The sequence below is a fragment of the Pseudoxanthomonas japonensis genome, from assembly GCF_043632995.1.
In the GTDB taxonomy this organism is placed as follows: domain Bacteria; phylum Pseudomonadota; class Gammaproteobacteria; order Xanthomonadales; family Xanthomonadaceae; genus Pseudoxanthomonas_A; species Pseudoxanthomonas_A japonensis.
Genome location: NZ_CP171632.1, coordinates 2,020,193 through 2,134,507, shown reverse-complemented (window position 1 = coordinate 2,134,507; position 114,315 = coordinate 2,020,193). Strand labels below are relative to the sequence as shown.

100 protein-coding genes and 1 pseudogene (2 of these 101 only partly in view) are annotated in these 114,315 nt (G+C 63.3%); 42 read left to right on the top strand and 59 right to left on the bottom strand.

What is annotated here, in order from left to right:
- Together ACGHX3_RS09705 and ACGHX3_RS09700 are read left to right on the top strand one after the other, a co-directional pair.
- A protein-coding gene (locus ACGHX3_RS09705; protein WP_299347435.1) for a hypothetical protein crosses the window boundary here: on the top strand, window positions 1-294 show its 3' portion. 114 nt of this gene lie to the left of the window's left edge; only the last 294 of its 408 coding nucleotides appear in the window; the start codon falls outside the window, past its left edge; it ends in the stop codon at window positions 292-294.
- Between the two features lies 1 nt (window position 295).
- The gene (locus tag ACGHX3_RS09700) at window positions 296-1,558 is read left to right on the top strand and encodes a Y-family DNA polymerase (RefSeq protein ID WP_299347433.1); all 1,263 of its coding nucleotides are present in this window, start codon (window positions 296-298) and stop codon (window positions 1,556-1,558) included.
- Between the two features lie 6 nt (window positions 1,559-1,564).
- On the opposite strand, the gene ACGHX3_RS09695 is transcribed toward ACGHX3_RS09700, so the two are convergent.
- The gene (locus tag ACGHX3_RS09695) at window positions 1,565-3,100 is read right to left on the bottom strand and encodes a GGDEF domain-containing protein (protein ID WP_312767334.1); all 1,536 of its coding nucleotides are present in this window, start codon (window positions 3,098-3,100) and stop codon (window positions 1,565-1,567) included.
- A gap of 146 nt (window positions 3,101-3,246) precedes the next feature.
- On the opposite strand from ACGHX3_RS09695, the gene ACGHX3_RS09690 reads away from it, so the two are divergent.
- Genes ACGHX3_RS09690 through ACGHX3_RS09680 form a run of 3 tightly spaced genes read left to right on the top strand, consistent with a single transcriptional unit; the run spans window position 3,247 to window position 4,594 of the window.
- Window positions 3,247-3,537, top strand: a complete 291-nt coding sequence (locus ACGHX3_RS09690) for a hypothetical protein (protein WP_299347429.1) — start codon at window positions 3,247-3,249, stop codon at window positions 3,535-3,537.
- 9 nt (window positions 3,538-3,546) lie between these two features.
- On the top strand, window positions 3,547-4,146 hold the full coding sequence (locus ACGHX3_RS09685) for a DNA-3-methyladenine glycosylase (RefSeq protein WP_299347428.1): 600 nt from the start codon (window positions 3,547-3,549) through the stop codon (window positions 4,144-4,146).
- A 28-nt stretch (window positions 4,147-4,174) separates the two neighbouring features.
- On the top strand, window positions 4,175-4,594 hold the full coding sequence (locus tag ACGHX3_RS09680; protein WP_394694831.1) for a hypothetical protein: 420 nt from the start codon (window positions 4,175-4,177) through the stop codon (window positions 4,592-4,594).
- Between the two features lie 15 nt (window positions 4,595-4,609).
- Here ACGHX3_RS09680 and ACGHX3_RS09675 read toward each other — a convergent pair whose 3' ends face one another.
- Complete coding sequence (locus ACGHX3_RS09675; protein WP_299347426.1) at window positions 4,610-5,536, bottom strand: SDR family oxidoreductase; 927 nt, start codon at window positions 5,534-5,536, stop codon at window positions 4,610-4,612.
- Window positions 5,537-5,651: 115 nt separating this feature from the next.
- Between ACGHX3_RS09675 and ACGHX3_RS09670 the strand changes: the two genes are divergently transcribed.
- A complete protein-coding gene (locus ACGHX3_RS09670) occupies window positions 5,652-6,371 on the top strand; it encodes an SOS response-associated peptidase (protein WP_299347425.1) in 720 nt (239 codons plus the stop codon).
- Window positions 6,372-6,444: 73 nt separating this feature from the next.
- Window positions 6,445-6,960, top strand: a complete 516-nt coding sequence (locus ACGHX3_RS09665) for a lipocalin family protein (RefSeq protein WP_299347424.1) — start codon at window positions 6,445-6,447, stop codon at window positions 6,958-6,960.
- Window positions 6,961-6,990: 30 nt separating this feature from the next.
- Here the strand turns inward: ACGHX3_RS09665 and ACGHX3_RS09660 are convergent, their stop codons facing one another.
- The 5 genes from ACGHX3_RS09660 to ACGHX3_RS09640 all read right to left on the bottom strand — a co-directional run bounded on the left by ACGHX3_RS09660 (window position 6,991) and on the right by ACGHX3_RS09640 (window position 13,024).
- Window positions 6,991-7,356 (bottom strand): hypothetical protein, encoded by a 366-nt coding sequence (locus tag ACGHX3_RS09660; protein ID WP_299347423.1) that lies wholly within the window; start codon window positions 7,354-7,356, stop codon window positions 6,991-6,993.
- 967 nt (window positions 7,357-8,323) lie between these two features.
- Window positions 8,324-9,244, bottom strand: a complete 921-nt coding sequence (locus ACGHX3_RS09655) for an ATP-binding protein (protein ID WP_312767345.1) — start codon at window positions 9,242-9,244, stop codon at window positions 8,324-8,326.
- The gene (locus tag ACGHX3_RS09650; protein WP_299347421.1) at window positions 9,234-11,219 is read right to left on the bottom strand and encodes a hypothetical protein; all 1,986 of its coding nucleotides are present in this window, start codon (window positions 11,217-11,219) and stop codon (window positions 9,234-9,236) included. The genes ACGHX3_RS09655 and ACGHX3_RS09650 overlap by 11 nt, the downstream gene beginning before the upstream one ends.
- Window positions 11,212-11,847 carry a hypothetical protein gene (locus tag ACGHX3_RS09645; protein WP_299347420.1) on the bottom strand — a complete coding sequence of 212 codons (636 nt, stop codon included), beginning with the start codon at window positions 11,845-11,847 and terminating at the stop codon, window positions 11,212-11,214. Before ACGHX3_RS09645 ends, ACGHX3_RS09650 begins: the two co-directional genes overlap by 8 nt.
- Window positions 11,848-11,924: 77 nt before the next feature.
- A protein-coding gene (locus tag ACGHX3_RS09640) for an IS3 family transposase (RefSeq protein WP_394694830.1) occupies window positions 11,925-13,024 on the bottom strand; the annotation gives its coding sequence in 2 pieces (ribosomal slippage) (window positions 11,925-12,766 and window positions 12,766-13,024; 1,101 coding nt in all).
- 288 nt (window positions 13,025-13,312) lie between these two features.
- Between ACGHX3_RS09640 and ACGHX3_RS09635 the strand changes: the two genes are divergently transcribed.
- A complete protein-coding gene (locus ACGHX3_RS09635) occupies window positions 13,313-14,416 on the top strand; it encodes a hypothetical protein (protein WP_312767349.1) in 1,104 nt (367 codons plus the stop codon).
- Between the two features lie 499 nt (window positions 14,417-14,915).
- Here ACGHX3_RS09635 and ACGHX3_RS09630 read toward each other — a convergent pair whose 3' ends face one another.
- The 4 genes and pseudogenes from ACGHX3_RS09630 to ACGHX3_RS09615 form a co-directional block, all read right to left on the bottom strand.
- Window positions 14,916-15,755 (bottom strand): SseB family protein, encoded by an 840-nt coding sequence (locus ACGHX3_RS09630; protein ID WP_394694829.1) that lies wholly within the window; start codon window positions 15,753-15,755, stop codon window positions 14,916-14,918.
- A 2-nt stretch (window positions 15,756-15,757) separates the two neighbouring features.
- Window positions 15,758-16,030, bottom strand: coding sequence for a BPSL0761 family protein (locus ACGHX3_RS09625; RefSeq protein WP_394694828.1), 273 nt, complete (start codon window positions 16,028-16,030; stop codon window positions 15,758-15,760).
- A gap of 243 nt (window positions 16,031-16,273) precedes the next feature.
- Window positions 16,274-16,843 (bottom strand): annotated as a pseudogene (locus ACGHX3_RS09620) (IS3 family transposase); the annotation flags it as partial.
- A 235-nt stretch (window positions 16,844-17,078) separates the two neighbouring features.
- Window positions 17,079-17,516 (bottom strand): EamA family transporter, encoded by a 438-nt coding sequence (locus tag ACGHX3_RS09615; protein ID WP_394694827.1) that lies wholly within the window; start codon window positions 17,514-17,516, stop codon window positions 17,079-17,081.
- Between the two features lie 60 nt (window positions 17,517-17,576).
- On the opposite strand from ACGHX3_RS09615, the gene ACGHX3_RS09610 reads away from it, so the two are divergent.
- The gene (locus ACGHX3_RS09610) at window positions 17,577-17,843 is read left to right on the top strand and encodes a hypothetical protein (RefSeq protein WP_394694826.1); all 267 of its coding nucleotides are present in this window, start codon (window positions 17,577-17,579) and stop codon (window positions 17,841-17,843) included.
- Here ACGHX3_RS09610 and ACGHX3_RS09605 read toward each other — a convergent pair.
- Both ACGHX3_RS09605 and ACGHX3_RS09600 read right to left on the bottom strand, forming a co-directional pair.
- The gene (locus ACGHX3_RS09605; protein ID WP_394694825.1) at window positions 17,840-19,135 is read right to left on the bottom strand and encodes a sensor histidine kinase; all 1,296 of its coding nucleotides are present in this window, start codon (window positions 19,133-19,135) and stop codon (window positions 17,840-17,842) included. The genes ACGHX3_RS09610 and ACGHX3_RS09605 overlap by 4 nt on opposite strands.
- On the bottom strand, window positions 19,132-19,809 hold the full coding sequence (locus ACGHX3_RS09600; protein ID WP_394697268.1) for a response regulator transcription factor: 678 nt from the start codon (window positions 19,807-19,809) through the stop codon (window positions 19,132-19,134). Before ACGHX3_RS09600 ends, ACGHX3_RS09605 begins: the two co-directional genes overlap by 4 nt.
- A gap of 177 nt (window positions 19,810-19,986) precedes the next feature.
- On the opposite strand from ACGHX3_RS09600, the gene ACGHX3_RS09595 reads away from it, so the two are divergent.
- The 3 genes from ACGHX3_RS09595 to ACGHX3_RS09585 all read left to right on the top strand — a co-directional run bounded on the left by ACGHX3_RS09595 (window position 19,987) and on the right by ACGHX3_RS09585 (window position 22,644).
- The gene (locus ACGHX3_RS09595) at window positions 19,987-20,184 is read left to right on the top strand and encodes a hypothetical protein (protein ID WP_394694824.1); all 198 of its coding nucleotides are present in this window, start codon (window positions 19,987-19,989) and stop codon (window positions 20,182-20,184) included.
- Window positions 20,185-20,272: 88 nt separating this feature from the next.
- Window positions 20,273-20,989: a phosphatase PAP2 family protein gene (locus ACGHX3_RS09590; protein ID WP_394694823.1), complete on the top strand. Its 717-nt coding sequence runs from the start codon at window positions 20,273-20,275 to the stop codon at window positions 20,987-20,989.
- Window positions 20,986-22,644 (top strand): phosphoethanolamine transferase, encoded by a 1,659-nt coding sequence (locus ACGHX3_RS09585; protein ID WP_394694822.1) that lies wholly within the window; start codon window positions 20,986-20,988, stop codon window positions 22,642-22,644. The genes ACGHX3_RS09590 and ACGHX3_RS09585 overlap by 4 nt, the downstream gene beginning before the upstream one ends.
- Before the next feature lie 237 nt (window positions 22,645-22,881).
- On the opposite strand, the gene ACGHX3_RS09580 is transcribed toward ACGHX3_RS09585, so the two are convergent.
- A complete protein-coding gene (locus tag ACGHX3_RS09580) occupies window positions 22,882-23,817 on the bottom strand; it encodes a DNA-binding protein (RefSeq protein WP_394694821.1) in 936 nt (311 codons plus the stop codon).
- 104 nt (window positions 23,818-23,921) lie between these two features.
- Here ACGHX3_RS09580 and ACGHX3_RS09575 point away from each other — a divergent pair, with 104 nt between their 5' ends.
- Window positions 23,922-25,001 carry a site-specific integrase gene (locus ACGHX3_RS09575; protein ID WP_185896208.1) on the top strand — a complete coding sequence of 360 codons (1,080 nt, stop codon included), beginning with the start codon at window positions 23,922-23,924 and terminating at the stop codon, window positions 24,999-25,001.
- Between the two features lie 385 nt (window positions 25,002-25,386).
- Here ACGHX3_RS09575 and merR read toward each other — a convergent pair whose 3' ends face one another.
- Window positions 25,387-25,794, bottom strand: a complete 408-nt coding sequence (gene merR, locus ACGHX3_RS09570) for an Hg(II)-responsive transcriptional regulator (RefSeq protein ID WP_012480188.1) — start codon at window positions 25,792-25,794, stop codon at window positions 25,387-25,389.
- A 74-nt stretch (window positions 25,795-25,868) separates the two neighbouring features.
- On the opposite strand from merR, the gene merT reads away from it, so the two are divergent.
- Genes merT through merA form a run of 3 tightly spaced genes read left to right on the top strand, consistent with a single transcriptional unit; the run spans window position 25,869 to window position 28,215 of the window.
- The gene (gene merT / locus ACGHX3_RS09565) at window positions 25,869-26,219 is read left to right on the top strand and encodes a mercuric ion transporter MerT (RefSeq protein ID WP_019183730.1); all 351 of its coding nucleotides are present in this window, start codon (window positions 25,869-25,871) and stop codon (window positions 26,217-26,219) included.
- 12 nt (window positions 26,220-26,231) lie between these two features.
- Complete coding sequence (gene merP, locus ACGHX3_RS09560) at window positions 26,232-26,510, top strand: mercury resistance system periplasmic binding protein MerP (RefSeq protein ID WP_012480190.1); 279 nt, start codon at window positions 26,232-26,234, stop codon at window positions 26,508-26,510.
- A gap of 10 nt (window positions 26,511-26,520) precedes the next feature.
- Window positions 26,521-28,215, top strand: coding sequence for a mercury(II) reductase (gene merA / locus ACGHX3_RS09555; protein ID WP_394694820.1), 1,695 nt, complete (start codon window positions 26,521-26,523; stop codon window positions 28,213-28,215).
- Window positions 28,216-28,297: 82 nt separating this feature from the next.
- Here the strand turns inward: merA and ACGHX3_RS09550 are convergent, their stop codons facing one another.
- Entirely contained in the window at window positions 28,298-29,638 is a 1,341-nt protein-coding gene (locus tag ACGHX3_RS09550; protein WP_054665575.1) for an ISL3-like element ISStma11 family transposase, read from the bottom strand.
- A gap of 172 nt (window positions 29,639-29,810) precedes the next feature.
- Between ACGHX3_RS09550 and ACGHX3_RS09545 the strand changes: the two genes are divergently transcribed.
- Complete coding sequence (locus ACGHX3_RS09545; RefSeq protein WP_082393984.1) at window positions 29,811-30,305, top strand: YkgJ family cysteine cluster protein; 495 nt, start codon at window positions 29,811-29,813, stop codon at window positions 30,303-30,305.
- Between the two features lie 255 nt (window positions 30,306-30,560).
- Here ACGHX3_RS09545 and ACGHX3_RS09540 read toward each other — a convergent pair whose 3' ends face one another.
- The 4 genes from ACGHX3_RS09540 to ACGHX3_RS09525 all read right to left on the bottom strand — a co-directional run bounded on the left by ACGHX3_RS09540 (window position 30,561) and on the right by ACGHX3_RS09525 (window position 33,613).
- Window positions 30,561-30,761, bottom strand: a complete 201-nt coding sequence (locus ACGHX3_RS09540) for a hypothetical protein (protein WP_155944466.1) — start codon at window positions 30,759-30,761, stop codon at window positions 30,561-30,563.
- Window positions 30,762-30,907: 146 nt separating this feature from the next.
- Window positions 30,908-32,320 (bottom strand): Cu(+)/Ag(+) sensor histidine kinase, encoded by a 1,413-nt coding sequence (locus tag ACGHX3_RS09535; protein ID WP_056878761.1) that lies wholly within the window; start codon window positions 32,318-32,320, stop codon window positions 30,908-30,910.
- Complete coding sequence (locus tag ACGHX3_RS09530) at window positions 32,313-32,993, bottom strand: heavy metal response regulator transcription factor (protein ID WP_054665569.1); 681 nt, start codon at window positions 32,991-32,993, stop codon at window positions 32,313-32,315. Before ACGHX3_RS09530 ends, ACGHX3_RS09535 begins: the two co-directional genes overlap by 8 nt.
- Before the next feature lie 185 nt (window positions 32,994-33,178).
- Window positions 33,179-33,613: a hypothetical protein gene (locus ACGHX3_RS09525; RefSeq protein ID WP_054665567.1), complete on the bottom strand. Its 435-nt coding sequence runs from the start codon at window positions 33,611-33,613 to the stop codon at window positions 33,179-33,181.
- A gap of 219 nt (window positions 33,614-33,832) precedes the next feature.
- Between ACGHX3_RS09525 and ACGHX3_RS09520 the strand changes: the two genes are divergently transcribed.
- The 7 genes from ACGHX3_RS09520 (at window position 33,833) to ACGHX3_RS09490 (ending at window position 42,553) form a co-directional block, all read left to right on the top strand.
- On the top strand, window positions 33,833-34,078 hold the full coding sequence (locus ACGHX3_RS09520) for a DUF2933 domain-containing protein (protein WP_054665565.1): 246 nt from the start codon (window positions 33,833-33,835) through the stop codon (window positions 34,076-34,078).
- The gene (locus ACGHX3_RS09515; protein WP_054665562.1) at window positions 34,068-34,733 is read left to right on the top strand and encodes an isoprenylcysteine carboxylmethyltransferase family protein; all 666 of its coding nucleotides are present in this window, start codon (window positions 34,068-34,070) and stop codon (window positions 34,731-34,733) included. The genes ACGHX3_RS09520 and ACGHX3_RS09515 overlap by 11 nt, the downstream gene beginning before the upstream one ends.
- Window positions 34,734-34,867: 134 nt before the next feature.
- Window positions 34,868-36,820, top strand: a complete 1,953-nt coding sequence (locus ACGHX3_RS09510; RefSeq protein WP_164490769.1) for a heavy metal translocating P-type ATPase — start codon at window positions 34,868-34,870, stop codon at window positions 36,818-36,820.
- A complete protein-coding gene (locus ACGHX3_RS09505) occupies window positions 36,817-37,818 on the top strand; it encodes a ribose-phosphate pyrophosphokinase (RefSeq protein WP_054665556.1) in 1,002 nt (333 codons plus the stop codon). Before ACGHX3_RS09510 ends, ACGHX3_RS09505 begins: the two co-directional genes overlap by 4 nt.
- Before the next feature lie 11 nt (window positions 37,819-37,829).
- Window positions 37,830-39,185 (top strand): MBL fold metallo-hydrolase RNA specificity domain-containing protein, encoded by a 1,356-nt coding sequence (locus ACGHX3_RS09500; RefSeq protein ID WP_081420139.1) that lies wholly within the window; start codon window positions 37,830-37,832, stop codon window positions 39,183-39,185.
- On the top strand, window positions 39,182-40,708 hold the full coding sequence (locus tag ACGHX3_RS09495) for a thymidine phosphorylase family protein (protein WP_054665550.1): 1,527 nt from the start codon (window positions 39,182-39,184) through the stop codon (window positions 40,706-40,708). The genes ACGHX3_RS09500 and ACGHX3_RS09495 overlap by 4 nt, the downstream gene beginning before the upstream one ends.
- Before the next feature lie 117 nt (window positions 40,709-40,825).
- The gene (locus ACGHX3_RS09490; protein WP_081420138.1) at window positions 40,826-42,553 is read left to right on the top strand and encodes a DUF3141 domain-containing protein; all 1,728 of its coding nucleotides are present in this window, start codon (window positions 40,826-40,828) and stop codon (window positions 42,551-42,553) included.
- A gap of 62 nt (window positions 42,554-42,615) precedes the next feature.
- Here ACGHX3_RS09490 and ACGHX3_RS09485 read toward each other — a convergent pair whose 3' ends face one another.
- The 5 genes from ACGHX3_RS09485 to ACGHX3_RS09465 all read right to left on the bottom strand — a co-directional run bounded on the left by ACGHX3_RS09485 (window position 42,616) and on the right by ACGHX3_RS09465 (window position 50,417).
- Window positions 42,616-44,196: an ABC1 kinase family protein gene (locus ACGHX3_RS09485; protein WP_394694819.1), complete on the bottom strand. Its 1,581-nt coding sequence runs from the start codon at window positions 44,194-44,196 to the stop codon at window positions 42,616-42,618.
- Window positions 44,197-44,322: 126 nt separating this feature from the next.
- Window positions 44,323-45,333, bottom strand: a complete 1,011-nt coding sequence (locus ACGHX3_RS09480; RefSeq protein ID WP_155944465.1) for a copper resistance protein B — start codon at window positions 45,331-45,333, stop codon at window positions 44,323-44,325.
- A gap of 17 nt (window positions 45,334-45,350) precedes the next feature.
- Window positions 45,351-47,231 (bottom strand): copper resistance system multicopper oxidase, encoded by a 1,881-nt coding sequence (locus ACGHX3_RS09475; protein ID WP_394697267.1) that lies wholly within the window; start codon window positions 47,229-47,231, stop codon window positions 45,351-45,353.
- A 338-nt stretch (window positions 47,232-47,569) separates the two neighbouring features.
- Window positions 47,570-48,043, bottom strand: coding sequence for a Cu(I)-responsive transcriptional regulator (gene cueR, locus ACGHX3_RS09470; RefSeq protein ID WP_054665540.1), 474 nt, complete (start codon window positions 48,041-48,043; stop codon window positions 47,570-47,572).
- 1 nt (window position 48,044) lies between these two features.
- The gene (locus ACGHX3_RS09465; protein ID WP_287998941.1) at window positions 48,045-50,417 is read right to left on the bottom strand and encodes a heavy metal translocating P-type ATPase; all 2,373 of its coding nucleotides are present in this window, start codon (window positions 50,415-50,417) and stop codon (window positions 48,045-48,047) included.
- A gap of 151 nt (window positions 50,418-50,568) precedes the next feature.
- Between ACGHX3_RS09465 and ACGHX3_RS09460 the strand changes: the two genes are divergently transcribed.
- Window positions 50,569-50,772 (top strand): heavy-metal-associated domain-containing protein, encoded by a 204-nt coding sequence (locus ACGHX3_RS09460; protein WP_162407209.1) that lies wholly within the window; start codon window positions 50,569-50,571, stop codon window positions 50,770-50,772.
- Window positions 50,773-50,885: 113 nt separating this feature from the next.
- Here ACGHX3_RS09460 and ACGHX3_RS09455 read toward each other — a convergent pair whose 3' ends face one another.
- The 5 genes from ACGHX3_RS09455 to ACGHX3_RS09435 are packed head-to-tail and all read right to left on the bottom strand — an operon-like array spanning window position 50,886 to window position 55,549.
- Window positions 50,886-51,269 carry a DUF1622 domain-containing protein gene (locus ACGHX3_RS09455; RefSeq protein ID WP_054665533.1) on the bottom strand — a complete coding sequence of 128 codons (384 nt, stop codon included), beginning with the start codon at window positions 51,267-51,269 and terminating at the stop codon, window positions 50,886-50,888.
- A gap of 12 nt (window positions 51,270-51,281) precedes the next feature.
- Entirely contained in the window at window positions 51,282-52,085 is an 804-nt protein-coding gene (locus tag ACGHX3_RS09450) for a cytochrome c3 family protein (protein ID WP_054665529.1), read from the bottom strand.
- Window positions 52,082-52,768 (bottom strand): hypothetical protein, encoded by a 687-nt coding sequence (locus tag ACGHX3_RS09445; protein ID WP_394697205.1) that lies wholly within the window; start codon window positions 52,766-52,768, stop codon window positions 52,082-52,084. The genes ACGHX3_RS09450 and ACGHX3_RS09445 overlap by 4 nt, the downstream gene beginning before the upstream one ends.
- Entirely contained in the window at window positions 52,769-54,904 is a 2,136-nt protein-coding gene (locus ACGHX3_RS09440; RefSeq protein WP_394697204.1) for a 2Fe-2S iron-sulfur cluster-binding protein, read from the bottom strand.
- A 12-nt stretch (window positions 54,905-54,916) separates the two neighbouring features.
- Complete coding sequence (locus ACGHX3_RS09435) at window positions 54,917-55,549, bottom strand: hypothetical protein (RefSeq protein ID WP_170298374.1); 633 nt, start codon at window positions 55,547-55,549, stop codon at window positions 54,917-54,919.
- A 244-nt stretch (window positions 55,550-55,793) separates the two neighbouring features.
- Between ACGHX3_RS09435 and ACGHX3_RS09430 the strand changes: the two genes are divergently transcribed.
- The 5 genes from ACGHX3_RS09430 (at window position 55,794) to ACGHX3_RS09410 (ending at window position 62,892) form a co-directional block, all read left to right on the top strand.
- Window positions 55,794-56,165 (top strand): hypothetical protein, encoded by a 372-nt coding sequence (locus ACGHX3_RS09430; protein WP_056878756.1) that lies wholly within the window; start codon window positions 55,794-55,796, stop codon window positions 56,163-56,165.
- Between the two features lie 304 nt (window positions 56,166-56,469).
- Window positions 56,470-56,865: a hypothetical protein gene (locus ACGHX3_RS09425; RefSeq protein WP_056878755.1), complete on the top strand. Its 396-nt coding sequence runs from the start codon at window positions 56,470-56,472 to the stop codon at window positions 56,863-56,865.
- A 74-nt stretch (window positions 56,866-56,939) separates the two neighbouring features.
- Window positions 56,940-58,244, top strand: a complete 1,305-nt coding sequence (locus ACGHX3_RS09420) for a TolC family protein (protein WP_394697203.1) — start codon at window positions 56,940-56,942, stop codon at window positions 58,242-58,244.
- The gene (locus ACGHX3_RS09415) at window positions 58,241-59,755 is read left to right on the top strand and encodes an efflux RND transporter periplasmic adaptor subunit (protein ID WP_394697202.1); all 1,515 of its coding nucleotides are present in this window, start codon (window positions 58,241-58,243) and stop codon (window positions 59,753-59,755) included. The genes ACGHX3_RS09420 and ACGHX3_RS09415 overlap by 4 nt, the downstream gene beginning before the upstream one ends.
- Window positions 59,752-62,892: an efflux RND transporter permease subunit gene (locus ACGHX3_RS09410; protein WP_394697201.1), complete on the top strand. Its 3,141-nt coding sequence runs from the start codon at window positions 59,752-59,754 to the stop codon at window positions 62,890-62,892. Before ACGHX3_RS09415 ends, ACGHX3_RS09410 begins: the two co-directional genes overlap by 4 nt.
- Before the next feature lie 104 nt (window positions 62,893-62,996).
- Here the strand turns inward: ACGHX3_RS09410 and ACGHX3_RS09405 are convergent, their stop codons facing one another.
- The 8 genes from ACGHX3_RS09405 to ACGHX3_RS09370 form a co-directional block, all read right to left on the bottom strand.
- A complete protein-coding gene (locus ACGHX3_RS09405; protein ID WP_394697200.1) occupies window positions 62,997-63,827 on the bottom strand; it encodes a DUF4198 domain-containing protein in 831 nt (276 codons plus the stop codon).
- A 26-nt stretch (window positions 63,828-63,853) separates the two neighbouring features.
- Window positions 63,854-66,892 (bottom strand): TonB-dependent receptor, encoded by a 3,039-nt coding sequence (locus tag ACGHX3_RS09400; protein WP_394697199.1) that lies wholly within the window; start codon window positions 66,890-66,892, stop codon window positions 63,854-63,856.
- A gap of 98 nt (window positions 66,893-66,990) precedes the next feature.
- Window positions 66,991-67,932, bottom strand: a complete 942-nt coding sequence (locus ACGHX3_RS09395) for a FecR domain-containing protein (protein WP_102256730.1) — start codon at window positions 67,930-67,932, stop codon at window positions 66,991-66,993.
- A complete protein-coding gene (locus ACGHX3_RS09390) occupies window positions 67,929-68,492 on the bottom strand; it encodes an RNA polymerase sigma factor (protein WP_234932305.1) in 564 nt (187 codons plus the stop codon). The genes ACGHX3_RS09395 and ACGHX3_RS09390 overlap by 4 nt, the downstream gene beginning before the upstream one ends.
- Window positions 68,493-68,611: 119 nt before the next feature.
- On the bottom strand, window positions 68,612-70,438 hold the full coding sequence (locus ACGHX3_RS09385) for a PepSY domain-containing protein (protein WP_394697198.1): 1,827 nt from the start codon (window positions 70,436-70,438) through the stop codon (window positions 68,612-68,614).
- The gene (locus tag ACGHX3_RS09380; RefSeq protein WP_334180374.1) at window positions 70,435-71,124 is read right to left on the bottom strand and encodes a PepSY domain-containing protein; all 690 of its coding nucleotides are present in this window, start codon (window positions 71,122-71,124) and stop codon (window positions 70,435-70,437) included. The genes ACGHX3_RS09385 and ACGHX3_RS09380 overlap by 4 nt, the downstream gene beginning before the upstream one ends.
- Before the next feature lie 68 nt (window positions 71,125-71,192).
- The gene (locus ACGHX3_RS09375) at window positions 71,193-73,913 is read right to left on the bottom strand and encodes a TonB-dependent receptor (RefSeq protein WP_126945635.1); all 2,721 of its coding nucleotides are present in this window, start codon (window positions 73,911-73,913) and stop codon (window positions 71,193-71,195) included.
- Window positions 73,914-74,030: 117 nt separating this feature from the next.
- The gene (locus ACGHX3_RS09370) at window positions 74,031-74,423 is read right to left on the bottom strand and encodes a CopL family metal-binding regulatory protein (protein WP_074053011.1); all 393 of its coding nucleotides are present in this window, start codon (window positions 74,421-74,423) and stop codon (window positions 74,031-74,033) included.
- A gap of 157 nt (window positions 74,424-74,580) precedes the next feature.
- On the opposite strand from ACGHX3_RS09370, the gene hutC reads away from it, so the two are divergent.
- The 4 genes from hutC to hutG are packed head-to-tail and all read left to right on the top strand — an operon-like array spanning window position 74,581 to window position 79,499.
- Window positions 74,581-75,306 (top strand): histidine utilization repressor, encoded by a 726-nt coding sequence (gene hutC / locus ACGHX3_RS09365; RefSeq protein ID WP_046932594.1) that lies wholly within the window; start codon window positions 74,581-74,583, stop codon window positions 75,304-75,306.
- Window positions 75,307-75,313: 7 nt separating this feature from the next.
- Window positions 75,314-77,005 (top strand): urocanate hydratase, encoded by a 1,692-nt coding sequence (gene hutU / locus ACGHX3_RS09360; RefSeq protein WP_126945638.1) that lies wholly within the window; start codon window positions 75,314-75,316, stop codon window positions 77,003-77,005.
- The gene (gene hutH / locus ACGHX3_RS09355; RefSeq protein ID WP_196768843.1) at window positions 77,002-78,540 is read left to right on the top strand and encodes a histidine ammonia-lyase; all 1,539 of its coding nucleotides are present in this window, start codon (window positions 77,002-77,004) and stop codon (window positions 78,538-78,540) included. Before hutU ends, hutH begins: the two co-directional genes overlap by 4 nt.
- The gene (gene hutG / locus ACGHX3_RS09350; protein WP_394697197.1) at window positions 78,537-79,499 is read left to right on the top strand and encodes a formimidoylglutamase; all 963 of its coding nucleotides are present in this window, start codon (window positions 78,537-78,539) and stop codon (window positions 79,497-79,499) included. The genes hutH and hutG overlap by 4 nt, the downstream gene beginning before the upstream one ends.
- On the opposite strand, the gene ACGHX3_RS09345 is transcribed toward hutG, so the two are convergent.
- The 9 genes from ACGHX3_RS09345 to ACGHX3_RS09305 all read right to left on the bottom strand — a co-directional run bounded on the left by ACGHX3_RS09345 (window position 79,496) and on the right by ACGHX3_RS09305 (window position 88,729).
- Complete coding sequence (locus tag ACGHX3_RS09345; protein ID WP_065031431.1) at window positions 79,496-80,029, bottom strand: DUF305 domain-containing protein; 534 nt, start codon at window positions 80,027-80,029, stop codon at window positions 79,496-79,498. The two genes, hutG and ACGHX3_RS09345, sit on opposite strands and share 4 nt — an antisense overlap.
- A 74-nt stretch (window positions 80,030-80,103) precedes the next feature.
- Window positions 80,104-80,418 carry a hypothetical protein gene (locus ACGHX3_RS09340; RefSeq protein ID WP_049395166.1) on the bottom strand — a complete coding sequence of 105 codons (315 nt, stop codon included), beginning with the start codon at window positions 80,416-80,418 and terminating at the stop codon, window positions 80,104-80,106.
- Between the two features lie 28 nt (window positions 80,419-80,446).
- A complete protein-coding gene (locus ACGHX3_RS09335) occupies window positions 80,447-82,837 on the bottom strand; it encodes a heavy metal translocating P-type ATPase (RefSeq protein WP_394697266.1) in 2,391 nt (796 codons plus the stop codon).
- A gap of 76 nt (window positions 82,838-82,913) precedes the next feature.
- Window positions 82,914-83,456: a DUF411 domain-containing protein gene (locus ACGHX3_RS09330; protein ID WP_102254474.1), complete on the bottom strand. Its 543-nt coding sequence runs from the start codon at window positions 83,454-83,456 to the stop codon at window positions 82,914-82,916.
- Between the two features lie 70 nt (window positions 83,457-83,526).
- Window positions 83,527-84,369, bottom strand: a complete 843-nt coding sequence (locus ACGHX3_RS09325) for a cytochrome c (protein ID WP_238408530.1) — start codon at window positions 84,367-84,369, stop codon at window positions 83,527-83,529.
- A 12-nt stretch (window positions 84,370-84,381) separates the two neighbouring features.
- Window positions 84,382-85,806 carry a copper resistance protein B gene (locus ACGHX3_RS09320; RefSeq protein ID WP_394697196.1) on the bottom strand — a complete coding sequence of 475 codons (1,425 nt, stop codon included), beginning with the start codon at window positions 85,804-85,806 and terminating at the stop codon, window positions 84,382-84,384.
- A complete protein-coding gene (locus ACGHX3_RS09315; protein WP_394697195.1) occupies window positions 85,803-87,671 on the bottom strand; it encodes a copper resistance system multicopper oxidase in 1,869 nt (622 codons plus the stop codon). The genes ACGHX3_RS09320 and ACGHX3_RS09315 overlap by 4 nt, the downstream gene beginning before the upstream one ends.
- A gap of 113 nt (window positions 87,672-87,784) precedes the next feature.
- The gene (gene copL, locus ACGHX3_RS09310; protein ID WP_102254396.1) at window positions 87,785-88,204 is read right to left on the bottom strand and encodes a transcriptional regulator CopL; all 420 of its coding nucleotides are present in this window, start codon (window positions 88,202-88,204) and stop codon (window positions 87,785-87,787) included.
- A gap of 174 nt (window positions 88,205-88,378) precedes the next feature.
- Window positions 88,379-88,729 carry a helix-turn-helix domain-containing protein gene (locus tag ACGHX3_RS09305; protein ID WP_005996633.1) on the bottom strand — a complete coding sequence of 117 codons (351 nt, stop codon included), beginning with the start codon at window positions 88,727-88,729 and terminating at the stop codon, window positions 88,379-88,381.
- Window positions 88,730-88,849: 120 nt separating this feature from the next.
- Between ACGHX3_RS09305 and ACGHX3_RS09300 the strand changes: the two genes are divergently transcribed.
- Window positions 88,850-89,608 carry a hypothetical protein gene (locus ACGHX3_RS09300; RefSeq protein WP_234932295.1) on the top strand — a complete coding sequence of 253 codons (759 nt, stop codon included), beginning with the start codon at window positions 88,850-88,852 and terminating at the stop codon, window positions 89,606-89,608.
- Between the two features lie 20 nt (window positions 89,609-89,628).
- Here the strand turns inward: ACGHX3_RS09300 and ACGHX3_RS09295 are convergent, their stop codons facing one another.
- A complete protein-coding gene (locus ACGHX3_RS09295; protein WP_394697194.1) occupies window positions 89,629-90,681 on the bottom strand; it encodes a DNA-binding protein in 1,053 nt (350 codons plus the stop codon).
- A gap of 261 nt (window positions 90,682-90,942) precedes the next feature.
- Here ACGHX3_RS09295 and ACGHX3_RS09290 point away from each other — a divergent pair, with 261 nt between their 5' ends.
- Together ACGHX3_RS09290 and ACGHX3_RS09285 are read left to right on the top strand one after the other, a co-directional pair.
- A complete protein-coding gene (locus ACGHX3_RS09290; RefSeq protein ID WP_046932181.1) occupies window positions 90,943-92,520 on the top strand; it encodes an ATP-dependent endonuclease in 1,578 nt (525 codons plus the stop codon).
- Window positions 92,498-93,586: a UvrD-helicase domain-containing protein gene (locus ACGHX3_RS09285; RefSeq protein ID WP_046933399.1), complete on the top strand. Its 1,089-nt coding sequence runs from the start codon at window positions 92,498-92,500 to the stop codon at window positions 93,584-93,586. The genes ACGHX3_RS09290 and ACGHX3_RS09285 overlap by 23 nt, the downstream gene beginning before the upstream one ends.
- 281 nt (window positions 93,587-93,867) lie before the next feature.
- Here ACGHX3_RS09285 and ACGHX3_RS09280 read toward each other — a convergent pair whose 3' ends face one another.
- The 6 genes from ACGHX3_RS09280 to ACGHX3_RS09255 all read right to left on the bottom strand — a co-directional run bounded on the left by ACGHX3_RS09280 (window position 93,868) and on the right by ACGHX3_RS09255 (window position 101,785).
- On the bottom strand, window positions 93,868-94,143 hold the full coding sequence (locus ACGHX3_RS09280) for a hypothetical protein (protein WP_046935218.1): 276 nt from the start codon (window positions 94,141-94,143) through the stop codon (window positions 93,868-93,870).
- A gap of 9 nt (window positions 94,144-94,152) precedes the next feature.
- Complete coding sequence (locus ACGHX3_RS09275) at window positions 94,153-97,341, bottom strand: efflux RND transporter permease subunit (RefSeq protein WP_046935219.1); 3,189 nt, start codon at window positions 97,339-97,341, stop codon at window positions 94,153-94,155.
- 8 nt (window positions 97,342-97,349) lie between these two features.
- Window positions 97,350-98,300 (bottom strand): efflux RND transporter periplasmic adaptor subunit, encoded by a 951-nt coding sequence (locus ACGHX3_RS09270; protein ID WP_080948168.1) that lies wholly within the window; start codon window positions 98,298-98,300, stop codon window positions 97,350-97,352.
- Window positions 98,297-99,574 carry a TolC family protein gene (locus ACGHX3_RS09265; RefSeq protein WP_056878741.1) on the bottom strand — a complete coding sequence of 426 codons (1,278 nt, stop codon included), beginning with the start codon at window positions 99,572-99,574 and terminating at the stop codon, window positions 98,297-98,299. Before ACGHX3_RS09265 ends, ACGHX3_RS09270 begins: the two co-directional genes overlap by 4 nt.
- A gap of 412 nt (window positions 99,575-99,986) precedes the next feature.
- Window positions 99,987-100,604, bottom strand: a complete 618-nt coding sequence (locus ACGHX3_RS09260) for a cation diffusion facilitator family transporter (protein WP_046932167.1) — start codon at window positions 100,602-100,604, stop codon at window positions 99,987-99,989.
- Entirely contained in the window at window positions 100,601-101,785 is a 1,185-nt protein-coding gene (locus ACGHX3_RS09255) for a DUF3703 domain-containing protein (RefSeq protein WP_127170488.1), read from the bottom strand. The genes ACGHX3_RS09260 and ACGHX3_RS09255 overlap by 4 nt, the downstream gene beginning before the upstream one ends.
- 99 nt (window positions 101,786-101,884) lie before the next feature.
- On the opposite strand from ACGHX3_RS09255, the gene ACGHX3_RS09250 reads away from it, so the two are divergent.
- From ACGHX3_RS09250 to ACGHX3_RS09235, 4 genes are all read left to right on the top strand, one after another.
- Complete coding sequence (locus ACGHX3_RS09250) at window positions 101,885-102,307, top strand: helix-turn-helix domain-containing protein (RefSeq protein ID WP_046932166.1); 423 nt, start codon at window positions 101,885-101,887, stop codon at window positions 102,305-102,307.
- Window positions 102,304-103,572, top strand: a complete 1,269-nt coding sequence (locus ACGHX3_RS09245; protein WP_046932193.1) for a site-specific integrase — start codon at window positions 102,304-102,306, stop codon at window positions 103,570-103,572. Before ACGHX3_RS09250 ends, ACGHX3_RS09245 begins: the two co-directional genes overlap by 4 nt.
- Window positions 103,573-103,596: 24 nt before the next feature.
- Window positions 103,597-106,614, top strand: a complete 3,018-nt coding sequence (locus tag ACGHX3_RS09240) for a Tn3 family transposase (protein ID WP_046933271.1) — start codon at window positions 103,597-103,599, stop codon at window positions 106,612-106,614.
- 159 nt (window positions 106,615-106,773) lie between these two features.
- Window positions 106,774-107,049 carry a DUF3653 domain-containing protein gene (locus tag ACGHX3_RS09235; protein ID WP_394697193.1) on the top strand — a complete coding sequence of 92 codons (276 nt, stop codon included), beginning with the start codon at window positions 106,774-106,776 and terminating at the stop codon, window positions 107,047-107,049.
- 72 nt (window positions 107,050-107,121) lie between these two features.
- Here the strand turns inward: ACGHX3_RS09235 and ACGHX3_RS09230 are convergent, their stop codons facing one another.
- The 5 genes from ACGHX3_RS09230 to ACGHX3_RS09210 all read right to left on the bottom strand — a co-directional run bounded on the left by ACGHX3_RS09230 (window position 107,122) and on the right by ACGHX3_RS09210 (window position 113,341).
- Window positions 107,122-107,418 (bottom strand): hypothetical protein, encoded by a 297-nt coding sequence (locus ACGHX3_RS09230; protein ID WP_394697192.1) that lies wholly within the window; start codon window positions 107,416-107,418, stop codon window positions 107,122-107,124.
- Window positions 107,419-107,982: 564 nt separating this feature from the next.
- Window positions 107,983-108,438 (bottom strand): hypothetical protein, encoded by a 456-nt coding sequence (locus tag ACGHX3_RS09225; RefSeq protein ID WP_394697191.1) that lies wholly within the window; start codon window positions 108,436-108,438, stop codon window positions 107,983-107,985.
- Window positions 108,410-110,125, bottom strand: a complete 1,716-nt coding sequence (locus tag ACGHX3_RS09220; protein WP_394697190.1) for a diguanylate cyclase — start codon at window positions 110,123-110,125, stop codon at window positions 108,410-108,412. The genes ACGHX3_RS09225 and ACGHX3_RS09220 overlap by 29 nt, the downstream gene beginning before the upstream one ends.
- A 116-nt stretch (window positions 110,126-110,241) precedes the next feature.
- On the bottom strand, window positions 110,242-111,042 hold the full coding sequence (gene fdhD / locus ACGHX3_RS09215; protein ID WP_394697189.1) for a formate dehydrogenase accessory sulfurtransferase FdhD: 801 nt from the start codon (window positions 111,040-111,042) through the stop codon (window positions 110,242-110,244).
- Window positions 111,032-113,341 carry an FdhF/YdeP family oxidoreductase gene (locus ACGHX3_RS09210; RefSeq protein WP_394697188.1) on the bottom strand — a complete coding sequence of 770 codons (2,310 nt, stop codon included), beginning with the start codon at window positions 113,339-113,341 and terminating at the stop codon, window positions 111,032-111,034. The genes fdhD and ACGHX3_RS09210 overlap by 11 nt, the downstream gene beginning before the upstream one ends.
- 623 nt (window positions 113,342-113,964) lie before the next feature.
- Here ACGHX3_RS09210 and ACGHX3_RS09205 point away from each other — a divergent pair.
- Window positions 113,965-114,315, top strand: partial view of an MFS transporter gene (locus ACGHX3_RS09205; RefSeq protein WP_394697265.1) — the start only. 885 nt of this gene lie beyond the right edge of the window; only the first 351 of its 1,236 coding nucleotides appear in the window; the start codon lies at window positions 113,965-113,967; its stop codon lies beyond the right edge, outside the window.

The window sequence follows — 114,315 nt, the reverse complement described above, 5'->3', positions numbered from 1 at the left end:
GGTGTCTTTCCCCGCGAGGAGCAGGATCGCTGGGCGCTGGGGCTGGAAGCTGACGTGCTGCGCTGCTGGCGCATCGATTCAAATGTCTGCATCTATGAAACGCGCCTGATCTCGGGTGAGGACGGCGGCGCCCTCGCCAGCGTGGTCGATGTACTGGACGATGAGGCTCTCTATCAGCGCGCCAGTACCGATGAGGGTGAGCTGGAACGCTTTGAGGGCGTGCTCTCATTCCTTCGCCGTCGAGAGGTGGAGACCACGTCGGCTGGGCCGGTGAGCCTGTCGAACGAGGCGTGAGATGTTTGGCTTGGTGGATGGCAACAATTTTTATGCCAGCTGCGAGCGGGTGTTCAACCCTGCCCTGCGCGAGCAGCCGGTGTGCATCTTGTCCAACAACGATGGCTGCGCCATCGCACGAAGCCAGGAATGCAAGGACCTGGGTGTGCGGATGGGCCAACCCATCCACGAGGTAGCGCCGCACATTCGACGCCAGCTGAAGATTTTTTCGGCCAACTTCGCCCTCTACGGCGATCTGTCGGGCCGAGTGGTGTCGGTCCTTCGGCACTGGTTCCCGCGGGTGGAGGTCTATTCGATCGATGAGTCCTTCATCACCTTCGACGGTGTGCCGGATGAGCAGCGGGAGCTCCTCGCCCAACAAGCCCGTGCGCAAATCCTGCAATGGGTGGGTATTCCATGCTGCGTGGGCATCGGCCCGACCAAGACCCTGGCCAAGCTGGCCAACAAACTGGCCAAAAAGACGGCCCATGGCGTGGTGACGGTACTGCCAGGTGCGGCGTTGCTCGATGCGTATCCGGTTGAGGACGTGTGGGGTGTGGGGCGCAAGCTTACGGCCAAGTTGGGCGCCAATGGCATCCTGACGGCCGGCGACCTGGCGCGTGCGGATGTTGATACGTTGCGAGCCCGCTATGGGGTGACACTGGCGCGCACGCAGCGGGAGCTGCAGGGCGTGGTGTGCAGCGAGCTGGAGGAGCTTGAGCTGGATCGCCAGCAGATTGTGGTCTCCCGCTCGTTTGGTCGTGAGGTCAACGCAGTGGAAGACCTGAAACAGGCGGTCTCAACCTTTACCCAGCGCGCCTGCGAAAAGTTGCGCGCCCGCTCGCTGAAGGCCGGTGGGGTGTGGGTGTGGGTCAACACCAACCCCTTCAAAGCCGGTGCCGACCAGTACCACCCCTCCAAAGCCTTCACCTTCATCGGACCGACGTGCGATACGCGGGAGGTTCTGCTGATCGCCCAGGGGCTGACCAAGGCGATGTATCGACCCGGGTATCGCTACAAGAAAGCCGGCGTGGGGTTGCTGGATCTGACGGCCGGCGATGTGCATCAGGCGGATCTGTTTGCCGGCATCGACCCGCGCTCCCACGCGCTGATGCAGGTGATGGACCAAGCCAATGCCAAATTCGGGCGCGGTGCGGTATCGATGGCCTCCTCGGCCTGGCGGCAGGCCAAGACGGGGGCCGCCAAACCGCAGTGGGCGATGAACCAGAAAAGCCTGTCGCCGTCCTACACCACCCGCTGGGATCAGTTGGTCAAAGCCCGCTAGGCTGGCTTAGACGGATTGGTCCGCCGGGAGCAGATGGCCGTCCAAGCCCTGGCTATTGACCTGATCCCGCCCCCGCTTCTTGGCCGCATAGAGCGCCGCGTCCGCGTTCTCCAGCAACCCGGCCGGATAGGGATCTTCGCTGGCCGGAAAGGCCGAGGCGATACCGATGCTGATGCTCAACCTGCCACTGGCCGTGGCCATGTGGGCGATACCGGCGTGCCTGACCACCTCGCGCACGTGTTCTGCGTGACGGTGGGCCAAGGCCAGCGAGGTGTGCGGCAGCACGATCACGAACTCTTCCCCACCGTAGCGCGCCACCAAGGCATTGGGCATCGTGCCCACGGCCTGTTGAAGCAGCGCTGCCACTCGGGACAGGCACTCATCACCGGCCGCGTGCCCAAAGGTATCGTTGTAGAGCTTGAAGTGATCGATGTCGATGAACATGACGCTCACCGGGGCTTCGGCTTTTACGTGCTCATCCCACTGCGTATTCAAGGCCTGGGTCAGCTGGCGACGGTTCGGCAGGCCGGTCAACGGATCATGCCCGGCCAACCAACGCATGTGCGCGTGGGCCGCTTCCAGTTCCCGCTTGGCGCGTTGAAAGGCGTGCTGGGTCAGGACGGAGCGGGCCACATACAGACCCAGCGCCGCGCAGGCAATCGAGCCGGCCAGCACCGCATGGTAGTCCGCCAAGGCAATGCTGATCAGGATGATGGCCAGGGGAGATACGGCGGGCACCAGCAGCACCACGATGCTTCGAAACCCATTGACCGGCAGCGTGTCCGAGGCGGGTGTGCCTTGCGCCAACACCATCTGGTGCACCATGAAGACCGCGGCGGCCACATCGATCAGCAGGAACCACGGCGAACCTGGCGGCGGCGCGATCCCGCCGATGATCAGGTGATTGACCACCAAGGCCGATACGGCGTAGCTGACCAGCATGGCCGCCAGCCCGATCGCAAAATGCCGCTCGCTCATCGTCGGCTGCACCGGCACGAAGGCCACCGCCACTGCGGCGATGATCACGTTCACCAGCTCGTGGTAGGTGTACGCGTGCGCGCCGGTTAGCGGGATCGTGAAGGTGGCGCCGCCGGCAATTTGCGGAAAGTAGAGCAGGCACACCGCAAGAGTCAGCAGGGCGGACTGGGCGATATCGAACCGGCGCGTGTGGGCCAGGATCTTGCGATTGCTCGTCAACACGATGGCCAGCAACCAGGGGATCGCGCGCAGCGCGAACACCATCAGGTAGGGCAGCACCACGGAGGTGTCGGCCCCGGTCAGCTGGCTGTAGGCGCTCATGCCCCACCCCAGCATCCACAACCCGGTGCCCACCGCCAGCAGCCCCCAGCGCACCCGGAGCACGCCGCTCGCGCGTCTGGCCTGTCCCAGGCAGTACGACAGCACCACCCCCAACGGCAGGCAAGCCCCTAACGGAGTCACCCACACCTGCTGTGGATAGCTCACAGCCAATAGCGCATGTGCCAGCAGGGCGATCCCCAGCAACACCAGCCAGCCAGCAGTGGAAGGGATCTGAGAACGCACGGGGGCGAGATTAAGAGAGATAGAAGGAGCCAATGCAAGGCCTGTACCGGTCTGCCGATCCGCCCTCCCGGCCCCATGCGAAAGGTGATTGACGTGGATTTGACGCCCCTGCACCTAGCGTCGGCCCCAGCGTCGCAGGAGTTTCCATGGCCAGCCAGACACCGCTCTCACCCGAGTTCTCCTGGCATGAGGAGGCCAACCGGCTGGTCTTGCGCCTGCAGGAGATTCCGCTGGCGCAGGTTGAGGCCACCGGCAATGCGTGGGTCGTGCGAACGCTGATGCACGATGGGGAACCGCCCTCTCGCATCGCCGTGCCCTCGGCCGAGGATGGCAAGGCGTGGGTCATGCGATGGGCGCACTGTCGTCAAGGCGCGCTGGTGCGCGCTATCGCCCAGCGGCTGACGGCGCACAGGCCTGCCAACCTGCAGACGGGCTGAGCGCGGTCCGTGAAAGCCCTGCCTCGCTCGTTTTACCGGCGCGATCCGCGCGTGGTGGCCCCCGAACTGCTCAACAAAATCATCGTCGCCCCGGACGGGCGCGCCGGCAGGATCGTGGAAGTGGAGGCCTATTGCGGCGCTGAAGATCCCGCGGCCCACACCTACCACGGCAAGACCGTGCGCAACGCCACCATGTTCGGCCCGGCCGGCCACCTCTATGTGTACCTGAGCTATGGCATCCACCTGTGCGCCAATACCGTGTGCGGTGAGGTGGGCGAAGGGTATGGCGTGTTGTTGCGGGCTATCGAGCCCGTGCAGCGCGTGGAGGCCATCCGGGATGCCCGCGGGCACCCCCGGCAAGATCGAGAACTTGGAAGTGGGCCCGGTCGCTTGGCGCAGGGACTTGGCATCACCTTGGAGCTCAACGGCGCCGATCTGGTGACCCGTGATAGGGGCGTCTGGGTGGGCGATGACGGCACGCCGCCCCCAAGGCACCCCGCCAGTACGCCGCGCATCGGGATATCCAAGGCCACCACGCATCTGTGGCGGTGGCACGTCCCGGACCACCGCCACGTCTCCCGACCGCCCAAGCGCTTCATGCCCGATTGAGCACACTCACCCTACTCCGAGCGCTGCCATGTTGAGCCACGATCAGATCACCGCCAGCCTGTCCGAGGCCGAACACGCCATTCGCACGGGCTCACTCACCGAAGACCCGCACCATTTTCTGGAGCGGTTGTGGGCGCAGGTGTATGAAGAATCGCCCACGGCTCTGCAGCCGGAGGTCTACGAACGGCTTCAGGCCTTGGCACAGTTGCTAGGGATTGATCGTGGTACCGCCGCCCAGCAGCGACTGGGCGGGCCGGCGTGGGATACCTTCCTGGCCGCGCTGGAGGAGCTGCCCTATGCCACCGAGGATGCGTTGGTGTTCTGGCGGGCGATCGACCATGCCAGCAAGCCGCTGCTGCGTGGCATGCAAGGCGATGATCGCACCACGATGGAGCAGGCCATTGCGCGGGAGCTCAGCGTGCGCGGCATCGCCGAGCGCACCGGCTGAGGCCTGCGTGATGACTTAGCCCTGTGAGCGCGGATCGGCCGTGGTATCCAGGATCTCGCCATCCTTGGATACACCATAAACCCGGCCGCTGTGGCCGGCCTTGAACAGGGTGCCATCCGGATCGCGTGGGGCCTGATCGTGTTGCTGGCGCTTGGCCTGCAAGGCCGACATCCGATCGGCCAAGGCCGGCAGCACGTTGCTGGTGGCCGTATTGAGGTGGGCCATGGCGCCTACCTTGATGTTGCGCCCGCCCTCCACCGCCGCCTCCAGAATGGCCTCGGCCACGCGGTGTGGATCGATCAACGGACTGGGCAGCTTGGGCTCGCTGGGCAGGTAATTGCGGGCGTGTTGCGGATACGGGGTGTTCACCGCGGTGGGTTGGATGAGCACGATGGACACCGGCGCCTCATCGACGTGCTCGTACTCCACGCGCAGCGCATCGGTGAAACCTTTTACCGCATGCTTGGAGGCCGAATACATCCCCTGCAGCGGCACCACCGCTTCGGATACCTCGCTTCCAACATTGATCAGCGTGCCTTGGGCGGACTGCAGAGCCGGCAACGCCAACAGCGAGCCGTTCACCACGCCCCAGAAATTGATCTCGAACAGTCGCTTGCTGTCAGCCTCGGTGACCTGGTCCAGCTTGCCGTAGATCGCCACACCTGCATTGTTGACCCACGTGTCGATGCGGCCATGCAAGGTGAGAATCTCGATCAGGGTGCGCTGCAATGCTTCCCGGTCGGACACATCGACCGTCATCGCATGCGCCCTGCCCCCTTCCACTGCAATGGCCTGGACGATTTCATCCAGTGTCTGGCCGCTTCGGGCAAGCAGGACAACCTGCGCCCCGCGCTCGGCGGCGAGCAAGGCCGTGCACAAGCCTATGCCGCTGGAGGCGCCGGTGATGACGATGACCTGCTCGTTAAGCGGCTTGTGCTTCATGGCGGCGATCTCGCAGTCGGAAAGCCTGACCGTAAGTGCCTAGGCATGCGCATAAGGTGAACGCAGATGCCCCGCCTAGACCCCAAGCTCACCAAGCCAGCGCTAGCCTGCGGGCATGCGACGATTCGCCCAGGCCATTGCCCAGCCGGACCAGCTTGACGGAGACCTTCCGCAGGCCATCGAGCATGCGCTGGTGGCTGGACCTGATCGCTACAACGTGGGCAAAGGCAAACCGGCGCAGGTGGTGGCCATGGCCGAGGGCCGGATGATCGTGGTGGCTGACATGGTCTGGGGCCTGGTCCCACGCTGGTCCAAGACACCTTTCACCCGCTACACCACCGTGACCGCACGGCTGGAGCGCGCCCCGCGCAGTCGCATCTTTGCCGATGCATGGAAGCAGCGACATTGCCTGGTGCCCCTGAGTGGCTACTACAAATGGGATCGGCAGCGAAAACCGCCGTGGCCTCACTTCATCCAGCGCGCTGACGGCAATGCCTTGCTGGCCGCTGGGCTCTGGGAGCGCTGGGAGGGTGAGGAAGGCGTGCTGCATTCATTCGCGATACTGACCGCGCCCAATGCGAGCATTCCTGCTCCCCTGACGCCGGACGGACCGATCTTCCTGGAAGGCAAAGCGGCGATGCGCTGGCTCAGCGGCTCTATCTCTACGCCGCAATCGCTGCTGCGACATGGGCTGGTCCCGACGCTGGAGAGCTATACCGTCAGCCGCGCGATAGCCAAACCCGAGGCAGACGATTACACGCTGCTCGAGCCTGTCATGCCCGATGACACGCCGCTCGCCGACCAGGACGAGGATGAGGCGTGGGAGGACGACTAGCCGGGCTGAAACGGCGCCTTCACGGCCCGCCCTCTAGCCTCGCGGACATCTTCCCTAGCCCGGTGAGTCCGCCATGACGCATTCCAATGAGCCCTCTACCGTGACCCTGGTGGATCTGAATCGCTATATCGGCACCTGGTATGAAATCGCCCGCTTGCCGATGCGTCATGAGCCAGAGGATTACACGGACATCACCGCGACCTACTCCTTGAACGAAGACGGCAACGTCAGGGTGGACAACCGTGCGCGGGATGGGGATGGCAAGGCGCATCAGTCGATCGGTGAGGCGACCGTGGTCGACGGTTCGCACGGGGCCAAACTGGAAGTGTCCTTCATGCCCGATGGGCTGAAGTGGATACCGTTCACCAAGGGTGATTACTGGATCTTGCGTCTGGATGAGGAGTATCGCTATGCCTTGGTGGGCTCGCCCGACCACAAGTATCTGTGGCTGCTGGCCCGTGAAGCGGTGGTCTCGGCCTCAGTCAGGGACGAGTATCTGGGTACGGCCCGCGAGAAGGGGTTCGACCTGAGCTCGCTCATCACCACGCCGCACCGCGGCATGCCCGTCAGCAATACGGAGCTGGGCTGACGCGGTAGGAGTACGGTGAGCATTCAAGGGCTATCGGCGTGCCGATGCCCCGAGTTGATCCATGATCCAGCGGGCATCGGCCAGCACATCGTCCTGTGCGTGGGGAAGTGATCGCCCTCCCAACGCAGCCAAGCGCTCGCCCATGCGGGTCACCTGCCCGCTTACGTGGCGGCACCGAATGGCCATCCACTGAAAGGTATGGGACACAAAGGCGCGTGTGTTGGGAATCTTTTCGTCGGCCGGACTAGGTAAGCCCGCCTCGTCTGGCACATCCCAGAAAGCCTCCACCATCTGGGCGGCGCAGTCTTGATCCATAAGCTGCGCCTGGACATGGGCCAGCCAGCAGACCGATAAGCACACGCCAAGATGCGACCCTTCATAGGTCATGAGATTCACGTGCTTCGACCAAGGGGCGTGTTGCAGTCTGCGGCTCCTGCTCCGCTGGAGCCAAAGAGAGAAACCGGCATGACAGGGGCACAGATACGTACGCTCCAATGAGGGGCCTGCCAACTCGCCGATGCACGCGTGTCCCGACAGCATCGCCACGGTACGCACGTGGGCGGCAATGCGAGAAATCGCCTCATCGTGCGTGCAGTTCGAGCGCCGGGGGATTTCCGAAGGCCTTAGGAATCGGAAGTATCGCCCCAATACTCGGCTTTGGAGCGAGCGAGTGGCGCTTCGCATTGATTCGGCAAAATAGATGCGAACATCGTTTGGCGATATGCCCAACGGACGAGGCGGACTGGCATTCCAAGGCAGGCCTGCGACCCAAACCTGCTCAGCCACCCTGCAGGTCAGCCGAGTATCCAGCGAAGGTGCTTCGCGAAGCGCCCGAGGCCAAGGTGTTTGCTCGGGCGCACCATCTATGCGACTGCCGCAGCGGCAGATAAAGGGCTCACAATCCCAGAGCACGCGATAGCCGTTGTGCTGGCCACACGCGCGACAGAACTGCTCGAGCCTTACATGGTGCACAGGACAGAACCAAAGTGCGCGATGTTGATGGATGGCTTTGTGATGGTCTAGCTTCATGCAGGCCGGGCACCAGACGATGTGATGTCGCCACCAATCTAGAGGCACTTCAGCAAGGTCCTGTCTTGCTTTGGCGATGACGCGCCGAAGCAGTGGATGCAAAACCTCCTCGGTCGCAACCTCCAGTTTTGCTACCCAACTCATGAATTCGAGCAGGTGGGTGGTCGAGGGCGGCCGACGCGGTTGCATAGCCTGCAATGGCTGCTCAATATGCTTTGCAACGTCGTACGCACGGCACAGGTTGAATCGGCCGATCGCCGCGTATGAACCTAAAAGGGAGTTATTCTCCCAGTGCTCTGGAAGGTAGGGGAAAAACCCCATCACCTCCGCGCCATCAGACGACATGAATTTGCCGAAGCAGCTCCGGCGTATTCTTCAAGTCTGCGCTGTCTAGGTTACGCAAGTGGATGACGAGTGAGGCCAAAAAACTGGCGACGCTGGACATGTCCACCACGGTTCCAATACCTGGCAAACGCCGCTGTTGGAGTTCGTGCCAAAACAGGTTACCGCAACCGGCGAGCCGCCCACCGCCTTCGTAGAATCTGGGCAGCAGCAGATGCAGGTAGCTAAGGCCAGAACCTGTGGGAAACTCAGACCTAGTGTCAATCGCCGCGAGCAGCGGCTCCAGCTCAGCCGCATTCTGGATCCCTTTGAACTCAAGCAACTCGGCCATAAAACGCTTCTCGAGGTCCGATCTGGCGGCTTTCAATTGTTTCTTTTTCTCTTTCAGCTCAACCTGCCCGAACAGAACAACCGTGACCTTTACCAGCTCTCTCACCAGACGGTTGATGACAGATTTAAGCGCTGCAAACTCGCGACAGCTCAAATCTTGGGCCTCATCGAAGATCAAGAAAAGGTGTCTGGACTCCCCTGACATGGCTAGAAGGGCGCGATGCAACTGCGTACGTTTGCCAGCCAAGTCTGAGGCAATCTTCGGCGCATAATTCATCTTGTTAAGAATGTCCGAGATTAATCGTCCTTCCGCCGGACGGTCGTCCTCAGCTGCCTCATAGACCATCACGCCGCAACCCGGTTTTTTCCTCTTCATTTCCGCCGCAATAAGCCTGGTACATGTACTCTTACCCGATAGCGGTTGGGCGAAGAAGGCAATGGATGCTCGACCCTTGCGGGCCACCTCCCATACACGAGCAACAACGTCCTTGCCCGCGAAGGTGGGGAGAATTGCGGTTTCAGTAATCAGCGGATGCTCATCCCATACCTGAGCACGTAAGTTCATAATTTCGTCAATAGTCATTGCGATCCCCATTGAGAGCGCCGATGTCATCCCACGGAAGGTAGTTGGAACTGCTTGATTCACTTGCCCGATCCAGCAGCTCATTCACTGCAGCCTCGGCCTCCCGCTCCTGGGTCGTCGTTGTGGCTACGTCATTGGGAATGTCGCGGCGGGCGTTGTGGTCGCCCATTTGTCGCACGTCAGCCTTGGACGGCTTGGACTTGCCCTTTTCTTTGACCTTGGCATTGTCAGCTGCGACTTTTTGCAAGAACGCAGCTACGACATCGTCATTCCTGTCGTTATCGATATAGCCCTCGCGAAGCAGCTGATTGATATGGCGCCGCAGGTCAATCGAATGATCGCTCCAGCGCCAGCGACCGCCGGCCTGGCATGTCCCTACAGGTCGCCCTTGGTGAAAGGCGTCCACATAGCGAACATTGGTGCGTACTACATGCAGGTCTGCCGTCTGACCCAACAGCGCCCAGTCTTTTGACATCCCTGGGTTGGTGTAGTCGACATCCAGGAAGGTGAAGTAAGGGCGACGACCTGTGCTTTTGTTGCCACGGATTTTCGCCTGTGCGATCGACTTGGATAAATCCGCCTCTCCCTCCCGCAAAGGCGGTAGAAAGGGGAACAGGTATTGATCTCGTTCGGGCCCACAGATGAGGGCATGCATGCGCTGGGCGGGGCTGGCTGCCAAGTTGGCTTTTCCCGCCTTCTCGTTGAACTTGCGCACCAGATTGACTACAAGGCCCACGATCTCGCGCTCGGACACCACGCATGCTCGCGCCGCAGCTTCAGCGTTTTGGCGCTTCGGATCCAACGGACCCGCACCGGTGGTCTGCGGGAGCCGTTTGAAGCCTGCCCGCTCTAGTTCATTGAAGATGCGCTCCACGAGCTGACGTCTGGCGGGGGTCTTCACCGGTCCAAAATTCATCGCGCATCCGCTCAGCGCCATCACGCGAGAAACCAGTTCCTCTGCCAGATGGATGAGCGCATTGTCCAGCAGCAGGCAATTGAACCCACACCACCCGAAACGGTCATCTAGATCTGCCAGCGGACGTGTCGGGCGCTGATCTTCCGCACGATGCGCCCAGTCGGGTTCACCGACCATGCCGGCATGCAGGACGTCCATCGCATCGCCAGCGTTGGCCTCCTCGCGGAAGATCACCTTGAACGCCATGATCCAGCCCTTGTGGCGATCGGCCAGCAACAGGAGCTTCATCCGTCCTGCATCCAGGAAGCGTGAGCCCTCGGGTGTCTGGATTCTGACCGTGCCGATGCAGCCCATGGCATGCTCGTCAATCTCGACGATGTCCATCGGCATGCAGGCCGTCAGGCGGGAGACGTGGCCATTCCCGGCTTTTGACTTGGTCGCAGCTTTGTCGCCGTACTGGGTCGCCACGATCGCGTCGTAGTGACTGATCAGAAAAGTATTGGTGAACTTACGAACAGCCCCTGCCCCACGCCGACGGGATTTAAACGGCCAGGACTGCTCGTCTGGATCCTTGGCCTTGCATAGACGAAGGAACTCCATGTGCACCGATTTGTGCCTGATCCCCGCTTCACCGCCGGGTTTTCGTTTGGCATTGAGCAGTAGGTAGTTATTCAATGCCTCGGCGATCTCGCCGTTCTGGCTCAGGAAAAGCCCAAGGGCTCCTGCGAGTCCTTTGCATTGATGCTGCGGCAATGGCTTTCGTCGCTGCCGCGGCTGCATCTCAAGGTTTGGAAGGAGCCCCACCCAGCCGATCGGTCTGCCCCGCTCGTCGAGCGCGACACACTTATCGTAGGCGCGATAGAAGACCTCTTTCCAGATCGACAACTGCTGCAGCAGAGGCGTGATCCGCTCACCACCCACATAGGAGGTGATGGCGTCCTTGAGCGAATAAAACCGTTTCTGCTGGGCCGAATCCAGCCCTTCCAGCGACGGCATGACCCAGCTAGCCAGATCCAAACGCTCCGGAGGCGTCGTCTTCAGGGTCAGGCGCTTACCCATCGTGCTGTGCCCGCAACACCGTGTTCGGACCCCACAGGTGAATATCCACGTCGCTTTGGATCTCGCGAGCACGCAACAGCGTGGCCACTGCGCCCGTGACTAGCGCAGTGGGCTCAGTGGCCAGCTGTTGGCACAGATCACGAACCTCGAGTTGGCCTCGTTCTTCCAGCAGTTGCCGGCACCGGATGATCACCGGGGCCAAACTGTGGGATCGGCACCGGTTTAGCGTGGGGACAATGGCGCGCCAGCTTTGGATGCGTACCTTCGCCCTATTCAGCGTGGCAAGGTTGATCAATCGCCGGCCCGCCACCGATGCCTTATCGGCCTCAGGGTCTAGGTCGACGTCGAACTCGGCCCCCTCGAGCGTGCTGACGGTGGCAAAGTGACGCCGCCTCTCTTGAGCGGGTGCCAGACCGTGGCGAAGGGGCGAATAGTCGACGGATACCAGCTCCGGTGAACCTTCCAGGTAGAAGAAGGCCTCTAGCTCGATGTCTGAGGCCAGTGTCAACGGCAGTGCCTGCCCGTCCTGCGGAGGCCTGACAAACCAGAGGTTGTAGCCGCTGGCTCCTCTGGCACGCACGGCTGCCAGGTATTGGTTGCGCTTCTTCTGCGCCGGCGTCTTACCCATCGACGTGACCGCGCAGACATACGGCGGCAGAAAAGCGGGTACGACCGACGTCCCCCCGCTTTCAGTAGCGGGGCGATTTAGAGTCCGGGGTTGATGGTAGCGGATGCCAGTTGCTTCGCGTAGGCGCTCGGTGTTAGGCCGCCGAGTGCCTTCTTCGGCCGCTCCTCGTTGTACTCCCGGCGCCAGGTCTCGATGACCGTCCGGACGTGCAGCAGGTGGGTGAACCAGTGTTCGTTGAGACACTCGTCCCGCAGCCGCCCGTTGAAGGACTCGACATAGGCGTTCTGGTTGGGCTTCCCGGGCTGGATCAGTCGTAGCTGCACACCGCGCTGGTGCGCCCAGACGACCATGGCCTTGCCGCAGAACTCCTTGCCGTTGTCGGTGCGGATCACCTGCGGCAAGCCACGGGCGAGCGCCAGGCGATCCAGCACGCGTGTTACGCCCAAGCCGGAGATCGCCCGCTCGACTTCGATCGCCACCGCCTCGTGGGTGGCGTCGTCGACGATCGTCAGGCATTTGATGACCCGGCCTTCGGCAGTGCGGTCGAACACGAAGTCCATCGACCACACCTGGTTGGCGGCCAGCGGCCGGATAAGTGGCTGACGCTCGCCCGGCAACACCTTCTTGCGCTTGCGGCGCCGCACCTGCAGCTTCGCCTCCTGGTACAGCCGTTCGACGCGCTTGTAGTTCACGAGCAGTCCCGCTTGCCTAAGCTTGAGGTGGATCATCCCGACGCCGTAGCGCCTGTGCCGCTGCGCCAGCGCCAGGATCCGCGCCCGCAGCTCGACGTTGCGGTCCGGACGCGGCGCATAGCGGTACGCGCTGGCGCTCATGCGCACCACCGCCAGCGACCGCCGCTCACTCAGGCCCTTGGCCACCAGATGCCGCACCAGCTCCCGTCGAGCCGGTGCAGTCACCACTTTTTTCGCAGGGCGTCCTTGATCACGTCGTTCTCGAACACCTGCTCGGCCAGCAGCTTCTTCAGCCGGGTGTTCTCCGCCTCCAGCTCCTTCAGCCGCTTGGCGTCGGGCACGCTCATGCCGCCGAACTTGCTGCGCCACAGGTAGTACGAGGCTTCGCTGAAGCCGTGCCGGCGGCACAGGTCCTTGACCGGCAGGCCGGCTTCGGCCTCACGCAGGAAGCCGATGATCTGTTCTTCGGAAAAGCGCTTCTTCACGTCCAATCTCCTTGTGGTTGGGGATTGGACTCCAGATCGCGGTGCTACTCAAAATTGGGGGGACGTCGCGACCTTGACCCGCTTGGCGGGAAGGGGTGTATATTGACGATGGCATCAACAGGTCCTCCACGACCTGGCCCAAAGAGTCCGACCATTGCAGTGGCGGGCTCTTTTTTGTTAGGGAATCGTTAAATTCTCTTGAGGCTTCACTCGGAGAAGCCTAACCGCTTAAGCCATCTGGAAACTGATCCGAGGCTTGTGGTTTAAATTTCAATCCAGGCCTAGCGCATGAACGTCGATTCTGCTAGCGCAATTTTAACCGGGGGATCCATCCTGTGGACTCGCTTTCTGCAGAAATCGCAGGGCGGAAATGTCCGTTGGTTGGATAGAACCCTTCTCCTCCCCACGACAGATCGTTCGGGGACCTTGACCGCACGCATGGCGCCGCGGGTTTTTGAAGAGGTCGCGAAAGGAAAGAATCCCGACGGCAAATACTGGATGGAATTTGACGATAGTGGGCAGAAGTTCAATCTCGTTGAACGCGTCGAGGAGCGAGTTCCAAACTCACGTCAATGGCTTCTTAAAAAATTTGTCGGCTATACAGAGCCTGAGCTACCTCCCCTCCTGCACTCACGAGAGACACTACTGGCCTACCTGAATGAGCGCGATCTTATTTTCGTGCCGGGTCAGGTCATTGAAGCGGCAAGACTGCGCGATCCTGCCTTTTATACGGATATGAAAGATAGGAACATGGCAGCGCTTGTCAAAGCCGCTACGCCGTCGACGTTACTCTTCCTCATCGCCTTCCACCGGGAAATAACCTGGAGGCGATATCCCGACCACCACCTGGCTCACATCTTGGCTGATAGAGCAGTCAATGAGTTCATCGACTCATTTTTCAGCAGGGAATTTGAAGACGCGAGAAATCTTTCTATAAAACTTCGCGGCGGACTCCAGTGGCTGGTTGTTAGAGTCGCTCGACTTGGGGATCGATGTGCGCCATGCGTGCTTCCGGATAGCTTTGAGCATCTTTATCCTCTTCCTTTCCTGATGGAAAAAAGTGAGGAAGCGTCGGATGCCTGCGCATGTCTCTACGCCGCGGGCGAGCGTTGGTATGAGCGGATCGGACACCCCTTGCCGGATCGGTACTCCGAAGGAGCTACGAAGATCTCATGGGAGGATTTAACCGCCATGTCTCCTTCAGCAACTTGCATTCGCGCGGCGCTTCGAGTTCTGGATGAAAGCATTTCACGAGCACATGAACACATTGCCGGCGAGTATGAGAAATCACTTCTATTTAAGGCCACAGGCAAGACCAATATTGCTATAAACAAGCCAAGATCGACTTGCCGGGCAGTCATGCATCACCGATCCAAAGGCGGTGCCGCATAGTTCCTGAACTCACAAAGACTTCTGCGGACTGTTGGATGCAGCATTTTCTCCAATATTTCGATGAATTCCCGGCGCCTAAGAAAAGTCACAACCTGTCCGCTCGTCCGCCAAAAGTCACAACTTTGCTGACCGCGTGTTACCGAGCAAAAGAGTTATATGAGCAAGATTCGCTGAGTGTAAGTTGCTGATACTAATAACGTTACTCCCTTATATATCCGTCACAACTTTGCTGAGCCCGGTTGCAGTTCCTGAAACGCTGATTGCCGACACTGAATCGCCCCACTGGCAGCCAGCAGATGCCCCGACTGGCTCCAACAAATGCCCCAGCGTCGATAAGCCTCCAACAATCCGCCCCGTTCTCAGAGCGCTACCAGCAAGCTGCCCCAAATTCGACGACAGAACTCTTTGCGGCTAGTGGTACCTAGCGCGATCGGCGTAGTTGGCCAGGCCTGATCAGCCAACAAATGCCCCGCATTCAAACTTCCTCCCAACAGACGCCTCAAATCTGATCGGCGGCTCGGGCACCAGCAGTACGCTCGAACAGCTGCCTGACCCATCGCAGCAGATCCTCGTGCGGGATCGTCCGTCCAGCGTCGACGTCGGCCAAGCCCTCGCGGGTCCGGTCCAAGCCCGCCGGCAAAGGCTGCGATACGTCGTGGACTGCCAGGTCGATGATGACATCTAAGTCGGCGCATAAGGGCTGTATGGCAGTGGCCACCAGACGAGCTGCCCGCTCGGCGAACGCCAGGTCAACCACCAGCCAGACCAACAGCCCGGGTGGCTGCTCAGCGCCCGCTGACGAGTGCGTTTCCAGGAGGTACGCCGACGAGACGAAGTTGGCGTGCTCGAGGCTGCGGCTGATGGCCGGAGCGAGCCAAGCCGGTGCGCCCTGGGCAGGTCTCACGGCGAACTCCACCGGCGCCAGTCGCTCCACACGGGCGAGAAATCCCCTATCCAGCCATGTCGCAATTTCCTCTGGATAAAAAACAACCCCACCATCGTTGGGATTGAGCATCAAGGTCGCGCCGCGCGTACCGGTTAGCAACTCACGGCCTGACACTCCCAGAATTTTGACGGCAGCCGAGCTGGCCACCTGCGCCTTGCCTAGCGAGGTAAAGAAAGGGATCGCATCGAATCCGTCGGGGTGGCGGAACTGGACCAGCCGCAATGTCCGAGCGTCGTCCGAAACGGGTGCATGCACGTATACGATCGCATCCATCAGCCGCTTGAAGAATGCGAGCTCCTCAGTCGCGCTGTCACGGGCCCGTTCAAACGAAGCCTCCAGGGCCGCTTCCGCAGCCGTGGTCCCTCTTCCGCGCGGCCTGCTCGGTCGCTTCATGGTCAGATGCGATGTGGACCGAGCGGGCAGCCGCGGAACCAGTCCGGCTCGATCTGGCTGGTCAGATATGGGCGTACGAAAGCCGACTGGGTCAGCTCCCGCAGCCGTTCTTCATGCTGGGCAATGGCTTCGATGTCGCTGACCGTCGGATAGTGCCGAAGCAGTCGGTACGCCTCTTCCCGAATCGATTTGGGCACGGCCTTGCTGGCGGCGAGTTCTCTCAGGAACGCGCCGGCCTGCAGCATGTTGCGTGTGCGTTCGGCGGGCATGGTCATGCGGATGTCTGAGCTTGCACTAAGGAATACTTAGCTTACAGATTTCCGCTGCCGCTGGGGATGCAGGGCTTAGGTCAGTTGCTTTCGGTAACAATTGATAGTAAAATCAACTACTTACTTCGCATAACATTCCTTATGTAAGGACTGGTACTAATGAGGCGTAGCTTTCGCCTCCACTAGCGGCGTGGCAGCGACGGCCGCGAACCTGGTGCTCCCCGAGCAACTGGCGACGTTCCCCCGCTTTCAGTAGCGGGGCTCTTTAGAGTCCGGGCTCATCGTAGCGGCTTTGGCCGCCAGTTGTTCGGCGTAAGCGGCCGGGGTCAGGCCACCCAGGGTCTTCTTTGGTCGCTCCTCGTTGTATTCCCTGCGCCAGGTCTCGATCTCGGTGCGGGCGTGCAGCAGCGTCGGGAACCAGTGCTCGTTGAGGCATTCGTCGTGCAGGCGGCCGTTGAAACTTTCGATGTAGGCGTTCTGGTTCGGCTTGCCTGGCTGGATCAAACGTAGCTGCACACCGCGTTCGTGGGCCCACGTCACCATCGTCTTGCCGCAGAACTCCTTGCCGTTGTCGGTCCGGATCACCTGCGGCAGGCCACGGATCAACGCCAGCCGGTCCAGCACCCGTGCCACGCCGTGGCCCGAGATGGCCCGCTCCACTTCGATCGCCACCGCCTCGTGCGTGGCATCGTCCACGATGGTCAGCGCCTTGAGCACACGACCCTCGGCGGTGCGATCGAACGCAAAGTCCATCGACCAGACTTGGTTGGCTGCTTCCGGCCGAAGCAAGGGTTGGCGCTCGCCCAGCAGCACCTTCTTCACGATGCCACGAATCTAGTACTACGTAAGAGAGCGCGAGGGGCGCTGGTGGGTCAGCCGTGGTCTGAGGGATGATCTGGCGAGCCTGCCTACCTTCGATGCCGCATGTACATACGCGACAGCGCTTGCCCGCCTGCTCCAGGGAACGTATCAGCAGAACAGCGGCGTGCGGGTGCCGACAGGAACTGGTCAATGGCGTAACCACGCCATCTTTGGGGGCGAGCCGCGTGGCCCCTCACCCCTTCCTGATCACCAATAACAGTAAACCCGCGACCATCAGGCCAATGCCCAGCCAGTCTTTCGGCGAGGGGCGCTCGCCCAAGAGGAAGAAGGCGAACACAGCGACAAGCACCACGCTGAGTTTGTCGACCGGGGCCACACGAAAGGCCTCCCCCACCTGCAGGGCGCGGAAATAGCACAACCATGACGCGCCGGTGGCCAAGGCAGAAAGCACCAGATAGCCGAGTGTGCGGGCGGGTAGCTGCAGCGGATTGGTCCATTTCCCGGTGATCCAGACCAACGGCACGACCAAGGCTGTCACCACCAGGGTGCGCAACGCCATGGCCAGATCGGCATCGACATCTTTGACTCCGAGCTTGGCCAACACGGCCGTCAGCGCGGCAAACACCGCCGATAGCAGTGCCCAGAGCAACCAGTGGTCAGGCGTTGGCATTCACGTTCTCCTGGTAGCGAAGCGCTAGCGATCCTGTGTAGGCGTGGACATGACAGGTGGATGCCGGACCTCGAATATCACCCTGCCCTGGTACGGCTCTCCCAGAGGATGGGACACCAGACCATGCCCACGCACCACCCGATCTACTGCCGGCCAGAGGTCTTGTTGGGTGACATAGACCAAGCCCTCTTCCAATCCGGTTTCCTTCAGCTGTCCATTGCCCGCGACATCATCGAGGCTACGCAAGGCCAACTCGCGCTGGGTACTTCGGCCCTGGGCGGGCTGCAGGTGCGGCTGCAATGGGCGGCGCTGGCGCCAACCGCCTAGTGCTCTGGGGAACGTCCCTGTGCGATCGGGACGAAGGTGACGCTGGCCACCGTGCCGCCCTGTACTTGCGAATCCAGTTGCAGTATCCAACCGAAGTGCTGGCAGATGCGCGCGATCAAGCCCAGTCCAATCCCTCCCGAGCGCACGATGCCGCCCCGTGTCAGGCGGGTGTAGAGCGCGCTCATCTCCTCCCCGGACATCCCATGCCCGGGGTCCTGGATCGATAGCGTAGCCAATCCGGTGTTCCGGATCAGGATTGTCCCACGATCGCTGTTCTCGATCGCATTACGCAGCAGATTGCTGATCACGGCTCGTACCACTTGCGGCGGTGCCTCGACGCGAAACGGTGCCTGCAACTGCGACACGATGGTCAGTTCCTTGTTGTCGGCCACGAGGGTGTGGTCCTCGATAATGCTGGACAGTTCTTCAGCCAGATCCACTTCCCGGGCTTCTTTCTGGATACGGGCCGGGTCACGGGCCAGGGCCAACAGCATGTTCGACAGTTCGGCCATTTCTACCGAGGTGCGGTGGGCGCGCTCGAGGTAAGGCCGCACCGTATCGGTAGTGTCCTCATGATCTAGGGCGACCTGCATGGCGTTGGTGATCACCGCAACGGGTGTACGCAACTCGTGACTGGCCAGATTGATGAATTCCGTCTCGCGCTCGATGTGATCGCGAATTCGTTGGCTGTAGCCATTGAGCGCCTCGGTCATCAGGGCAATTTCGCTCGGCGCTGAGTGCGCCACATCCAACGGCGGATCGCGACCATCAGGTTTGAGCGTGGGTATCGTCTTGACCAGCTGTGTGAGCGGTTTGATCAAGCGATCCACGCCCCAGAAGATCAACCCCGATAAGAGCAACGCAACCAACGCAACCGACACCCCGAGGCGCGTGCCCAGCACGAACTCGTCCTGCTCCTGATCGGTGATGTCCAGCGCCAGCACCCGTTTGCCCGGGTGATTGGGCACCTGTTCCACCAGCACCACAAACTGGCGATCGCCGATCACCAACTCGTCGTGCAGCCCGGGAGCGAGCCGTTCGAACGCTATTGGTGCCGGGGTATTCCCATCGAAGAACTTCAGCAGATCCGTATTAGGCGCAAAGTGGGCTGGGTCCTGCGCCCGGCGTGTGGTGAAGAACTCCATCTCACTGCGCAACAGCGACTCCCACACCGCCTGCTCTGTGCGTTCGTTGACCCAGTAGCCGTGCGTGGCAAACACCGCCGAAAGGATGGCGATGTAGGCCAACAGGCCCACGATCAAGCGGCGACGAAGGCTCGGACGACGCTTCACGGCGTGTCGTCCGCGCGGTACAGGCGGTAGCCGACCCGACTGATGGTATGCAGCAGCGGCGTCTCGCCGGGCAGGTCCAGGCGGCGGCGCAGCTCGTACACATGAGTACGCAGCATATCGCTGTCAGGTCGTTCCTCGCCCCAGATTGCCGCTTCCAGCCGCCCCTTGGGTACGACGTTGGGGCTTTCGCGCATGAGGATCTCCAGGATCGCGCGACTACCGCTGTAGAGCTGCAGCGTGCGTGCGCCCCGGCTGATCTCGTGGGTAGACAGGTTGTAGGTCAGGTCGGCCACTTTGAGCACCCGCTGGCGACCGGAGCGACGGGCTGAGAGTGCCTGCAGGCGCGCTTGCAGTTCGGTGATGTCAAACGGTTTGGCCAGATAGTCGTCCGCGCCTGACTCAAAACCGGCCAGTTTGCTCTCGATCTGATCGCGTGCGGTCAGCATCAATACCGGGACATCCGAACCCGCATTGCGCAATCGACGCAGGACTTCGATGCCATCCATGCGCGGCAGCATCCAGTCCAGCACCACCACGTCGTACTGACCCTCCAACGCCAGTTGAAGTCCCGAGGGCCCATCGGGAGCGGCGTCGAGTACGAAGCCGCGCTTCTCCAAGAAGTCGAACACGTTGGCCAACAAGCCCTGGTTGTCCTCCACGAACAGCACCCGGATGGCGGGCCCGTTCTGGCGCTGCGCGGCTGCAGCCCGACGTGCGGCCACAGTCTGACAAGGATCTGACATATCTAAACCTACTCTAATGCGAATCGTTCGCGTTGCTGTTTGCAACAACCCTTTCCCACCTGGAGTCCCTCCCCGATGTCCGGTTCCCGAACCACCCGCAAGACCCCCGTGAACCTGCTGTCCCAGCTGATTGGCCGTGCTTTGTATGGTGCGCCGCTGGCCCTGGCACTCGGTGGCAACGCCCTGGCTCAACAAGCCACGCAAGACGCCACTACTTTAGACGGCATTGAAGTCGTCGGTGACAAGGATGCCTATCAGATGAATGCTGGCGCAATGCGGAGAGCCCCAAGCTGGCTCCAACGGTGAATTAACACGATGGCGACAGCATTCCGACCACAATCGGACACAGTGTGCCTGAGCATGCGCACCATCGTTTCCCTCCCCCTGTGTGCTCATGTTGGTTGTATCCAGCTCGCGCGCGATGGCTTTGCCCGCACGTCGCCCCCTGCTGGCCTTGCTGGCCGGTTCTTCCTTCTTCCTAGTCGCGCTGTACCTGCTAGCCCAACGGGCCGATTTCCCGTTCGCGCATGCGTTGTTGGAGTTGCAGGGTGGCCACTGGGCGCTCAAACAGCATTGGCTGCTGGAATCGCTTCTGCATCGCGGCGGCCGCATGCTCAGCCTGCTGGCGTGGCTGACCGCCGTGGCGTTGCTGCTGGCGCGCTGGCCACAACGGGCGCGCTTGCGTTGGCATGCGCCGCTGGCCCGCCTGCTGCTGACCACGCTGCTGTGCACGATCGTGGTCGGAGTACTGAAGGCCACGACCCATATGGACTGCCCGTGGGATTTGAGTGCGTTTGATGGCACCCGGCCGTTTATTTCCCTGCTTACACCACGTCCAGAGATACTCGGCTCGCCCAAGTGCTTTCCTGCCGCGCATGCCGCCACGGGCTTTGCATGGATCGGCTTGTACTTCTTCTTTGCCGCGGTACGGCCGTCATGGCGCTGGGCCGGTCTGGCCATGGGGCTGCTGCTGGGACTGAGCTTTGGCCTGGCCCAGCAAGTGCGCGGGGCGCATTTCCTGTCCCATGACATCGCCAGCTTGACGCTGTGTTGGTGGGTGGCGTGCGCGGTCGAGCTTTTCGCGCGCTCCTCTGAGAGGAGCGTGGCATGAATACGATTCTCAGGACGTTGGCCCCGGCTGCTTGGGGCGATCATCTGCGGGCGGCGTGGGCCTGGCGCCTGCGCCTGAGCAGCGAAGCAATGATCCTGTGGGCCAGTGTGTACTTCACCTTGGCCAGCAACGCGATGTTCTGGAAAGCGGCGGTGCCCTCGCCGATCCAGATTCGCTGGGCCTTCTCCTTGGCAGTCCTGATCACGGCCGTCAATGGCTTCTTGTTGGCCTTGTTGCTATGGCCTCGTCTGTGGCGGGCCACGTTGATAGCGCTGATCCTGCTGGCCGCCATGGCCGGTCACTACATGAGCGCGTACGGGATCTATATCGATGCCGATATGGTCCGCAACGTGGTCAAGACGGATTGGCGCGAGGCTCACGACCTACTTGGCTGGGATCTGCTGATCCCCTTGGTAACGGCGGTGCCTGCCGTACTGCTGGTCACTCGCATCGAGTTGACCCGGCGGCCGTGGACGCGCGCCCTTCTCGCCCGCGTGGCGCTACTGGTCGCCATGGCCCTGCTGGGAGCGCTAGGCGCGGCTACCTCACTGCAGGCCTTGAGTTCGTTCCTGCGCAACCAACGTGAAGTGCGCTACCTGGTGACTCCCGCCAATGTAGTGGTGTCCCTGGCCAAGGTCATCAGCGAGGAGCCCCCGGGCAAGGCACGGGTGCAACTGCCAATCGGCGAGGACGCGGTCCAGAGTCCGGCGGCCGGCGAGCGCAAGCCGCGTCTGCTGGTGCTGGTGGTCGGCGAGACTGCGCGGGCCGCCAATTGGGGGCTCAGTGGCTACACCCGACAGACCACGCCTGCCCTGGCCAAGCGCAATGTCGTGAACTATCCCCAGGTGAGCGCCTGCGGCAGTAGCACCGAAGTCTCCCTGCCCTGCATGTTCTCCCCATATGGCCGCAAGGACTACGACGAGAAAGCGATCCGCGGCCACCAGTCCGTTCTGCATATCCTGCAGCGGGCGGGGGTGCGGGTGCTCTGGCGCGACAACCAGTCCGGCTGCAAAGGTGTATGCAGTGGTCTGGAAATCCAGGACCTGCATGCCCGCACCGATGCCGACGTCTGCGAAGGCAATCGGTGCTATGACCAGATCCTGGTCAAGGATCTGGCCCAGCAGGCGCGTACGCACCGCGGCGATCAGGTGATCGTGCTGCATATGTTGGGCAACCACGGTCCCACATACGCCGAGCGCTACCCACGCCAGTTCGCACGATTCACTCCCGAGTGCACGACCTCGGACCTAGGACGGTGCGAGCGCGAGCAGATCGTCAACGCATATGACAATGCCCTGCTCTACACCGACCACGTACTGGGCAATACGATTGATGCCTTGGCCCAGATGTCCGACTACGACACGGCGATGATTTATGTATCCGATCACGGCGAGTCCCTTGGCGAGAATGGGCTTTTCCTGCATGGCATGCCGTACGCCATCGCGCCCAAGGAGCAACTCCAGGTGCCGATGGTGGCTTGGTTCTCGCATGGTTGGCAGCAACACACGCGCCTGGACATCCATTGCGTGCGCCAGAATGCAACGGTGCCCTACAGCCATGACAACCTGTTCCACACGTTGCTGGGCCTGACCGATGTGCGCACGGCGCTCTACCAACCCGCGCAGGACCTCTACCGTTCCTGTCGGACCCCTTGAGCGAGCGTTCAACGTGGGTTCGGCAGCTGAGCTCGTACGGGTCTGTTGTAGATGTCGTGATGGAAGCGAGGTTTCACGAGGATGCACGAAGCTATCCGCGACCGAGACTTCTCCGCAGTGATCGGGTCGATGTCAGCGGTGAGATCCTGCACCCTTATGCTGCCGAGTCTACACCTGAGGGATGGTGCATTCTTCTCTACGCGCCGTATGAGGGCACTCGTCGCGCGATTCTCCTGACTATGGTTGCTTTTCCGCCCCACGGTTGGCCCGCTTGCTAACGGACTTGCGTGGCTTGAGTGGGAGCTGACGTCGGCGCATTGCCGCTTCCAATGCCGCGGGCAGATCCTGCAGCTTGCTCAGTTGCTTCTCCAATGCGTCGGCGCGCGCCCGCTCGCTGCTGGCGCTCCGGCTCGCCTCGGCGGTGGCGGTCCTGGCCTCATCGAGCGCTTGGCGCAGCGACGCCTCGCTGGCCGCCTGGTTCTTGGTAACCGCCGTGAGGCGACCCTGCAGCTCTTTGACCTCCTGGCGCGCCCGATCGACTTCGGCATGGGCGCGATTCTCCAGCGCCTGCACGTGCGCGGCCAGACTGGCGCGTTCGGATTGGGCGGTGTCCTGCAGGGCCTGTAGGCGGGCTTCGAGCGCCCGCTTGGCGCCTCGGGCCTCGACCTCGCGCGCCGTCGCGGCGTCGCGTTGCTGGGTGAGTTCTTCGAGTTGCCCCTCGAGCCGGCGGACCAGTCGCTGCAGTTCGGTCAGCTGCGTGGTCGCTATGAGCTCCGCTTGGCCTGCGGCCTCCGTCTGGGCCCGCAGGGCGCTGGCTTCGGCCTCCAGCCTCTCGCGCTCCCGGTGCAGGGCTGCGCGTTCCTCCTCGAGGACTCGCTGATCCGCGGCCAAGGACGCCTGCAGACTAGTCTTGGCGCTGTCCAGCGCCAGCGCCCACCACTGCCCTGCCAGGGTGGCGACGGCGTCTGGCGCGTCGGGGACCGCCAGGCGAACCTGCTGCGTGTGTAGACGGCGGCCGAGTCCCTGCCACCACGTGTCCAAGTGCCGCGTCACCGTGTTGGGCGAGCCGGTGCCCAAGTGCGCGCGAATGCGGTCGACGGTCGGGCGCTCCCCGGCCGCGACCAATTCGTCGGCGGCAGTATGGACGTCGGTTTCGGTGATGCCTCGTGCCACGGGAATGCCTCCTCTGTCGCCGCCCTGCCCCGTTGAATACGTACTCGCGATAAGTGATGATTATCGCTAGTAGACGCCCTATTTCATAACGTACATTACATAGTATGAAGCGAAATAGCGCATTGCTCGTCACCCTAGCGACAGCCGCAAATCTGGTCCTGCCGGAACAGCTTGCCCAGCAGGCCGCCGATGCGGTGCGCGAACTGCTCGCCGAAGCGGCCGCGGCCAATACGACCCGCAGCTACGCCACTGCCCTGCGCTACTGGGCCGGCTGGCACCAGGCCCGCTATGGCATTGAGCTGGCCTTGCCGGCGAGCGAGGCTGTGGTGATCCAGTTCTTAGTCGACCACATCCAGCGCAAGAACAAGACTGGCCTGGTCAGCGAGCTGCCGCCGGCGGTCGATAAGGCACTGGTCGCCGCCGGCCTCAAGGCTAGGGTCGGGCCGCTGAAGCTGTCGACCGTGGTCCAGCGCGTGGCTGTGCTGTCCACGGCGCACAAGCTCAAGCGCCTGACCAATCCGTGCGACCTGCCCAGCGTCCGCACCCTGCTCAGTCGGGCGCGGCGTGCGGCGGTCAAGCGTGGCGAGCGGCCGACCAAGAAGACCGCGATTACCCGTGCCGAGCTCGAGGCCATGCTGGCCACCTGCGATGACAGCCTGGAAGGCCGGCGTGACCGTGCCCTGCTCTGCTTCGGCTTCGCCAGCGGCGGGCGCCGGCGCAGCGAGATCGCCGCCGCCGATATGCGCGACCTGCGCAAGGTCGGCGAGGACGGCTACATCTATCGGTTGGAGTATTCAAAGACGCAGCAGGCCGGAGTGAAGGCGGATTCGACGCCGGACAAGCCAATCTTGGGACGCAGTGCTGAAGCGCTGTCAGCGTGGCTTGAGGCCGCTGGGATTAGTGAGGGAGCGATCTTTCGGCGAATCTGGAGGGAGAGGGTCGGCCCTGCCCTGCTCCCGGGTTCGGTGGCCGCGATCGTAAAGCGCCGCGCCCGGTTGGCTGGGCTGGAGGGGGATTTTGGGGCGCACAGTCTCAGGTCCGGATTTGTCACTGAGGCTGGCAAACAAGGCGTACCACTGCCGGCGGTGATGGCTATGACCGAGCACCGATCGGTGGCGAGCGTGATTGGGTATTTCCAGGCTGGAGCTGCTGAAGACAATCCCGCCGCCCGTCTGCTGAAATAATATGATTTCGGTTAGAAGCATTCGCAATGCCTGACATACCCGCTCACCATGAATGTTCGTGCAGACAGAAAAGCGGCCCGATCTTCCGTCTCCGCTGCAGATGTGGTGTTCGCCCTCCCTCCGCCGCGAGCAGTTCGGGGCAGCGGACGCAAAAATTTTGGGTATCCGGATTTTAGTGTGGGAAGACCGCACTAGCCCTTCTTGTCTGACAGCTCTCGTTCGGTAGGTTTCTGGTATCGCAAGGCTTACGCGCTTTTAGCCTTCAGTGTGGGCTTTGTCTGGCGCATGTCGGTGCAAGGAAACAATCAGTGGCAGGTCACCTTGCCCCCGGCTCGAACTGGGGTTTGAGGCGCAGTGGAACGGAAAACCGGGTTAAGCCACGCGCCTAGCTCCCGTGCAGAGAATCGATCAGCGGGCACGACACAGTGCCTCGCTGCGCATGGCACTCGTTGACCAACCGTGACAGCACCGCTTCGATTCGCGTCAGGTCCGCCATCTTGGTGCGCACGTCGGTGAGCTGGAGCGCAGCCAGCTCGGCGGCTTCGCTGCAGTGAGTGCCGTCCTCAAGCTGTAGGAGTTGGCCGACTTCGTCCAGGTTGAACCCCAGCCGCTGGGCGGATTTCACGAAACGCACCCGCGCCACGTCCGCCGATCCGTAGCGGCGAATACTGCCGACGGGCCGACCTGGTTCTGGCAATAACCCCTTGCGCTGATAGAACCGGATGGTCTCCACGTTGACCCCAGCGGCCTTGGCGAAAGCCCCGATGGTCAGTGTTTGCGGATCGTTCACCATCGCGCTTGACTCCGTACTTGACTACGGAAGTAACCTTAGCGCATCACGCAACGTCTCGGAAGGAGATCCCTCACATGGCAGACCCCAGCAACGGCCGCGGTGCACTGGCCGCCGGTGGCCTCGCCGCCATCCTCGCCTCGACCTGCTGCCTCGGTCCGCTGGTGCTGATCACGCTGGGTTTCTCCGGCGCCTGGATCGGCAACTTGACCGCGCTGGAACCGTACCGGCCGATCTTCATTGGCGTGGCGCTCGTGGCGCTGTTCTTCGCGTGGCGTCGCATCTTCCGGCCGGCTCGCGCCTGCGCGCCGGACGACGCATGCGCCGTGCCCCAGGTGCGGACGGCCTACAAGGTGATCTTCTGGATCGTCACCGCCCTGGTGCTGATCGCACTCGTGTTCCCCTACCTCATGCCCCTGTTCTACTGAAAGGAGATTGCCATGAAGAAACTCGTCGCATTGCTCGCTCTGACCGTTGCCCTCAGCGCTCCCGCCTGGGCCGCCACCAAAACCGTCACGCTGTCGGTGCCGAGCATGACCTGCGCCACCTGTCCGATCACGGTCAAGAAGGCGCTGACCAAGGTCGAAGGCGTCATCGAGGCCAAGGTGACCTGGGAGCCCAAGGAGGCGGTGGTAACCTACGACGATGCCAAGACCACTCCGGCCGCGTTGACCAAAGCCACCGAGAACGCCGGCTACCCGTCTACCGTCAAGAAGTGAGCACACGCTCATGACCGAGGCGATCACGCTGCACATCGATGGCATGACCTGCGGGTCGTGCGCCGAGCACGTCAAGCAGACCTTGGAAAAGGTGCCCGGCGTGCGTTCGGCCTCAGTGTCCTACCCACAGCGCCGGGCCGAGATTGAGGCCAGCGTAGGTACCGCCGCGGACGTGACCTCGCTGGTCGCGGCGGTATCCGCACTCGGTTACCGAGCGCAGCTTGCCGATGCGCCGGGGCAACCCAGCGACCTGCTGAACAATGCACAAGAGCGGCTGGGCGGCGAACCAAAGCGCGAGGACGATGAGGCTGCACTGCACGTGGCCGTGATCGGCAGCGGCGGCGCGGCGATGGCGGCGGCGTTGAAGGCCGTCGAGCAAGGGGCGCGTGTGACGCTGATCGAGCGCAGCACTCTCGGCGGCACCTGCGTCAACGTCGGATGTGTGCCGTCCAAGATCATGATCCGCGCTGCCCACATTGCGCATCTGCGTCGCGAGAGTCCGTTCGATGACGGCATTGCCGCCGCCTCGCCGAAGATTCTGCGTAAGCGCTTGCTGGCTCAGCAGCAGGGGCGCGTCGATGAACTGCGCCACGCCAAGTACGAAGGCATCCTGACGAGCACCCCGACCATCACCGTGCTGCGCGGCGATGCCCGATTCAAGGATGCGCACACGCTGACCGTGGCAACCGCTGACGACGGGATGCGCGAGGTGAGTTTCGACCGCTGCCTCATCGCCACCGGGGCCAGTCCGGCGATTCCACCGATCCCGGGCTTGAAAGACACGCCCTTCTGGACGTCGACCGAAGCGCTGGCCAGCGACACGATCCCCGATCGGCTGGCCGTGATCGGCTCGTCGGTGGTGGCCGTCGAACTCGCGCAGGCCTTTGCCCGGCTGGGCAGCAAGGTGACCATGCTGGCGCGCAGCACACTGTTCTTTCGCGAAGACCCCGCCATTGGCGAGGCCATCACGGCCGTGTTCCGCGCCGAAGGCATCGAAGTGCTGGACCACACCCAGGCCAGCCAGGTCGCCTATGAGGATGGGGAATTCGTGCTCACCACCGAACGCGGCGAACTGCATGCCGACCGGCTGTTGTTCGCCACCGGCCGCACCCCAAACACCCGCACGCTCAACCTCGACGCGGCCGGTGTGGTGGTCAATGCGCAAGGCGCCATCACCATCGACCACGCGATGCGCACTACCGTGCCGCACATCTATGCCGCCGGCGACTGCACTGACCAGCCGCAGTTCGTCTACGTCGCGGCGGCGGCCGGCACCCGCGCTGCAATCAACATGACGGGTGGCAACGCGACGCTGGATCTGACGGCGATGCCGGCGGTGGTGTTCACCGACCCGCAGGTCGCCACCGTGGGCTACAGCGAAGCCGAAGCGCACCACGACGGTATCGAGACCGACAGCCGCACGCTGACGCTCGACAACGTGCCCCGGGCGCTGCTCAACTTCGACACGCGCGGTTTCATCAAGCTGGTTTCGGAGGCCGGTTCGGGACGACTGATCGGCGTGCAAGCGGTAGCCCCGGAAGCAGGCGAGCTGATCCAAACCGCAGTACTGGCGATTCGCAACCGCATGACGGTGCGAGAGTTGGCCGACCAGTTATTCCCCTACCTGACGATGGTCGAGGGGCTGAAACTCGCGGCACAAACCTTCACCAAGGACGTAAAGCAACTGTCCTGTTGCGCGGGGTAGTGGCTGGGCCTCTTACCTATGCTTCATCGGCTGAATCACAAATTCAGGCTGAAGCGCCGCCTCTTGCACAATGGGCTGAGGACTATTCGAAATACCCCTCTTCGAGTAGCCGCGCCAGCGTCGGGAGATAGGGGCCGTACTCGACCACGCGCGTGATCTTCTTCTTGCGCGTTGCCGCCGTGGTCATCCGCTGGAACACGAAGTCCGTGGTCATTGGGTCGTCGTCATCGACCAACACGGTTTCGATAACCGAGCCATCCTTGCGCGCCTTCTTGTCGTAGAGTATGCGCGCCCGAAGCACCTCGAAGCTGTAACCCCTGCCCATGCGGTTCATGTCTTTGGCCACTCGGTTGACTGACTCAGTATAGGCATTGGTAATCGGCTGCTCGAAGTAGGCGAAGATTTCGTCGTGCCAGTTGTGCACGGCGGTGGTCAGGTCCTTGAACGTGGCCGCCAATTCGGTCGGAATATTGGCCTGCCACTTCGCGCAGGCGGCTTCTGCTGCTGGGCGGGTCTTCTGATCCCAGATCGACAGAAATCCTTCCTTGAGCGCGTGGGCTTCGCTTAGGAGCGGGAACTGTTGGAACCATTCCCGCATCCGGTCCATATCTCTCCCTGTCAGGTCGTGCTGCCGCTTGAGCAGCAGGAACCGCTCGTCCTTGAGTTTGAGGCGCTGCCGGGTGGACAAATCCTTGCGAATGCGCTTGCGCAGCTTCTCCAGCGCGTCGTTCGCCATGCGCTGGATATGGAATCGATCGACCACGATCCGGGCCTGTGGCAGCGTGGCGCGCACCACCTGCCGATAAACGTGGTACATGTCCATCGCCACCCACTCGACCGAGTCCTTGTCCCGCAGGTCGCGGAAATAGGGCATCAACTCGGCTTTGGCCCGGCTGGGGCGGATATCGAACACGGTCTTGCGCTCGACGTTGGTGATCATGGCCCGGTACTGGCCGATGATCTTGAGCTCGTCGATACCCAGCACCCGCGGCGTCCGGAACTGGGTCTTGGCCTCGACCTCCTCGATGAAATCGTCGAAGACGTGGCGGACCGTCTTTTCGTCCACGGCTACTTCCCGGGCAAGGGCCGCAAAGGTCTTGGAGAAGGACTGGTCGCGGATATAACGCACCAGACGCGCCGTGGCTTGGCGTTTTCCATCAAGGTCCGCCACAGGCTCAAACAAGGTCTTGGTGCAGCTTGTACAGCGATAGCGACGGCGCTGGATGAAGATCACGACGGGTTTGCCGTGCGTCGGTGTGTCCTGAAACGACTGTTCCTGTGAGCCGTGACCATGCAGGCGTCCGGTCTTGCACAGCGGGCAGGTCACCCACTGATTGACGCCTTCGGCCTTGACGACGTAACTGTCCTCGCTGGTCAGGATTTCAAGCGTCTTCAGGCTTCGCAGCTGGAGAAAGTCCGTCACTCAGCACCTTGGGCGAACCCACACTGAAATCCGACTTTTACTCTAGCACATCCGCTCAGCCGTCCAACACCAAAATCCATTCTTTGAAAGTGATAGCTACAAAGACCCAAGGAGCCAGAACCCACACCAGATTCCGGATACCCTAAAAAAGCTGCGCGCCTTGCACAGGGAAATGGAGATCCTGTCCGCTGCGATGGCTCCGTATGTCGCATGCAGTGCGGGGTGCTCGGCATGTTGCCACTACCCGGTGCACCTTTATCCCGTTGAGGCCGAGCTTATTGAGAAGCGATCCTCGCATTCTCGATTGCCGAAGTCGCTTCCTAGTGCCGACTTCCATGGTTCGCCCTGCCCCTTCCTCATCCAGGAACAATGCTCGATCTACGAGGACCGTCCAATGGTTTGCCGCCAGCATGTTGCGTTGACCAACACGGCGTACTGGTGCGATCCGGTCAGATCGGGCGAAATCACTTTGCCGATGGCCCAACTCTCCAAAGTTCAAGAAGCTTTTCATGAGCTCGTAGCAAAAGATGGCCGCACGACCCCCATGGACATCAGACAGATCTTTGCGGTACCCGGCGAAAGCTCCTGGGTATGTAAGTCCCTTAAAACTTGTCCGGACAGCGCACCTTCGCGCGAGATCTGCGCGCAACGGGAGCGTCAGGACTGATGGAGCCGCGCTTCCTGTTTGCGCTTATGTTAGCAATCCCATATCAAGGAAATTGTTCAGAACCCACTGACGGCGCCACGATGCGTGGAGAGATACGTAGATTCACCCTCGCCCTGTGCGGCTTTGCGATGCTCGCCGCTCAGCTCTTCCACATCTATCTTCCCTGGCTGATTGCGCGACCGGCGATGCTCGCCTTCCTGATGCTGATGCTGTTCGGCACGCCTATGCTCCTGTTTCCGCTGGCAAGGAGCCCGATCACTCTGGCGGTTCTCGTTGCGATGGCAGGCTGGTCGCCAGCCTGTGGATCGGCGGTGAAGGCACGCCTTCTGCATCGAGGCTCGGTCCGCAGCAATCGGCGACCAGCATCGGGCCGATTCTGGCGCCGATCGCCGTCGCCGCCATCAGCACGGATGGGCAGTTTGTCGTTGCCTGGGGGCTGGCCGCGGCTTCGCTCATGCTGACGCTCAGCCTTTCACGGCTCTGGCCCCAGCGCGGCGCTGGCTCCCCCGATTGTCCCCGTCCCTGAACCTCGCGGCACGGCAGAAGTCCGCAGCTCTCGATGCCCCATCACCCGCCTGCGCGCGGCGATGAAGAACGTGTTTTCAGCTCTCGGTCAACGGCAAGAGGATGTAGAACTTGGTCAGCTTCTCGTCGGACAGCGCGCTGACCGACCCGCCATGCGCCTCGACGATGGATTTGACGATGGCCAGTCCCAGCCCGGCGCCTTCGCCCTTTCGGTGGGCGGCGTGCCCCACCCGGTAGAAGCGGTTGAAGATGCGCGAGAGCTCCTCGGGTGGAATCTTCTCGCCGGGATTCTCCACGCTGATGATGACGTCCCGATCGTTCTGCGAGAACCTCACGGTGATGGTTTCGCCACTGGGCGTGTACCGGATCGCATTGGAGATCAGATTGCTGAGCGCCCGGCGAAGCATTTCCCGATCACCGCGGATCGGTGTCGTGCGGCCGCGAAGTTCGAGCTTCACGCCTCGCTCTTCCACCAAGGCCTCGAAGTACTCGAACAGCCCCCGGACGGCGTCCTCAAGGACCACGCTCTCCAGATTCAGATTGCCCGGATCGTTCTCGGTCTGAGCCAGGAACAGCATGTCGTTGATCATGCGGTTCAGGCGCCCGAACTCTTCCAGGTTGGAATAGAGAATCTCCCGATACTCGTCGGCCGAGCGGGCCTGACCGAGCGCCACTTCCGTCTGCGTGGTCAGGTTCGTGACCGGCGTGCGCAACTCGTGGGCGATGTCGGCCGAGAAGTTCGCCAGTTGCTCGAACCCATCCTCGATGCGCCCGAGCATGTCGTTGAAGGACGCGATGGTTTCTTCCAGCTCGACCGGTACAGCCTTGGGATCCAATCGCAGATACAGCTTGGACGAGGTGATCGCGCGAATCTTCTCGTTCGCCCTGTGGATCGGAATGTGCCCCCAGCGAACCGCGAACCAGGCGACAAGGATCGCGATGCACATGACCACGCAGATGGTCCACCACTGGATGCGCTTGAAGCTCCGGATGAATTCGAGATGGCCGCCGATGTTCATCGCCACGGCGATCGTGTAGGTACCGCTCAGACTGGTGTCGCCCCCGACCTGGATGACGCCACCTCGATAGGACTTCCCGTTCTCTTCCCATATCGTCATGCTTTGCCTGTCCGCCAGAGGGACGGGAGGTGTGCGCCGGGCGAAGCTCGCCAGGTCCGGACCGTCCTTCGGCGCGTACAGCGTCTTTCCGCCGGCATCAGCGACATAGTAGTAGACCCCGTGATGCCCCCGAACCGCACGGCGCAAGGCCTGCGTATCGCTTCCGTCCTGCACCTCGCCCAGTGCCCGGATGACCGAACTGGCGATCACGCCCAACTCTTCCTCATCCATTTCGGCGAAATGCCGGTCGAGGGATCCCACGCTGACCCAGCTGAACAGCAGGAGCACCACCATCATCGCGATGCCGACGAGGCCGGTGACCCGTGCGGAGAGCGAAGCCGGACGCCGCAGAAAGGCAAACCGGTCAGGCATCCGGCAGGTCCAACGTGTAGCCCATGCCACGTACGGTCTGGATGAGCTTGGGCTCGAAGCTGTCGTCGATCTTGGCGCGCAGCCGCCGGATCGCGACGTCGATGACGTTGGTGTCGCTGTCGAAATTCATGTCCCAGACCTGCGAGGCGATCAGCGAACGCGGCAGCACCTCGCCTTGGCGACGCGCCAGCAGTTCGAGCAAGGCGAACTCCTTGCTGGTCAGGTTGATACGCTGCCCGGCCCTCGTGGCACGACGGCGCGCCAGATCCAACTCCAGATCCGCAATCTGGATGCGATCGTGCGGAATAGGCGAACCCCCTCTGCGCAACAACGTCCGGACGCGCGCGAGCAGTTCCGAGAACACGAACGGCTTGACCAAGTAGTCGTCGGCGCCCAACTCCAATCCCTGGACGCGATCGTCGACGCTGCTGCGAGCGGTCAGGAACAGCACCGGCACCTGGTTGCCTGCCGCCCGGATGGTTTGCAGGATTTTCCGCCCATCCATGCCCGGCAACATGACGTCGAGCACGATCAGGTCGTAATGCTCGGTCGTGGCCATGTGCAGGCCGTCGGGCCCATCGCGCGCCAAGTCGACGACGAACCCGGCCTCCATCAGCCCTTGACGGACGTAGTCCGCCGTCTTGTGCTCGTCTTCGACAACCAGAAGTTTCATGTCAGCCCTATGCCCGCACTCGTTCGTGCTTCCGGCTCCCGCCACGACGGATGGATCATGATGGGTCACTGGAATCTACCGAGGCGAAGCTGCCATAAGGATGACGCAAAGATTACATATCAGTAATCATTTCGTCACCATTTGGGCCGGAGCGGCGTTGAACGAGTGAATGCCAAACGATCGTGTCAGCGTCCGCGCCTCAGCAGCAGGCTGATCGCGGTTGCGGCGGCCAGCGCGAACAGGGCCGAAATGAACCAGAGGAAATCCGAATCCAGGAGGATGTTGCTGAACAGGAAGCGCCCAAACGCGACGACGGCACCGATGGCCGTGGCCCAGTACAGGCATCGCGCCCGGCCGGAGAGCAGGAAGCCTCCAATCCCCAGCAGCAGGACGCCAAATCCGGCAATGAAACCACCCCAGGTGCGGAACACGGTGCCGAGCCATTCCAGGAACGCCGGGGGCAACGTGCCTGGGTCGATACCGGTGTGCCGGATATCCTCGGGCAGAAGCGCGGGGCGCAACACTAGGAAGAACACCGCAGTCCCCATGGTGAGGAGGCCGAGCACCAGGAGCAGGATGCCGCTCAGCGCGTCCCTCCGATCGACAATGTGCTGCTTCATCGCGTCCAATCTCCACGACCGCTTCGAGCGCCGACCCGACCAGGTCGGCAAGCCAGGCTGCTACTGACACTGCAAGACGCCATCTGCCACAACGATGACGTGGTGATTACATGAATGTAATCAACGCGTAACTGACCCGACAGCGACGCCTTTCTACGCTCAGGAGGCATCGTCGCCAATTGTCCCGTCCATTCTTAACTGGCGCCCTGGAGCATCGAGATGAGCGAAATTCCTGATCGGAAGCGAGGCGGTTGGCGCAGCCCCGCCGTCCTGACCGTGTGCGTCTTTCTCTCTATCGCGGGACTCTTCCTGTGGCTGGAGCATCGGGCGCACGTACTCGGTGCGCTCCCCCTCTTGCTGCCCCTGGTGATCTGCATCGGCATGCACTTCTTCCTGCACCGCGGTCACGGCGGTCACGGTGGCCACCAGACGCATCGGGAGGAGGGCGACCGCGATGACCGGTAACCCGCCCGCCTACGGCCTCTGGTTTCTGGCGCTGGTGAACGCCGGCATCTTCATTCTGTTCGCCCTGAGCTTCTTCAAGCCGACGACGGCGCGCGACTGGCGCTCGCTGGGCGCGTTTTCCGCCTTCATCGTCGCCCTGTTCGTGGAAATGTACGGCTTTCCGCTGACGCTCTACCTGTTGGCGGGTTGGGTGGGCAATCGTTTCCCGGGACTGGACCCGCTGTCCCACGACGCCGGCCACATCTGGCCCGCACTCTTCGGTTGGTCGGGAGATCCTCATCTCAATCCGTTCCACCTGGCCAGTTACGTGCTGATCGGCAGCGGGTTCTGGCTGATCGCCGCGGGCTGGCGGGTGTTGCACGAGGCTCAACGCGCCGGATCGCTTGCCACCACCGGGCCGTACGCCCATGTGCGGCATCCGCAGTACGTGGGCTTCATCCTGGTGCTGATCGGATTCTTCCTGCAATGGCCCACACTCGTGACGGGCGTGATGCTGCCGATTCTGCTGGTCATGTACTGGCGGCTCGCCAAGCGGGAGGAGCGCGAGGTCGAAGCGACGTTCGGGGATCAGTATCGACGCTACGCGAGCGACGTGCCTGCATTCGTGCCGCGGCTTGGGCGCTTGTTCAACAATAAAGAAGGCCAGATCGAATGAGTCACCATGACCCGCACGCACACCACCAGCACGATCACGGCGCACACGTCCATGCGTCTCCACCCGGCACCGGCGCCGTCGTAAGCGCCGCCGGTTCGAGTCACGCAGGCCATGCCGGCCATGACCATGGCGCCATGGTCGCCGACTTCCGCAGACGCTTCTGGGTCACGCTGCTGCTGACCCCGTTTGTCCTCGCGCTGTCGCCCATGATCCAGCACGCGCTCGGCCTGGGCGAGGCGTTGGCATTCACAGGCGATCGTTACCTCCTGTTCGCCCTGTCGACCGTCGCCTATCTCTACGGCGGCTGGCCCTTCCTGGTCGGCGTCGTCTCCGAACTGCGCAAGCGTCAGCCCGGGATGATGACGCTGATCGCGTTGGCCATTTCGGCCGCCTACATCTTCTCGGTGGCAGTGACCTTCGGCTTTCCCGGGCAGGAGTTCTACTGGGAACTGGTGACGCTGATCGCGATCATGCTGCTGGGCCACTGGGTCGAGATGCGCTCGGTCATGGGGGCGTCGCGTGCCCTGGAGGAACTGGTCAAGCTGTTGCCCGACAGTGCCACCCGCATCGATGCCGATGGCAGCCTGCACGACGTGCCGATCAGTGCGTTACAGCCAGGCGACCGCGTGATCGTCCGTCCCGGCGCCAAGGTGCCGGTGGACGGGGAGATCACCGAGGGCTCCTCGGACTTCAACGAAGCCATGCTCACCGGCGAATCCCGCCCGGTCGCCAAAGGAGTCGGTGCCACCGCGATCGGCGGGGCCATCAACGGCGCGAACGCCGTCATCATACGCGTCACCGCAACTGGCGATGCCACGTATCTGTCGCAGGTGATCGACCTGGTCAAGAAGGCGCAGCAGACCCGCTCGCGCACGCAGGACATCGCCAACCGCGCTGCCGCCTGGCTGACCTACATCGCCTTGGCCGTGGGCGTCGGCACGCTGCTGGTCTGGTGGCTGGTGCTCGACGCGCCGCTCAACTTCGCCATCGAGCGCATGGTCACCGTCATGGTCGTCGCCTGCCCGCACGCGCTCGGACTGGCTGTGCCCCTGGTGGTCGCGGTCAGCACGTCGCTGAGCGCGAGCAACGGCCTGCTGATCCGTGACAGGGCGGCGTTTGAGCGAGCGCGCCGACTGGATGCGGTCGTGTTCGACAAGACGGGCACGCTGACCGAGGGACGATTCGGGGTCAGCGACATCGTGATGCTGCAGGAGGGCGATGAGCGCCAGGAGTTGGCCTTCGCCGCGGCGGCCGAGAGCCAGTCGGAACATCCCATCGCCCATGGCATCGTGGCCGAGGCAAAGCGCCGCGACATCGCCATCCCCAAGGCCAGCGACGTGCGCAACATCACCGGCGAAGGCATCGTAGCCAACGTGGGCGACGAGCGCGTGCGCATCGTCAGCCCAGGTCATCTGGCCCGCCAGGGCAACGCCATTACCCACGAGCGGCTGGGACAGCTCGAATCGGCAGGCAAGACCGTCGTCGTACTCGAACGCGATGGTCAGCCGCGCGCACTGTTCGCGCTTGCCGATATCGTTCGGTCCGAATCCCGGGATGCCATCGCCGAATTGACCCGGCTGGGGATTCGCTCGGTGATGCTGACAGGTGATGCCCGAGGCGTGGCCGAATCGGTGTCCAAGGAACTTGGGATCTCGGAGTACTTCGCCGAGGTGCTCCCGGATCAGAAGTCGCAGAAGATCCAGGAGCTTCAGGCCCGCGGGCTATCGGTCGCCATGGTGGGCGATGGCGTAAACGACGCCCCGGCGCTGGTCCAGGCCGACCTGGGCGTGGCCATCGGCGCGGGCACCGACGTCGCCGTGGAGTCGGCCGACGTCGTGCTCGTGCGCAGCGATCCGCGCGATGTCGGCGCCATCCTTGGCCTGTCTCGCGCCACTTACCGCAAGATGGTGCAGAACCTGATCTGGGCGACCGGCTACAACACGATTGCGGTGCCCATGGCGGCGGGCATCACCTTCGGTACGGGCTTCCTGATGACGCCTGCCATCGCCGCCGTCTTCATGTCGGCCAGCACGGTGATCGTCGCCATCAATGCCCAGCTTCTCCGTTTCTACAGGCGACAAACATGACTACGACAGATTCCTCCAGCCGAGTGATCCTTCCCCTTCCCGGCAACGAAGCATTCGCCCGCCAGTTGGCGGTCGCTGGAAGGTGGGAGCTGGGAGAGCTGGAAACCCGGCGATTCCCCGACGGCGAAAGCTACGTGCGCATCGCCGCGGAGGTGGCGGACAAGTCGGTCGTCCTCGTGCAGACCCTGGCCCAGCCCGATCCCGGCTTCCTGTCGCTTGTCTTCGCCGCCGACGCCGCCCGCGACCTCGGTGCCCGCGACGTGATCCTGGTCGCACCTTACCTGGCCTACATGCGGCAGGATCGCCGCTTCCACCCCGGAGAAGCGATCACCTCCCGGAGCTTTGCCCGTCTCGTGTCGTCGAGCTTCGACCGCCTGGTAACGGTCGATCCCCATCTGCACCGTTACCCGGCGCTGTCGGCGCTCTACACCGTGCCCGCCGACACCCTTCATGCCGCTCCGCTGCTGGCCGACTGGATCACCGGCGAGGTGGAAAGGCCGTTGGTGATCGGTCCGGACGAGGAAAGTGAGCAGTGGGTGGCGGCCATCGCCCAGCGCATCGGCGCACCCCATGCAGTCCTGCGCAAGATCCGCCACGGCGACCGCAATGTCGAGGTCGCATTGTCCGACCTGTCCGCCTGGCGCGATCGCCAGCCCGTGCTGGTCGATGACATTGCGTCCTCCGGACGCACGCTGATCGAGGCCGCGCGGCAGCTGCCTCAGCAAGGCTTCGCGCTGCCCGTGGTCGCTGTGGTGCATGCCATCTTCGCCGAGGATGCCTATCCACAACTCGCGCAGCTATGCAGCCGCATCGTCTCCACCGATGCCGTGCGTCATCAGAGCAATGCGATTGCACTGGCCCCGCTGATCGCACAGGCCCTTGCCACCGACACGGAGGCAGCGACCAGCCTCGTGCGCCATCGCCGTCCACCCGAACCTCTCGATGACATCGACCCGACGACGGGTGCCGACTCCTTCACCGCGACTTCCACACTCTGAGGATTCCTCTCTTGAAGCTCACCTCGTTCGGCGGTGCTGGCACCGTCACCGGCTCCAAGCACCTGCTGAGCCACAACGGGAAACACATCCTGGTCGACTGTGGCCTGTTCCAAGGCCTCAAGAATCTGCGCGAGCTGAACTGGGAGCCGTTGCCGATCGCGCCGAAGGAACTCGACGCGGTGGTGTTGACGCATGCGCATCTCGACCACTCCGGTTATCTGCCAAGACTCGTGCGCGATGGCTTTCGCGGACGCATCTACGCCACCGCCGCAACCCGCGACGTGGCCGAATTGATCCTCAAGGACAGCGGCCATCTGCAGGAAAAGGATGCCGAGTACGCCAATCGCAAGGGTTTCAGCAAGCACAAGCCCGCCCTGCCGCTGTATACCGTGCAGGATGCCGAGCGCGCGCTCAAGCAGTTCTCCAATGTGCCGTTCGGCAAGCCGGCCCCGCTTCCCGACGGTGCGACGCTGACGTTCCGCTACGCCGGGCATATCCTGGGTGCCGCTACGGCGGAGATCGACTGGGGCGGCAAGCGCATCGTGTTCTCGGGTGACCTCGGCCGCTACGACGACCCGATGCTGTTCGATCCGCAGCCCGTGACCGAAGCCGATTATGTGGTGATCGAGTCCACCTACGGCAACCGGACCCATGCCCCGAGCGATGCCGCCGAAGCACTCGGGGCCGTCATCGAGACAACGGTCGGCCGCGGCGGCACGGTTGTCATTCCCGCGTTCGCGGTGGGCCGCGCACAATTGCTGCTCTATTACCTCTGGAAGCTGCGCCAGGCCGGGCGCCTGGGTTCGGTGCCCATCTATCTGGACAGTCCGATGGCGATCAACGCCAGCGAGCTGCTCTGCGATCACCTCGCCGACCACCGCCTGCCCGCCGAGATCTGTCATGCCGCCTGCGGGATCGCCACGTATACCCGCGAGGTCGAGGAATCCAAGCAGATCACCGCCAGCCGATTCCCCAAGGTCGTCATCTCGGCCAGCGGCATGGCGACCGGCGGCCGCGTGCTGCACCACCTCGCGGCGTTCGCGCCCAAGCGCGAGAACACGATCCTGTTCTCCGGCTACCAGGCCGCAGGAACGCGCGGCCAGGCGATGCTGCAAGGCACACGCGAAATCAGGATTCACGGTCAATGGGTGCCGGTCAATGCGCAGGTCGCCAACCTGCCGGAATTGTCCGCGCACGCCGATGCCAACGAGCTGATGCGCTGGCTCTCCGGTTTTCGGCACGCGCCTTCGCGGATCTTCGTCGTGCATGGCGAACCGGAGGCCTCCGAGGCACTGCGCGTACGCATCGACAAGGAGAACGGCTGGCCTGTCTCGGTGCCGCGCTTCGGGCAGGTGTTCGAACTATGAACGCGCGTGATGCCCAGGTGGCCGATTCGCCGCCGACGCTACGCGCTCGGCGCCTGGGGCTTTATGCCCAACACCAGTCGATTGCGGTCATGCGCACGGATTGCCACGTGTGCCGCGCCGAGGGACTCGCCTCACGATCGCAGGTGTTGCTTTCGGCCGGTGGGCGACAGGTGCAGGCAGTGCTCTATCAGGCCGATGGCGATCTGGTTGCGCCAGGCGAAGCCGCACTCTCCGAATCCGCCTGGGAACGGCTGGGCGTCGCCGAGGGCGCCCCCATTGAGGTCTCCCATGCCCCCGCCCTGGACTCCTTGGCCAGCGTTCGACGGCGGATCTATGGCCATCGGCTCGATGCGGCCGCGCTGCAAGCCGTCGTCGCGGACGTGACGGCGGGACGCTACACGGACGTGCATCTAGCCGCGTTCCTGACGGCCAGTGCGGCCCTGCCGCTGGACGAACAGGAAACGGTCGATCTGACCGCCGCGATGATCGATGCCGGGGAGCGCCTGACGTGGAACGCTCCGGTGGTGGTGGACAAGCACTGCATCGGCGGACTGCCAGGCAACCGGACCACGCCGATCGTCGTCGCCATCGTGGCAGCCCACGGCCTGGTGATGCCCAAGACCTCATCGCGCGCGATCACGTCGCCGGCGGGCACCGCCGACACCATGGAAACATTGGCGCCTGTGGATCTTGACCTGGCCACCATGCGGCGCGTCGTGGATCAGGAAGGCGGCTGCATCGCCTGGGGCGGTGCTGTGCATCTCAGTCCCGCCGACGACATCTTCGTTCGCGTGGAACGGGAACTGGACGTGGACACCGAGGGGCAATTGATCGCCTCCGTGCTGTCCAAGAAGATCGCGGCGGGCTCCAATCACGTCGTGCTCGATATCCCGGTCGGGCCGACCGCCAAGGTCCGCACGGAGGAAGCCGCAGATCGGCTGGGCGACCGCCTGATCGCGGTCGCCGCGCACTTCGGGTTGGCCGCGACGTGCATCCGCACCGACGGCAGCCAGCCGGTGGGCCGAGGGATCGGCCCCGCCCTCGAAGCGCACGATATTCTCGCCGTCCTTCAGAACAAACCCGATGCGCCCGGCGATCTGCGGCACCGGGCCGCAGTGCTCGCCGGCGCCGCGCTCGAAATCGGCGGCGCGGCAGAGCCAGGAGCAGGCTATGCGCTGGCCTTGGCCACCTTGGCTGACGGTCAGGCCTGGACGAAGTTCCAGCGGATCTGCCAGGCGCAGGGCGGCATGCGCGAGCCGCCCAGGGCCTTGCACATCCGGCCCCTGACTGCGGCGCGTGCTGGGAGGATCGTCCAGATCAACAACCGCAAGATTGCCCAGCTCGCTAAGTTGGCCGGTGCGCCCGAGGCCAAGGCCGCCGGCGTCACCATGGAGGTCATGCTGGGAGCTGACGTCGGCATCGGACAGCCGCTGCTTCAGTTGCACGCCGACACCGCGGGTGAACTGGCCTATGCCATGGAATATGCGTCCCGGAACCCGGACATCATCGAAATCGCGACTTGAGACGTCGCGGCAGTATCTCCATTGGAGGCCAAGATGCGCCCACGTGAAACCCGGACTCGTTCAGCGAAGCGCGCTGCGGGCAGATCCAGAAGCGAAAGGGCTGTTCACGCATCACCCGTGGCAGCCGTGCCGTCGGTGTCGACAGATCATTCCGCCGAACAAGCGCTTGCAGGTTCTGCCGTGTACGACTTCGCTCAGGCAGTGGGCTACTCGCGTGACGTGTTCGAGCGCGCGGTGCTGTTCTGGGACACACTGCGCCAGCGGGCCGACGAAATGATCGCCCACGAGCGCGCGGGCAAGCCTCCGCTGCTGGACTTCGACTACGAAACGCTGCTCGATGCCCGGCGCTTCGAGCATCCGGCCAACTACGCGCTCCTTCGCATCACGCGGGCCGGGGACCACTGCATCGAAGACTGCCTGGATGCCTCCAGGCCGCCCGTGGTGGTCGTCGATCCGCGTGCCGGACATGGCCCAGGCATCGGCGGCTTCAAGACCGACTCCGAAGTCGGTATCGCGCTGCATCGCGGCCATGCCGTTTACTTCGTCTCGTTTTATCCTGAACCATGTCCCGGCCAGACGCTCGCGGACGTGTTGCAGGCGCTGCGGCGCTTCGTGGAGGAAGTGGCGAGGCGCCATCCCGGCCAGCCTCCTGTGCTGTACGGCAACTGCCAGGCGGGTTGGGCACTCACGCTGCTCGCGGCGGACTGCCAGGGCCTGAGCGGGCCAGTCGTGCTCAACGGATCGCCGCTGTCCTACTGGGCGGGCGCCGCGGGTATGAACCCGATGCGGCTCGCCGGAGGATTCGTGGGCGGCGTGTGGATGACCCATCTGCTCGCGGATCTGGGCAATGGTCGTTTCGACGGCGCCTGGCTCATCCAGAACTTCGAGAATCTCAAGCCGGAAGGCGTGTGGGAGAAGTACGCCAACCTCTTCGCGCATGTGGATACCGAGCGTGATCGCTTCCTCCAGTTCGAGCGCTGGTGGAATGCCTGGTACTTCATGAGCCGCGAAGAGATCGTCGCCATTGTCGAGAACCTGTTCATCGGCAACCGTCTCGAGGAAGGCAAGCTGCGGATCGACGAGCACTGCGCCGTCGACCTGAAGCGCATCCGCAACCCGCTGGTGGTCTTCGCCTCCTACGGTGACAACATCACGCCGCCTCACCAGGCACTGGGCTGGATTCCCGTGGTCTATCCCGACACGGACGCGCTCAAGCAGGCGGATCAGCGCATCGTCTACCTGACCAACCCGCATGTTGGTCATCTGGGGATCTTCGTCTCCGCGAAGGTCGCCCGCTTCGAGCATCGGGCCATCCTGGAGACCCTGGCGGACGTCGAGGCATTGGCCCCGGGCCTCTACGAGATGAAGATCGACAGCCCCACCGGCGACTCGGATTGCGCGCGGTCGCAGTACACCGTCCGTTTCGAGGAGCGACAGGTCGAGGACCTGCGGTTCGATGTCCCTAATGCAGCGTTCGAGAAAGTGCGAGGGATGTCGGAGACGAACGAATTGTTCTACAAGACGTTCGTGAGTCCCGTCTTGAGCGCCATGAGCAATCCCTGGAGCGCCTCGGCGCTGGAATGGCTGCATCCGATGCGCACCAGCCGCTACCTGCTTTCGGAGGCCTTCAGCCCTTGGATGCACGCCGTCGCGGCCCTGGCGCCCCTGATCAGGAAGGAGCGGACGCCATTGCCCGCGGACAACCCCTTCGCGGCGCAGGAGCAGGCGGTGATCGCGCAGGTTACCCAGGCCATCGAAGATGGGCGCAAGCATCGCGACGAGGCGATGGAATGGTGGTTCGCGCTTGTGTTCGGCGCCATGCCGAGAAGGCTCGGCGCGGCCTGACGATTCGTGGTCGCGGCTTGGTTGCGTAGTGGATCGGCGGATGAAGGCTTAGGCGCCAGTCGTCACAAGTGACCGGAGCGCGAGATCGCCAGAACCAGGCGTAGCGACAGCAATAGGGCCAGCAAATACGCGACGACCGCGAACAACGGCATGTCGCCCCAGATGCGAGGCCCAATGCTGTGCTGCATCAAGAGCGATCCAGCAAGGTAAAGCCCCAGCGTGATCAACGCGACCGACAGTCTGTTGCCGGTCCGGCTGATGTTGGCCTGCAATGCCTCAAGCCCCCGGTGGTACATGGTCAGGCTCGGCCTGCCATCATCCACCATCGCCGACCTGAGCAGTTCCGATGCGATCGTCGACAAGCTGTCGGCCGTGCGCGCAGCACGCTCGGCCACCGGCCGCCGGCTGCGGGCCGCCTCCTTGCTCAACGAAGCGGCAAGGGTTTCGCGGTGGAGCTCGAAACTTCCCAGCAGGTTGAACTCCGGATCGAGCTGGCGAATCGTGTTCTCGACCAGGAACAGTGTTCGGATCAGGACCAGCAGATGCCGGGGCAGCCGGAAACGCTCTCCTCCGCCCAGGCGTGAGATCCGCCACACCATCTCGGCCAGCGACCACTCGGTGACGGGCAGGCTCTCCAGTTTGTCGAGAATCTCGCCGATGGCGCGCGTGTACTCGCGACGGTCCACGGGTGCAACGATGAAACCCAGAAGAAGCGCCGAATCCAGCACCTCGTCCGCATCCGCATAGGGCACGGCAGCGATCATGCGTGCGAGTGCCAGCCGCGCCTTTGGATCTAGGTATCCGATCGAGCCGAAGTCATGAAGGCACAGTCGCCCATCCGCCATCGCGAACAGGTTTCCTGGATGTGGGTCGGCGTGGTACACGCCGCGAACGAACAAGAGGTGCAGATAGGCATTGAACAACTGATCGGCAATGGCGCGCCCTCGGTCGCTTCCGGCGAAGTCGGTGACGACGCCGCCGCTGCTGTATTCCTGAACTAGTACGTTAGGCGAGACATAGGGCTCGACGACGCGGGGCATCATGACGCCTGGCAGCCCCGCGATTGCTGACTGCAAACGCCGCATATTCCGCGCTTCGTGATCCAGATCGATTTCTGCAAGCAACTGCATGCCGAGTTCGTCGATCAGCGCCAGCGGCTGTTGCCGCCTGAGCTGCGGCCACACAGGAAGCAAAATCCTCACCAGCAAGCGCAGCAGCAGAAGATCGGTCTTGACCTGGGAGACGACACCGGGGCGGCGAACCTTGACCACGGCCTCTTGCCCGTCGTGCGTACGGGCTCGATGAACCTGGGCCACGGACGCTGCAGCAAAGGGAATTGCATCGAACCGTGCGAACAGCGTTGCCGCCGGTTGGCCGAACGCATCTTTGATGGCAGCTTCGGCAAGCTGCGACGAGAACGGCGGCACCCGGTTATGCAAGTCCTCCAGCACCACGCGGTACGCGTCGGGCAGCATGTCGCGACGCAAGCTCAAGCCTTGACCGAGCTTCACGAAAGTCGTGCCCAGCCCCTCCAGCGTCTCGCGCAAACGCTCCGCCAGCACCGATTGCGTGGTCTTCCGCAGGCGCCACCATGCCAAACCGAATCCAAGGGCAGCGACCACAATCTGAATGCCACGACGCAACGATGAGATTCGGGGTGGACGCATATGACCTTCGATTTCGTGTTCGATGGCCTGATGCGGGTTGCATTCCAGGCCCTCCTACGATGGCACCACCCCGCCATCTCCCCAACCCCAAACGCATCTACGTCAGAACCACAAGCGCAGGCCGACCACCCAGCGGTTGTCGGTTCGGGAATGACCGCTGAGCCTGCGCAGGTCGGACGTCTCGCCGAAGCTCCATTCGCGCTCGAACCCGATATAGGGCGCGAACTGCCGCGTGATCTCGTAGCGCAATCGCACACCTCCTTCTACCGTGCTCAAGCCTGACCCGATGACTTCCGCCGGATCGGACTGCCCGAACCAGTTGGCTTCGACACCCCAGCTTGCGATCAGCCGGTTGGTGAACAGCATGTCGTACTCGGCCTCGACGATCGCCGCCGTCTTGCCGCCTTCTGCGACGTAACCCGTTGCGGAAACCTCGAACTTATAGGGCGCCAGCCCCTGAACGCCGAACGCGGCCCAGGTGCGCGGCGTTCCGCCTCCGCCGAAGTCACCGAAATCCCGGCGCACGCCCACCACGGCATCCCACCAGGGATGGATCGCGCGTCCGTACATCGCCTCCACCCGCGCGCGCTGCAGGTTCTCGTCCAGGGCGTGCCCCTTGGTCCTCAGCCAGAGGCGGTTGATGTCGCTACCGACCCAGCCGATTCCCTCCCAGGCGATCTCCCTGCCTTCATCCGTGTTCGCCCCTTCCAGCTGATCCATGAGCCAGAAGGAGTTCAGGCTGGTTCCATGCTTGTGGTAGTCCTTCAGCGTCGGAAATGCCGCCAGGCGATCGGCATCCGTGACGGCGGGGATGGGTTCGCGTGGCGAGTCGAGCACCCCCATCCGGGAATGATCCATCTGCGAATGGTCGACCTGCGGACGATCATGCTGCGAATGATCCATCTGCGAGTGGTCGACCTGTGGGCGACCATGCTGTCCATGATCCATCTGCGAGTGGTCCATGCCGGCATTGGGAGACTGCGCTGCCGTCGCGTCCTCTTCCTGCTGGTTCGCAGTCGGACTCGACGGGACAGGCTGGCCATGACCGGCGTGCTGCGCGTGGGCGCCGACAGGAGGGAGCAGCAATGCTGCGGCCAGCGCAGCCCACCGCATCGATGTTCTCACGCTCGTCATTCTTCGACCCTCACTTCCCGGAACATCCCGGATTCCATGTGGAAGAAGAGATGGCAGTGGTAGGCCCAGCGACCGAGCGCGTCGGCGCGCACCCGGTAGCTGCGCTTCGTGCCCGGCGGCATGTCGATGGTGTGCTTGCGCAAGTGGAAGTTGCCCTGTTCGTCCTCAAGGTCGCTCCACAGGCCATGCAGATGGATCGGATGCGACATCATGGTGTCGTTCACCAGCACGATGCGCATGCGTTCGCCGTAGTTGAGGCGCAGCGGCTCGGCGTCGGCGAACTTGATCCCATCGAACGACCAGGCAAAGCGCTCCATGTGGCCGGTCAGGTGCAGCTCCACCGTGCGCCCCGGCTCGCGACCGTCGGGGTCCTCGAACAGGCTCTTCAGGTCGGCATACGTCGCCACCTTGCGGCCGTTGCCGCGCAGACCGATCCCAGGATCGGACAGTCGCGGCTCCGGCGCCATGGTCTGCATGTCCACAAGGGGATTGCCTGTTTCGCTGGCCGGATGAGTCTGCATCTGCATGCCGCCGCCTTCATGCGCGGAGTGCGCGCCTGGTGCGGCCGGAACGCCGTGCCCGGCATGCGGATCGGCGGCCACGGCCGCCGCTCCGTGGCCCGCGTGGGGGTCCGGCGCCGGCGCGGCGCCATGCCCGGCATGCGGATCGGCCGATGCGGCCGCCAGTCCGGAATGGGCACCGTGGCCGCCATGCCCCATGTCGGCCATGGTCAGCAGCGGCCGCGGATCCACCGCCGGTACCGGAGCACGCAAGCCCTCGCGGACCGCAAGCGTGCCACTGACGTAGCCGGTGCGCGCGGAGTCTTGGGCGAAGATCGTGAAGGCGTCCTGCCCGGTAGGCTCGACGATCACGTCGAAGGTTTCGGCAGTGGCGATGCGCAGCTCGTCCACCGTCAGCGGGTGGACGTACTGGCCGTCGACCTCGACGACCGTCATCTTCAGGCCCGGGATGCGGACGTCGAAGTAGGTCATCGCCGCACCGTTGATGAAACGCAGGCGCACCTTCTCACCGGCACGGAAAAGTCCCGTCCAGTTGCCCAGCGACGTGGTCCCGTTTATCAGGTAGGTGTAGGTATGCGCGTTGACGTCGGACAGGTCGGTCGGCGTCATGCGCATGCGTCCCCATGCCTCGCGATCGCTTAGCGTCGCGCTCAAGCCGTCCCGGCGCACGTCGCGGAAGAAGTCGCCCACCGTACGCTGGTAGTAATTGTCGTACTCCGACAGCTTCTTCAGCCGGGCGAACAGGCGCGCCGGGTCCATGTCGGTCCAATCGGACAGGAAGACCACGTAGTCTCGATCGTAGGAGAACGGAGGCGGATCGATGGGGTCGATGATCAGCGGCCCGTACATGCCGCCCTGTTCCTGGAACCCCGAATGACTGTGGTACCAGTAGGTTCCGCTCTGGCGGACATCGAACTCGTACAGGTAGCTCTCGCCGCGATTGATGCCGTCGAAGCTGAAGCCGGGAACCCCATCCATGTTGGCGGGCAGCAGGATGCCGTGCCAGTGGATCGACGTCGCGTCGCCGTGGATCGAACCGGGGGGAAGGTCGTTCCGGGCCCTGAGCTGCACCCGCGTGCCTTCGTGCCAGCGCAGGATCGGTGCAGGCACCGAGCCGTTGACGGTGATGGCGGGCCGCGTCTTGCCCGTGTAGTTGACCAGGGTCTCGCTTATGCTCAGGTCGAACTGCGTTCCCGACAGGACTTCGAGCTGGTCAGGGGAGCGGAGCGCCCAGCTCTGCTTCGGCCAAAGTCCCAGGCCCAGCACTGCGCCTCCCGCTGCCAATCCTTGAACGAACTGCCTTCGAGACAGCAGCAGCTGCTCGGCGGCGTTCGTGCCTGAAAGTCTGGATCGCATGCATGACCTCCTATGATCGCTATGGGCTGACATCGAGCCCGCCTGGCCCATCGCCACGATCCGGGCGCCGGCCACGCGCGCCGGAGAAAGCGCCAGCGTGGTGAGAAACGCGGGTCAGCGTGCGCATGACAAGCCACGTGACGGTGGCCGGAATGCCTGCCAGATGGGCCGCACAGGATCCATGCAACGGCCGGGGTTGAACGCAAGGCGTGGTGCTCGCGTCACGGTGACCAGCCTAGGAGGGGGTCACTTTCGGCGGGATGACCCATCCATTACATTCCCGTCATTTCATGGTCATTCGCCCTTGCCAGAGGCCTCGATGCTTGGGCGGTTGCGCCTTACCCCCGCTGGGCCTTGCGCTTGCCGACACCACGGTCGTCGACCGCGCCGCGTCGGCGCTTGGGTTCTTTCGCCGCCGCCGCAGACGGCTGTTCGAGATCGGCCAGGATCGGGCAATCGGGACGGTCGTCCCCCGAGCAGCATGTCGCCAGCTGCTGGAGTGTCGCTGCCATCTCTTGCATGTCGGCGATCCGCCGCTGCAGATCCTCGATGTGGTCCAGGGCGATACGCTTGACGTCGGCGCTGCGCCGGCGGCGGTTGCGCCAGAGCTGCAACAGGCCATCGATCTCGGCGACGGAGAATCCCAGATCCCTCGCGCGCCGGACGAAGCGCAGCACGTGGACGTCCTTTTCGGTGTAATCCCGGTAGCCTGCGTGTGTGCGGCCAGCCGGCGGAATCAACCCGATCTGCTCGTAGTAGCGGATCATCTTGGCCGATACACCCGAGGCCTTCGCCGCGTCACCGATGTTCACGTCATTCTCCTTTCGGTCCCAAGCCCGCCGCCCCGAAACTCGCCGAAGCGGCGGCACCCCTCGAAGCCGGCAGTTGGCCAGCCGACGCGGCCGTCGTCGGCGGTTGGAATCGCCGTAACCTGAGTGCGTTGCCGAGGACGAAGACGCTCGACAACGCCATGGCGCCTGCCGCGAAGACCGGCGAGAGCAAGACGCCGTACGCCGGATACAGCACACCCGCGGCAACCGGGATCAGGGCCGCGTTGTAGGCGAACGCCCAGAACAGGTTCTGCCGGATGTTGCGGATCGTCCTCTTCGACAGCGCGATGGCGTTGGGCACGCCCTTGAGGCTGCCCGACATCAGCACCACGTCGGCCGCCTCGATCGCGATATCGGTGCCCGTGCCGATGGCGATGCCCACCTCGGCCTCCGCCAAGGCCGGCGCATCGTTGATGCCATCGCCCACGAACACCAGATGGCCATGCAAGGCCCTGAGCCTGCGCACCGACTCCACCTTGCCCTCCGGCAGCACCTCGGCGACCACCTCGTCGATGCCCAGATGGCGGGCGATGGCCTCGGCCGTGCGCCGGTTGTCGCCGGTGATCATGGCCACCTTGAGACCCAACACGTGGAGCGCGGCGATGGCCTCGGGGGTTGTGTCCTTGATCGGATCGGCCACGGCGATGACGGCCGCGAGCTTGCCGCCGATCGCTGCGTAGAGCGGCGATTTGCCCTCGTCGCCCACCCGTTGCGCGTTGCCGGCGAAGGCGGTCACATCCAGCCCCAGCCGGTGCATGTAGCGGTCGGCACCGATCTGGACACCCAATCCGTCCACCTTGGCCTCGACGCCGTACCCGGTCTCGGACCTGAAGCCGGCGACCTCCGGCAAGACCAGGCCTTCGGCTTGGGCGGCCTCCACGATGGCGCGGCCGACCGGGTGTTCCGACATCGCCTCGACGGCCGCGATCCGCGCCAGCACCTGCGCCCGGTCGAAGCCCTCGGCGAGTTCCAGATCGGTGAGCACCGGCCGGCCTTCGGTCAGCGTACCGGTCTTGTCCAGCGCGACGACCTTGGCATCCTTGAGCAACTGCAAGGCCTCGCCCTTGCGGAACAACACGCCCATTTCCGCGCCGCGCCCGGTGCCGACCATGATCGAGGTGGGCGTGGCCAGCCCCATCGCGCAGGGACAGGCGATGATCAGCACGGCGACGGCGTTGACCAGCGCGAACGTCAGCGCCGGTGAGGGGCCGAAGGCGAGCCAGAGCAGGAATGTCAGCAGCGCCACGCCGATCACGGCCGGGACGAACCACGACGTCACCTGGTCGACCAGAGCCTGGATGGGTAGCTTGGAGCCCTGTGCTTCCTCGACCATGCGGATGATCCGGGAGAGCACCGTGGACTCGCCCACTGCGGTCGCGCGGAACGCCAGCGCGCCGTTCTGGTTGACCGTGCCGCCGACCACCGCGCTGCCGGCGGTCTTCGCCACCGGCACCGGCTCGCCCGTGATCATGGACTCATCGACGTAGCTGTCGCCCTCGATCACCTCGCCGTCGACCGGTACACGTTCGCCGGGCCGCACTTCGACGGTATCCCCCGGCGCCACCTCGCCGAGAGCGATCTCGGCCGTCTGCCCGTCACGGCGCACGCGCGCGGTCCGCGCCTGCAACCCGACCAGCCGCTGGATCGCCTGGGAGGCGCGCCCTCTGGCCCGCGCTTCCAGGGACCGGCCGATGAGAATCAGGGTGACGATGACGGCCGCCGCCTCGTAGTAGACGTTGACCGCCTGCGCGGGCAACAGCGCGGGCGTGAAGGTCGCGACCAGCGAGTAGGCGTAAGCGGCCAAGGTGCCGACCGCCACCAGCGAGTTCATGTCCGGCGCCAGGCGCAACAGCGCGGGGAAACCCTGCTGATAGAAGCGCCGGCCTGGCCCGAGGATCACCAGCGTCGTCAGCGCGAACTGGATGATCCAGTTCCACTGCATGCCGATGGTGCGCACGATCAGGTGATGCAGGCCGGGAACGAGGTGCGAGCCCATCTCCAGCGCGACGACCGGCAAGGTCAGCGCAATGGACACGACCACCGCGCGTTTCAGTGCCGCCTGCTCGGCCTCCTTGCGGGCTGCGTCATCGGCCTCGCGCAAGGCCGCCCGGTCGATCGGCCGTGCCGCATACCCTGCGTCGTCGATGGCCTGGATCAGCAGTGGGGAGTCCGCGCCGCCTTCCACGACTGCGCGCTCCGTCGCCAGATTGACGCGCGCCGCCATCACGCCAGGGACGGCGCGCAAGGCGCGCTCCACACGTCCGACACAGGACGCGCAGGTCATGCCCTCGATGGCGAGTTCGGTCTTCCGCACAGCGTTCGTTCGCAGGGAGGCGCTTGGGGCAACGGAATCCATGGTGTTCATCTCGCCGGTGCAATGGTCAGTAAACAAGTCTTCGGGTTCCTACGGTGGGAAGGTCAACCCCTGCATGGCCCGCGAAAACCCTTGACCTTCCAACGATGGCAAGGCCCATCCTAACCATACACAAATCAGCAGGAGGTGCCCCATGCACGCATTTCACATCCAGAACATGACTTGCGGCGGCTGCGTCCGAGGTGTGACGCGCGCCATCCAGTCCGTCGACCCGGATGCCCGGGTTCAGGCTGACGTTCATACCCGACGGGTGCAGGTCGTGTCCGAGCAGCCTAGCGAGATCGTGAAAGCCGCCCTGACCAAGGCGGGCTACCAGGCGATTGGCGTCGATCCCTGACGCGCCGCCCGGCGGAGCGTTCAAGCCCCATTGATCGGCTGCAAGCAGCGAAGGGGCTCTCGCCAGCGCGGTCGTCGCACGACGCTGTGCCTTGAGCGTGTGGGCCGGTTCGCTCAGCCGGGATCATCCGGGTGGTCGGGCGCCGCCGGTCGACGGCGCCGCCACGACCATCCTCGTTCGATCTCGATTTGCAGTGCAACGCTCAGGAAGGTGCGGATCAGCACGATCAGCGCAAGGATCGCCACGCCCTGGAGCGAGGGATCGATGGTGACGGTGCGGATGATGTCCGCGGCCACGAGGAACTCCAGGCCCAAGACGATCGTGCCGCCGAGCTCCTGCCGCAGGGCGTGATAGCGCGCCGTCATCCCGACCTTCGTGTGAAGGAAGGCGAACCGCCCACACGCCAACAGGCTTCCCAGCGTGATGACGCCGACACCGAACAACTCGAATCCAGCCACCGCGATTCCGATGGCGGCATGTGGCAAGTCGACGCTCATCGGCCTGTCCGGTCAATGGTGGTCGTAGATGCCCACCCCGCGAATGTCGTTCCAAGACGTGGTCTGGTGGCAGAGGTAGCATTGCTCGGGCTGCGCATTCCGGACACCCGCAATCGGCTTGGACATCATCGAGAAGTGCTCCTTGTAGTGGCTGAGCGGCGCGAGATGGCACTGGCCGCACTCGGTGGAACTGGGCAAGGGATGCCTGAACCCGGCGATCGACCACGTGCCGGTGCCGTGGCATGTCGCGCAATCGTTTCCGAACACCTGGACGTGAGGGTCCGTGGTCTTGTGGCAGCTCGCGCAGTCCAGCAGCGTCTCCTTGTAGGTCATGCCGCTGGCGAGCGAGACGTTGCCGGGCAGCGCCTCTGGCCTGTGCGCCTTCACGTGCGCGAGCAGCAGCGCGCCCTCGTGGCGCTCCGGAGCACGATCGAGCCATCGCACGATGATGTCGGTCAGCGCCGCATGGTCCATGCCGCGCAGGCTGCGACCGGCGTCATGTTCCTTGTGGCAGGCCACGCAGTTGTTCGTCTCGGCGATGTCGGCATGGAACGCCGTCGGCTGCCGCTGCAGGAGGGCGGTTTCGTTGGCATGGCAGGCAACGCAGGTCGCATCCTGCACCCCCTTGACCGGGGTGTGGCACGCCGCGCAATCCTCCTGCAGGAACGCATGCGCGCTGGACAGTGGGCCAGGCGAGGCCATGCTCTGCCACGTCGCGACGTGCAGCGTCTGCGGCACCGCCTTCCACAGCGCGAGTGCTGCCACCGACGCCAGCACCGCGAGCAGCGCGACGATGATCGTTCCCTTTCGACTCATCTGAACCAGCGCAGCCCGAAGTAGATGCCGGCCCAAATGTGCAGCGCCAGCAGGAGATAGAAGACGATCGAGAACGCGATGTGCGCCGACAGCCAGCCGGTGAACAGCTTGCGCACCCGCTCCTGGAACTGGATTGAGTACTGCAGGTCGCCGGCGCCGGACGCCAGCGGCAGCAGTTCGGCGCCGGCCTTGGCCGTGCCGGCGCCGCCTGCCGGTGCCTGCGCGTAGGCCCAGTACGCCCCATCCAGGAGGCGCCACAGGCCGTCGAGCTGTGTCTTCTTCTCGCGGATGTTCTCGGCGACGTAGCGCAGGTAATGCTGGCCGATGAACCCGGTGAGCACGCTCAGCAGCATCGACGCCGTCAGCGCGATCCCGAGCACGCTCTGGAACTTGTGCCCGCTATGGATGATGGCCAGCAGCGCGCCGATCAGGCCGAAATACACGTGCGCCTGCAGCAATGCGGCGAAGCTGTGCTCGCGGGTGAATGCGCGGCGTAGCGTGGCGCTGCGCTTGACCACGGTGTAGACGAGCGGCACCAGCAAGAACGCGGCGCCCACGATGCCGAACACGCCACCCCACAGGCTACCGGCGAAGAACGGAGCGCGGTGTACCAGGAAGCCCAGCCACAGCACCGCCAGCATCGACACGATGATCGTCGCGGCGATGCGATCGTGCCTGCCCATCTAGGCATCCACCGAGATGTCGGCCGACGCTTTCGCCTGGCAGGCCAGGATCATCCCCGACGAGCGGTCGAGCGGGGTCAGGCTGTCGTCCACCGCCATGGTGACCTCGCCCGAGAGCAGTTTCACCTTGCAGATGCCGCAGTAGCCCTGCCGGCACGCGTACTCGATCGGGACGCCGACTTCTTCGGCGGCCTCGAGGACGGTCTGGCCGGCGATCAGCGGCGCCCTTTTCCCGGATCGCTCGAAGCGGCATGTCACGGCCGCAGCGGTGTCGCCGGCTTGGCCCGGTTCGGGCGTCGCCGGCTTGGGCGGGCTCAGGAACAGCTCGGAGTGTATCGACGCCGGATCGATGCCCAGCTTGCCCAGCTCGTTGCGCACCGCATCCATCATCACCGGCGGACCGCACAGGTGGATGCGGCGCGAGCGGATCTCGGGGATCTGCCCCAGCAGTTCGGCGGTGATGAACCCGCGTGCGCCGGTCCACTCCTCTGATGACTCCTCACTCAACACGATGGACACATGCAGGTTCGGATGCCGACGGGCAAGCTGGTTCAGCTCGTCATGGAAGATCACGTTCTCCAGGTCCTTGCAGGCGTAGACCAGGTCGATCCGGCCGTTCCAGCACTGGTCGGTCAGGTAGCGGATCGAGCTCATCAACGGCGTGATGCCGACACCGCCCCCCAAGAGCACGACGCTGTCGGACTCGACGCCGCGGAAGGTGAAGCGGCCGTACGGGCCGGACGCATCGAGCAGATCGCCTTCCTGGACGTGTTCGTGGAGGTATCCGGACACGATGCCGCCGCTTTCGTGCTTGACGGTCAAGTCGCACCAGCCATGGCAGCATGGCGATGAGGCGATCGAATAAGAGCGCTTGACCTGTTTCCCTTCCGAGGGCACGGAGAGCGTGAGGAACTGGCCGGGCTCAAACTCGAAAGGCAGGGCACCTGTCCCCTCGACGGGTGCCAGGCGGAACGTCTTGACCCGGGATGTCTCCGGGAAGATGCGCGCGACCCGCAGCTTGCCGACCCAACTGCCCGTGGTGGACGCAGGCGTGCGCGCCTGCGGGGCGCCTTCGGGCGAAGCAACGGCAGGTGCCTGTACCGCGGGGCCTGGCGATACGCCGGCACGCGGTGCCGGGGAGGACGCCGGAGACGCCGGTGCTCCCGTGCGCAACGTGGCCAGCACCGCGTTCGTACGCCGGTTGCGGGCGACGTACATCCACGCACCCAGCAAGGCAAAAGCCGACAGCAGCGCCATCGTGAAGTAGTGAAAGCCCGACAGGCCGAAGACCCCGTGCGCCGGGACCGTGGTCAGGGGATCGGTCAGATTCATTTCGCGACGGAACCAGTCCAACGCGATGCCGCGCGGCGCCTGTCCTTCGGCCAGCGCGCGGTAGGCCGACAGGCCGCTGTCAAACTCGCCCCAGGCCACGCGCATCCGATCAGACGCCTCCTGCAAGCCGGCGTAGTCGTTGCGTTGAACCGCATGCGACGCCTCCGACGACAGGGTCGCCAACTGCTGGATGCCTTCGTGCATCCGATGGTGGGCGAGCTGCTCGACGCTGGCACGCCGCTCCGGCGGAAGGTCCGGCAGAGCCATCAGTTGGGGATACAGCAGCTTGTTGAGGCGCCGATCGCGACCGCACTCGTCTCCGCGGCAGCCGCGCATCATGTCGTCCATCATGCCGCCCATGGAGCCGCCCATCGACGCACCTGCCGCAGCCGGCATGCCGCCAGCCGCGTCAGGGTGATGCGCGGCATGGTCGTCATCGCCCATGCCTGCGTCAGCCGGGGGTGGGGTGCCCATCGTCATGCCCTGCATCGGGCTGCTGCCTTGCATCGATGCGCCCGCGACAGCCGGTTGCGGCGCCGCCATGTTTGCGGCTTGGTCAGCGTGATCGTCGTCGCCCATCGGCGCGTCAGCCGACGGCGCGGGTTCCATCGGCATGCCACCCATCGAACTGCTGTCTTGCGCGGCTGTCGTTCCAGCGGCCGCCGTGCTGTTGGTCTTGTTCGGTGGATGAACAGCGTGCGGATCGGCGGTTGTCTGAGCGCCGGCCGCAGCATACGCCAGCGACATCGCCAGCACGGCCAGGGCAACGATTCGCCTCCACCCCATGAAGCTCTCCGTCGACACAGCGGCCGCCTCCTACATATGGCCCATCTTCTTCTTGGCCATGCCGCCGCCCATGCTCGAATCCATCTTCTGCATGGTCGAATCGACTTGCTGCATCTGCCGCTCGCAGTTCTCCATATCCTTCTTCATCTGTTCCATGTGCTGCATCGCGGCGGACATGTCCATGTCATTGTGCGTGGACGTGTCTCCTGCCTTCATCGACATGGCCTGCTGATGCATCTGCGTGCTGCCTTCCTGCATCTGGCGGCCCATCGCTTCCATGGCCTTTCCCCGTTCACGCATCATCGTTGCCATTTCCTCCATATGCGAAGCCATGACGTCGGGCGTGGCAGGCGAATTCGGGGAAGCAGGCGACTGCGGACCCGGAGCATGTGCCGCCGGGGGATGGGGCGCCGCTGGGGCGCTCATGCTGGCGGGCGACTGCCCCATGGCGCCTGACTGACCATGCTTGTGCTTGTCGTCATCGGCCAGCGCTGAGCCGGCGAGCATCCCACCAAGCAAACAAACGATCACCAGTGACGGCCGACGATAATGCCTCATGACAACCTCCGATAAGTTGGCGGCGATTCCCATCGGGAACCGGCGGATGCGGCGCACCCACAAAAGAAACCGGTCCGCGTCTGTGGCCGGCTTGTTCGCTTCCACCCTACGTACGGCAAGCTGTCGACGGGATGACCCCGCCATTACGATGCTGCAATCGTCTCGTCATTCAACCAAGACCTTTGGATCAATGATGCGCGTATTGAATTCGCTCCTCTCGTGGACGCACTCAGCCGCCCCCGAAGTGACCAGCGCATTGCAGAAATGTAATGAATGGGTCATTCAGATGAAAGAAGAGCTTTCCTAGGCTGGCACCGGGCATACCTCCCCAGCCCATCAGGAGATTTCAATGAAGTCTGTCAAAGCGTCTTGGGTCATGATGTTGTGTGCGATGTTCGCCGTAGCCATTCCGGTCTATGCGCAGCAGCCCACCGAAGAACCGGTCATAACGCTCCTGAACGATATCGCGGACAAGCCGGAGAACCATCTGGCCATCGCCGCGTATTACCGCACGCTGGCCCGCGAAGCCCTGGCAGAAGCCGAAACGCACAAGACGATGCGCAACACGTATCGCCATAATCATCAAGCCTTCAAGAGTGGGACGGCCACGGACCAAACTCTGGCCAGACACTGCGATAAGCTGGTCAAGTTGAAGGAAGAAGCCGCTACGGAATACGAGGAGCTTGCAAAGCTCCACGAAGCCGAGGCGGCAGCGAGGTAAATGGCAGACTGCAAGCTTCCTTTACCCCGCTCTCCTCTGAGTTGATTGGAGCGGGGAATTTTCAAAGTGCAAGGCGACTATTCAGGACGAATGGTGTTAGATCCGGAGCCAGGCAGGCCGCGGAGGCCATTCGGATACCGCTATTTGTGCAGCTTGCCTTATGTTGGAACCTTGCTGCGGCTTGATCTTGATCAATGCCAGTCGGCCCCAAGAGGGCTAGTCTGGCCATCATGAGAGCTCGCACGTCCCCTACCCTGATCCGCCCAGTGTCCGCAGGCGCGGCTTCGGGCGTGCGGGAGTTGTCATGGTGAAGCTGCTCAGGCGATGGCGGCGTTCCCGTCCTCGTGCCCGACTGGCATGGCTGGGACTGTGGGCGCTGCTGTTGCAGCAGCTGGCGCTGGTGGCCTACGCCTGTCCGCTGGAATCGGTGGAAGCTGGACAAGCGACCCTGATGGTCGGTTGCGAAGAGATGTCCGCGCCGGATCCCGATGCTCCGGCGTTGTGCGACCAGCATTGCCAGCGCGATCACATCGCCACGGCCGATGCGAAGGCCCCTCAAGTGCCTTACCAGCCGGCACTGGTTGCCTTCGCGCTGGTGCAGGCTCTGTTGCCACCGGTACACGCGCAGTTCTATCGGGATGTTCCGGTGTGCGTGTCCGATCCGCCTCCCCTGCAGCGCTTCTGTAGCCTGCTGATTTAAGCCCCCTCCTGGATTGACCCGTGCTCGTGCTGCATGCGTTGCAGCGCGCTCGTTGTCCTTTGTCCGGAGGTCTTATGGAGATGTCTTTCTTCTTGCGTGCAAGGCGCAGGATGGCGTGTGGATTCGCGCTTGCCCTGGCGCTCAGTGGTCCTGTGGTGGCAGCACCGCCCGCTATCCCGATCAGCTACACAGAAGCCCTACAGCGGGCGCTTGCTAATGCCCCTACCCTGCAGGCGCGCCGATCCCAGATCGATGCCAGTACCGAAGAAGCCGCGCGTGCTGGCGCGCTGCCCGACCCACGTTTGATCGTGGGGCTGGCGAACTGGCCCGTCAGTGGACCCGATGCCTTCAGCCTGCGGGCCGATGAGATGACCACCCAGCAAGTCGGTCTGATGCAGGAGTTTCCTGCGCGTGCGAAACGACGTGCCGAGCACGCGCTGGCGCAAGCGACGCTGGCGCAAGCGCGCTCACTGTCGATGGCCGAACAGCAGATGGTGGCCCAAGCGGCCGCGCTGGCCTGGATCGAGCTGTGGAGTACGCAGCAAGCCGTAGATGCGTTGGAAGGATTGCGCGAGCCGGCACGCATAGCCGAGCGTGCGGCGCGTGCTCGCTTGGCAGGTGGCACGGCCGGGGCCAGTGACGTGCTTGCCGCCCAGGCCGCCCTACTGCAGTTGGACAATCGCCTGGAGCAGGTACATGCGGAGCACGCCGCCGCGCAGGCCGGCCTGGCGCGTTGGTTGGGTATTGCACCAGAGGCGATCTTGGCCAGTGGTGTGGCACCGGATTATTCGCAGTTGCCATTGGAGCCCACCCAACTGCTGGCCAAACTGGACCAGCACACGCCACTACTGGGCTGGGAGGCACGCCAGAGCTTAGCCCAGGCCCAGGTGGATGCGGCCGTGGCCGAAACCCGCCCGGATTGGAGTGTGGAGCTCACCTACGGACGTCGCGAGCGCGCACCCGACGGCATGGCGCGCAGCGACATGCTCATGGTGGAAGTGGGTGTGGGCCTGCCGCTGTTCCAGAAGAACCGCCAAGCACGAGGCATCGCGGCACGGCGGGCCGAGCTGGAGGCGGTGTCCGCAGAGCGCGATGAGGCCCGGCGCATCCAAGCCGAGTCGGTGCAACGCGCGATAGCGCGATGGCGCGGGTTAACCGGCCAGTTGGAGCGTCAGAACACGCAGAGCCTGCCTTTGGCGCGCGATCGCGCACGCACGGCGTTGGCCGCCTACGGCGCCGGTGCCGACCTGCAGCCGTGGCTGGAAGCGCGGCGCGATGAGATCGAATTGCAACTGGAGAACGCCCGTCTGCTGGGCGAACAGGGCCGTGCCTGGGCGGCACTGGCCTATCTGCTGCCCCATGAGGAGAACACGCCATGAGCCCGACCAAAACGCGTCTCACACAGCTCGCCGTGGCCCTCGGGTTGCTGGCGCTCGGCTTTGCCGGCGGCTACGCCTGGATGACTCGAACCTCTGATACCACCCCGCCCACCGGCACGAGCGGCGCAGATCAAGCACGCAAGGTGCTGTACTGGTACGACCCCATGGCGCCGGAGCAGCGATTCGACAAGCCGGGCAAATCTCCGTTCATGGATATGGAGTTGCTGCCCAAATACGCAGATGAGGCCATGGGGGGCGGAACGCAGATCGATCCGCGCCTGCAGCAGAACGTGGGCATACGCACTCAGGAAGTGACGGTAGAGTCACTAGGGACTGCCGTACGCGTGCCGGGCACACTGACGTGGGATCTGACCCAGGAAACCGTGGTCAGTGCGCGCATGGAAGGCTTGATCACCCAGGTGCAGGTAAAGGCGCCGTTTACCGAGGTTCGTCGTGGTCAAGCGCTGGCCACCGTGCAGGCCCCGGCATGGAACGCTGCCATCGCCGAAGCACATGCCCTGAGCCAAGCTCAGTCCGCGGGCGCGCGTGAGCTACAGGGTGCGGCGCAACAACGGTTGCGTTCGTTGGGTGTTCCCTCTGGCGCCTCGGCCAGAAGTGGCGTCGTGCTTGGCGCAGACCACAGTGGTGTCGTGACCGAGATCCTGGCACGCGAAGGGCAGACGGTGATGCCCGGTACGCCACTGTTCAAGATCAATGGGCTGGACACGCTGTGGCTGGAGGCCTCGGTGCCCCAAGCAGCGCTGGGCACCTTGCGGCCAGGGACCTCAGTGCGGGCCACGGTCAGTGCCTGGCCGGCAGAGCGCTTTGTCGGACAGATCCAGGCGTTGCTTCCCCAGGTCGACATGGCTAGTCGTACGCAGCGGGCGCGAATTGTGCTGCGCAACCCGCAGCGTCGGCTGGTGCCGGGCATGTTCGCCGAGGTTCTGGTGCAGCCCGATGCCGAGCAGGCCCTGCCAGTCGTTCCCACGGAGGCGCTGATCGCCACCGGGCGGGACAGCCGGGTCATCGTGCAGGATCCGGACGGGAGCTTCCGGCCGGTGCGGGTGAGTGTCGGACGTAGCGTGCAAGGGCGCACGCAGATCGTGGCAGGCTTGGCCGGTGGTGAACGCGTGGTCGTCTCGGGTCAGTTCCTGCTCGACTCTGAAGCCAGTCTCTCCGGTGCGTTGGAGCGCCTGGGCGCTGCACAACCGACAAGCCCTGCCAGCGCATCAGGTGTGCACGAGCGCCATGACGCCGGGCACGACCCTCGCACTGTCGTGCCGTCACCGTCCAGACAGCCTGCGCCTGTCGCGCCAGGGACCTCCACCTCTACGCCGCCGCGCTGCCCGGTGCAGTACTGGTATGACCCGATGGTGCCGGAGAAGCATTTCGACAAGCCGGGCAAGTCACCGTTCATGGATATGCAGTTGGTACCCAAGTTCGGCCCCGCCGCAGCCGCTGATTGCCAGGCAAGCGACGTCATGTCCGAAGCGATGGAGAGCACACCATGATCGCGCGCCTGATCCATGCTTGCATCGCCAATCGCGTGCTGGTGCTGGTTGCCGCCGCGCTGCTGGCGGTGGTCGGTATCTGGTCGGTAAAGAACACGCCGCTGGATGCGCTGCCGGACCTGTCCGATACCCAGGTCATCATCCGCACGCAATGGGCGGGGCAAACCCCGCGCATCATCGAAGACCAAGTGACCTACCCGTTGGCCACCACGATGTTGTCCGTCCCGGGCGTGAAGGCGGTGCGCGGCTTCTCCTTCTTCGGTGATTCGTTCGTCTACATCCTGTTTGACGATGCCACTGATCTTTACTGGGCGCGCTCTCGAGTGCTCGAGTACTTGAGTCAGGTACGCGATCGACTTCCGCCGAATGTGAATCCGGCGCTGGGTCCTGATGCGACAGGACTGGGCTGGATCTACCAGTACGCCTTGGTGGATCGGACCGGTCAACGTGATGTGGGGCAGCTGCGTGCGTTGCAGGACTGGTTTCTTCGTTATGAGCTAAAAACCGTGCCGGACGTGGCTGAAGTAGCCAGTGTGGGCGGTGCGGTGCGCGCTTGGCAGATCCAGCCCGATCCGCAGGCGTTGGCGGCCCGTGGACTGACGGTGGCCGAGCTCATCGAGGCGGTGGATGCGGCCAACGGCGCTACCGGGGGCTCGGTGATCGAACAAGGCGAAGCCGAACTGATGGTGCGTAGCGAAGGCTACCTGCGCACACAGGAGGCGTTCGAACAGGTGCCAGTAACCGGCAACGACGGTATCCCCGTCTTGCTCGGTGAGGTTGCCACGATTAGTCGGGGGCCGGTCTTCCGTCGTGGTATCGCAGAGTTGGATGGTCAAGGTGAGGTGGCCGGCGGCGTGATCGTCCTGCGGACCGGCAAGGATGCCTTGGGGGCCATTCGGAACGTCAAAGCGCGACTGCAGGCGTTGCAATCCAGCTTGCCCGAGGGCGTGGAAGTGGTGCCGGTGTACGACCGCTCCGAGCTGATCCAGGATGCGGTACGCAACCTCACCCACAAGCTTGGCGAAGAGTTCCTGGTCGTAGCGCTGGTATGCCTGCTGTTCCTGTGGCACCTACGCTCGGCGTTGGTGGCCGTCATCACCCTGCCCTTGGGTATCCTGGCGGCCTTCATCGTGATGCACGCCCAGGGGATCTCCGCCAACTTGCTGTCATTAGGCGGCATCGCCATCGCCATTGGTGCGATGGTCGATGCAGCGGTGGTGATGATCGAAAATGCACACAAGCATCTGGAGCACTGGCGGGAGGCGCACGGCCGGGAACCTCAGGGTGAGGAGCGCTGGCAGTTGATGGCCCGCTCGGCGGCCGAGGTCGGACCGGCCCTGTTCGCCAGCTTGCTGGTCATCACCCTGTCTTTCGTGCCGGTTTTTGCCCTGCAGGCGCAGGAAGGGCGATTGTTCTCGCCTCTGGCCTACACCAAGACCTACGCGATGGCCGCCGCAGCAGGGTTGTCGGTGACCTTGATCCCCGTCTTGATGGGCTACCTGATCCGCGGCCGCATCCGCCCGGAACAGCAGAACCCCATCAATCGCATCCTGATCGCTGGCTATCGGCCCATCCTGCTGTGGGTCCTCAAACATCCCGCTGTCACCTTGCTGCTCAGCGGCCTGCTGCTAGTGCTCACCTTGATCCCCTTTAGCCGGTTGGGCAGTGAGTTCATGCCGCCCTTGGAAGAAGGCAGCCTGTTGTACATGCCCACGGCCCTGCCCGGCCTGTCCGCCGACAAGGCCCGTCAGTTGCTCCAGCTCTCGGGCCGGATGATCAAGACCGTACCGGAGGTTGAGCACGTGTTCGGCAAGGCGGGCCGTGCCGAAAGTGCGACCGATCCGGCCCCGATCGAAATGTTTGAGACCACCGTGACCTTCAAGCCGCGGGATCAATGGCGCCCGGGCATGACCCCTCAGAAGCTGCGCCAGGAGTTGGACGCAGCGGTCAAGATTCCCGGTCTGACCAACCTATGGGTCCCGCCCATTCGCAATCGCATCGATATGTTGGCCACCGGCATCAAGAGCCCGATTGGGATCAAGGTCTCCGGACCCGATGTGGAGCAGATCGAGCGCCTGAGCCAGCAGATCGAGCAGGTGGCCAAGACTGTGCCCGGCGTGAGTTCGGCACTGGCCGAACGCGTCACGGGTGGGCGCTATGTCGATGTACAGGTGCGCCCGGAAATCGCTGCACGTTACGGATTCACTCAAGGCCAACTCCAGCAACTGATTGCCACGGTCGTTGGCGGTGATCCAATCGGGGAAACGATCGAGGGGCGCGAACGCTATCCCATCGTCTTGCGCTACCCCCGTGACCAGCGTGACTCGTTGCAGGCCTTGCAGGATCTGCCGCTGATCGCGCCAGGCGGTGTGCAACTGACCTTGAGCCAGGTGGCGGAGCTGTCAATCAGCCCAGGCCCGCCGATGCTCAAGAGCGATAACGGCCGGTTGGTGGGCTACATCTACGTGGATGTGGCCGATCGCGACTTGGGATCGGTGGTCCAGGACCTGCAAGCCGCGGTGCAGACCCAGGTGAGTTTGCCTGCCGGCTATGGTGTGGCGTGGTCGGGGCAGTACGAGTATCTGCAACGGGCATTGGCACGCCTGCAATGGGTGGTGCCCGCGGCGTTGGCGATCATCTTCCTGGTCATCTGGATGGTGTTTCGCCGGCTTAGCGATGTATCCATCATCCTGCTCAGCTTGCCCTTGGCGTTGGTGGGCGGTTTCTGGTTGATCTGGGGGCTGGGCCATGCGATTTCGGTGGCCAGCATGATCGGATTCATCGCCCTGGGCGGCGTTGCGGCTGAGTTCGGCGTCATCATGCTGCTGTACCTGCGTCATGCCTGGGAGCAGCGCTTGGCCAGCGGTGCGCCGGAAGATGTGTCTACCCTGCAAGAGGCTATCTACGAAGGCGCCGTGCAACGGGTGCGCCCGAAGGCGATGACGGTAGCCGTCATCCTGGCCGGGTTGTTTCCCCTTTTCGTCGGTGCCGGTGCCGGCTCGGAGGTCATGCAACGTATCGCCGCGCCGATGCTGGGTGGCATGCTCACCGCACCGGTGCTCTCTATGGTGGTGATTCCCGCAGCGTTCTATCTGGTGCGGCGACGTGGATTGCGCGCGGCGCGGGGCGACCAATGAGAGACAGACTGAGCACTTGAGGTAAGTCCCCACAAAAAGACGCCAGTCATGGAAGAAGTCATGACTGGCGTCAAAGGGGAGAGTACCGCCTACATGCTTACTTATCAGTGCCCGGCGTGCGGGGAAATCTCAAAGCTCAGCGACGCCCGATCCGACACAAAATCCAAACCCTTTTGTGTAGAGGGCACCATGTGATTGGTGTGGATGTACCAGGTCTTGGCGGTGGTCACCTGGAAACTGGCTTGGCCTTGGGCATCGGTGCGCAGGAGCGTAGCGCTACCGTGCCCACCGTTGACCGGTGCGTCAGCACGATGACCGACGTACACGCGTAGGTTGGGCACTGGCGTGCCCTGCTGCAGCACCTGGAACGACAGCTGTTCGCCGACCTTCACGCTTCCAGGATTGCGGGCCAAGCGGATCTCCAACGGATAGCCCAGCGAGGCAGCGAAGTCGTCAGTCAGTTTCAAGCCCACTTGTCCAATGGCACGGGCATGCTTGGTATAGCTATAGGTGACCCCTTTGGGAAACTTGCTCGCATCATAGGTGGCCAGGGTATCGGGCAAGTCTTCCAACTCCAGGTACTTGCCGAACTCGCTGGCCGTACGGGTGCTGGTGGAAGCCATCGTCGAGACCCCCAGCAGATAGGTGCCCTCGCCCGCCGGATGCACGGTGAGCTGGCTCTGCTTGCCGACCTCTTTCCAACTGGCCAAGTCCGGGGCAGCCTTAGCGCCGCCCTGACTCAGCGAAACGTCCTGTAGACGCGCTCGGGTGACTGCACCTGCACTTTCATCGAAGGTGCCATTGTTCACCAACGCTGTGTTCGCCTCGCCCGCTGCGGTGCCGGGCTTGGAGAACGCGACAAACAGGTCGTGCGCGCCGGCGCTGCCGGCCACCGCGAACAGCAGTAGTGCGGCGGATAGTTGCGTGTTTCTCATGATGTGTAGCTCCTTGGGATCGTGGCTTACCAGTGGTAACCAAAGCGGACATTCCAGCGACGACCCAGCAAGTCGTACGTCATGGTGTCGGTGTTGGCGTTGGGGTTGTTCTGCACGAACGGCGCCTTCTTATCGAGCACGTTTTCAACGCCGGCGGAGATGTCCCATTTCTTCTTGATGCCGTAGCTCAGTTGCAGGTTGTGGTACACCACGCTGGACACATGCGAGCCGATCGTGCCGGGCACGGCGATGATGTCGTCCGCGCTGCCGATGTACTGCGCCGAATAGACGCCGGTCCAACGGTTTTTGCCCATGCGCAGTGAGCCCAAGCCACGCCACTGGGTGTAGCTACCCAAGCCGCTGGTGATCTTGCCGGCGTACTCAATGGTGGTGGCACCGGCGAAGGGAGTGACGTCGTAACGCTCAAGATACGAGGCGTCCAGACTCGCGCTGGCCTGCCAGCCGGCCACATCGAACTGATACAGCACGCCGATATCCACGCCTTCGGATTCCTCGCTGGCCGCATTGACCTGCTGGGACGAGAGGTAGTTGACCTCACCGGTAACCGGATCACGGGTAAAGTTGGCCGGCGAGCAGAACGGATGGGCCAGGTTCGGTGTGGTGTAGCACGCACGCAGCTTGACCGAGCCTTCAATGCTACGGATCGCATTCTCGATGCGGATACGGTAGTAATCGGCCGTGAGCGTCAGCCCCGGCGCAAACCCTGGGGTCCACACAAAGCCTGCCGTGAAGGTCCGCGCATCTTCAGGCTTGAGGTCGGGATTGCCGCCGGTCGTGGTGAGGATGGTGTTGCCCAACTGACGAAAGTTGGTCGGCACGCCCGCGGCTTGGCAGTTGGCCCGAATGACCGAGTCGGCCGGTAACGTGCTCCAGTTGCTGCACGGATCCAGCGTAGTCAAGCTGCCTTGGCCGATGCCACCGAACAACTCCGGAATGCTGGGGATGCGAAAAGCCGTGGCGTAGTTGAGACGGATCTTGAGAGGTTCGGCCACCTGCCAATCCAACCCCACCTTGTAGTTGGTGTCGCTGCCGAACAGGTCGTAGTCCGAATAGCGGCCGGCCAGGTTCAAGGTGGCGTAGTCCACCAGCGGAATGTCCTGCAACAGCGGGACGGCGAACTCGACAAACGCTTCCTTGGCCGAGTACTCGCCTTCGATCGGATCTTGACGCACGATGTTGGCGCTGCCGTTGACCACCAGCGGGTCCGGATACAGCCAACCGCGTTCCTTGCGAAACTCCACGCCCGAGGCGAAGGCGACGCTGCCGGCGGGCAGATCGAACAGGGCGCCGGAAATGGTGCCGCTAAAGCCCTGCTGGCTGTTGCCACCTGAGCCACGCTGGGTAAACAGAATGTAGTCCAGCACTTCAGGCGTCAGATTGCCGTAGCCCAGATAGTTGCCGCAAGGAATGGCCGCGCCCGGGGTGTTGCTGCACAGGCTGGTATTGAGAGTGTTTTCCACCCGGTCCAGGTTGGCAATGTTGGTCGAGCTGTCGGTGGCCGAATTGCGCCCCCAGTTCAACGCCACATTCCATGCCCAGTTATCGCCCCACTGCCCTTCCAGCCCTAGCACGGTGCGGAACGTATCGACCTCCTGCTCGGTGATGCGCGCTCCAGCTTCTTCCAGACGCCGGCGCTCCAAGGTCAGGTTTTGGCCGGTGGGGTTGGTCGGATTGGTGGCAGCAATCCGGATCGTGCGATAGACGCCCAGGGTGTTGGGCGAGGCACGCTGGTTGGACTGGCGATTGGTCGCCATCAGTTCGGTGAAAAGGCGCGTGTTCTCAGTCAGGTCGAACTGGCCAAAGCCGCTCAGGCCAATGCGCTTGATCGGGCTGACGGCATTGAGCAGCAGGTTGTAGTTGTAGTTGTGCTTGGCGGGATCGTAGAGCTCGTAAGAGCGCGGATCTCCATTGGGATCCTGATTGAAGTTGACTACCCGGCCATCGGCCAAGCGTGCACGACCGCCGATGGTGGATGAGTTGCCCACGCACTGCAGCGTGCCCGCCACTACGCCTAGCGGGCACGGCGCGCGCGAGGCCATCGTGATGGTGCCACTTTCGGCATAGGTCAGCGCACCGGACATCGAACTGCGCTCGCCTGTGGTGCCGAAGGCCAAGTTGAACGAGCCGATCTCGCCATCACCTTTGAAGGTTTGGCCATAACGGGTGGACATCTCCACGCCATCCATTTCCTTGCGCGTAATGATGTTCACCACGCCGGCTACGGCATCGGCGCCGTAGATGGCCGATGCACCATCCTTCAGGATTTCGATGCGATCTACCAGGGCAAGCGGCACTACGTTCAGATCCACCGAATTGTTGGCGCCGGTGCCACCATTGACTACGCGCCGGCCGTTGAGCAGCACCAATGTGCGGTTTACGCCCAAGCCACGCAGGTTGATCTGGGTGGTGCCGTTACCGTTACCGGTCCAGAAGTTGTTGGATTGCGAGCCGGCCGCGCCGGCCGATGCAGGCAAGCGCTGCAACAGTGTTTCCACGGACACGGCGCCGGAGCTCTGGATAGTCTCGGCATCGATGACCGTGGTGGGTCCCACGCCGGACATCTGGGCACGCTTGATATGGCTGCCGGTTACTTGGACCGCATCAAAGGTGGTGGGTGCAGTGGTCGACGTCGTGGAGGCGTCGGCACCGCCGGAGACGGTGGAGGTGTACGTGTCGGAGCCGGCTTGCCCTAGGCTGGAAGATGGTGTGCTGCGGATACTGGGCGCCGGTGCATTTGCCGCCTCGCGGACGATGGCCAATGCGCCACTTTGATCCCGCTTGACGGTCAACCCAGTGCCCGCCAGCAGACGGTTCAGCGCCGCGTCCTGGGACATGTCACCGCGCGCCCCGGAGGTGCGCCGATCGCGCACGTCTTCGCTCAGGTAGACCAGACGAACGCCCGACTGCCTGGCATAGGCCTCCAGCGCGACCTTCAGATCCCCTTCTGGAATATCAAAGGTGCTTGTTTGTGCTGCGGCCGAGGCCGCGATGACCAGACCACACATGACAGCCAACGCTGTCCTCGCCACTTTCGTACGTGCCATGCATTTTCCCCAGGTCGGCGCAAATCGGCCTTATGTCTGAGACGAGATGGCGACGCAGTTCCGGTATGAAATATTTCAGATTGATGTCTGTAGGCGATTCAATGCGGTTGCGAGACACGAATCTGATCGCCGTGTGTCTCTACGCGCAGATTGAAGCCCGTGGCCAGCAGTCGCGCGAAGGCATCCACCCCGGCGGCATCGAAGCTGCCACCCACGCGCATGTGGGCGGTTTCCGTATCCATCAGCACCAGCTGCTTTTCGTTGTAGCGATTGAACTGGGCTGCCACATCGGCCAAGGTGGATTGATCGAACTCCAATGTGCCATGGCGCCAGCTCAGGGATCGCCGCACCTTGTCCTGCGCATTCACCGCTACGAGCGTGCCGGCCGGTTTGCTGTACAGCAAACCGCCGCCCTGTACGATCACGGGCGGGCGGCCGGGCTTGGCCACCATCGGCTCGACGCGCACCTTGCCTTCCAGCACCGCCACTTCCAGGCGCTCGCGTTCTTGCCTGACGGAGAACTTCGTTCCCAAGACCACCACCTTGTGGTCGCCGGCATGGATCACAAACGGATGCGCAGGGTCTGGCTTTACGTCGAAGAAGGCTTCGCCTTTGTCCAGCCATACATGGCGCAGCGAGGGATCCACCTGCGCGCGGAGCTCGGTGTGCGTATTCAGTTCCACCCGCGAACCGTCCGACAAGGCCACGACTTCCCGCCCCCCAACCTCGGTGGTGTAGCGAGTACCCGGCCCCCACCAGGGCATGTTCAGCAGTACGGCCAGCATTGCCACCGCCGCGGCCGCTGACCAACGCACCGGTGAGGCCCAACGCCGCGTGCGAGGTGATTGCACGCCGCGCACGGCCGCCAGTCGATCGGCTCGATCCCAGACCGACTTCAAACGAAGCCAGGCCACACGATGGGCCGTATCCTGCCCCAACCAAGCATCAAGCTGCCTCTGGTCCTGCGCGGTCCACTGCGAAGATTGGGCGCGATTGATCCACTGCGCAGCAACTTGTTCGATGTCGTTGTGCGGGCTCATGGGTGCGAACGTTCCTTGTTGAAGCGCCGGGCCGGGCGCTGAATCTTGCCGGTACCGCCAAGCATGAAGTCCGCCAATGCGCGCATGCCCAACAACGTCTGGCGCTCCACCGTATCTTCGGCAATGCCCAGGCGGCTGGCCACTTCGCGTTGGCTCAAGCCGTAGATCTTGCGAAGCTCGACGATCTGCCGGCATTTGGCGGGCAGTTTCTGCAGGCCTTGCTGGAGGCGCCGCAACTCATCGCGTGCGCCCAGATGCCGCTCCGGCGTCACCTCATCACTCTGCATCACCGCCTGCTCGACATCGGCCATGGCTTCTATGGACACGATGCGTGAGCGGCGGATGCGATCAATGAGCAGGTTGCGTACGGTGGTCATGACAAAAGGTTTGGCCTGCGACGGCAGACCCCGACGCGCGGCTTCGTATATGCGTGTGTAAGCCTCCTGCCGAAGATCAGGAATCTCGCTGTCCTCATGCCCATGCCGGCGCAGAAAGGCGTGGATCAGGCCTTCCAGCGGCAAGACATGGGCGATGAACCACTCATCCAGTGCGGTGGTCACCAGGGTACTCGCTGATTCATCGGGCAGGCTCAGGCACGTCCATTCACTGGGACGAGCGCGGTCGGGAAATCCGGTACACCGCAGCACCCGCCGGCCTGCTGGGCCGGCGGGTGCTGGGATCAGATCTTGAAGTCGTCGTACGCCACCTGGCTGTCGGGTACCCCCAGCCTGCTCAGTAGCTCTCGGGTGGCCTTGAGCATGGCCGGCGGTCCGCACAGGTAAAACTCGCAATCAGCCAGGGCCTGATGGGCTTTGAGCAGACGATCGTGGGCCACTTCGTGAACCAGACCCCTCAAGAGCGCATCGTCGTTCTGCGCTTCATCTGACAGCACCAAGTGCCAGCTGAAGTTCTCGTGCTGCTGGGCCAGGCGCTCCATCTCCTCGATGTACGGTGCCTCCTTAAGGCTGCGTGCGCCATACCAGAAGTGGATCCGCTCACCGCCCTGCCCCGCCAAGAGCGTCCGAATCATCGCGCGCAGCGGCGCCATGCCAGCGCCGCCGCCGATGAACACTTTCTCCCGCCCGTGGGGTTTGAGCGCGAAGTCACCGAAGGGGCCGCAGAAAGAAACCCGATCCCCCGGCGAGAGCGTGTACAGGTAGGTCGATCCCCTGCCCGGCGGTTGCCGCTTCTTGTCCGATCTGCCGGGACTGAAGCGCGCCAGCAACGTCAGACGACCCTGCGCCTGATCAATGGGCAAGGCCAAGGAATAGGCCCGGCGTACCGGCTCGCGATTGACCAGCTTTTCCGGCAGATCCACGCCGGCCCAATCCTGATGGTGGTGTTCGGGTCGCACCAACTTGTGAACAGGCACGTCGTAATCGGGCACGTGCACCTGCAGGTAAGCACCGGGCTGATACTCCGGTCCGGCAGCCTCGTCGGGCTTGAGCACGATCTCGCGCAGGAACGGGGTCACTGCCGTAACCTGCTCCACGGTGGCCGCATACTCGGTCCACAGGCTGGCCCCGCCGGCCACCTCGACATCGGTGTCCTCGGTCACGGCCAGGTTGCAGGCCAGGCGATAGCCCATCTTGACCTTGCTGGCGCCCAGGTGGGCGCGATCGGCCGCGGTGGCTTTGGGCGCCGCGCCGCGGAAGCGCACCTCGCACAGACCACAGCTCTGCCCTCCTCCACAGTTGGACGGCAGTTGCACGCCCTCGCGTGCCAGCGAGACGTAGACGTTGTCGCCTGCCGACGCCCGTACGGTGCGCAGCCGTGTCCCGTCCGGACCGAATACCGACAACTCGCGGGCCGGACGCCAGCGGCGCGGCACGAACTCGCTCCAGTGGAAGCTGGCAAACAGCAGCCAGATCCCGGTCAGGGCCAACCACAGACCGCCGATCGCGGCAGTGACCACCAACGGGTTGTTGAAGTTCTTGCGCCCGGTGTAGTCCATGATGTGCAACATCCAGAACACATCGAATAGACGCCAGGTCTTGTTGCGGTGGTAGAGCACTTCGCCCGTCTGGGCAGACAGGTACACCGTGGTGTCCTGCGTGTCATCGGTGTCCACACGCCACAGACGCCCCTCGTGATCGCGCACCTCCCCGCTCCACTCCAACAGGCGCGGCGCTTTCAGCGTGCCCGGTCCGGTGTAGGAGGCCTGAGCCAGGCGGGTGGCCCAGGCCGAACCCAAGGGGATCGGCTGGCCCGTAACGGCGTTGGCCAAGGTGACACCTTGCGCATCGGCCAATTGGTACACCGGCGTGTCCAACAGCCAGCCAGAACTCACGCGGCTGATCTTCTTGTTGCCACCCAGAAAGCTGGCCGGCGATCGGGCGTTGGCGGGCCAGTCATGCGCGGCATGCGCGTGGGCCTGGAACTGATGGCCCTGCACCTGATCGTGATCCAACCAGCTCATCATCACGCCACTGGCCATCCAAAGCAGCAACTGCAGGCCGATGATCAAGCCGACCCATTTGTGCAGCGTTCTCATCCAGGGCGTCATGCTGCGGCCCTCCTGCGGAAGCTGTAGAACAACAGCCAGGCGCCACTGAGCACGAACACCAGTCCGACCGCCGAGGCCACGCGCAACAGAGTGTTGTTGACGTCCGAGCGCGCCTCGTAGTCCATGATGTGGAACATCCACAGGAAATCGAACCAACGCCACAGGCTGTGCCGGCGCGCGAGCAACTCGCCGCTATAGGGCGAGAAGTACAACGTCGTTTCACCAGCATCGGCGTAGTGCACGGCCCACATGGGAACCGGGCGGGTGGCGACTTCCTGCGGCGCCTGCGTCACCCATTCGACCCGGGCTACCGGCGCTTGGCCCTGGTACACCGCCTTGGCCAGCGCGATCGCCATCTGCTGATCGCCCGGCGAGAGCACCTGGCCGGTCGTAGCGTCGAGCAGGTAGATCTTGTCGCGGGCATGGATCTCATAGACATCCCGCTCTAGCAGGCGCTTGAGCTTGACCTGGGTCATGCCCGGGTAGCGGCGCTGCAGCTCCTCACCTGACAAGTGCGTGGGTGCGACCAGCGGTTGCTGATGCGCATGGGCCAGGTGATCGCCATGGATGATGTCCAAGGAAATGACCGTCATGTACACGCCGCTGATCATCCACAGCAGCGCTTGCACGCCGATGATCAGGCCAATCCATTTGTGGGCCTTACGCGCCCAGAAAGCCGATTTCATAGTGATCTCGTTCGACAGGAAGACGACACCTGCCCCCGTCACACGGACGGGGGCAGGTGAAGCGGGCCTTACCAGTGGTAACCCACGCGTGCATACCAACGACGACCCAGCAGGTCATACGTCATCGTGTCGGTATTGGCGTCGGTGTAGCTCTGGATGAACGGGGCTTTCTTGTCGTACAGGTTGTCGATGCCGAAGGACACATCGAAGGTCTTGTTCGGTGCGTACTTGAGCTGGACATTGTGGTAGGTCACGCTGGGGGCATGATCGCCAATGTCGCCGGGGCTGGCGTTGATGTCATCCGCCTTGCCGATGTACTGCAAGCTGTAAGAGCCGGACCAGGCTTCGCGCTCCATCGTCAGCGAGGTCAAGGCGCGCCAGTGAGTAAAGCTGCCACGGCCACCGGTGATCTTGCCGGCGTACTCGATCACCTCCGCGCCCGGGAACGGCCGCACGTCGTACTGGTCCAGATAGGACACATCCACACTCAAAGTCGAATCGAACCCAGCGACCGCGAACTCGTACAGACCACCCAGGTCGATGCCCCGTACCCGCTCGTTGGCCGCATTGACCGGCTGGGACGACAGGAAGTCCACTTCACCGGTGATCGGGTTGCGGGTGAAGTTGTCATTGCCGCAGAACGGATGCGCCAAGCCCGGGGTGTTGTAGCAGATCGACAGCTTGGTTGAGCCATCGATACGCTGGATGGCGTTGTCGATCTTGATGTTGAAGTAGTCCACCGTCAGCGTCAGCCCTGGCAGGAAGCGCGGGGTCCAGACCGCGCCCACGGTCAAGGACTTGGCATCTTCCGGCTCCAGGTCAGGATTACCGCCGGAGGTGGTCAGGATCGTGTTGCCCGGCTGCACGTAGCCCGCCGGTACGCCGTACGCCTGGCAGTTCTGACGCACTACCGAATCAGCCGGCAAGCTGCTCCAGCCGCTACAGGGATCGGTCGTGGTCAGGTTGCCCTCGGCCACGCCACCAAACAGCTCGGGGATGTTAGGGATGCGGAAAGCCGTGGCGTAGTTGGCGCGCACCTTCAAGGACGGCACGATCTGCCAATCCAGGCCCACCTTGTAGTTCACGTCTTCGCCGAACAGATCGTAGTCGGAGTAACGCACCGCGGCATTGAGCGTCAGGCTCTCGGCGATCACGCTGTCCTGCAACAGCGGCACGGCAAACTCGGCGAAGGCTTCCTTGGCCGTGTACTCACCGGCGATCGGATCCTGTTGGTTCGTGTTGGCAATGCCCAGCACCGTCAGCGGATCAGGATCGCGCCAACCACGCTCCTTGCGAACCTCGATGCCGGAGGCAAAGCCCACCCAACCGGCCGGCATCTCGAATAGCTGGCCGCTGATGTTGGCGGTGAAGCTTTTCTGGTCATTACCGCCGTTATCGCGCGTCCTGAACAGGATGTAGTTGAGCACCTCGGGGGTCAGGTCGCCGTAGCCGAGATAGTCACCGCAGGGGATCGCCGCGCCGGGCGTGTTGCTGCACACCGCGGTATTGAGCGTGTCATCCACCCGGTCCAGGTTGGCCACATTGGTCGAGCCATCCACACCGGTGTTGCGCCCCCAGTTCAGCGCGGCCGACCAGTCCCAGTTCATGCCCAACTGGCCTTCAATGCCCGCGACCACGCGGAAGGTATTGGTTTCCTGGAAGAACTCGCGCGGGCCGGCCTCTTCCAGACGGCGGCGCTGCAGCAGCAGGTCTTGGCCGGTCGGGTTGGTCGGGTGGCTGGCCGCGATGTTGATCGGGCGATAGACACCCAGGCTGCCGGGCGTGGCCAACTGGTCGGACTGGCGGTTGGTGAACATCAACTCGGTGAACACGCGCGTGGTTTCATTCACGGTGCTGTCGCCGAACAGGCTGAAGCTCAAACGCTTGATGGGGTTGACGGCATTGAGATAGGGATTGCCGTTGTAGTTATGTTTGGCCGCCGAATACGGTTCATAGAAATCCCCGTCACCATTGGGATCCTGGTTGAAGTTCACGCGCGAGCCATCGGCTAGCAATGCGCGCCCACCGATGGTGGCCGAGCTGCCCACACATTCTAGTTGCCCGTCGACCTCACCCAAGCCGCACGGTGCGCGTGAGGCCATGTTGACCGTGCCGGTCTCTGAGTAGTTGATGCCGGCCATCAACGAACCGCGGTCTGACGTAATACCCCAGGCGAAATCGAACGACTTTTCTTCGCCATCACTTTCGAAGGTCTGTCCATAACGCACTGCCGCCTCGGCACCGTCGTAGTTCTTCTTGGTGATGATGTTCACCACGCCCGCCACGGCATCGGCACCGTAGATGGCTGAGGCACCGTCCTTGAGGACCTCGATCCGCTCGATCAGCGCTACCGGGATGATGTTCAGGTCCACCGAGCTGTTGGCACCGGTGCCACCATTGACCACACGACGACCATTGAGCAGAACCAGCGTGCGGTTAATGCCCAGGCCGCGCAGATTGACCTGAGTAGTGCCGTAGCCGTTCTCGGCCCAGTAGGCATTGGACTGGCTGCCGGCAAAGCCGGCCGAGGCCGGCAGGCGCTGCAGCAGCGTCTCCACCGAAGTGGCGCCGGAGCGCTCGATGGCTTCGGCATCCACCACGCTGACCGGACCAACACCGGAGAGCTGCAGTCGCTTGATATGGCTACCGGTGACCTGGACGGTGTCCAGCGTCTTGGCCGACTCGCTCGTGGCGCCCTGTTCAGCCTGCTGAGCCAGAGCCACCGTGGAAAAACCGGCGCACAGAAGGGCACCGACGGATACCGCCAAAGGATTGCGCTTGAAGTACATGGGTTCTCTCTCCCCCGAAGGGCAATGCATGCGTATGACCCTGGTGCCCCAGACGTGGGGGCCTATGCGACATCAGGGCGTGCGTAGACGTCGCCAATCAATGGCGACCAAGCAGCATTAGCCGATGGGAGGTCGGAACAGCCGGGATACCTGTCGTCGCAGCGGCGGCAACTCAGGCGTAGGTAGGTAGGTGCTCGTCAGGGCGTGCTGAGCGGCAAAGATGACCGGCACACGCCCGGCGAAGAAGGTGAGCACACAGCTGCAGTCGCAGGAGGTGGTGCTGCAGTCGCACTGATGATCGTTCTGATCACCCTGCCCGGCTTGCTTGCCACCGGGACGAATTTTGTTGCAATCGTTACTAATCTTGGCGCGTTCATTGACACGCGCGCCGCCGTGCACCGAGTGGGTGCCATTCACCGCACCTGGGGGAGGAATATGCCGCACGGCCATCCGCGTGGTGGCCTGCGCGCTCAGGATCCCATCCGCGCAGAGCACGAGGATCAGGAACATACGCAGTAGCACGCGAAGCGACGACATGAGCGTGTGGCGAACCCGCAGGTTGTCTATACCACAGCAATAGCACGAGGAAATTCTTAGTGTCAACTGCTTGTGCAGCACAGCATCGAAAGTGGTTGGACTGGTTGTATAGACATGTAATGCTTGGCCCATGGACGAACCCAAGCCGCACTACCAGAAGCTCAAGCACTTCATCCTGCGTCACATCACCAACGGCGACTGGCCCGCGCGCAGTCGCGTCCCCAGCGAGAACGAACTGACGGCCAAGTTCGGCTTGTCTCGCATGACAGTGAATCGAGCGCTGCGCGAGTTGACCGATGCCGGCGTGCTGACCCGAGTGCAAGGCGTGGGCACGTTCGTCGCCGGGCCCAAGGCCGAATCGGCGATGTTCGAGGTGCGCAACATTCGCGAAGAGATTCAGTCCCGCGGCCAGACACACTCGGTCCAGGTATTGATCTGCGAGACGGTCGAGGCGCGCTCCAGTGTGACGACCAACTTCGGCCTGACACCGGGCACGGAGCTGTTCCACAGCCGCCTGCTCCACCACAGCGATGACAAGCCCGTGCAGTTGGAGGATCGCTTTGTGCAACCCAGCGTGGCGCCGGATTACCTGGACATCGATTTCCACACCGAGATTCCGCATCAGTACTTGATGCGCGTTGCGCCGCTGGAGCGCGCCGAACATGTGATTGAAGCCGAGACGGCCAGCAAGCGTCTGGCTGCGCAACTGAAGATCAACGAAGGCGATCCGTTGCTGGTGCTGACCCGACGTACGTGGTCGCGCGGACAGGTGGCCAGCTTTGTGCGGCTGATTCACCCGGCATCTCGTTACCGCTTTGTGGGCACCTTCCAGGTTGGCGCCCCCCTGACCCCTTGAGGATTTGATGGATACCTTGGAACGCTCCGCTTCCCCTGCGCGCACCGTTCGCGCTCCGATCGGCACCCAGCTGCACTGCAAGAGCTGGCTGACTGAAGCGGCCTACCGCATGATCCAGAACAATCTGGACCCCGATGTTGCCGAGCGCCCGGAAGACCTGGTGGTCTACGGCGGCATCGGTCGTGCTGCGCGCGACTGGAAAAGCTTTGACCGCATCTTGGAAACGTTGCGATCGCTTGAGAACGATGAGTCCTTGCTGGTCCAGTCGGGCAAGCCCGTCGGTGTTTTCCGCACACACCCCGATGCGCCACGCGTGCTGATCGCAAACTCCAACCTCGTCCCCCATTGGGCGACGTGGGAGCACTTCAACGAGCTCGATAAGAAGGGCTTGATGATGTACGGCCAGATGACGGCCGGCAGTTGGATCTACATCGGCAGCCAGGGCATCGTCCAGGGCACGTACGAGACCTTCGTGGAGTTGGGGCGCCAGCACTACGGTGGCAACTGGCAGAACAAGTGGATCCTTACCGCCGGCTTGGGCGGTATGGGTGGTGCGCAGGCGTTGGCGGCGACCTTGGCCGGGGCCAGCAGCATCGTGATCGAGTGCCAAGAGTCGCGAATCGATTTTCGCATTCGCACGCGCTATGTCGATCACAAGGCAACCTCCATCGAGCAGGCCTTGCAGATCATTGAAAGTAGTCCAGTCCCCGTGTCGGTGGGATTGCTGGGCAATGCGGCCGAACTGCTGCCGCAGTTCGTCGCCCTTGCACGTAGTGGCGGCGCCCGCCCCCATGCGGTGACCGATCAGACCTCGGCGCACGATCTGATCAATGGCTATCTGCCCGCCGGATGGACCCTCTCACAGTGGGAGCAGGCCCGCAGCGGTGACGATGGTCAGCGACGCGAGCTGGCGCAGGCTGCCGCGGCCTCGTGTGCCACGCATGTGCGCGCGATGCTCGATTTCCACGCCATGGGCGTGCCGACGATCGATTACGGCAACAACATCCGCCAGGTGGCGCTGGATCAGGGCGTGGACAATGCTTTTGCCTTCCCCGGCTTCGTGCCCGCCTGTATCCGTCCGCTGTTCTGCCGCGGCATGGGCCCGTTCCGATGGGTGGCCCTGAGCGGGGATCCAGAAGACATCTACAAGACCGATGCTAAGGTCAAGGAACTGTTTCCTGACAACACGCATCTTCACCACTGGTTGGACCAGGCCCGCGAGCGCATTGCCTTCCAAGGTCTGCCCGCACGGATCTGCTGGTTGGGCTTGGGCGAGCGCCACAAGGCCGCGCTGGCCTTCAACGAAATGGTGCGCAATGGCGAGCTCAAAGCACCGATCGTCATCGGACGCGATCATCTGGACTGCGGCTCGGTAGCCAGCCCCAACCGTGAAACCGAAGGCATGCGCGATGGCTCCGATGCGGTCTCGGATTGGCCGCTACTCAACGCGCTGCTGGCTGCCAGTGGCGGTGCGACCTGGGTGAGCCTGCATCATGGCGGCGGCGTCGGGATGGGCTTCTCGCAACACTCAGGCGTGGTCATCGTGTGCGATGGCACCGAGCAAGCCGATCGCCGGCTGGCGCGTGTGTTGTGGAACGACCCGGCAACGGGCGTGATGCGCCACGCCGACGCGGGCTACGAGCAGGCACTGGCCTGTGCCCGTGAGCATGGCCTGACCTTGCCGGCCATTCTGGAGTGAATCGCATGCTTACCCTGACACCGGGCCAGCTGACGTTGGCCCAACTGCGGCAGATCGCGCACGGGACTGATCCCATCGCCTTGGACGCAGATTGCTGGGACAACGTCCGCGCCTCTTCGCAGGCCGTGCAGGCCATCGTGGCCGCCGGCGAGCCGGCCTATGGCATCAACACCGGCTTTGGCAAGCTGGCCAAAGTCCATATCCCGCGCGAGCAACTGGAACAGTTGCAAACCAACCTGGTGCGCTCGCACGCCGTGGGCATGGGGCCATTGCTCGACGATGCCTGCGTGCGCCTGATCTTCGCCACCAAGATCGCTTCTTTGGCGCGAGGCTACTCCGGTGTACGCGAGCATACCCTGCTTACCCTGATCGCGATCTACAACGCCAGGATCTGGCCCTGTATTCCCTCCCAAGGCTCAGTCGGTGCATCCGGTGATCTGGCCCCCTTGGCGCATCTGACCTTGGCGGCCATGGGCGAAGGCCAGGTACGTGTCGACGGGCAGATCCTGTCGGCCAGCCAGGCCCTGCAAGATGCCGGGATCGCTCCCATCCGACTGGCAGCCAAGGAAGGGCTGGCATTGCTCAACGGCACCCAAGTGTCCACGGGCATTGCGCTGATGGCGTTGTTTGCCGCCGAACAAGTCTATGCGGCCGCCGTGCTAACGGGCGCGATGAGCGTGGATGCGGCATGCGGCTCCGATGCTCCGTTCGATCCGCGCATCCACGCCGTGCGTGGCCAGCCCGGCCAGATAGCAGTGGCCGCACACTACCAGCGACTGCTGGCCGGCAGCGCCATTCGCCAATCGCACCTTCACAACGACACCCGCGTGCAAGACCCTTACAGCCTTCGGTGTCAGCCTCAGGTCATGGGGGCGGTGCGCGATGTCATGCAGCACGCCGCCCACGTGCTGCTGACCGAAGCCAACGCAGTCTCCGACAATCCGCTGGTGTTCACCGACACCGGCGAGGTGATCTCCGGCGGCAACTTCCACGCCGAACCGGTAGCCTTTGCCGCGGACCAGCTGACGATGGCGGTGTCCGAGATTGGCGCCCTGTCGGAACGGCGCATCGCCCTACTCATCGATGCCACGATCTCCGGGTTACCCGCCTTCCTGGTCGCCAATCCGGGCGTGAACTCCGGCTTCATGATCGCGCACGTGACCGCGGCCGCCCTGGCCAGCGAGAACAAGACCCTCTCCCACCCGGCCAGTGTGGACTCCCTGCCCACCTCGGCCAATCAGGAGGACCATGTCAGCATGGCCACCTTCGCCGCGCGCAAGTCGCGCGAGGTGGCCGACAACGTGCGCCGGATTGTGGCCATCGAACTGCTCGCCGCCTGCCAAGGCATCGAGTTCAGGCGGCCACTGGCGTCTTCGCAAGCATTGGAGGCAGTGCATGCGCAGGTGCGTAGCGAGGTGCCCCGCTACGATGAGGATCGCTATCTGGCGCCGGAAATGCAGGCGATGGAAGCCTTGATCGAGCGGGGCGGTTTGCGCGCGTTCCTGGACTGGCCGCTGCAGGATCTGCGCGCGTGAATCTGGCTTGGCACGGACGCGTGGACCTGCCGGCGACCGCCGATACGCAACGCTGGCACCAAAGGGTGGCCTTGGACCCGCAGCCTAAGGCGCCCGGCATTGCCCTGCTGGGATTTGCCAGCGATGAAGGGATTCGTCGCAACGCCGGCCGCCTGGGCGCCGCACAAGGGCCCGGTGCACTTCGCAACGCCTTGGCCAACCTGCCTGTGCTCCATTGTGCTCCGCTCTACGATGCGGGCGACATCACCTGCGTGGATCAGGCATTGGAGCTGGCGCAGGCCCACTACTCCCATCGAGCGCAGCAACTGCTGGATCAGGGGCATTGGGTGATTGGTCTGGGCGGCGGCCACGAGATCGGGTATGCCAGCTACGCCGCACTGCGCGGACACCTGGGCGCATCCAAAGCTCGCATCGGCATCTTCAACTTCGATGCACACTTTGATCTGCGCGAGCAAGGCAGTGCAAGCTCGGGCACGCCCTTCCTGCAGGCACTGGAGCATGCCCGCAGCATTCGCTCCCCGCTGCGGTATCACTGCATCGGTGTAAGTCGATCCAGCAACACGGCGCGTCTATTCGCCACGGCCAACCGCGAAGGCGCCCATTACCTCACCGATGACGTGCTGTGCACCTGGAATTGGCAGGCACAGGCTGAGGTTCTGCGTGCGTGGTGTGATGCGGTTGACGTTATCTACCTGACGCTGTGCCTGGACGTGCTGCCACAGGCGGTGGCCCCGGGCGTGAGTGCCCCCAACCCACGCGGGGTGAATCTGGAGGTCCTGGAAGCCCTGCTGGATCTGGTCATGGCCTCGGGCAAGGTACGTGTGGTCGACGTGGCGGAACTGTGTCCGCCCCTGGATCCGGATCAGGCCACCGCACGTGTGGCTGCGCGCTTGATCCACCGCATGGTCAGCGCGCAGGCTCAGTGGGGTGATACCGGCTGGCAAAAGGCAGTGAGCTAGCGGGAGCGCTCAGCCAGAAGTTGTTTCATCTGGGCGATCTCCTGCTTCTGCGAGGTGATGATCTCCTGGCAGAGCTTGACCAGCTCGGGATCCTTCAGGCGGTTTTCCTCGCACATCAGAATGGCGCCGGCATGATGGGGAATCATGGAGCGGATGAACTGCCGATCTGTCACCGCGGCCTGCGTGCGAATTCCCCACCAGCAGAACAGCATGAACGCCACGGTCACGCCGGCCAGGATCAGATTACGCCGACGATCGGGGTACATGCTGGACATGAGCCAAAGCTCGATCAACAGCATCGGCGCGGCCATCAGGCCCGCCATGTAGAACTGGTTGACGTTGTTATAGACGTTGGCCCACTGATCGACCATGGCATACATCAGGGCGTACATGGCCAGGAACGACAAGGCCATCATCAGCAGCAGGCGACCGTAGTGGCCCTGATGCGTCTGACCGGAACTTCCGTGCGAGGCGTGTTGCTCTGAATGCTGCGTGTGCGTGCTTTCGTGCTTACCGTGCGAAGAAGACATGTCGATCTCCGTGGGAATGGCAGAACATCGCCGAATCCCGGGGGCCAAGGAACCAGCCCCCGGGGAGATAGCAGTTACATACCCTTGCCGGCAGCGAATTCCTGCGGGCTCAGCTTGCCGTCCTTGTTGCCATCAAGCATGCCGAAGTGCGGCGCGAGCTTGTGCTTGGCCAGTTCTTCCTTGGACAGCGCACCATCCTTGTTGGTATCGAGCTTGGTGAAATCGGCATCGGCCGCGGCCGGCTTGTGCTGACCATGCTCCTGCTTCTTGTGGTCCATCGGCTTGTGCTGACCGTGGTCGGTGGTGGGCGTGGTGGTCTGGCCGCCGGCGAAGGCCGCGCCCGCCATCAGAAACAGGGCCATCATCGAGAGGGAGGCATAACGCTTCATTGCAGTACTCCTTGTGGGATATGAGCCATCAGTGACAGGAATGGCCGCGCGCAGGCTCATCGGCGCGGTCAGGGGGGGAGGTGGCAACAACGGTGGAGCCGGACAAACGCAAGGCATTGGTGACCACCGAAACCGAGCTCAGGCTCATGGCCAGGGCCGCCATCATCGGACTGAGCAAAAGGCCGAAGCTGGGATACAGCAGGCCGGCGGCGATAGGCACGCCGATGGCGTTGTAGACGAAGGCGAAGCCCAGGTTCTGCTTCATGTTGGCCACCGTCGAAGACGAGATGGCACGGGCTTGCACGATGCGCCTCAGATCACCCTTGACCAGGGTGAGCTGGGCGCTGGACATGGCCACATCCGTGCCCGTCCCCATCGCGATGCCCACATCGGCTGCCGCCAGGGCCGGCGCATCGTTGATGCCGTCGCCAGCCATGGCCACACGACGACCCTGGGCCTTGAGTTGCTGGACCAGTTCGGCCTTGTCCTGCGGCTTGACGCCGCCACGCACATCCTCGATGCCCAGCGTGCGCCCCACGGCCTCGGCCGTCGCCTGTGCGTCACCGGAGGCCATCACCACGTGCAGGCCATCGGCACGTAGCAGGTTCAAGGCAGGCAAAGTCGTGACTTTGATGGGATCTGCTACCGCAATGGCGCCGGCCAATCGTCCATTGACCGCCAGGAACATCACGCTGGCGCCTTCCTTGCGCAGACGCTCGGCGCTGCTCTGCAAGGGCGCAACATCAGCCCCTACCGATGCCATCAAGCTTTGGTTGCCAAGCACCACATCCTGATCGGACACGCGCCCGCGAACGCCTTGACCGGTGAGCGAATCAAAATCTTGGGCGGCCACCAGGTTCAAGCCACGTCGCTGGGCTTCCGCCACGATGGCCTCGGCCAAGGGATGCTCACTGCCCTGCTCCAAGCTGCCAGCCAAGCTGAGGATCTGATCGGCATCGAAACCGGCGTAGGAGAGCGTGTCGCGAAAGGCTGGACGGCCCTCGGTCAACGTACCGGTCTTGTCCACGATCAACGTGTCGATCAGACGTAGCTGCTCGATCGCCTGAGCATCGCGGAACAGGACCCCGACCTGCGCAGCGCGGCCAGTGGCGACCATGATCGACATGGGGGTAGCCAAACCCAGGGCACACGGGCACGCAATGATCAGAACCGATACGGCATTGAGGACGGCAAAAGTCCAGGACGGTTCGGGTCCAAACAGACCCCATCCGAAGAACGTGAGCACCGCCGTGGCCAGCACGGCCAGGACAAACCAGTACGCCACCTTGTCCGCCATACGCTGCATCGGCGCGCGGGAGCGCTGGGCTTGGGCTACCAACTGCACAATCTGCGCCAGTACCGTCCCGGATCCGACTTTGTCCGCCCGGATGACCAAGGCGCCCGTCCCGTTGAGCGTGGCGCCTATAACGTGATCACCGACAGCCTTCTCCACCGGAATGGGTTCACCGGTCAGCATCGACTCATCGACACTGGTGCGGCCTTCGATGACCTCCCCATCGACCGGCACCTTCTCGCCCGGTCGTACGCGAAGCAGGTCACCCACGTGCACGTGATCCAGCGCAACGTCCTCTTCGCCCCCATCGGGTTTGACGCGGCGAGCCGTCTTGGGCGCCAATCCCAGCAGGGACTTGATGGCCGCCGAGGTTTTGGAACGCGCCCGCAGTTCCAGCAGCTGTCCGAGCAGGGTGAGCGAGACGATGACCGCTGCCGCCTCGAAGTAGACCCCTACCCGTCCATGCTCGCGGAAAGAGTCCGGAAACAGGCCCGGTGCAACGGTGGCCACCACGCTGTAGCCAAACGCGGCGGCCACGCCGATGCCGATCAGCGTCCACATGTTGGGGCTGCGATTGCCGATGGACTGTAGGCAGCGCTCAAAGAATGGCCACCCCGCCCAGAGCACCACTGGAGCGCTCAGCACGAGCTCAATCCAGGTGCGCGCCTGCGTGGACAAGCCGGGCAGACGGTGTCCCAGCATGGCCAAGACCAGGACGATCAAGGTCAAGGGCAATGTCCACCAGAACCTTCGGGTGAAATCGCGTAACTCCGGATTGTCGTCCTCCTCCAGCGAGGGCATCTCCGGCTCCAGCGCCATGCCACAGATCGGACAGGTGCCGGGACCTGGTTGACGAATCTGCGGATGCATCGGGCAGGTGTAGACCGTGGCGTGGGTACCGCTGGGTTGGGCCACCGCTGCTGGGGCGGTCACTTCAACTTGCTGGGGAGCATCGTCCGTATAGCGGACGGGATTGGTGATGAACCGCTCTCGGCATTTGGCTGAGCAGAAGTGATACTTCGTTCCGCCATGCAGGGCGTGGTACGGCGTTCTAGCCGCAGAGACCTGCATACCGCATACCGGATCACGCACCGAGTCTGGACCATCGCTGGCACCCTGCGGCATCGCCTTGCCGGCTTCATCGTGGGAATGAGGGGACATGGATCACTCTGGTCTGGAAGAAGGGATCGCGAGCAAACTGTCAGCTGCGTTGACCGTGCAGGACGTAAGGCTGCGTGGTGCCGTCGGGCAGTACAAATTCCACCGTATAGGGTTGAACACGTCCGTCGGGCATCTCCATACCAGGAGAACCGGCGGGCATCCCCGGTAGCACTAATCCACGGCCTACCGGGCGCTCACGAAGCAGGCGCAGGATGTCCTGCACCGGCACATGACCTTCGACGATGTAGCCATCGATCTCGGCGGTATGGCACGAGCCGCGTCCATAAGGAACGCCCAAGCGCGCCTTGATCGGGTTGAGGTCTTCGCTGTTGTGCACCTCAACCGTAAAACCTGCTTTCTCCAGATGCTCCACCCACAGTTGGCAGCAACCGCAGGTCGCACTCTTATGTACTTTGACCAACGGCAACGGACGCTGCGGTTGAGCGACCTGCTGCGCAGCCGACGTTGTCGGAGATTGGGCGGCCGATGCCGCCTCTGTACTGACAGCCGATTCGGGGCGCGCGCATGCGGTCAGCGACAAGGCCGTGGTCAGCAGAAAGAGACAGCTGCGAGAAGTATTCATCATGCGTCCTCAAGAGATGCCCGAGCGCCGAGGCGCTCGGGCGTGGAGCCGGGGCAGCTCCATGAAGGGATCAATGCTGGTGGTCGTGGCCGTCATCGGCCTTGGGAGCTGGCTCGGCTGATTTGGCTGGCATGGAGGAGTGCTGATCGTGCTCAGCTTCGGATGTGGCCTGCGCGGGTTGCTTGGCTGGCTCGGCCGCATGCACGTGCGTCTTGCCGTCAGCATGCACGTGCGTGGTGCCTTCCTTAGCTTTGCTCATGTCCATGTCCATGCCACCGGCTTGATGACCCTGGTCATGGCCATCACCCATCTCTGCTCCATCACCGCTGCCATGGTGATCTGCACCCGCTTCCTCGCCGTGCGAGTGCCCGCCGGTCTCACCGCCGCCGTGTGAATGACCATCACTGCTGGCCACCAACGCCTGGTAGCCGGCCTTGTCCAGCGTGGGCAGCTTCTGCAGGAAGGCCGACATGTTCCAGATGAACTCATCGTCCATGCTGCCGCCCCACGCGGGCATGCCGCTGGCCTTGATGCCGTGCTTGATCACCCAGAACGCCTCAGCTGGAGCGACCGACTGTTTGCTTAGGTTCGGTGGCGCGGGGTACAGGCCCTTGCTCATCTCGGTGGCCGCCGCCTCTGGCGAAAGATGGCAGGTCACGCACATGGCGTTGTAGTTGCCCGCACCCTGGCGGATACGCTCAGGATCATCCAGGTTCGTGGGCACCTGAAGCTTGGCGGCGCGCACCTCAATGGAACGCTCGCGCGCCGTTTCAAGTAGCGCATACACCGGGCGACTATGCGGATCGTCGGCGGCCACGTTGTACACGCCCAGAGAGACCGTGGCAGTTGCGGCTACCGCAACCAATCCCACGCCGGCACCGAGCCATACCCACATCTTCTTGTTGGATTTCATTGTCAGTTCCCCTTAGAACCAGGTACGAAGGCCGATGACCAAGCGCGTGTCTTCAAAGGACTCGCCATGCTCGCGTCGCATGTCTGCGGTATTGCCAAACGCGCGCTCGTACACCACGCCGATGTAGGGAGCGAACTTTCGGGTGAACTCATAACGAAGTCGTAGCCCCGCCTCAGCGGTACTCAGACCCGAACCTATCCCGCGCAATGGATCGTTCTTGCCATAGGCGGTGACTTCCACCAGCGGCTGCAAGATCAGCCGGTTGGTTAGCAGCAATTCGTACTCGGCCTCGACATTGGCGGCCGTCTGGCCCCCTTCGCCGAGATAGGCTGTGGCGGACACTTCGAACTTCATCGGCGCCAAGCCCTGTACACCGATAGCGGCGAAGTTCTGCGATGCCCCAGGCTTGAAGTCATGACGCACACCGGCCACCACATCCCACCACGTGGAGATACTGCGGCCGTAGAGCACTTCCAGATCAGCCGACTCGGTCTGACCATCCGTGCGTTCGCCTTCACTGCGGAGCCAGACGCGATTGAGGTCCGTACCGATCCAGCCCTGGCCCTCCCAGCCCAGCCCGGTGCCCGGATCGGCATCCCAGGTTTCCAGGCGATTGAGCAGCACATAGCTTTTGATCGAGTTGTCATGCACCGGATGCGCGTGTTCCGGCGCGATGGCCGCCTTGCGATCCGCGTCCGTCACCGCGGGAATCGGGGTGCGCGGCTGCGTTGGCGCTGCAGGCCCGTGTCCCATCTGACTGTGGTCCATGCCCTCCATTGATTGCATTCCCGCTTCTGGTGTAACGGGCGCGGGCGAATCATGGTCCATCTGCGAATGGTCCATCCCCTGCATCGCAGGCGTGGCCGTGCCGGAGGTGTCGGCCGCCGCGGGCTGTGCCATCTGACTGTGATCCATGCCCTGCATCGACTGTGTCTGCGCTTTGGGCGTGGCGGGCGTGCTCGGAGGCGCGCCGTGCCCCATTTTGGAATGGTCCATCCCCTGCATCGCAGGCGTGGCCGTACCAGAGGTGTCGGCTGCAGCGGGCTGTGCCATCTGACTGTGATCCATGCCCTGCATCGACTGCGCCTGTGCTGTGGGCGCCGCAGGTGTGCTCGCGGGCGAGCCGTGCCCCATCTGCGAATGGTCCATGCCCTGCATGGCAGGCTCGGCTGCTTTAGCCGGCGGCGCGGCGTGGCCCATCGCCGCATGATCGATCGTCGCTTCGCTCTTCTTGGTCGGTGTTGCAGGTTTTTGGACTGGCGCAGGTTTTGATGTCGGCGCCTGATGTGCAGAGTGATCCTGAGTCTGGGTCTGCGCGCCCTGCTCCATCGGCATGGAGCCGTGCTGCATAGATTGGGCGCTGGCCGCATTGGCCAGGGCCAGCGAGATAGCCAGCGTCAGCGCAGTCAGGGTGGTATCGCGTCTATTGATGTTCATTCGTCGACCCTCACCGTGCGCATCATTCCGGCTTCCATGTGATAAAGCAGGTGGCAATGGAACGCCCAGCTGCCCAACGCATCGGCACGCACGCGATACGTGCGTCGGCTACCCGGCGGCATATCCACCGTGTGCTTGCGCACCATGAAGTTGCCGTTGTCGTCCTCCACGTCACTCCACATGCCGTGCAAATGGATGGGATGGGTCATCATCGTGTCGTTAACCAATACGATGCGCATACGCTCGCCGTAGTTCAGCCGCAGCGGCTCGACATCGGAAAACTTCTGACCGTTGAAGCCCCAGGAGAATTTCTCCATGTGTCCGGTCAGATGCAGCTCGATCTCGCGACCGGGGTCGCGTCCGTCAGGGTCTTCAAAGGTGCTCTTGAGCATGGAATACGTCAGTACATGACGGCCGTTATCGCGCAGGCCGTTGCCCGGATCATCCAAGCGCGAACTTACGCTCATGGCTTGGTTGTCCAACAGGGGATTGTTGGTCTCGCTGGCAGGGTGTGATTGCATGCCCCCGTGCTGCATGCCTGCCATGGCACCATCGCCGGCGGCGGGCATCGCATGGCCTGCATGGGCCGAGGTCGCGTTACCGCTGGCAGGTGGGGTCATGCCAGGCATGCCCATGGCCGCACCACAGCCGCCTTCCATGCCCTTGCTGCCGCCAGACATATCCATCGATCCATGATCCATGCCCATGTCTGCCATCGTCAGCAGCGGCCGGGGATCCACAGACGGAACGGGCGCGCGTAATCCTTCGCGCACGGCGAGCGTGCCGCTGACGTAGCCGGTGCGACCGGAGTCTTGGGCAAAGATGGTGAATGCGTCCTGCCCGGAGGGCTCCACGATCACATCGAAGGTTTCTGCTACCGCGATGCGGAACTCGTCGACGGAAACCGGATGGACATACAAGCCATCTGCCGCCACCACCGTCATCTTCAGCCCCGGAATACGCACATCGAAGTACGTCATGGCAGAGCCATTGATGAAACGCAGGCGCACCTTCTCGCCACTGCGGAACAAACCGGTCCAGTTGCCCAGCGAGGTCGTGCCGTTCATCAGGTAGGTGTAGGTGTTGGCGTTGACGTCGGACAGGTCCGTGGGCGTCATCCGCATCACGCCCCACATCTTGCGATCTTCCAACGTGGCCGACAGGCCGTTGCGCTTCACATCGCGCGCAAAATCGCCGACCGTGCGCTTGTAGTAATTGTCATGGCCCGGCATCTTCTTCAAACGATCGAACAGGGCCGTCGGGTCCAGGTCTGTCCAATCGCTCAGCATCACGACGTAGTCGCGATCGAAGCTGAAGGGCTCCGGCTCCAACGGGTCGATGACGATCGGGCCATAGAGCCCGGCTTGTTCCTGAAACCCTGAGTGGCTGTGGTACCAGTAGGTGCCGCCCTGATGCAGGGTGAACCGGTAGTGGTAGGTCTCACCACGTCCGATACCGTCAAAGCTCAGGCCCGGCACGCCGTCCATGTTGGCCGGCAGAATGATGCCGTGCCAATGGATGGAAGTGTCCGTGCCATGGAGGGAGTTGGCCGGCAATGCATTGGAGACACGGAGGTTGACCGTGGTGCCTTCCCGCCACCGCAGCAACGGCGCCGGAACGGACCCGTTGACGGTGATCGCGGTGCGGGTCTTGCCGGTGAAGTTCATCGGCGTCTCGCCGATGGTCAGGTCAAACTCGGTGCCCGACAGTACGTTGGGTTGTCCTGGGCCCTTGAGCGCCCAACTGGCTTTGGGCCAGAAACCTAATCCTGCGACTGCGCCTCCCAAGGCCAAGCCCTGGACAAATCGCCGCCGCGAAGGCAGCAGCGGTCCACCGTGTGGACCACGAAAATCATCATGCGACATGAAAATGCTCCAAGCGTCGTGTTGCCACCGGCGGGCGGTGGTACAGAGCGGGCGGCTGGCCTAAACAGGCATGCAAGCCACACCAACGGCGCCATTGCGGCGCCTAGGGACGCTTAGCCGATCGGTGGTCGGATCAGATGAGGCAAGGCAGGTGCCGCATGCCCGAGGGGCAGCGGCATGACATCCAGGCCCAAGGCCAGTTGCACCGAAACATGCAGGCGCGCAGGAAGTGCGCTCGCGCAGGCGTGTACGCAGGCGCACCGGCACGCAGAAGACTTGCAACAGTCGGGACCGGCATGGTCGCCATGCCCCGTGCCAGCCTTTTCAATCGATGTGGCATCGGGATGATGCTCAGCACTGTGATGGGCGACGCAGTCTTCGTCGACTTGCACCGCGGCAGCCACTTCGCTGGCCTGCTCTTCCATGACCGGGTTCATACTGACCGAGGCAAACGCCGACCACGCGCCGTTAAGCACGAGCATGGCGATCAGGAACAGTCGCAGTAGAAGTGAGGAGGCTGACACGGGCGACATGGTAAATCACTTTAGACAAGGCGCGTGTGTATCGGTCGTGAACAAAATCTCAAGCAGACCTGAGATGCCGCGACTTCTCAGTCGCACTAGCCACGGCCACTGCGACTCCCTCCAGGAGCGCCCAAAGGGCGGGTTGAGGCGAAGAGTTGCCCTTGTGGTGAGCGCTTGTTCGGTTTACTTCTCGGGTGTGGCCTCGATCAGCTTCACCAACTCGCGCTTCTGCTGCTTGCTTAGCGAGCCCCAGCGCAGGAGCAGCTTGGCCAGCAGATCATCGTCGGTGTAAAGGAAGGCCGCGGGGATCCCCAACGCTTGGGCCAACCGCTCAGCAGTCTCCAGCTTGGGCTCGTGCTTGCCACGCTCGTACTGGTTGATTCGGGGGCTGGCCACGTGAGGATCCAGACCGGCCCGGATGCCCAACTCCTTCTGCGACAAACCCGTGTGCAGGCGGGCTTGTTTGAGGCGTCGAGCGAAGGTCGGTGTTGAGTCGACGGACAAAGTCACGCGCGCACCCCATGGAGACCCCATAAGGATGGCGGATGTACCCTGCCTTGCATACTAAGATATTCTTAGCTTTGAGGCAACCGGCGACACCGGTAGCGCCGTCACCGCCGGGAGCCACGCCGCTCCCTCATCCCCGGAAACCGCATGCCCGGAACCTCGTCAATGACGCCATCTGGGGTCGCCAGCATCGAGGAGTTGGGCCTTCGTGGCACCCTTTTCCTGGCCGCACTGTTGGCCGCGCAGCTACGACGCATACCGGTGGCGCCCACACGCCGCTCTACCTTGCTGGTGCTGGACGCGCTGCGAGACTTGGCCTTGATCCAAGTTCCCTGGCCAGCGGATCGATGGCAGATCCGACCCGATGCTGAGGTCACGCCCATCGAAGATCTGCAATGGGCTTTCGCCTGGTCTACCCACGAGCGCAGGCACCTGCTCCCGGTGCTGGAAGACCAACTCGGCGATATGGCACACGATGTGGACTTGGCGGACGCGAAACTGGAGTTGTGGGATGAACTTGCACTCTGGGAGACCGAGCAGTTTCTGGAGCAGCAATTGCTCAAACATCACTTCGACCCAGGCTGGGCACGCGATGTGGGGTTCGTCTTTCAATCCGGGCCGCCGGGCTTGCCGATCGCGCGGTGGCGTTACTGTTGCTGGGCTGCGGTACGCCAAGGTGCCTCGGTGGCGATGCGTCTTGGCGTGCACGACAGCGCCCAAGTGCGGGAAGCCATCTTTCAGGAGGTCCAGAAGCGCCTGCGCTACCTGATGACCAGTTCGCCCGAGCAAGGCATGTTCAAGCCCTATCACTTGGCACCGGAGTCCTCAGTAGCCAAACTGTTTGTAGAGTGGGTCGTCCCTATGGAATGGGCGTACTGGACAGGTGAGCGCCACCCCAGCCGCTAATAGGCAAACGAGCACCCTCGTTAGTCGGCTCCCCCACCTTGCGTACTGCCGCGCCGGGTTTTCTTCCCCACATTTTGTGCCGGCGTCAGTTGATTCAGTAGGGGCTCTAGCGCTTCCAGACGTGCGTTGGCACGCAAGGCATCGGCTTCAGCGCTCTCGCGGCGCTCGCGCTCCCGCGTAAGCGTGTCTTGGACTTGAGCTAGCTCGCTGCGCAGGGCATCCAAGGCCTTGGCGTCAGTCTTCCAACGCTCCTGCAGTGCCAAATGATCCGTCGCGGTCTGGCGCAACGCCACGACCTCGCTGTGTTGGCCTTCGTGGGCCTGTCGCAACTGGGCAAGCTCACGCTCAATCCGCCCGTGGCGCTCCAGCCATTGACCATTGTCGCGGTTCAGCACCAACAGCTCCTGATTCTTCGCGCCTAAGGCTTCATTGGCCTGACGTAAGGCTACTTGCAGCTCTTGGACCTGATGCTCGTGGCGGCGCAGCTCTTGCTCGCGCTGCTCTTTGGTGGAAGTGCGGTAGTGCTCCAGTGCTTCCCGGGCATGAGCATGCTTGTCCTCCAGAGAACGCGCATGCGCCTCGTGATCAGCCAGCCGCACCGTCATGCCGGCGATGCGCTCGTTCAACTGGGCGATTTCCGCGACCTTCTCACCCAGATTGTGCTGAAGCAGGGCGTGAGCGGCTTGCTCTTGCTGCAAGCTGGTCTCAGTGCGCTGCAGTTGGCTGCCCAGAGCAGCGGCTTCCTGCTGGGCGGTGGAAAGCGCTTGTTGCTGACGCTGAAGGTCGGCCCCATGGCGCTCTCGCTCCCTGGTGAGGATCGCCTCCGCTTCCTCTTGAAGTCGCGTAGCCAGGCGCGCGACCAAGTCCTGCAAGGCTTCACTCACGGCCACCGCGCGTGCCGGACCGCCGCCCTCCTCTTCTTCCAGTTCACGCAAATAGCGGTGGATCGTGGTCTTGGAGCCCGTGTTGCCCAAGGCCACTCGCACCGCGTCGACTGACGGCTTCTTGCCTTGGGCCAGCAGCGCGTCGCGCGCCTTCTGGACGTCACTCTTATAGAGTCCTGCGCGCGCCATCGTGCCACCCCGCTTTATTTCGTAACGTATTACATACCATGTAATTACATACGTTTAAAGTAGGTAGATCGCCGTTCGTCGGTGCAAATAGTCATACGGGATAATGTTGAATTATCCCGCGTGATCGGCCGCCAGCCGCCTCCGGGGTGTCTCACCCGTACGAAATCCGCCCCACTGGCCCGGTTTAGTATGAACGCCATGCCGGCGTGTCCGGATGGCTCCGGGCGCCGTGCTCGCGCTGCAGTCGTACAGGGATGAACCATGCCGATCGAACGAGTCGTCATCGAGAACTTCAAGGCGTTTGGCCACCTGGATTTGCCGCTCAACCCCCACATGAACCTGATCGTGGGCAACAACGAGGTCGGCAAGTCCACGCTATTGGAAGCTATTCATGCTGTCGTGACCGGCCAATTGCACGGACGAGGCATCGCCTACGAAATCACCCCCTACCTGTTCCACCAACCGGCTGTCGACGAGTATCTGGCACGTCTGCGGGATGGACAGCCTGGTTCGCCTCCGCGGATCGTGATCGAGGCTTACCTCGGACGGGATGCCACCCTGGCTTCATTGCGGGGTACCAACAACTCCCTCGGCGCTGACATGGCCGGCATTCGGCTGCTGATCGAACTCAACGAAGACTATCGCCCCGAGTTCGATGCCTATTTGCGCGAGCACCAGGGGGGCAGCTTGCCGGTGGAGTACTACACCGTCCGCTGGTATTCCTTCGCCAACAATGGCGTCACCGCCCGCAGCATCCCATTCGACTCCACGATAATCGATACCACCAGTGCCAAGACCTTTTCAGGCACGGATCGCTACATCGGCAGCATCATCGACCAGGTGCTTTCTCCGGCTCAGCGCGTGGCCTTGTCGCTGAGTTATCGCCGCATGCGGCAGAGCTTTTCCCAGGAAACGGACGTGGCGGCCATCAACACGTTCCTGGCCGAAAATGCGGGCGATGTCAGCAATAAGACGCTGACCGTGGGTGTGGACACCTCGGCGCGGTCGACGTGGGAGGCCAGTCTGTCTCCCTACCTGGACGATCTTCCTTTCACCCACGCCGGCAAAGGCGAACAGAGTGCGGTCAAAATGAAACTGGCCATGCGCGCGGCCGGTGCTGCGCACGTGCTGCTGGTAGAAGAGCCCGAGAATCATCTGTCCTTCTCCAGTATGACCCAACTGATCGACAAGATCGCAGCTCTGTCCACCGCCCAGCAAGTCATCATTGCAACGCATAGCAGCTTCGTGTTGAACAAGCTCGGCGTGGACAACGTGATCCTCTTCAGTGCACGCGGACACATAAAACTGGACCAACTGCCGACCGATACGCACGACTACTTCATGAAGCTGCCGGGTCATGACACCCTGCGGTTGATCCTGGCCAAGCAGGCGATCCTTGTCGAGGGCCCCTCGGACGAGTTGATCGTCCAGCGAGCCTTCAAGGATCACCACGGCGTGTCGCCGTTGGCCCGTGGCGTGGACGTGATCTCGGTCAACTCCCTGGCCTTCAAGCGATTTCTGCAGATCGCCCAACGCCTGGATATCCCAACCGCTGTCGTTACCGACAACGACGGCGACGTAGCCCTGCTGCAGGAACGCTACGCTGATTTCCTGAACTACATCTACTATGACTCCGATGAGGACGCACCCTCGCTGGAGCAACAATTGATCAAGGCAAATACGCTGGCGCAATTGAATCTGGTGTTGGATAAAACGTTCGCCGATGAGGCGGCGCTGTTGAAGTTCATGAAGGGCAACAAGACCGATACAGCGTTGGCCATCTTCAATAGTCCCCACTCGATCGTGTTTCCGGACTATGTCCAGCGTGCCATCGCCTAATCAGGTACTGCTCTCGGCGGCCGGTTCGGGCAAGACGACGATGTTGGTGCGCCAGTCCCTGGCGCGCCCGCAACGCCGGATCGCCATCCTGACCTACACGCTTGAGAACCTGGAAGAGATCAGGCGCGCGTTTGAACGGCAGGCTGGCGCCGTGCCGGCGCACGTGTCGCTCTACAGTTGGTACAGCTTTCTGCTGCGCGAGTGCATTCGGCCCTATCAGGCGGCGCTGTGTGCCCAGCCCCGCGTGGAGTCCATCCTCTTCGTTGAGGGCAGGACCAACAATCGTGCTCCCCGTAGTCAGGTGGCTCGTCACTATCTGGCCGGCGATCGAATATATTCCGATCGCGCCGCTGACTTTGCCGTGCGCTGCGATGAGCTTACCCAAGGCCGTGTCATCGAGCGTTTGGCGGCCATGTACGACGAGCTCTACATCGATGAGGTCCAGGACTTGGCCGGCTACGACCTGGACCTGGTCGAGCGCCTGCTCTCCAGCGGCATCGAGATCACGCTGGTGGGTGATACCCGCCAGGCGACCTACGCCACCAACCATTCTCCGCGTCACCAGCAATACCGTGGTGTGGCCATGATGGGGCTTTTCCAAGCCTGGCAGGCGCGGAACTTGTGTCAGATCCAGCATCGGGTGATCAGCCACCGCTGTGCGCAGTCGCTGTGTGATCTGGCCGATGCGCTGTATCCGCAGATGCCGCGCACCGAGTCAGGAAATAGCGAGCTGACCGGGCATGAGGGCATTTATGTGGTGGCACCCACTCTGGTGCAAAAATATGTACTGCAGTTCGCGCCCACCGTCCTGCGTTACGACCGGCGGGAAGCCTGCGATGGCTATCCTGCGGTCAACTTTGGACAAGCCAAGGGACGGACATACTCCCGCGTGCTGATCTATCCCAATGGCCCCCTGGCCCAGTTCCTGCGCACCGCTGACGCCTCCCGTATCACCTCACCGGCGAAGTACTACGTGGCGTTCACGCGGGCCCGGCAAAGCGTGGCCTTTGTCCTGGCAGGCGCCTGCGCCTGGCCAGGGCACCAAGTCTATGAGTCCCGAGACTAGTCGGGTGCTGCTCCCACGCTGCCGGCGCGCCCGGTGGGCTGCACAAGGCGTTGGTGTTCGGCCTGGCCTTTGGCCTGCTGGCGCTCTCTGGCGCACTGCTATGGCGAGCACGCGCTCCTCCGTGCCCAGCCGACCCCAGGCTGGCCGCCACCTGCACGCGATTGCGACGGATCAGCGTTTGGGTTGTGGGGCGTAGCAGCGCTCAGCACGACCTTGGGAACGGTGTTTGCCTTCGGTTGGATTGGTTGAGGGTTCGGAGGGCGGCAATGCCGCCCTCCGCTTTACCTCTTTTCGATAGGCCCACGGGTCGGTTGCGCCGGTGCCGGCCCGGGATCGTTGAATGTCAGGTGTAGTTCTGTTACGCCGAACTGAGTGGCGAGAATCTGGCCCACGACGGCCTGCACTGTGGCCAGGTCCACCGCCGATGAGGCCACTGTCACCGTGGCCTGAATGCCCAGCCCGGATGCGGCAGGCATCCACCGCAGATCGTCGACCGCCTTCACCCCGGGATCGGCGAACATCGCCGCACGCACAATTTCCAGGTCAGGCTTGGGCATGATGCTGCCTCATGCGAGCGCCGTGGTCGGGAGAACGGGCCGGTCGCGCTCTCGGTGTAACCACCGGTACAGCACGGGCAATACAAACAGGGTCAAGGCGGTCGAGGACAAGATGCCACCGATCACCACGGTCGCCAGGGGCCGCTGGACTTCCGAACCCGCACCGACATTGAGAGCCATCGGCAAGAAGCCCAAAGAAGCCACCAGCGCGGTCATCAGCACCGGACGCAGCCTGCCGAGCGCACCATCGCGCACGGCCTCATCCAGCGGATCGCCTTGTTCGCGCAGGCGTCGGATGAAGGCAATCATGACCAAGCCGTTCAACACCGCCACGCCCGATAGGGCGATGAAGCCCACGCCGGCGGAGATGGACAACGGAATTCCGCGCAGCGCCAGCGCGATGACGCCGCCGGTCAGCGCCAGCGGTACCCCGCTGAACACGATCGCAGCGTCCTTTGCCGACCCAAAGGCCATGAACAGCAGAGCAAATATGAGAGCCAAGGTGACCGGAACGACTACGGAAAGGCGCTGGCTGGCGGAGATCAATTGCTCGAACGTGCCTCCATAGGCCACCCAGTAGCCTTCCGGCATCTTCACTTCCTCGCCGATTTTGGTGCGCAAATCTCCCACGAAACTTCCCAGATCGCGTTCGCGCACATTGGCCGTGATGACCACGCGTCGCTTGCCGTTCTCGCGGTTCACCTGGTTCGGTCCACGCTCGACTTGGATGGTAGCGACCTCACGTAACGGCACGGTCCGAGGGCTACCGCCACGCCATGTCGCCTCACGGCTGGACTCATCGGGACTATTGTCCTCGGGCAACGGAATCGGCAGGTCTGCCAGCACCGCCGGATCTGAGCGCAATGTTTCGGGTAGCCGGACCACGAGAGCGAAGCGACGATCGCCTTCAATGAACTGGCCCGCTACCTGACCACCGATAGCGGTGGCCACCGTCTCCTGCACATCTCCTGGATTCAATCCATACCGTGCCAGCGCTACCGGGTCTGGGGTTACCGTGAGCAACGGCAGTCCGCTCACTTGCTCAGACTTCACGTCCTCAGCACCAGGCACTTCACGCATTGCCCGCTCGATGCGGCCAGCAAGTCGTGCGAGCTGATCCAGATCATCGCCATAGACCTTGATCGCCACGTCCGAGCGGACGCCGGAGATCAGTTCGTTCGTGCGCATCTGGATGGGCTGGGTGAACTCATAGTTGCTACCGGGGATTTTCTTGGCGGCTTGCTCCAGTTCTTCGATCAACTCTGCCTTGGGCTTGCGGGGATCTGGCCACTGATCCCGCGGCTTGAGCATGAGGAACGTGTCGGCCATCGAGGGGGGCATCGGATCGGTGGCTACCTCGGCGGTACCGATCTTGGAGAAAATGTTGGCCACCTCGGGAAACTGCGCCAATCGCTTCTCCAATGTTTCCTGCATCGCCACCGATTGCTCCAGACTCGTGCCTGGAATCCGCATCGGCTGCAGCGTGATGTCGCCCTCATCCAGGCTGGGCACGAACTCCGATCCCAGCCGCGTGGCCAGGATGCCGCACGCGACCACCAGTACCGTGGCGCCGCCCAGTACGGCCAATCGACGGCGTAGCGCCCAATCCAGCAGCGGCGTGTAGCGAGCTCGTGACCAGCGCATCAGTCGGTTATCGTGCTCGGCCACGCGTCCACGCAGGAAGGTTGCAATGGCCGCTGGCACGAACGTCAGCGACAGCATCATCGCGCCGGTCAGCGCCAGGACGACGGTAATGGCCATGGGGTGGAACATCTTCCCCTCGACGCCGGAGAGGGCAAAGATCGGCAGATAGACGGCCGCGATAATGCCCAGGCCGAACAGGCTCGGTCGAATGACTTCCGCCGTTGCCGAAGCCGTCAGGTCATATCGCTCTTGATCGTTGAGTTGCCTGCCCAGCGCATTCTGCGCCTCGCCGAAACGACGCAGGCAGTTCTCGATGATGATGACCGCACCATCCACGATAAGCCCGAAGTCCAACGCGCCCAGGCTCATCAGATTGCCCGATACGTTGCCTCGCACCATGCCGATGATGGTGAACAGCATGGCCAGCGGGATCACAGCTGCGGTGATCAACGACGCCCGGACATTGCCCAGTAACAGGAACAACACCACCACCACCAGAAGCGCGCCTTCGATCAGGTTCTTGGCAACGGTCCCTATGGTGCGATCTACCAACGCCGTGCGGTCATACACCGCCTTGGCGTGCACACCTTCGGGCAGACTGGCGTTGGCAGCCTCCAGCTTGGCCACAGCGGCCCGAGAAACGTCGCGACTGTTGGCGCCAAACAGCATAAAGGCCGTACCGACGACCACCTCATGCCCGTTCTGCGTGGCCGCGCCGGTGCGCAGCTCCTTGCCTTCGCCAACGGTGGCGACATCGCGCACGCGGATCGGGACGCCATCACGACGATCCAGCACGATGCTGCCGACCGCGTCCACATCCCGTAGCTGGCCCGGTACGCGCACCAGGAACTGCTGCCCGTTGCGCTCGATGTAGCCGGCTCCCACGTTCTGGTTGTTGCGCATCACCGCGCCAACAACGTCTTGGAGCGTGAATCCCAGGGCTACCAGTTGCGCTGGATCGGGAGTGATGTGGATCTGCCGTTCAAAGCCACCGATGGTGTTGACCTCGGTCACCCCAGGCGTGGTGCGCAGTTGCGGGCGGATCACCCAATCCTGCAGCGTCCGCAGGTCCGTGGCCGTGTACGGGGAGCCATCGGGCTTGCGGGCATCGGGCTCGGCTTCCACCGTGTACATGAAGATCTCACCTAGACCGGTAGAGATCGGCCCCATCTCAGGATCTAGCCCCTCAGGAAGCTGAGACGTGATTTGCTGCAGGCGCTCGGCGACCTGCTGGCGCGCGAAGTACAGGTCCGTCCCATCCTTGAAGACGACCGTCACCTGCGATAACCCATAGCGAGACAACGAGCGGCTGTAGTCCAACTGGGGCAAGCCGGCCATCGCCGTTTCAATGGGGAATGTCACCCGTTGCTCGGCTTCCAGCGGCGAGTAACCTGGCGCCTGGGTGTTGATCTGGACCTGGACGTTGGTGATGTCGGGCGTGGCGTCAATGGACAGCTGACGATAGCTCCACACGCCGAGCGCAATAAGCGCTGCGGTCAGTACCAGCATCAGCCAGCGATGGCGAATGGAAAAATGGATGAGGCGTTCGAGCATGGCGGGCCTCACTCTTCTTCTTCGACGGTGGACTTCTCGATGTCGGCCTTGACCAGGAAGCTCTGGGCCACCACCACCTGCTCACCGGCCTTCAGGCCTTCTAAGACTTCCACCCGTTCGGCGTCGCGTCGGCCTAGCTTCACCGGGCGCGTGTGATAGACCTCGCCCTGTTGCACGTACACCACGTCCCGATCTTCGGCGGTCTGCAGCGCGGTCACGGGGACTACCAGATCCGCTTCTGCGCGATCAACGGTAATGCGTGCTTTAACGGCGGAACCTGGCCGCCAGCGTCCATCGGCATTGCGCAAGCTCGCGCGTGCGATCGTGCTTTGGCTGGCCGTGGCGGTGCCGGGCAGCACGCGTTCCAAGGTCGTCTGCTCGGAAACGCTATCACTCAATCGGCTCACGGTCACCGGCACACCAGCTTCGATGTGCCCGGCGTCCCGTCCGAAGATATGCAGATCTACCCACAAGGTGGACAGATCTGCGATCTCGAACAAGGGCGCGCCTTCGGCGGCAGACGTGCCGACCGAGGCGGTCCGCGCCATCACCACGCCGCTTATGGGGGCGGTAACGGAATAGGTCGTCAGGCTCAAGTTGCTCTCCACCGTCGCGAGCACCTGTCCTGCCTTGACCTGGTCGCCCACGCCTACGCGAACGGCACGCACAGGACCGGGGAAACGTGCAGTCACCAGGGCGATGCGACCTTCGACCGGCGTAAGCAGCCCTTGGACTTCCTGCTCATCGGCGATCTGGCCAGGACCCACGCGGGCGGCGCGGATGCCGGCGGACTGTGCCGTTTGGGCCTCGATCGTGGTCTGTTGGGGCAGTTCTTCGTGCTCGCCTTGTTCTTCGGCCTCATGGCCTTCTTCGGCCTCGCCACGGGCATTGGGTGCCGGGCCACTACAAGCCGTCAGGGCCAATGTCAGGGCCAGCGCGATCCAGGGGAAACGGCTCATGGGGTCAACTCTCCGGAGGTGGCGGCAGCGGCAGAGGCAACCATGGCCTGGCCGGTGAGCCGTTGGATTTCGATGAGGGCACGTTGCGCATCGAGCGCGACGTCCAGTTGTTGCTGCAGAGCTGCGGTCCTTTCGGACTGCAGCTGCGCCCATTCCAGATAGCTGATGGCCCCAGCGCGATATGCACGCTCGGCCGCTTGCTCAGCCTTGGTCAGCTTGGGCAGCACATCGTCTTGAAGACGGGCCACTTCGTCACGGGCGACGGTGTAACGGCCGTGGGCTTCGACCAGGGTGGAATACAACGCCATTCCCTGCGCCTCACGTTCGATCGAAAGCACTTCCAACTCCGCCTCAGCGGCACGAATCTCTGGTTGCGCCCGGCTTCGAGCACCCAAAGGCAGCGAGATGCCCCCCACGAGCGCGGTGTCGCTTGTGTCCTGCATCCGACGCACGCCGACTTGCCAAGCCAGATCCGACGTGCCTGCTGTGCGAGCCAGATTCAAACGTGCTTCGGCAATGCGCCGCTCGTCGACAAACTGGGCCAGCTCGGGAGAACGCTGCAGTTCTGAGGAAAGGGTTTCCAGAGAACCGATCGCCGGTAGTGCGAGCGGGTTGCCAGCGACCGGCGCCGACACGGGTTCACGCTCCCCCCAGAGGGCGGCCAGATGCTGGCGTGCAGCGCTGGCTTGCTGGGAGGCCCTTGCTTGGGCCAGCTCGGCTCTTGCCAAGGCAGCCTGTGCAGTCAACAGCACCGACTCGGGTGAGGCGCCGGCCTGCACACGTTGACGAGCAGCGGCCACGGTACGCTGGCGCTGTTGGATATCGACTTGGGCAATCTTGGCGGCCTTGTCCGCTGCAACCAATGCCAGATAGCGCCGCGCCGTTTCAGCCAACAGATCCAGCCGACGAGCTTCCCGCTGAACAGCCAGCGCATCGATGCGGCTCTGCGCCAGGGCCCTGCGCGCATCCAGTTTCCCGCCTCGCTCCAGCACCGAGCTCAGACTCACGGTGAACTCGGCGCTGTCCAAGCCTCTCGCATCTCCGGTACCCAGGGCATTCTCCACCTCGGCACCCAATGTCCAAGGCGGGCGCTGATTGGCGCCCTCGTGCTCGGCCGCCAGTACCGCGGTACGTGCCTGCACCAGGCGCAGGTCTGGATGGGCTTGGGCAACGCGGTCGAATGCGTCGTCCAATGTCATGGGGTCGACCGCCCAGGCAGGTATCCCTGCACCCAGCAGCAACCAAGCGGCCAGCGCCGCACGTCGCACTTGCATAGCAACACTCCAGAAGTTCAGACCAAGGGTTAAGGACTGGCCTACGCCAGCGCTTGGCCCGCAATAGGCGGTCGGAACGGATCGACCAATGGCCCTGTGGGCACCGTCTCCACCGCGTGTGGCTCTACGGCCTGCTGCTGCGGAGCAGGAGGTGGCGCCCAAGTCATCGCCGGAGCGGCGACTGCGTGCGCGCAGCAATGCGCGAGTTGATGCAACTGATGGAGCGATTTGCCCAAGGCGCTCTCATCAGCGGCCGCGTGGGACGTCATCAGCACTGCGTGAGCGCCGGACCACGTATGGGCTGCCTCGTGCATTTCGCCCACCGCCGTAAGCACCGGGTGCCATATGGCACCCAGTGCCAGGCTCAGCGCCAGCAGCCAGCGGAACGCGGGCAGAGCTCGCACACGCATCTTCACGCGGTCGGCTTGCCCACTTGCGTGCTGGCCCGACGTGCGTCACGCAGGATCTCGATGGCTTCCTTGATCACGTACAAACCGATAAGGGTGCCAATCACATAGTCGGGATAGGGATTGGCCAGCCACCACACCAGTACGCCCGCAAGAATGACGCCGATGTTGGCCACCACGTCGGCTCGGGTAAACAGCCACGTTGCTCGCAGATGGACCTCCCCGGACTTCAGCGGCGAGAGCATGCGCAACACGATGACGTTGACTACAAGCGATAGCAGCGCGGTGCCGATCATCCATCCGCTGAGTGGTTCGGCGCCCTGTAGTACCCGTCGTCCGACCTCCACCAGCACGCCAATACCCAGCACCAGCAGAATGCTGCCACTGAGCCAAGCGGCATTGGCCTTGAAGCGGGCCGTGCGTCCGATGGCCACCAATCCAATGGCGTACGCGGTGGCATCAGACAGCATATCCAGCGCGTCAGCCAGCAGACCTGTGGAATGGGCAATCCAGCCGGCGATGCCACCAATGACGGCCATGGCCGCGTTGAGGACCAAGGCAATCCACAGTACACGTCGCTCCTGGGCGTTCTTGGCCTCGTGATGGCAGCCACAGTCACTCATCGGGTGTTCTCCATGTAATTACGCAGTTCTGAAGGAATCGGCATCGTGCGCAAGGCGTTTACCCGAGCGCCACCGGTATTGCCTTTAGGCATCCACACCCATGTCAGGGTCGCAGCGGCCATCAGGCGCAGCAGTTGTCCAGCCATTTCGCGCATGTCGTGGGCTTGCCACGCCCATCTTGCGAACGCCCAATGACTACGCACGTGCAAGCGCGTGCGGTGCTGCGAGAGCACGTGGGCCAATTCGTACCGTTTGTAGGCCGTCGTGAGATCGCCTTGTTGTAGCGCTTGATCGCCTTGCCAAAGATATTGCGCAAAGGCCGTATCCCGTTGATCTGGAGCCTCGTTAAACGGCCAGCACATCTGCGCCCAATAGCTGGCAGGCATCGTTTCCTCGCGCAACCCGACCTCGCCGGCGCGCAGCGTTTCAGGGCGATCAAGGAAGGTGCCGCACAGACGATCCCAGATCATGAAGAACTCGCCGAAGTTGACCTGGGCATCTTCATAGTCACGCTTGTGATGCCACCGATGTACTTCGGCCACGCCTAGCCAGCGACGTAGCGGGCCAACGCGGTAGTCCAAGTTGGCGTGTTGGAAAGCCAGTTGAACACTCATCAGTGTCAGCCACGCACTGATCACCAGCGGCGGCGCACCCAAGGCGACAGTCAACCCCAAGCCCGGGCCGGCCATCAGCAGTGCACTCAACGGGTGACGACGTTCTCCATTGAGCCAATACAAGCGCTCAGCGCTGTGGTGGATAGCGTGCAGTTTCCATGCCCATCGCACCCGATGACTGAAGCGGTGCATGGCATACAGGCCCAAGTCGATCACCAGCCCCGCCAGCAGCATCTGCCCGATCAGGGGCCACTGGGTCGGCCATAGGCTGCCGGCGGGCAGCAGGCCGCGAAAGGCATGCAATCCATAGGCGGTGCCGGCCAGCAGGCCAAAGTTGACGGCGCCATGCATCAAGTCGGCTTTGAGGTCGCCTTGGCTATGGCGCCAAGACGGCTCGTAGGGCTGCAGCCACTCCAGCAGCGCCACCATGGCAATGCCCGCGGTCGCCAGGATCGCCAAGGTTGGCCAAGCCGGCAGGCCATCGGCCAATACTGCGGCCGTGCCGGCCAGAACCGCGCCCATCAGGGCGGGATACGCGGCATACCGGATCAGGCGTGAGCGCAACATGGAGAGCTCCGGACACGGGTAGAGGCGCGCGGGCGGGAGGCTGGCGGCTGGACAGGGGGCAAGGTAAAGTCCGTAGCTACTACAGAGTCAAGTCGCCACATGAAGATCAGTCAGGCCGCCGAGGCCAGTGGGTGCCATCTGGAAACCATCCGCTATTACGAGCGGATCGGCCTGTTACCCCAACCTGGTCGCACCGGCAGCGGGTATCGCGTTTACGAGCCTGCCGATATCGAGCGTTTGCGCTTCATTACCCGCGGCCGGGATCTGGGTTTCAGTCTGGAAGAGATCCGCAGCCTGCTGCAGTTGTCCGGGGACGACCAGATGTCCTGCATGGACGTAGATCGGCTGGCACGCAGTCATTTGGCTGATATCCAGGCCCGGATGGAGGATCTGCGCAGGATGGCCCGGGAACTGGAGCGGGTGATCGCCAGTTGCCATGGCGGACAACGTGCCGAGTGCACGATCCTCTCTACGCTGCGACAACCGGCCGGTTGCGCGTCGGCGGAGTGCTGCCAGGCGTGAGCGATGTGGACCGCTACCTCGAAGCGGCCACGCGTCAGAACACGCAGCGCAGCTATGCCTCGGCGCTGCGCCACTTCGAGGTCGAATGGGGTGGCCATCTGCCGGCGACGCCCGATAGCGTGGCCCGCTATCTGGCCGAGCAGGCCCCCAAGGCAGCAATCAACACGCTGAAGCAACGACTGGCAGCACTGGCGCATTGGCACGCCGAGCACGGGTTCGTCGATCCCACGCGTACGCCGCTGGTACGCAAGGTCCTCAAGGGCATTCAGACGCTACACCCCCGAATCGAAAAGCAGGCCACGCCGTTGCAGCTGGCCCAGCTGACCCAAGTAGTCGGGTGGCTGGACCAAGCCACGCTGGCGGCCCAGGAGCGCGCCGACCACGCGTATGCCTTGCGTGCCATGCGCGACAAGGCGCTGGTGTTACTGGGCTTTTGGCGAGGATTCCGCGGCGATGAGTTGATCCGGCTGCAGATTGAGTACTTGGAACTGGTACCCGAGCAGGGAATGATCTGCTTCCTGCCGCGCAGCAAGGGCGACAGACAGTCGGCAGGCAATACGTACAAGGTGCCCGCTCTGTCGCGCTTGTGCGCGGTCAGTGCCACGCAGGCCTGGGTGCAGGCAGCCGCGCTAACTCAAGGCCCGCTGTTCCGGCGTGTCGATCAATGGGGCAACGTCGGCAGCCAAGGGTTGCATCCGAACAGCCTGATCCCCTTGCTGCGCGACCTGTTTCAGTCCGCAGGTCTGGAGGCCGTGGGAGGCTACAGCAGCCATTCCCTTCGCCGGGGCTTTGCGGGCTGGGCCAATGACAACGGCTGGGACGTGAAAGCCCTGATGGAGTACGTCGGATGGCGAGACGTGCACTCGGCCATGCGTTACATCCAGGGCCGCGATCCGTTCGCCCGCCAACGCGTTGAAGCCGGCCTCCAGGCCGCGCCGCCCCCCGCGCTCGCCTCGGCGGCGCTGCCAGCGCCGGCCGCGACCGTGAGCCTGACGCTGCGCCTGCTAGTGAGCCCGTTTACGCCCCGAGGCAGGGGCGCTGGCCGCGCTCGGGCACGCATTGAGGCGATGTGCCTATCCCCGTTTCAAGCCCATCGGCTTGATGCCGAGGGAAGCGAGTACCGACTCACGATGCCGGTGGTCGACGCCGCGGACATGGACGAGAGGATGGCCATGCTGCTGGATGAGATGCATCGCGTTGCCGATAACCACCACTGCTTTCTGGAAGCCTCCGTGCGCGCCGAGGACGGGCGTCACTGGGATTGACCTCAACCCTGACCAGGGCACTGCATGGCGACGCTGCACGAGACCGCGTATCCGCGCCTGAAACCTGATCCCACGGCCAAGGAACTGGACGAGATTTACACGCCCAGCGGCGGCGAAGTGCGCCTCGCACGTAGCATGGCGACCCAGCCAACCACTCAGTTGGCTGTGCTCATTCACCTGAAGATGTTCCAGCGGCTGGGCTACTTCGTGATCCTAGCCGATGTCCCAGAACGGATTCGGCAACATATTGCCCAGGCAGCCGGGCTGCGCCGGGCGCTATCCATCCGAGACTTGAATCGCTACGACGTCTCCGGCGCTAAACGCGCCCATATGGCGCGCCTGCGAAAGTTCCTGCGCGTTCGTCCGCTGGATGTCAGCGGGAGGGAATGGCTGGCAACGGTGGCCCAGGCCGCCGCTCAAACCAAGCATGTCATCGCCGACATCATCAACGTGCTGCTGGAGGAGCTGGTTCACCATCGCTTTGAGCTGCCGGGCTTCAGTACGCTGGAGAAGATTGCGGTTCAGGCCCGCGAGCAGGTGCATGAGCAGTATTACCGCAGCATCAATGAGGCCTTGACCGCGCCAGCCAAGAGCTTGATCAAGGAACTGTTGGCCGCACCGGCCAATGCCACATATACCGGCTGGAATGCGCTAAAGCGCGAGCCCAAACGGCCCACCAATAAGGAAGTGCGCTTTTATCTGCAACATATCCAACGCCTGCAACATCTGGCCCAGCAGTTGCCGGCCGTGGATATTCCGGTTCCGAAGCTGAAGCAGTTCCGCGCCATGGCGCGTGCGCTCGATGCCAGCGAACTGGCCGAACTCAAGCCGGCCAAGCGCTATGCCTTGGCGACGATCTTCATTCGGTCCCAGTACGCCAAGACATTGGACGATGCGGCCGACCTGTACATCCGGCTGATGCAGAACCTGGAGAACACGGCCCAGCAAAGACTGTTGGCCTACCAAGTAGAGCACGGCAAGCGTGCTGATACGCTTATCGCGCAGCTCAAGGAGATCCTGCAGGCTTATCAGATCGACGGAACGGACACACAGCGTGTGGATGCCATCGGACTGAGTCTGGTGGCGGACATTTCCACACTGCTGGCCGAATGCGATGAACATATGGCGTACGCAGGCCGCAACTACCTGCCATTCCTGATCCAGCCTTACAGCGTTGTCCGCCCGTTGCTGTTCAACTGCCTGGAGATCATGCAACTGCGCTCCACCAGCCAGGACGCGGGCATGGAACGCATGATCGCTGCTCTGCTGTCGCTCCGCGGTCAGCGGCGGGACATGATTGAGGCCAGCTCGATCGGTCTGGATGTTGAAAAGGATCTGGGCTGGTTGTCAGTCAACTGGCGCAGGCACGTCTTCGGCCGCAAAGCGGACTCGCTGGGGCCGGGCTGGGTGCATCGCAAGTACTTTGAGCTAGCTGTGCTGGCCCAGATCAAAGACGAACTCAAATCCGGTGATCTGTTCATTCCCCACGGGGAGCGCTACGACGATTACCGAGAGCAACTGGTGGATGAGGCCACATTCGCCCAGGAACTGGAGGCCTACGGTGAGGTATCTGGTCTGGCCACCGAGGCCAGCGAGTTCGTGCGCCATTTGCAGCAAGAGCTGAGCTCACTGGCCGACACGGTGGATGCACGTTTTCCGGAGAACGTCCACGCCGATGTGGTGGATGGGCGCCTGGTGCTCCGGAAGCTGCAACGGCCTGAGATCTCCAGCGCCATTGCCACGGTCGATGCTCTTATCACCGAGAGGCTGCCGGCGATGAGTATCGTAGACGTGCTGATCGATGCGGCTCAATGGCTCAAGCTGCACCGTCATTTCCGGCCGATTGCGGGCACCAATGCGCGCGTGGACGATCTCATGCGCCGGGTGATCACTACGCTGTTCTGCTACGGGTGCAACCTGGGCCCGACCCAGACTGCGCGCTCAATCAAGGGCTTCAGTCGGCGCCAGATTTCCTGGCTTAACCTCAAGTACGTCACTGAAGACACGTTGGACAAGGCGATCGTGCAGGTGATCAATACGTTCAACAAGTTCGATCTGCCTGGCTACTGGGGCTCGGGCAAGAGTGCGTCGGCCGATGGCACCAAGTGGAGCATGTACGAGCAGAACCTGCTCTCGGAGTACCACATCCGCTACGGTGGTTATGGCGGCATCGGCTACTACCACGTCTCTGACAAGTACGTGGCGCTGTTCAGTCACTTCATTCCGTGCGGTGTGCACGAAGCGATCTACATTCTGGACGGATTGCTGGCCAACACGTCTGATATCCAGCCTGAAATCGTGCATGGGGATACCCAGGCCCAGAGTTATCCGGTCTTTGGTTTGTCCTACCTGTTGGGCATTCAGTTGATGCCACGTATTCGCAACATCAAGGATCTGACCTTCTTCCGCGCGGAGGCGGGTCGCCCGTACAAGAACATCCAGGCGCTGTTCGGCGACAGCATCGACTGGGGCCTGATCGAAACGCATCTGCACGACATGCTGCGGGTCACGGTGTCGATCAAGTTGGGCAAGATCACCGCTTCGACGATCCTTCGCCGGCTGGGAACCTACAGCCGGAAGAACAAGTTGTACTTCGCCTTCCGGGAGCTTGGGAAGGTCATTCGCACGCTGTTCTTGCTGCGCTACATCGATGACGTGGACATGCGTCGGACTATCCAGGCGGCCACCAACAAAAGCGAAGAGTTCAATGGCTTCGTCAAATGGGTTTTCTTCGGCGGAGAAGGGATCATTGCCGAGAACGTGCTTCATGAGCAGCGAAAGGTCGTGAAGTACAACCAGCTCGTGGCCAATATGATCATCCTGCACAACGTAGACCAGATGACACGCACGTTGGCCAGCCTGCAGGAGGAGGGGATGGAGTTGAATCCCGAGGTTCTGGGCGGCTTGTCGCCGTATCGGACCAGCCACATCAATCGGTTCGGAGACTACACGCTCGACCTGGAACGTAAGGTCGCGCCTCTCCAATTCACCGAGATCGTTTTGGAGCCCCACTGGACGCAGATCGCCGAGCCGAGAGGGTAGCGGACTCTGTCTATTCAGTTTCGACGCGAAGTGCTAATAGGCCACTTCGTGGCCTCAGCGGCGTATGAAGAAGAAAAGCACGCAACATCAAAAACTTAAAGCGGATTCGGCTGTATTTCTCACGAATCCCTGCCGACCCTCAAGCAGAACCCGTGCGCGGTGGCCCACTACGACCGCGTTGTGCACGGTCACACCGAACTCCGCGCCGACTGGATGGGCTGGAAACAGCGCGGCCGATACCTGGTCTCGCCGGACGGCCAACGAATCAGCCCCGAGCGCATGCGCGGGATCATGTGGCGGATGGACGCCGAAGCCCGCCGGGACAATGCCCGGGCTCGCAACGCAAAGGCGAAGGTTTCGCAGGGATGCGTCAAGGTCGTTGTTGTAGAACTCGCCGACTGGCAGGCTCGTCAGTTCGGCAGCCGCGCCGGGTAAGAGCCCGCTCCTTCCAGTCGCTTTCACCGTAGGCTCGCGCCTACAAAAAAGGGCCCCGAAGGGCCCTTTTCATTACGTACGATCTGCCGCCCAGAAACCCTGAGCACCTGCAACAACGAAGATCTCAGACTTCAGCCTGCGAGCTCTGAATTTAGCGCCGATCGCGTTGCGGAAAACTGTCGCGACCTGGTCAGAACTAGTGCCGGCAATGTTGTCAGCGATCACTGTGGTTGTCGGAATGACCCTTTGAGTGCCGGCCCCGTTCCCGTCGACACCTACAACAACCTTCCTCATGCCGATCTGAGCCAAGTCGGAGTAAGCGTTGTTGTAGTCCTGCTGGGTGGCGTTCTTTAAGTCGAAGGTGCACATTACAGTGTAACTCATTGATGTATCTCCAGATGTAGGGATGAGAAAGCCAGTACCGGCTGTTCCCCGACGCCTAAAGTTTCCCCGTCACACCGGCATTAGCAGTAATACTACTAAGTCAGGACGCGGTCAATAGCCAACTGTGCAACCAGAAATCTCATGGCAATTCCTAGACCGTTACGACCAGTACTGGCTGATGCTGGGCACCAGCTACTTGGCGCTGGTAAGCCGACGCAACGACGACCAATGGCCATGGCTGGTGCACGTGAACCGGCAGCGCGGACTAGATGACAAGGTCACCGCCGGCAAGGCTAAGACACTGGCGCACGGGAAGAAGATGGCGGAGCGATGGGCTAGAGCCAACCTACCCCGGATTCAACGTGAGATTGAGGCCCGTTCAAAGTGAGCTTACGGGCCCGGTGTACGTCGTGCCGGGCTCGTATCCGGGACTGCGCGGGAACACGTCAGGGCGCTTGCCCTGCGCGTAATCGATCGTGACGCCGGAGCGGTCGGCGGTGCCGCCCTCACTCGCTGCGCTCGCAAGGCCGGCAGCGCCGCCGCTGGGGCTCAGGTTGTATAGACGCTGGTCGGTGTCCTCACGGGCATCACGCGCGGCCACGGTGTAGCGACGATGACGTGTTTGCCGGCCGTCAGCTTGACGCCGTATTCCGCCCAGGTGGCGGTGAAGCCTAGCGCCTCAATGGCCGAAACTTCCAACTGCTCGACGGTTTCGCCGGAGGTGTTGACCCATTCGACCCATCCACGGATTCGGCCGCCGACTTCGGCGCGTGCCGCGAGACGAACGCGGCCCATATCCTTGAGGGTGGCGATGAACCGCTGTTCCTCGGTCAGGTCGGCCAACGGGTCGGGCTTCTCTTGCGCTGGCTGCACCTTGCCGCTGGCGTCCTCGACGCCGACGTACTGGCCGGCCGTATCGAACACCTGCACCGTGTCGGGCTGAATCCTGTCCGGCGTGGCGGTGTCGGGCGGCTTGTCAGCTCTCCACCCGGTTGCGTCCAGCATGCTTTGCCCGGTACAGGGCCTCGTCCGCCGCGATCAGTACGGTGGCCACGTCCTCACCTGCCCTGCCCTGTGCCACCCCCACGCTGATGGTCATCATGCCGGTGGCCGAATCCTGGTGCGGAATGGACAGTCGCCTTGCCGCTTCGCAGACGGCGATGCCCAGGGACGTGGCGTCAGGGCATGTCGCCATCGGCACTATCAGGAGAAATTCCTCGCCTCCCGATCGGGCCAGGCAGCCAGGGGAGTCATCCAGCAATCCGGATACGGCGCCCGCCAGTCGGCGCAGCGCGGTATCGCCCGCGGCGTGACCATACCGGTCGTTGTAGGCCTTGAAGTGATCGACATCGAATGCGATCGCCGTGATGGGCTCGAACAGTTCTCCACGATCATCGCTCCACGAAGACAGGCGTTTCTGGAGGCCTCTGCGATTGAGGCACCCTGTCAGGGCATCCGTCTGGTTCAGTCGATCCAGCGCCTCGACCGCGGCCTGCAACTCCGCCGTCCTGGCGGCCACTTCCGATTCGGTCTGCTGCAACGAGTCCTGCAGGGAAAGCGCGAGGTTCCGCTGTTCCTGCAACGAGGCCTGCAGGTCGGTGTTGGTGCTTTCCAGGCGCTGCGAAAGATCCCTGATGGCGCGGCCAAGCGGCTGGAATTCATCGGGCAGCGACGCGATCCGCGAGATGGTGTTCCCGCCATCGGCCGCCAATCCTCCCAGCGACTCGACGAGCCTCTTCAGTGCGGCGTTGAACCGCCGCATCTGCCACCGGTAGGCGAACCACACGCCCAGCAACACCAGCGTCATGATCCCGAAAGACGTCAACGCCCTGCGGTAAAGGAAACTCCAGAGTTCCGTTTCGGGAGCAAAGACGATGAGTGTCCAGCCGGACTCCAGCCTTGCCTGCGACATCCAGGCACCCCGCCCGTCGCGCATGACAGCGCTCATGAAGACGGCTGGCGTCGAACGCCGCCCAGCCACGGGGTCCTCGAATGCCACGCGATCGCCGGCGTCCTGGAGGAACGCATACGGAATACCGTCGGACGCGTGGATGACCCGGTGACTGCGATCCACGATGAGCAGTTCCATGCCACGTCGCTGGATCGCCGAGGTGCGTGTCGAGACGAAGGCACTGACCGGAATCGATCCCTCCACGACACCCATGAATCTGCCGTCCGTCATCAGGGGTGCGGAGACCGCGACCAGCGCGTCGTTCCCGAGGCGACGGCCCACGAAGGCATCGGACACGTAGGGCCGGTGCGAGCGCTGCGGCACGCGGAAGTATTCCCTGTCCCTGACGCCTGACGACGGCGCGCTGGCCGGTGGTTCCGGCGACATGGCCAGGACGGTGCCATTCCCGTCGGTGACCAGCGCACTGATGAAGTGCGGATAGCGTTCACGCAGTTCGCCCAGGCGCGCGCGCCACCCGTCCGCCTTCACCACGGTTCCAAGGTCCGCGAGCAGCGCCACGCTGGACAGCTTCGCCTGCACGAACTCGTCGACGGCGGCACCGCTCAACGCGGCCGTCACCTCGACGCGATCGCGAAGATATTGTGTCTGGCTGCGGTACGCCGCCACCTGGTCCGCGAGCCCCAGGCCCACGGCGGGCAGCACCGCGGCCAGGATGACGGCGCGGGTGAACTTGCGTTGCAGAGAAGGAGGAGGCGCTGCGTCGGGGACAGTGTCCGCCATGGTCAAGCCTTGCAGGGGTGGGATCCCGCTCGCTGGGATTATCGGCCAAGAGATCCTTACATTGAGCCCGGCGCATGCCACGAAGGCCGTGACGGGATGGGCACTACCGGGCCGGCTCAATCCGCCGCGAGCCGTCCCGCGTGGCTGTAGACGACATGCCGGCTGCGCCGGAGGAATCCCACCAAGGTCATTCCGCACCCTTCCGCCAAGTCCACGGCCAGTGCGGTCGGCGCCGAGATTGCGGCCAGCAGCGGCATGCCGGCCGTCGCCGCTTTCGCCACCATCTCGTAGCTCGCGCGACTGGTGACCAGGACGAAGCCCGATGCCGCGTCGATGCCTTCGTGCAACATCGCGCCGATCAGCTTGTCCAGCGCATTGTGGCGGCCCACGTCCTCGCGGATCAGCACCAGCGTGCCCTCAGGCGTGGCCCAGGCGGCGGCGTGGATGGCGCCGGTGGCCGCGTTCAACGGTTGACGCGCTTCGAGTTCCGTCAGTGCGACGACCAGCGCCGACGGCGCGATGGCGCTTCCCTGCCCCACCGCGGCCGGTTGCCTGACCACGTCTTCCAGCGACCGGTTGCCGCAGATGCCGCAGCTGCTGCGTCCCGGCAGCCAGCGTTCCGGGCGTGCCGCGAGCGGTTCGCGTGTCTCCAGATCGATCCGGATGCCCTCCAGCAGCGCCTGCACCGTTGCGGATACCAGGCCGTCGCCGGACACGCCGAGTTCGGTCAGTGCGAAACCGCGCGCGAAGTCCTCCAGGTCGCAGGGCGAGCCCATCATCACCGCCAACGGCTCGCCGTTGCCGTGGATCGCAAGCGGCACTTCTTCGGCCAGCAGGTCCTGGCGCGGCGTGGACACACCGCCGGTGACATCGACGACCGTGCGCCGCGCCACACCCTCGATGCGATCAGCCGGCATGTGGATCAGGAACGGACAGCTTGCGCACGCGGACCGGGATCGACTTGTAGGCGGGCGTGCCGGACTGCGGATCATGGCTGTCCAGCGGTACCAGCCGGTTGCCTTCCGGGTAGTACATGGCAGCCGACCCACGCGGCAGGTCGTACTCGACGGCGATGAAGCCCGACACCGTGCGTGTCGCCGCCTGCTCGCGCGACATGCACGATTCCACGTCGATGCGGTCGCCCTGCTGCACGCCGCGCGCCTGCATGTCGTGGCGGTTCATGAACACCACGTCGCGCCGGCCGCTGACGCCGCGGTAGCGGTCGTCGAAGCCGTAGATGGTGGTGTTGTACTGGTCGTGCGAGCGGAGGGTGGTGAGCGTCAGCAGGTCGTCGCGGTCCTCGCGCGGATCCTCGTCCAGGCCGGGCGCCACCAGGAAGCGGGCCTTTCCGGCAGGACCCCAGTCGCGTTCGGACGCAGCGACGTACAGCCGGAAGCCGCCGGGTTCGCGCACGCGACGGTTGAAGTCCTCGAACATGGGGAACACGGCCTCGATGTCGTCGCGGATGCGGTCGTAGTCGGCGACCAGACCGTCCCAGTCCACCTTCGTCTCCGGCAACGTCGCTTTCGCGATGCCGGCGACGATGGCGGGTTCGGACAGCAGGTGTTCCGAGGCAGGCGTCAGGCCGCCCTGCGAGGCGTGCACCATCGACATGGAATCTTCCACCGTCACCGACTGCAGTCCGCTGGCCTGTACGTCGCGCTCGGTGCGGCCCAGGCACGGCAGCAGGAAGGCCTGCTTCGCCGGAATCAGGTGCGAGCGGTTCAACTTGGTGGCGATGTGCACGGCCAGGTCGAGCGTGCGCATCGCGGGGATCGTCGTCTCCGGGTCCGGCATCGCCACGGCGAGGTTGCCGCCCATGCAGACCAGTGCGCGTGAGCGGCCGTCGCGGATCGCACGCACGGCTTCGACCGCGTCGTGGCCATGCGTCAGCGGGAACTCGAAGCCATAGCGCTGCCTGATGGCATCGACCAGCGCCTGCGTCGGCTTCTCGGTGATGCCGACGGTGCGGTCGCCCTGCACGTTGGAGTGGCCGCGGATGGGCGCGATGCCGGCGCCCGGCTTGCCGATGTTTCCGCGCAGCAGAAGCAGATTGGCCATCTGCTGCACGTTCTGGGTGCCGCGCCGGTGCTGGGTCATGCCCATGCCGTAGCAGAGGATCACGCGCTTAGCTTTAGCGTACAGCGCGGCGGCCGCGGCGATGTCCTCGTACGGCAGGCCGGAATGCTCGACGACCTCCTCCCACGTCGTGCGCGCCAGGTCGTCGCGAAGCGCGTCCAGGCCCTCGGTGTGTTCGGCAATGAAGGCATGATCGAGCACGCCGGCGCCACCGGCGGCGAGATCGTCCGCATCCGCCTGCAGCAGCCACTTCATCATGCCCTTCAGCAGCGCGAGGTCGCCGCCGATCTTCACCTGGTAGTAGGTCTGCGCGATCGGCGTGGCGGTGTTGGTCAGCATCTCCGCCGGATGCTGTGGCGAGGTGAAGCGCTCCAGTCCGCGCTCGCGCAGCGGATTGACCGCCACGATGGGCACGCCGCGCTTCGAGATGTCGCGCAGCGTGGTCAGCATGCGCGGATGATTGGTGCCCGGGTTGTGGCCGAAGCTGAAGAGCGCATCGCACTGCGCGAAGTCGTCCAGCGTCACCGTGCCCTTGCCCACGCCGATGGATTCCGGCAGGCCGACGCTGGTGGCCTCGTGGCACATGTTGGAGCAGTCGGGGAAGTTGTTGGTGCCGTACTCGCGCACCATCAGCTGGTAGAGGAAGGCGGCTTCGTTCGACGTGCGGCCGGACGTGTAGAACTCCGCCATGTCCGGATGCGGCAGTGCGCGCAGCGCCTCGCCGATGCGGGCGAACGCATCCTCCCAGCTGATCGGCACGTAGCGGTCCGCACCGGCGTCGTACACCAGCGGATGCGTCAGGCGACCTTCGTCCTCCAGCGCGTGGTCGCTCCACTCCCACAGTTCGGAGAGGGTGTGGCCCGCGAAGAATCCGGGCGTCGCCCGCCTGCCGGTCGCTTCCCACGACACCGCCTTGGCGCCGTTCTCGCAGAATTCGAACGACGAGGTGTGCTTGGGATCAGGCCATGCGCAGCCGGGACAGTCGAAGCCGGTCGGCTGGTTGACGCGGCGCAGCGCCGACGTCTCGCGGCCGACGGCCATCTGGCTTTTCACGGCCCGTGCGACCGCAGCAAGTGCGCCCCAGCCACCGGCCGCGCCCTCGTACTCGTCGATGCCCGGAACCTTGCGCTCAGTCATCTCGAACTCCCGCCATTGCATGCCATGGCCTAAAGTGGACCTCGCTGCGTGGCAGCGTTCAATGAGCTACTACGTTTCACGCAGAAGGCCTAGTTTGTCGAGCGCGTACTCGTCTGCGGGATGAACTCGAACTACTGGGCCGCCGGGTCCGTACTCCGTATCGGTAACGCGCACCGTGCGTATGTCAAACGGGATTGCCAGCTCTTTGCACGTACTGAACTCGATGATGTATTTGCGTCTCTCCCCCCAGATCTCGACTGACTCGTCTTGAAAATCTCTGGTGGCGTGGGAGTAGGTCATGACATATCGGATCGGAGGATTGCCGTCACCATCAGCTATGGTTTGCGAGATGAGAACTCCATCTCCGCGCTGAAGATCAGGCACGCGATCAAGAGCGTGCTTCTTGAATCGGACGACCGCAGGGATGTTTTTTGGATGAGTCCGGAAGATGTACACAAATCCTCCAGCAGCCTAATGCCACTGCCGTAGCAGGATACCCGAAGGCCTCCCGCAGCATGCGTGCGATGCGCCGGCGGGCACGTGTGAACCGCCCGCTCAGCATCGGATTGCTAGCATGTGTGGCCTCGCTCCCAGGAAACACCTCCCGCCCCGTGCTCCGCATCGTGCTTCCCATCACCGCCCTGCTCGCCAGCGTCGCCCTGCTGCTGGGCGGCAACGGATTGCTGGGCACGCTGCTGGCGATGCGCAGCCAGGCCGAGGGATGGGGCGAACGGACGACCGGGCTGGTGATGTCGGGCTATTTCGTCGGCTTCTTCCTCGGCACGTTCACGGCACCGCCATTGATACGCCGCGTCGGCCATATCCGCGCGTTCGCCTTCCATGCCGCACTGGCCGCCGCCGCCGTGCTGGTCTATCCGCTGTGGATGGAGCCGGTAGGCTGGATGCTGCTGCGCGTGGTGACCGGCATGGCGCTGGTCGGCCTGTGCACGGTGATCGAGAGCTGGCTGAACGCG

Excerpts from the sequence above, each read along its gene's own strand:
- ACGHX3_RS09675 (WP_299347426.1), bottom strand. The coding sequence starts at position 5,536 with ATGAAGCACAAGCCGCTTAACGAGCAGGTCATCGTCATCACCGGCGCC.
- ACGHX3_RS09530 (WP_054665569.1), bottom strand. The coding sequence starts at position 32,993 with ATGAAACTTCTGGTTGTCGAAGACGAGCACAAGACGGCGGACTACGTC.
- ACGHX3_RS09690 (WP_299347429.1), top strand. The coding sequence starts at position 3,247 with ATGGCCAGCCAGACACCGCTCTCACCCGAGTTCTCCTGGCATGAGGAG.
- ACGHX3_RS09585 (WP_394694822.1), top strand. The coding sequence starts at position 20,986 with ATGAATACGATTCTCAGGACGTTGGCCCCGGCTGCTTGGGGCGATCAT.
- ACGHX3_RS09340 (WP_049395166.1), bottom strand. The coding sequence starts at position 80,418 with ATGAAGCGTTATGCCTCCCTCTCGATGATGGCCCTGTTTCTGATGGCG.
- ACGHX3_RS09650 (WP_299347421.1), bottom strand. The coding sequence starts at position 11,219 with ATGGGTAAGCGCCTGACCCTGAAGACGACGCCTCCGGAGCGTTTGGAT.
- ACGHX3_RS09590 (WP_394694823.1), top strand. The coding sequence starts at position 20,273 with ATGTTGGTTGTATCCAGCTCGCGCGCGATGGCTTTGCCCGCACGTCGC.
- ACGHX3_RS09635 (WP_312767349.1), top strand. The coding sequence starts at position 13,313 with ATGAACGTCGATTCTGCTAGCGCAATTTTAACCGGGGGATCCATCCTG.
- merR (WP_012480188.1), bottom strand. The coding sequence starts at position 25,794 with ATGGTGAACGATCCGCAAACACTGACCATCGGGGCTTTCGCCAAGGCC.
- ACGHX3_RS09325 (WP_238408530.1), bottom strand. The coding sequence starts at position 84,369 with ATGAAATCCAACAAGAAGATGTGGGTATGGCTCGGTGCCGGCGTGGGA.
- ACGHX3_RS09320 (WP_394697196.1), bottom strand. The coding sequence starts at position 85,806 with ATGAACATCAATAGACGCGATACCACCCTGACTGCGCTGACGCTGGCT.
- ACGHX3_RS09260 (WP_046932167.1), bottom strand. The coding sequence starts at position 100,604 with ATGAGTGACTGTGGCTGCCATCACGAGGCCAAGAACGCCCAGGAGCGA.
- ACGHX3_RS09540 (WP_155944466.1), bottom strand. The coding sequence starts at position 30,761 with ATGAGCGAAGCCGCGGCCAGCCCCCAGGCAACGACAAACTGCCCATCC.
- merT (WP_019183730.1), top strand. The coding sequence starts at position 25,869 with ATGGCAGACCCCAGCAACGGCCGCGGTGCACTGGCCGCCGGTGGCCTC.
- ACGHX3_RS09225 (WP_394697191.1), bottom strand. The coding sequence starts at position 108,438 with ATGCTGGACGCAACCGGGTGGAGAGCTGACAAGCCGCCCGACACCGCC.
- ACGHX3_RS09285 (WP_046933399.1), top strand. The coding sequence starts at position 92,498 with ATGTCCAGCGTGCCATCGCCTAATCAGGTACTGCTCTCGGCGGCCGGT.
- ACGHX3_RS09465 (WP_287998941.1), bottom strand. The coding sequence starts at position 50,417 with ATGGATTCCGTTGCCCCAAGCGCCTCCCTGCGAACGAACGCTGTGCGG.
- ACGHX3_RS09265 (WP_056878741.1), bottom strand. The coding sequence starts at position 99,574 with ATGCAAGTGCGACGTGCGGCGCTGGCCGCTTGGTTGCTGCTGGGTGCA.
- ACGHX3_RS09280 (WP_046935218.1), bottom strand. The coding sequence starts at position 94,143 with ATGCCCAAGCCTGACCTGGAAATTGTGCGTGCGGCGATGTTCGCCGAT.
- ACGHX3_RS09305 (WP_005996633.1), bottom strand. The coding sequence starts at position 88,729 with ATGGGGTCTCCATGGGGTGCGCGCGTGACTTTGTCCGTCGACTCAACA.
- hutC (WP_046932594.1), top strand. The coding sequence starts at position 74,581 with ATGGACGAACCCAAGCCGCACTACCAGAAGCTCAAGCACTTCATCCTG.
- ACGHX3_RS09445 (WP_394697205.1), bottom strand. The coding sequence starts at position 52,768 with ATGGGCAGGCACGATCGCATCGCCGCGACGATCATCGTGTCGATGCTG.
- ACGHX3_RS09545 (WP_082393984.1), top strand. The coding sequence starts at position 29,811 with ATGGAGATCCTGTCCGCTGCGATGGCTCCGTATGTCGCATGCAGTGCG.
- ACGHX3_RS09275 (WP_046935219.1), bottom strand. The coding sequence starts at position 97,341 with ATGCTCGAACGCCTCATCCATTTTTCCATTCGCCATCGCTGGCTGATG.
- ACGHX3_RS09300 (WP_234932295.1), top strand. The coding sequence starts at position 88,850 with ATGCCCGGAACCTCGTCAATGACGCCATCTGGGGTCGCCAGCATCGAG.
- ACGHX3_RS09335 (WP_394697266.1), bottom strand. The coding sequence starts at position 82,837 with ATGCCGCAGGGTGCCAGCGATGGTCCAGACTCGGTGCGTGATCCGGTA.
- ACGHX3_RS09475 (WP_394697267.1), bottom strand. The coding sequence starts at position 47,231 with ATGCGATCCAGACTTTCAGGCACGAACGCCGCCGAGCAGCTGCTGCTG.
- copL (WP_102254396.1), bottom strand. The coding sequence starts at position 88,204 with ATGTCGCCCGTGTCAGCCTCCTCACTTCTACTGCGACTGTTCCTGATC.
- ACGHX3_RS09220 (WP_394697190.1), bottom strand. The coding sequence starts at position 110,125 with ATGGCGGACACTGTCCCCGACGCAGCGCCTCCTCCTTCTCTGCAACGC.
- ACGHX3_RS09375 (WP_126945635.1), bottom strand. The coding sequence starts at position 73,913 with ATGTACTTCAAGCGCAATCCTTTGGCGGTATCCGTCGGTGCCCTTCTG.
- ACGHX3_RS09630 (WP_394694829.1), bottom strand. The coding sequence starts at position 15,755 with ATGAAGCGACCGAGCAGGCCGCGCGGAAGAGGGACCACGGCTGCGGAA.
- ACGHX3_RS09385 (WP_394697198.1), bottom strand. The coding sequence starts at position 70,438 with ATGACGCCCTGGATGAGAACGCTGCACAAATGGGTCGGCTTGATCATC.
- ACGHX3_RS09395 (WP_102256730.1), bottom strand. The coding sequence starts at position 67,932 with ATGAGCCCGCACAACGACATCGAACAAGTTGCTGCGCAGTGGATCAAT.
- ACGHX3_RS09575 (WP_185896208.1), top strand. The coding sequence starts at position 23,922 with ATGAAGCGAAATAGCGCATTGCTCGTCACCCTAGCGACAGCCGCAAAT.
- ACGHX3_RS09495 (WP_054665550.1), top strand. The coding sequence starts at position 39,182 with ATGAACGCGCGTGATGCCCAGGTGGCCGATTCGCCGCCGACGCTACGC.
- ACGHX3_RS09420 (WP_394697203.1), top strand. The coding sequence starts at position 56,940 with ATGGAGATGTCTTTCTTCTTGCGTGCAAGGCGCAGGATGGCGTGTGGA.
- ACGHX3_RS09405 (WP_394697200.1), bottom strand. The coding sequence starts at position 63,827 with ATGAGAAACACGCAACTATCCGCCGCACTACTGCTGTTCGCGGTGGCC.
- ACGHX3_RS09330 (WP_102254474.1), bottom strand. The coding sequence starts at position 83,456 with ATGAATACTTCTCGCAGCTGTCTCTTTCTGCTGACCACGGCCTTGTCG.
- ACGHX3_RS09480 (WP_155944465.1), bottom strand. The coding sequence starts at position 45,333 with ATGCGGTGGGCTGCGCTGGCCGCAGCATTGCTGCTCCCTCCTGTCGGC.
- ACGHX3_RS09455 (WP_054665533.1), bottom strand. The coding sequence starts at position 51,269 with ATGAGCGTCGACTTGCCACATGCCGCCATCGGAATCGCGGTGGCTGGA.
- ACGHX3_RS09700 (WP_299347433.1), top strand. The coding sequence starts at position 296 with ATGTTTGGCTTGGTGGATGGCAACAATTTTTATGCCAGCTGCGAGCGG.
- ACGHX3_RS09655 (WP_312767345.1), bottom strand. The coding sequence starts at position 9,244 with ATGACTATTGACGAAATTATGAACTTACGTGCTCAGGTATGGGATGAG.
- ACGHX3_RS09520 (WP_054665565.1), top strand. The coding sequence starts at position 33,833 with ATGAGCGAAATTCCTGATCGGAAGCGAGGCGGTTGGCGCAGCCCCGCC.
- ACGHX3_RS09505 (WP_054665556.1), top strand. The coding sequence starts at position 36,817 with ATGACTACGACAGATTCCTCCAGCCGAGTGATCCTTCCCCTTCCCGGC.
- ACGHX3_RS09250 (WP_046932166.1), top strand. The coding sequence starts at position 101,885 with ATGAAGATCAGTCAGGCCGCCGAGGCCAGTGGGTGCCATCTGGAAACC.
- ACGHX3_RS09525 (WP_054665567.1), bottom strand. The coding sequence starts at position 33,613 with ATGAAGCAGCACATTGTCGATCGGAGGGACGCGCTGAGCGGCATCCTG.
- ACGHX3_RS09270 (WP_080948168.1), bottom strand. The coding sequence starts at position 98,300 with ATGAGCCGTTTCCCCTGGATCGCGCTGGCCCTGACATTGGCCCTGACG.
- ACGHX3_RS09615 (WP_394694827.1), bottom strand. The coding sequence starts at position 17,516 with ATGCCAACGCCTGACCACTGGTTGCTCTGGGCACTGCTATCGGCGGTG.
- hutU (WP_126945638.1), top strand. The coding sequence starts at position 75,314 with ATGGATACCTTGGAACGCTCCGCTTCCCCTGCGCGCACCGTTCGCGCT.
- ACGHX3_RS09510 (WP_164490769.1), top strand. The coding sequence starts at position 34,868 with ATGGTCGCCGACTTCCGCAGACGCTTCTGGGTCACGCTGCTGCTGACC.
- ACGHX3_RS09665 (WP_299347424.1), top strand. The coding sequence starts at position 6,445 with ATGACGCATTCCAATGAGCCCTCTACCGTGACCCTGGTGGATCTGAAT.
- ACGHX3_RS09680 (WP_394694831.1), top strand. The coding sequence starts at position 4,175 with ATGTTGAGCCACGATCAGATCACCGCCAGCCTGTCCGAGGCCGAACAC.
- ACGHX3_RS09535 (WP_056878761.1), bottom strand. The coding sequence starts at position 32,320 with ATGCCTGACCGGTTTGCCTTTCTGCGGCGTCCGGCTTCGCTCTCCGCA.
- ACGHX3_RS09625 (WP_394694828.1), bottom strand. The coding sequence starts at position 16,030 with ATGACCATGCCCGCCGAACGCACACGCAACATGCTGCAGGCCGGCGCG.
- ACGHX3_RS09670 (WP_299347425.1), top strand. The coding sequence starts at position 5,652 with ATGCGACGATTCGCCCAGGCCATTGCCCAGCCGGACCAGCTTGACGGA.
- ACGHX3_RS09610 (WP_394694826.1), top strand. The coding sequence starts at position 17,577 with ATGCCGGACCTCGAATATCACCCTGCCCTGGTACGGCTCTCCCAGAGG.
- ACGHX3_RS09415 (WP_394697202.1), top strand. The coding sequence starts at position 58,241 with ATGAGCCCGACCAAAACGCGTCTCACACAGCTCGCCGTGGCCCTCGGG.
- ACGHX3_RS09240 (WP_046933271.1), top strand. The coding sequence starts at position 103,597 with ATGGCGACGCTGCACGAGACCGCGTATCCGCGCCTGAAACCTGATCCC.
- ACGHX3_RS09410 (WP_394697201.1), top strand. The coding sequence starts at position 59,752 with ATGATCGCGCGCCTGATCCATGCTTGCATCGCCAATCGCGTGCTGGTG.
- merP (WP_012480190.1), top strand. The coding sequence starts at position 26,232 with ATGAAGAAACTCGTCGCATTGCTCGCTCTGACCGTTGCCCTCAGCGCT.
- merA (WP_394694820.1), top strand. The coding sequence starts at position 26,521 with ATGACCGAGGCGATCACGCTGCACATCGATGGCATGACCTGCGGGTCG.
- ACGHX3_RS09645 (WP_299347420.1), bottom strand. The coding sequence starts at position 11,847 with ATGGGTAAGACGCCGGCGCAGAAGAAGCGCAACCAATACCTGGCAGCC.
- ACGHX3_RS09290 (WP_046932181.1), top strand. The coding sequence starts at position 90,943 with ATGCCGATCGAACGAGTCGTCATCGAGAACTTCAAGGCGTTTGGCCAC.
- ACGHX3_RS09460 (WP_162407209.1), top strand. The coding sequence starts at position 50,569 with ATGCACGCATTTCACATCCAGAACATGACTTGCGGCGGCTGCGTCCGA.
- ACGHX3_RS09230 (WP_394697192.1), bottom strand. The coding sequence starts at position 107,418 with ATGTGCACCTTCGACTTAAAGAACGCCACCCAGCAGGACTACAACAAC.
- ACGHX3_RS09425 (WP_056878755.1), top strand. The coding sequence starts at position 56,470 with ATGGTGAAGCTGCTCAGGCGATGGCGGCGTTCCCGTCCTCGTGCCCGA.
- fdhD (WP_394697189.1), bottom strand. The coding sequence starts at position 111,042 with ATGCCGGCTGATCGCATCGAGGGTGTGGCGCGGCGCACGGTCGTCGAT.
- ACGHX3_RS09370 (WP_074053011.1), bottom strand. The coding sequence starts at position 74,423 with ATGTTCCTGATCCTCGTGCTCTGCGCGGATGGGATCCTGAGCGCGCAG.
- ACGHX3_RS09210 (WP_394697188.1), bottom strand. The coding sequence starts at position 113,341 with ATGACTGAGCGCAAGGTTCCGGGCATCGACGAGTACGAGGGCGCGGCC.
- ACGHX3_RS09315 (WP_394697195.1), bottom strand. The coding sequence starts at position 87,671 with ATGTCGCATGATGATTTTCGTGGTCCACACGGTGGACCGCTGCTGCCT.
- ACGHX3_RS09380 (WP_334180374.1), bottom strand. The coding sequence starts at position 71,124 with ATGAAATCGGCTTTCTGGGCGCGTAAGGCCCACAAATGGATTGGCCTG.
- ACGHX3_RS09345 (WP_065031431.1), bottom strand. The coding sequence starts at position 80,029 with ATGTCTTCTTCGCACGGTAAGCACGAAAGCACGCACACGCAGCATTCA.
- ACGHX3_RS09255 (WP_127170488.1), bottom strand. The coding sequence starts at position 101,785 with ATGTTGCGCTCACGCCTGATCCGGTATGCCGCGTATCCCGCCCTGATG.
- ACGHX3_RS09430 (WP_056878756.1), top strand. The coding sequence starts at position 55,794 with ATGAAGTCTGTCAAAGCGTCTTGGGTCATGATGTTGTGTGCGATGTTC.
- ACGHX3_RS09295 (WP_394697194.1), bottom strand. The coding sequence starts at position 90,681 with ATGGCGCGCGCAGGACTCTATAAGAGTGACGTCCAGAAGGCGCGCGAC.
- ACGHX3_RS09450 (WP_054665529.1), bottom strand. The coding sequence starts at position 52,085 with ATGAGTCGAAAGGGAACGATCATCGTCGCGCTGCTCGCGGTGCTGGCG.
- ACGHX3_RS09400 (WP_394697199.1), bottom strand. The coding sequence starts at position 66,892 with ATGGCACGTACGAAAGTGGCGAGGACAGCGTTGGCTGTCATGTGTGGT.
- ACGHX3_RS09515 (WP_054665562.1), top strand. The coding sequence starts at position 34,068 with ATGACCGGTAACCCGCCCGCCTACGGCCTCTGGTTTCTGGCGCTGGTG.